General features: G+C 33.0%; 84 protein-coding genes and 8 tRNA genes (2 of these 92 only partly in view). 44 read left to right on the forward strand and 48 right to left on the reverse strand.

Annotated elements, in window-relative coordinates:
* The 10 genes from Q0822_RS04420 to panC form a co-directional block, all read right to left on the reverse strand.
* Positions 1 to 254: the 5' end (the start) of a hypothetical protein gene (locus Q0822_RS04420; RefSeq protein ID WP_299120648.1), read on the reverse strand. 448 nt of this gene lie to the left of the window's left edge; the window shows 254 of its 702 coding nt (coding positions 1–254); the start codon lies at positions 252 to 254; its stop codon lies off the left edge, out of view.
* Positions 255 to 297: 43 nt separating this feature from the next.
* The gene (locus Q0822_RS04425; protein ID WP_299120651.1) at positions 298 to 678 is read right to left on the reverse strand and encodes a TraR/DksA C4-type zinc finger protein; all 381 of its coding nucleotides are present in this window, start codon (positions 676 to 678) and stop codon (positions 298 to 300) included.
* 6 nt (positions 679 to 684) lie between these two features.
* Positions 685 to 4,089: an isoleucine--tRNA ligase gene (gene ileS, locus Q0822_RS04430; protein ID WP_299120654.1), complete on the reverse strand. Its 3,405-nt coding sequence runs from the start codon at positions 4,087 to 4,089 to the stop codon at positions 685 to 687.
* A gap of 194 nt (positions 4,090 to 4,283) precedes the next feature.
* Positions 4,284 to 4,853, reverse strand: coding sequence for a Crp/Fnr family transcriptional regulator (locus tag Q0822_RS04435; RefSeq protein WP_299120657.1), 570 nt, complete (start codon positions 4,851 to 4,853; stop codon positions 4,284 to 4,286).
* A 113-nt stretch (positions 4,854 to 4,966) separates the two neighbouring features.
* Positions 4,967 to 6,325 (reverse strand): DNA repair protein RadA, encoded by a 1,359-nt coding sequence (gene radA / locus Q0822_RS04440; protein ID WP_299120659.1) that lies wholly within the window; start codon positions 6,323 to 6,325, stop codon positions 4,967 to 4,969.
* Positions 6,326 to 6,526: 201 nt separating this feature from the next.
* Positions 6,527 to 7,738, reverse strand: coding sequence for an alpha/beta hydrolase-fold protein (locus Q0822_RS04445; protein ID WP_299120661.1), 1,212 nt, complete (start codon positions 7,736 to 7,738; stop codon positions 6,527 to 6,529).
* A gap of 77 nt (positions 7,739 to 7,815) precedes the next feature.
* Entirely contained in the window at positions 7,816 to 8,964 is a 1,149-nt protein-coding gene (locus Q0822_RS04450) for an alpha/beta hydrolase-fold protein (RefSeq protein WP_299120663.1), read from the reverse strand.
* 41 nt (positions 8,965 to 9,005) lie between these two features.
* Positions 9,006 to 9,965, reverse strand: a complete 960-nt coding sequence (locus Q0822_RS04455) for a lysylphosphatidylglycerol synthase transmembrane domain-containing protein (protein WP_299120664.1) — start codon at positions 9,963 to 9,965, stop codon at positions 9,006 to 9,008.
* A 4-nt stretch (positions 9,966 to 9,969) separates the two neighbouring features.
* Positions 9,970 to 10,320 carry an aspartate 1-decarboxylase gene (panD, locus tag Q0822_RS04460; protein ID WP_299120666.1) on the reverse strand — a complete coding sequence of 117 codons (351 nt, stop codon included), beginning with the start codon at positions 10,318 to 10,320 and terminating at the stop codon, positions 9,970 to 9,972.
* Positions 10,321 to 10,333: 13 nt separating this feature from the next.
* On the reverse strand, positions 10,334 to 11,185 hold the full coding sequence (gene panC / locus Q0822_RS04465) for a pantoate--beta-alanine ligase (RefSeq protein ID WP_299120669.1): 852 nt from the start codon (positions 11,183 to 11,185) through the stop codon (positions 10,334 to 10,336).
* A 110-nt stretch (positions 11,186 to 11,295) separates the two neighbouring features.
* Between panC and Q0822_RS04470 the strand changes: the two genes are divergently transcribed.
* The 7 genes from Q0822_RS04470 (at position 11,296) to Q0822_RS04500 (ending at position 22,171) form a co-directional block, all read left to right on the forward strand.
* Complete coding sequence (locus Q0822_RS04470; RefSeq protein WP_299120672.1) at positions 11,296 to 12,108, forward strand: glycogen/starch synthase; 813 nt, start codon at positions 11,296 to 11,298, stop codon at positions 12,106 to 12,108.
* An 8-nt stretch (positions 12,109 to 12,116) separates the two neighbouring features.
* Positions 12,117 to 13,823 (forward strand): DUF4270 domain-containing protein, encoded by a 1,707-nt coding sequence (locus Q0822_RS04475; protein WP_299120675.1) that lies wholly within the window; start codon positions 12,117 to 12,119, stop codon positions 13,821 to 13,823.
* A gap of 10 nt (positions 13,824 to 13,833) precedes the next feature.
* A complete protein-coding gene (gene glmS, locus Q0822_RS04480) occupies positions 13,834 to 15,681 on the forward strand; it encodes a glutamine--fructose-6-phosphate transaminase (isomerizing) (RefSeq protein ID WP_299120677.1) in 1,848 nt (615 codons plus the stop codon).
* A 172-nt stretch (positions 15,682 to 15,853) separates the two neighbouring features.
* On the forward strand, positions 15,854 to 18,619 hold the full coding sequence (locus Q0822_RS04485) for a TonB-dependent receptor (RefSeq protein WP_299120679.1): 2,766 nt from the start codon (positions 15,854 to 15,856) through the stop codon (positions 18,617 to 18,619).
* Between the two features lie 13 nt (positions 18,620 to 18,632).
* Positions 18,633 to 20,198, forward strand: a complete 1,566-nt coding sequence (locus tag Q0822_RS04490) for a G-D-S-L family lipolytic protein (protein ID WP_299120681.1) — start codon at positions 18,633 to 18,635, stop codon at positions 20,196 to 20,198.
* 171 nt (positions 20,199 to 20,369) lie between these two features.
* Entirely contained in the window at positions 20,370 to 21,878 is a 1,509-nt protein-coding gene (gene atpD, locus Q0822_RS04495) for a F0F1 ATP synthase subunit beta (protein WP_299120684.1), read from the forward strand.
* A 17-nt stretch (positions 21,879 to 21,895) separates the two neighbouring features.
* Complete coding sequence (locus tag Q0822_RS04500) at positions 21,896 to 22,171, forward strand: hypothetical protein (protein ID WP_299120687.1); 276 nt, start codon at positions 21,896 to 21,898, stop codon at positions 22,169 to 22,171.
* Between the two features lie 56 nt (positions 22,172 to 22,227).
* Here Q0822_RS04500 and Q0822_RS04505 read toward each other — a convergent pair whose 3' ends face one another.
* Positions 22,228 to 24,393, reverse strand: a complete 2,166-nt coding sequence (locus Q0822_RS04505; RefSeq protein WP_299120690.1) for a DUF5916 domain-containing protein — start codon at positions 24,391 to 24,393, stop codon at positions 22,228 to 22,230.
* Between the two features lie 497 nt (positions 24,394 to 24,890).
* Here Q0822_RS04505 and Q0822_RS04510 point away from each other — a divergent pair, with 497 nt between their 5' ends.
* Positions 24,891 to 25,694 (forward strand): histidine kinase, encoded by an 804-nt coding sequence (locus Q0822_RS04510; protein ID WP_299120694.1) that lies wholly within the window; start codon positions 24,891 to 24,893, stop codon positions 25,692 to 25,694.
* Positions 25,691 to 26,395, forward strand: coding sequence for a LytTR family DNA-binding domain-containing protein (locus Q0822_RS04515; RefSeq protein WP_299120697.1), 705 nt, complete (start codon positions 25,691 to 25,693; stop codon positions 26,393 to 26,395). Before Q0822_RS04510 ends, Q0822_RS04515 begins: the two co-directional genes overlap by 4 nt.
* Before the next feature lie 80 nt (positions 26,396 to 26,475).
* Here the strand turns inward: Q0822_RS04515 and Q0822_RS04520 are convergent, their stop codons facing one another.
* A complete protein-coding gene (locus Q0822_RS04520; protein ID WP_299120699.1) occupies positions 26,476 to 27,243 on the reverse strand; it encodes a LexA family transcriptional regulator in 768 nt (255 codons plus the stop codon).
* 77 nt (positions 27,244 to 27,320) lie between these two features.
* Between Q0822_RS04520 and dnaE the strand changes: the two genes are divergently transcribed.
* Both dnaE and dinB read left to right on the forward strand, forming a co-directional pair.
* On the forward strand, positions 27,321 to 30,341 hold the full coding sequence (dnaE, locus tag Q0822_RS04525; protein WP_299120701.1) for a DNA polymerase III subunit alpha: 3,021 nt from the start codon (positions 27,321 to 27,323) through the stop codon (positions 30,339 to 30,341).
* Positions 30,342 to 30,466: 125 nt separating this feature from the next.
* Complete coding sequence (gene dinB, locus Q0822_RS04530; protein ID WP_299120703.1) at positions 30,467 to 31,684, forward strand: DNA polymerase IV; 1,218 nt, start codon at positions 30,467 to 30,469, stop codon at positions 31,682 to 31,684.
* 1 nt (position 31,685) lies between these two features.
* Here dinB and Q0822_RS04535 read toward each other — a convergent pair whose 3' ends face one another.
* From Q0822_RS04535 to Q0822_RS04545, 3 genes are read right to left on the reverse strand one after another with little or no spacing between them, the layout of a single operon-like run.
* Positions 31,686 to 31,892, reverse strand: coding sequence for a helix-turn-helix transcriptional regulator (locus Q0822_RS04535; protein ID WP_299120706.1), 207 nt, complete (start codon positions 31,890 to 31,892; stop codon positions 31,686 to 31,688).
* A 2-nt stretch (positions 31,893 to 31,894) separates the two neighbouring features.
* The gene (locus tag Q0822_RS04540; protein ID WP_299120709.1) at positions 31,895 to 32,419 is read right to left on the reverse strand and encodes a DUF2975 domain-containing protein; all 525 of its coding nucleotides are present in this window, start codon (positions 32,417 to 32,419) and stop codon (positions 31,895 to 31,897) included.
* 3 nt (positions 32,420 to 32,422) lie between these two features.
* Positions 32,423 to 32,932, reverse strand: coding sequence for a hypothetical protein (locus Q0822_RS04545; protein ID WP_299120712.1), 510 nt, complete (start codon positions 32,930 to 32,932; stop codon positions 32,423 to 32,425).
* A 140-nt stretch (positions 32,933 to 33,072) separates the two neighbouring features.
* Between Q0822_RS04545 and Q0822_RS04550 the strand changes: the two genes are divergently transcribed.
* Positions 33,073 to 33,606, forward strand: a complete 534-nt coding sequence (locus Q0822_RS04550) for a hypothetical protein (protein WP_299120715.1) — start codon at positions 33,073 to 33,075, stop codon at positions 33,604 to 33,606.
* 20 nt (positions 33,607 to 33,626) lie between these two features.
* Positions 33,627 to 34,043, forward strand: coding sequence for a DUF2007 domain-containing protein (locus tag Q0822_RS04555; RefSeq protein WP_299120716.1), 417 nt, complete (start codon positions 33,627 to 33,629; stop codon positions 34,041 to 34,043).
* Here Q0822_RS04555 and Q0822_RS04560 read toward each other — a convergent pair.
* Positions 34,033 to 35,529: a PLP-dependent aminotransferase family protein gene (locus Q0822_RS04560; RefSeq protein ID WP_299120717.1), complete on the reverse strand. Its 1,497-nt coding sequence runs from the start codon at positions 35,527 to 35,529 to the stop codon at positions 34,033 to 34,035. The two genes, Q0822_RS04555 and Q0822_RS04560, sit on opposite strands and share 11 nt — an antisense overlap.
* A gap of 70 nt (positions 35,530 to 35,599) precedes the next feature.
* Here Q0822_RS04560 and Q0822_RS04565 point away from each other — a divergent pair, with 70 nt between their 5' ends.
* From Q0822_RS04565 to Q0822_RS04590, 6 genes are all read left to right on the forward strand, one after another.
* Positions 35,600 to 37,420, forward strand: a complete 1,821-nt coding sequence (locus tag Q0822_RS04565) for a TonB-dependent receptor (RefSeq protein WP_299120719.1) — start codon at positions 35,600 to 35,602, stop codon at positions 37,418 to 37,420.
* 307 nt (positions 37,421 to 37,727) lie between these two features.
* On the forward strand, positions 37,728 to 38,369 hold the full coding sequence (locus Q0822_RS04570) for a hypothetical protein (protein WP_299120720.1): 642 nt from the start codon (positions 37,728 to 37,730) through the stop codon (positions 38,367 to 38,369).
* A 36-nt stretch (positions 38,370 to 38,405) separates the two neighbouring features.
* Positions 38,406 to 39,836, forward strand: a complete 1,431-nt coding sequence (locus Q0822_RS04575; RefSeq protein WP_299120721.1) for a flotillin family protein — start codon at positions 38,406 to 38,408, stop codon at positions 39,834 to 39,836.
* A gap of 12 nt (positions 39,837 to 39,848) precedes the next feature.
* Positions 39,849 to 40,325 (forward strand): hypothetical protein, encoded by a 477-nt coding sequence (locus tag Q0822_RS04580; protein WP_299120723.1) that lies wholly within the window; start codon positions 39,849 to 39,851, stop codon positions 40,323 to 40,325.
* A 73-nt stretch (positions 40,326 to 40,398) separates the two neighbouring features.
* Positions 40,399 to 41,259, forward strand: coding sequence for a cupin-like domain-containing protein (locus Q0822_RS04585; protein WP_299120724.1), 861 nt, complete (start codon positions 40,399 to 40,401; stop codon positions 41,257 to 41,259).
* A 63-nt stretch (positions 41,260 to 41,322) separates the two neighbouring features.
* Positions 41,323 to 41,811, forward strand: a complete 489-nt coding sequence (locus Q0822_RS04590; RefSeq protein ID WP_299120727.1) for a DUF6646 family protein — start codon at positions 41,323 to 41,325, stop codon at positions 41,809 to 41,811.
* Between the two features lie 55 nt (positions 41,812 to 41,866).
* Here Q0822_RS04590 and Q0822_RS04595 read toward each other — a convergent pair whose 3' ends face one another.
* Positions 41,867 to 42,340 (reverse strand): regulatory protein RecX, encoded by a 474-nt coding sequence (locus Q0822_RS04595; RefSeq protein ID WP_299120730.1) that lies wholly within the window; start codon positions 42,338 to 42,340, stop codon positions 41,867 to 41,869.
* 209 nt (positions 42,341 to 42,549) lie between these two features.
* Here Q0822_RS04595 and Q0822_RS04600 point away from each other — a divergent pair, with 209 nt between their 5' ends.
* A complete protein-coding gene (locus Q0822_RS04600; protein ID WP_299120733.1) occupies positions 42,550 to 48,030 on the forward strand; it encodes a GEVED domain-containing protein in 5,481 nt (1,826 codons plus the stop codon).
* Positions 48,031 to 48,078: 48 nt separating this feature from the next.
* On the opposite strand, the gene Q0822_RS04605 is transcribed toward Q0822_RS04600, so the two are convergent.
* From Q0822_RS04605 to gdhA, 4 genes are all read right to left on the reverse strand, one after another.
* Positions 48,079 to 50,514 carry a TonB-dependent receptor gene (locus Q0822_RS04605; RefSeq protein ID WP_299120736.1) on the reverse strand — a complete coding sequence of 812 codons (2,436 nt, stop codon included), beginning with the start codon at positions 50,512 to 50,514 and terminating at the stop codon, positions 48,079 to 48,081.
* Positions 50,515 to 50,537: 23 nt separating this feature from the next.
* Positions 50,538 to 51,257 carry a DNA repair protein RecO gene (gene recO, locus Q0822_RS04610; protein WP_299120738.1) on the reverse strand — a complete coding sequence of 240 codons (720 nt, stop codon included), beginning with the start codon at positions 51,255 to 51,257 and terminating at the stop codon, positions 50,538 to 50,540.
* A gap of 3 nt (positions 51,258 to 51,260) precedes the next feature.
* Positions 51,261 to 53,648 carry an ABC transporter substrate-binding protein gene (locus Q0822_RS04615; protein ID WP_299120740.1) on the reverse strand — a complete coding sequence of 796 codons (2,388 nt, stop codon included), beginning with the start codon at positions 53,646 to 53,648 and terminating at the stop codon, positions 51,261 to 51,263.
* A gap of 124 nt (positions 53,649 to 53,772) precedes the next feature.
* Entirely contained in the window at positions 53,773 to 55,116 is a 1,344-nt protein-coding gene (gene gdhA / locus Q0822_RS04620; protein WP_299120743.1) for an NADP-specific glutamate dehydrogenase, read from the reverse strand.
* 217 nt (positions 55,117 to 55,333) lie between these two features.
* On the opposite strand from gdhA, the gene Q0822_RS04625 reads away from it, so the two are divergent.
* The gene (locus Q0822_RS04625; RefSeq protein ID WP_299120746.1) at positions 55,334 to 56,143 is read left to right on the forward strand and encodes a glutamate dehydrogenase; all 810 of its coding nucleotides are present in this window, start codon (positions 55,334 to 55,336) and stop codon (positions 56,141 to 56,143) included.
* A 71-nt stretch (positions 56,144 to 56,214) separates the two neighbouring features.
* Here Q0822_RS04625 and Q0822_RS04630 read toward each other — a convergent pair whose 3' ends face one another.
* Positions 56,215 to 57,354 carry a cystathionine gamma-synthase gene (locus tag Q0822_RS04630; protein ID WP_299120749.1) on the reverse strand — a complete coding sequence of 380 codons (1,140 nt, stop codon included), beginning with the start codon at positions 57,352 to 57,354 and terminating at the stop codon, positions 56,215 to 56,217.
* A gap of 115 nt (positions 57,355 to 57,469) precedes the next feature.
* Here Q0822_RS04630 and Q0822_RS04635 point away from each other — a divergent pair, with 115 nt between their 5' ends.
* A complete protein-coding gene (locus Q0822_RS04635; RefSeq protein ID WP_299120751.1) occupies positions 57,470 to 58,189 on the forward strand; it encodes a DUF3298 and DUF4163 domain-containing protein in 720 nt (239 codons plus the stop codon).
* On the opposite strand, the gene Q0822_RS04640 is transcribed toward Q0822_RS04635, so the two are convergent.
* On the reverse strand, positions 58,175 to 59,434 hold the full coding sequence (locus tag Q0822_RS04640; protein WP_299120754.1) for a sodium:proton antiporter: 1,260 nt from the start codon (positions 59,432 to 59,434) through the stop codon (positions 58,175 to 58,177). The genes Q0822_RS04635 and Q0822_RS04640 overlap by 15 nt on opposite strands.
* A 227-nt stretch (positions 59,435 to 59,661) precedes the next feature.
* Here Q0822_RS04640 and ssb point away from each other — a divergent pair, with 227 nt between their 5' ends.
* Positions 59,662 to 59,994: a single-stranded DNA-binding protein gene (ssb, locus tag Q0822_RS04645; RefSeq protein ID WP_299120757.1), complete on the forward strand. Its 333-nt coding sequence runs from the start codon at positions 59,662 to 59,664 to the stop codon at positions 59,992 to 59,994.
* A 43-nt stretch (positions 59,995 to 60,037) separates the two neighbouring features.
* On the opposite strand, the gene Q0822_RS04650 is transcribed toward ssb, so the two are convergent.
* From Q0822_RS04650 to Q0822_RS04720, 15 genes are all read right to left on the reverse strand, one after another.
* Positions 60,038 to 60,868: an endonuclease/exonuclease/phosphatase family protein gene (locus tag Q0822_RS04650; RefSeq protein WP_299120759.1), complete on the reverse strand. Its 831-nt coding sequence runs from the start codon at positions 60,866 to 60,868 to the stop codon at positions 60,038 to 60,040.
* Between the two features lie 2 nt (positions 60,869 to 60,870).
* On the reverse strand, positions 60,871 to 62,718 hold the full coding sequence (locus Q0822_RS04655; RefSeq protein WP_299120763.1) for a family 43 glycosylhydrolase: 1,848 nt from the start codon (positions 62,716 to 62,718) through the stop codon (positions 60,871 to 60,873).
* A 3-nt stretch (positions 62,719 to 62,721) separates the two neighbouring features.
* On the reverse strand, positions 62,722 to 64,416 hold the full coding sequence (locus tag Q0822_RS04660) for a sulfatase (protein ID WP_299120764.1): 1,695 nt from the start codon (positions 64,414 to 64,416) through the stop codon (positions 62,722 to 62,724).
* Complete coding sequence (locus Q0822_RS04665; protein WP_299120766.1) at positions 64,413 to 65,303, reverse strand: alpha/beta hydrolase; 891 nt, start codon at positions 65,301 to 65,303, stop codon at positions 64,413 to 64,415. Before Q0822_RS04665 ends, Q0822_RS04660 begins: the two co-directional genes overlap by 4 nt.
* Entirely contained in the window at positions 65,304 to 67,901 is a 2,598-nt protein-coding gene (locus Q0822_RS04670; protein ID WP_299120769.1) for a glycoside hydrolase family 2 TIM barrel-domain containing protein, read from the reverse strand.
* A gap of 9 nt (positions 67,902 to 67,910) precedes the next feature.
* Positions 67,911 to 70,130: a beta-glucosidase BglX gene (bglX, locus tag Q0822_RS04675; protein ID WP_299120772.1), complete on the reverse strand. Its 2,220-nt coding sequence runs from the start codon at positions 70,128 to 70,130 to the stop codon at positions 67,911 to 67,913.
* A 7-nt stretch (positions 70,131 to 70,137) separates the two neighbouring features.
* On the reverse strand, positions 70,138 to 72,474 hold the full coding sequence (gene bglX, locus Q0822_RS04680) for a beta-glucosidase BglX (RefSeq protein ID WP_299120774.1): 2,337 nt from the start codon (positions 72,472 to 72,474) through the stop codon (positions 70,138 to 70,140).
* 4 nt (positions 72,475 to 72,478) lie between these two features.
* Positions 72,479 to 73,285 carry a prolyl oligopeptidase family serine peptidase gene (locus tag Q0822_RS04685; protein WP_299120777.1) on the reverse strand — a complete coding sequence of 269 codons (807 nt, stop codon included), beginning with the start codon at positions 73,283 to 73,285 and terminating at the stop codon, positions 72,479 to 72,481.
* A gap of 17 nt (positions 73,286 to 73,302) precedes the next feature.
* Complete coding sequence (locus Q0822_RS04690; RefSeq protein ID WP_299120779.1) at positions 73,303 to 74,676, reverse strand: glucoamylase family protein; 1,374 nt, start codon at positions 74,674 to 74,676, stop codon at positions 73,303 to 73,305.
* Positions 74,660 to 76,033, reverse strand: coding sequence for a glucoamylase family protein (locus Q0822_RS04695; protein ID WP_299120782.1), 1,374 nt, complete (start codon positions 76,031 to 76,033; stop codon positions 74,660 to 74,662). The genes Q0822_RS04690 and Q0822_RS04695 overlap by 17 nt, the downstream gene beginning before the upstream one ends.
* Positions 76,034 to 76,131: 98 nt before the next feature.
* Positions 76,132 to 77,874, reverse strand: a complete 1,743-nt coding sequence (locus Q0822_RS04700) for a LamG domain-containing protein (RefSeq protein ID WP_299120783.1) — start codon at positions 77,872 to 77,874, stop codon at positions 76,132 to 76,134.
* A gap of 14 nt (positions 77,875 to 77,888) precedes the next feature.
* On the reverse strand, positions 77,889 to 79,424 hold the full coding sequence (locus Q0822_RS04705) for a RagB/SusD family nutrient uptake outer membrane protein (protein WP_299120786.1): 1,536 nt from the start codon (positions 79,422 to 79,424) through the stop codon (positions 77,889 to 77,891).
* 16 nt (positions 79,425 to 79,440) lie between these two features.
* Positions 79,441 to 82,464 carry a TonB-dependent receptor gene (locus Q0822_RS04710; RefSeq protein WP_299120788.1) on the reverse strand — a complete coding sequence of 1,008 codons (3,024 nt, stop codon included), beginning with the start codon at positions 82,462 to 82,464 and terminating at the stop codon, positions 79,441 to 79,443.
* A 242-nt stretch (positions 82,465 to 82,706) separates the two neighbouring features.
* The gene (locus tag Q0822_RS04715; protein WP_299120791.1) at positions 82,707 to 85,505 is read right to left on the reverse strand and encodes a LuxR C-terminal-related transcriptional regulator; all 2,799 of its coding nucleotides are present in this window, start codon (positions 85,503 to 85,505) and stop codon (positions 82,707 to 82,709) included.
* Between the two features lie 202 nt (positions 85,506 to 85,707).
* Positions 85,708 to 87,015, reverse strand: a complete 1,308-nt coding sequence (locus Q0822_RS04720) for a T9SS type A sorting domain-containing protein (RefSeq protein ID WP_299120794.1) — start codon at positions 87,013 to 87,015, stop codon at positions 85,708 to 85,710.
* 957 nt (positions 87,016 to 87,972) lie between these two features.
* On the opposite strand from Q0822_RS04720, the gene Q0822_RS04725 reads away from it, so the two are divergent.
* From Q0822_RS04725 to Q0822_RS04805, 17 genes are all read left to right on the forward strand, one after another.
* Positions 87,973 to 88,554 (forward strand): hypothetical protein, encoded by a 582-nt coding sequence (locus Q0822_RS04725; protein ID WP_299120797.1) that lies wholly within the window; start codon positions 87,973 to 87,975, stop codon positions 88,552 to 88,554.
* Positions 88,555 to 88,696: 142 nt separating this feature from the next.
* Positions 88,697 to 88,769 (forward strand) — tRNA-Asp (locus tag Q0822_RS04730).
* 5 nt (positions 88,770 to 88,774) lie between these two features.
* A tRNA-Glu gene (locus tag Q0822_RS04735) sits at positions 88,775 to 88,847 on the forward strand.
* A gap of 5 nt (positions 88,848 to 88,852) precedes the next feature.
* Positions 88,853 to 88,925: transfer RNA gene (locus tag Q0822_RS04740), tRNA-Lys, on the forward strand.
* Between the two features lie 5 nt (positions 88,926 to 88,930).
* Positions 88,931 to 89,004: transfer RNA gene (locus Q0822_RS04745), tRNA-Leu, on the forward strand.
* A gap of 84 nt (positions 89,005 to 89,088) precedes the next feature.
* Positions 89,089 to 89,160 (forward strand) — tRNA-Arg (locus Q0822_RS04750).
* Positions 89,161 to 89,166: 6 nt separating this feature from the next.
* Positions 89,167 to 89,237: transfer RNA gene (locus Q0822_RS04755), tRNA-Gln, on the forward strand.
* A 79-nt stretch (positions 89,238 to 89,316) separates the two neighbouring features.
* Positions 89,317 to 89,389: transfer RNA gene (locus tag Q0822_RS04760), tRNA-Phe, on the forward strand.
* Positions 89,390 to 90,791: 1,402 nt separating this feature from the next.
* Positions 90,792 to 90,865, forward strand: a tRNA-Lys gene (locus tag Q0822_RS04765).
* A gap of 446 nt (positions 90,866 to 91,311) precedes the next feature.
* Positions 91,312 to 92,409 carry a slipin family protein gene (locus Q0822_RS04770; RefSeq protein WP_299120800.1) on the forward strand — a complete coding sequence of 366 codons (1,098 nt, stop codon included), beginning with the start codon at positions 91,312 to 91,314 and terminating at the stop codon, positions 92,407 to 92,409.
* 330 nt (positions 92,410 to 92,739) lie between these two features.
* A complete protein-coding gene (locus Q0822_RS04775; protein ID WP_299120803.1) occupies positions 92,740 to 93,645 on the forward strand; it encodes a nucleotidyltransferase domain-containing protein in 906 nt (301 codons plus the stop codon).
* The gene (locus Q0822_RS04780; RefSeq protein WP_299120805.1) at positions 93,638 to 95,101 is read left to right on the forward strand and encodes a radical SAM protein; all 1,464 of its coding nucleotides are present in this window, start codon (positions 93,638 to 93,640) and stop codon (positions 95,099 to 95,101) included. The genes Q0822_RS04775 and Q0822_RS04780 overlap by 8 nt, the downstream gene beginning before the upstream one ends.
* On the forward strand, positions 95,094 to 95,876 hold the full coding sequence (locus Q0822_RS04785; RefSeq protein ID WP_299120807.1) for a class I SAM-dependent methyltransferase: 783 nt from the start codon (positions 95,094 to 95,096) through the stop codon (positions 95,874 to 95,876). The genes Q0822_RS04780 and Q0822_RS04785 overlap by 8 nt, the downstream gene beginning before the upstream one ends.
* Positions 95,876 to 97,261, forward strand: coding sequence for a radical SAM protein (locus tag Q0822_RS04790; protein ID WP_299120810.1), 1,386 nt, complete (start codon positions 95,876 to 95,878; stop codon positions 97,259 to 97,261). Before Q0822_RS04785 ends, Q0822_RS04790 begins: the two co-directional genes overlap by 1 nt.
* A 1-nt stretch (position 97,262) precedes the next feature.
* Positions 97,263 to 98,225, forward strand: coding sequence for a glycosyltransferase family 2 protein (locus tag Q0822_RS04795; RefSeq protein ID WP_299120813.1), 963 nt, complete (start codon positions 97,263 to 97,265; stop codon positions 98,223 to 98,225).
* A 10-nt stretch (positions 98,226 to 98,235) separates the two neighbouring features.
* Complete coding sequence (locus Q0822_RS04800) at positions 98,236 to 99,915, forward strand: ABC transporter ATP-binding protein (RefSeq protein ID WP_299120816.1); 1,680 nt, start codon at positions 98,236 to 98,238, stop codon at positions 99,913 to 99,915.
* Entirely contained in the window at positions 99,908 to 100,966 is a 1,059-nt protein-coding gene (locus Q0822_RS04805; RefSeq protein ID WP_299120819.1) for a glycosyltransferase, read from the forward strand. Before Q0822_RS04800 ends, Q0822_RS04805 begins: the two co-directional genes overlap by 8 nt.
* On the opposite strand, the gene Q0822_RS04810 is transcribed toward Q0822_RS04805, so the two are convergent.
* Positions 100,936 to 102,039, reverse strand: a complete 1,104-nt coding sequence (locus Q0822_RS04810; protein WP_299120822.1) for a glycosyltransferase family 4 protein — start codon at positions 102,037 to 102,039, stop codon at positions 100,936 to 100,938. The two genes, Q0822_RS04805 and Q0822_RS04810, sit on opposite strands and share 31 nt — an antisense overlap.
* A 130-nt stretch (positions 102,040 to 102,169) precedes the next feature.
* On the opposite strand from Q0822_RS04810, the gene Q0822_RS04815 reads away from it, so the two are divergent.
* Positions 102,170 to 102,838, forward strand: a complete 669-nt coding sequence (locus Q0822_RS04815) for a sulfotransferase (protein ID WP_299120826.1) — start codon at positions 102,170 to 102,172, stop codon at positions 102,836 to 102,838.
* A gap of 47 nt (positions 102,839 to 102,885) precedes the next feature.
* On the opposite strand, the gene Q0822_RS04820 is transcribed toward Q0822_RS04815, so the two are convergent.
* The 6 genes from Q0822_RS04820 to Q0822_RS04845 all read right to left on the reverse strand — a co-directional run bounded on the left by Q0822_RS04820 (position 102,886) and on the right by Q0822_RS04845 (position 106,715).
* Positions 102,886 to 103,434 (reverse strand): YceI family protein, encoded by a 549-nt coding sequence (locus Q0822_RS04820; protein ID WP_299120829.1) that lies wholly within the window; start codon positions 103,432 to 103,434, stop codon positions 102,886 to 102,888.
* 9 nt (positions 103,435 to 103,443) lie between these two features.
* A complete protein-coding gene (locus tag Q0822_RS04825) occupies positions 103,444 to 103,800 on the reverse strand; it encodes a hypothetical protein (protein WP_299120833.1) in 357 nt (118 codons plus the stop codon).
* Between the two features lie 11 nt (positions 103,801 to 103,811).
* Positions 103,812 to 104,660, reverse strand: coding sequence for a DUF5777 family beta-barrel protein (locus Q0822_RS04830; RefSeq protein WP_299120836.1), 849 nt, complete (start codon positions 104,658 to 104,660; stop codon positions 103,812 to 103,814).
* A gap of 2 nt (positions 104,661 to 104,662) precedes the next feature.
* Complete coding sequence (locus Q0822_RS04835; RefSeq protein WP_299120839.1) at positions 104,663 to 105,043, reverse strand: hypothetical protein; 381 nt, start codon at positions 105,041 to 105,043, stop codon at positions 104,663 to 104,665.
* 93 nt (positions 105,044 to 105,136) lie between these two features.
* The gene (locus tag Q0822_RS04840) at positions 105,137 to 105,622 is read right to left on the reverse strand and encodes a hypothetical protein (protein ID WP_299120842.1); all 486 of its coding nucleotides are present in this window, start codon (positions 105,620 to 105,622) and stop codon (positions 105,137 to 105,139) included.
* A gap of 22 nt (positions 105,623 to 105,644) precedes the next feature.
* Complete coding sequence (locus Q0822_RS04845; RefSeq protein WP_299120845.1) at positions 105,645 to 106,715, reverse strand: hypothetical protein; 1,071 nt, start codon at positions 106,713 to 106,715, stop codon at positions 105,645 to 105,647.
* Positions 106,716 to 106,822: 107 nt separating this feature from the next.
* Here Q0822_RS04845 and Q0822_RS04850 point away from each other — a divergent pair, with 107 nt between their 5' ends.
* Genes Q0822_RS04850 through Q0822_RS04860 form a run of 3 tightly spaced genes read left to right on the forward strand, consistent with a single transcriptional unit; the run spans position 106,823 to position 110,570 of the window.
* Positions 106,823 to 107,347 carry an RNA polymerase sigma factor gene (locus Q0822_RS04850; protein WP_299120848.1) on the forward strand — a complete coding sequence of 175 codons (525 nt, stop codon included), beginning with the start codon at positions 106,823 to 106,825 and terminating at the stop codon, positions 107,345 to 107,347.
* A 48-nt stretch (positions 107,348 to 107,395) separates the two neighbouring features.
* Positions 107,396 to 108,304: a FecR family protein gene (locus tag Q0822_RS04855; RefSeq protein ID WP_299120854.1), complete on the forward strand. Its 909-nt coding sequence runs from the start codon at positions 107,396 to 107,398 to the stop codon at positions 108,302 to 108,304.
* A 31-nt stretch (positions 108,305 to 108,335) separates the two neighbouring features.
* Positions 108,336 to 110,570: a TonB-dependent receptor plug domain-containing protein gene (locus Q0822_RS04860; protein ID WP_299120858.1), complete on the forward strand. Its 2,235-nt coding sequence runs from the start codon at positions 108,336 to 108,338 to the stop codon at positions 110,568 to 110,570.
* Between the two features lie 2 nt (positions 110,571 to 110,572).
* On the opposite strand, the gene Q0822_RS04865 is transcribed toward Q0822_RS04860, so the two are convergent.
* The 3 genes in view from Q0822_RS04865 to Q0822_RS04875 are tightly spaced (at most 50 nt apart) and all read right to left on the reverse strand, a layout consistent with a single transcriptional unit that may run on beyond the window.
* Positions 110,573 to 111,475: a histone deacetylase gene (locus Q0822_RS04865; protein ID WP_299120862.1), complete on the reverse strand. Its 903-nt coding sequence runs from the start codon at positions 111,473 to 111,475 to the stop codon at positions 110,573 to 110,575.
* A gap of 24 nt (positions 111,476 to 111,499) precedes the next feature.
* Positions 111,500 to 113,899 (reverse strand): hypothetical protein, encoded by a 2,400-nt coding sequence (locus Q0822_RS04870; RefSeq protein WP_299120864.1) that lies wholly within the window; start codon positions 113,897 to 113,899, stop codon positions 111,500 to 111,502.
* Positions 113,900 to 113,949: 50 nt separating this feature from the next.
* Positions 113,950 to 115,343, reverse strand: the 3' portion of a protein-coding gene (locus tag Q0822_RS04875) for a hypothetical protein (RefSeq protein WP_299120866.1). The gene runs 973 nt beyond the window's last position; only the last 1,394 of its 2,367 coding nucleotides appear in the window; its start codon lies beyond the right edge, outside the window; its stop codon occupies positions 113,950 to 113,952.

Here is a 115,343-nt window from a genome sequence, read left to right on the forward strand (position 1 = left end):
GAAGTAACTTTTATCTCATCCGTTTTGACGGTTGAAACTGAAATATTAAAAATTTGATTTCCGTTTATTGAAATGGTTTCAATTTGGTCTGCAGATACTATTTTTTGAAGTTTGTTTTGAGCTTGAGAAAACAGTATGCCTAAAAGAAATATAGGAATAAGTTTAGACGTGCTAGGTCTTAAAAATCTAACAGATCCATAAAAAAGAAGCCTTGCAAAATAATTACAAGGCTTTAAGGTTTTATTTCTATTCAAAATAAAATTTTTCTTTGTTTAGATCCCTTTTTTCAAAGCGATGCTACTGCATGTTTTTAGCTTCAATACTTAAAGTGGCATGAGGTACTAACTTTAAACGTTCTTTATTGATAAGTTTGCCTGTTACACGGCAAACTCCATATGTTTTATTCTCAATACGAATAAGAGCATTTTTTAAATCTCTTATGAATTTTTCTTGACGAATCGCTAAAGCCGAGTTAGCTTCTTTACTCATAGTTTCGCTGCCTTCTTCAAAAGCTTTAAAAGTAGGTGATGTATCATCAGTACCATTATTATGGTCATTCATGTAAGCACTTTTTATAAGCTCCAAATCGTGCTCTGCTTTGTTAATTTTTTCTTGAACTAAAGTTCTAAATTCTTCTAAATCTTTATCAGAATATCTATTTGTTGTATTTGTTGCCATTTTTTATTAATGTTTTTGAATAAACAGTTTGGTATTGACTTCATCAAAAGCAATTTCTATACCATTGTTTACGTTGTCCATAATTTGTAAATCTTCAGTTAATGTTTCTGATTTAATATATTCTTCATTCGAAGCGACAGCTTCTTTAACTTGTACATCATTTTGAAGTTGTACATCTATTCTATCGGTAACTTCAAATCCTGAGTCTTTACGTAAATTTTGAATCCGATTAACAAGCTCACGAGCAATCCCTTCTTTACGTAATTCTTCACTAATGGTAACATCTAAAGCTACCGTTAATGAACCTTCATTAGCAACAAGCCATCCTTCTATATCTTGTGATGTAATCTCCACATCATCAAGTCCTAAAATAATATTTTTTCCGTTAATTTCAACGTCAATATTACCATTTTGCTCGATTTTTTTAATATCATCAGCACTAAAAGCACTTACGACACTGGAAATCAACTTCATATCCTTGCCAAACTTCGGTCCTAAAACTTTAAAGTTTGGTTTGATTTGTTTTACTAATATATCCGAAGCATCTTCCAAAAGTTCAATATCCTTAATATTCACTTCGTGTTTTATTAAATCTGAAACTGCTTCTATTTCTTCCTTTTGTTGCTGACTATCAACTGGAATCATAATCTTCTGAAGTGGCTGACGTACTTTAATCTTCTCTTTAGCTCTCAACGATAAAACCAATGAAGATATTGTTTGTGCATTCTCCATTTTTCGTTCTAAAACCTTATCAATGTAAACTGAATTCACTTTAGGGAATTCTGCTAAATGTACACTTTCAAAATTTTCTTTTTCAGAAACTGAGTTTAAGTCTAAGTACAAACGATCCATAAAGAATGGTGCAATTGGAGCACCCAACTTAGCGATTGTTTCCATACAAGTATAGAGTGTTTGGTAGGCTGAAATTTTATCAGTTTGGTAATCCCCTTTCCAAAAACGTCTTCTACTCAAACGTACGTACCAGTTACTTAAATAATCTTGTGTAAAATCTGAAATTGCTCTAGCTGCTTTTGTTGGCTCGTATTCTGCATAATAATCATCCACTTTTTGAATCAAAGTATTCAATTCAGACAAAATCCAACGATCAATTTCTGGTCGTTCTTCTATTGCAATATCAGCCTCACTATAGTTGAAGCCATCAATATTGGTATATAGTGTAAAGAATGAATAAGTATTATATAGTGTTCCGAAGAATTTACGACTTACCTCAGCAATACCATCACTATCAAATTTTAAATTATCCCATGGATTAGCGTTACTAATCATGTACCAACGTGTAGCATCTGCACCATATTTAGACAAGGTTTCAAAAGGATCTACAGCATTACCTAAGCGCTTAGACATCTTTTGTCCATTCTTATCTAAAACGAGTCCATTAGAGACTACATTTTTATATGCCACAGAATCAAAAACCATTGTTCCAATTGCATGAAGTGTATAAAACCATCCTCGTGTTTGGTCTACCCCTTCTGCTATGAAATCTGCTGGAAAAGCTTCATTTTTATCAATGAGATTTTTGTTTTCAAATGGATAGTGCCATTGTGCATAAGGCATAGAACCAGAATCAAACCATACATCAATTAAATCACTTTCTCGTTTCATCGGTTGACCTAATTCAGAAACCAAAACTATTTTATCTACAACATTTTTATGTAGATCAATAGTTTCATAGTTTTCTTCTGACATATTACCCACTTCAAAATCTGCAAAAATATCTTCAGGCATTACACCTGCTTCAACAGACTTTGCTATTTCAGATTTCAGTTCAGCAACAGAACCGATACATAATTGTTCTTTGCCATCCTCTGTTCTCCAGATTGGTAATGGAATTCCCCAAAAACGCGAACGTGATAAATTCCAATCATTTGCATTTGCTAACCAATTACCAAAACGGCCTTCACCTGTTGATTTTGGTTTCCAATTAATACTAGTATTCAACTCATGCATTCTACCTTTAACATCAGTGACTTTAATAAACCAAGAATCTAATGGGTAATATAGAATTGGCTTATCAGTTCTCCAACAATTTGGATAGCTGTGCTTATATTTTTCAACCTTAAAGGCTTTATTTTCTGTTTTTAATTTAATAGCGAGCTCAACATCTACGGAACGCTCTGGAGCTTCGCCGTCATTATAATATTCGTTCTTAACATATTTACCTGCTAACTCACCTAACTCTGGCCTAAATCGGCCTTGTAAATCTACTAATGGTACCAAATTACCATTATCATCTTTTACTAATAATGGTGGAATTTCTGGTTTGGCTTGTTTTGCAACTAAAGCATCATCAGCTCCAAATGTTGGTGCTGTATGTACGATGCCTGTACCATCTTCTGTAGTTACAAAATCCCCAGAAATAACTCTAAAAGCGTTTTCAGGGTTGTCATTTGGTAAAGCATATGGTAATAATTGCTCGTAAGTAATACCAACTAAATCTGTACCTTTAAATTCTTTAACCACGTAATAAGGAATTTTTTTGTCTCCTTCTTTATAGTCTATTAATTCTGGTTTGGCCTCAACTTGTTTATACTTTCCATCAAATTGTTTTCCGACCAAGTTTTTAGCCAAAACCACATTCATAGGTCTAAAAGTGTATTGATTGTAAGTTTCAACTAAAACATAATCAATCTTTGGCCCAACAGTCAATGCTGTATTACTTGGAAGTGTCCAAGGTGTTGTTGTCCATGCTAAGAAATATATATCGCCTTCATTTTGTAAAAAGTCTGGTAAAGAATTTTCATTTGCTTTAAACTGGGCAACAACTGTCGTATCAGTTACATCTTGATAAGTTCCTGGTTGATTTAATTCATGAGAACTTAATCCTGTTCCTGCTTTTGGTGAATAGGGCTGAATCGTATAGCCCTTATATATTAAATTTTTATCGTAAATCTGCTTAAGCAACCACCAAACGCTTTCCATGTATTTGGATTTGTAAGTGATGTATGGATTGTCCATATCTACCCAATAACCCATTTTTTGAGTAAGGTCATTCCAGATATCCGTGTAACGCATTACTGCTTTTTTACAAGCTTCGTTATATTCTTCTACAGAAATCTTAGTACCAATATCTTCCTTAGTAATTCCAAGTTCTTTCTCAACACCAAGCTCAATTGGTAAACCGTGCGTATCCCAACCCGCTTTACGTTTAACCTGAAAACCTTTCATGGTTTTGTAACGCGGAAAAATATCTTTAATCGCACGTGCTAAAACATGGTGAACACCAGGTAAACCATTTGCAGAAGGAGGTCCTTCAAAAAACACATATGGTGGTTTGCCTTCTCTAGTAGTTACACTTTTTTCGAAGATATTACTGGCTTCCCAATAGTTACTCACTTCGTTTGCAACTTTTGGCAAGTTAAGTCCTTTATATTCAGGGAACTTTTGGCTCATGTTATCAAAATTCTTATCGAACCGCGAAATTAAGAATTTATGTTTAAAGGACGGATTATATCATAAAAAAAAGCAAACGTATAGCGTTTGCTTTTCTTGTTAGGGCTATTAATTAATTTTTATTTGTGATAAATAAATATTAGAACAAACTTAACTTGAATTAATAGAGTATCAATTAACATATGTTAATACAGCTATAATTCTTTTCTTATTCTGCTTAATTGCACTGGCGAAACGTTTAAATATGATGCTATCTGATATTGAGGTATTAGATTATCAATATTAGGTATTTGCTTCTTTAAGACTAAATACCTTTCGGTTGCATTTAAAGTCATACTTTCTAATTGTTTTGTTTCATATACTATAAAAACATACTCGAGTATTCTATTATACAAATTACTTATATCAATATTGGTCTTAGATATTTTTATAAACTCTTTAAAATCAACTTCATATATCACAGAATCGATTAAAGCTTCATAACATAATAATGATGATTCATTTTTTAAAATTGAAGAAAATGCACCTACAAAACCAATAGGTGTAAAAATATTCTTTGTAATTTCTTTTCCTGATTCTAAAGTACAGTAGGCACGCATTAATCCTGAGGTTAAAAAGCCCATTTTATTACTTTTTCCGCCTTGTTTAACGATATCTTCTCCAATTTTCAACTTTCGTATTGAAGCCAGATTCTTTAAAATTAAAAACGTCTCTTTAGAAACATGGAATTTTGATTTTAAAAAATCAAAGTTAGGGTTGTCCATGAATTAAGAATTTCTGTTAAGTCTTTAAATTCTTAAATTCTTTTTATTTTACCTAATAATGTCTATAATATACTATTATAAAGGTTGTTCTGAATGATTTGAAAGAATACTAGTTAAACCAGAGAACCAACCAAATCTTCAATTTTAGAAATTAATTGAATTTTTATTACCGTTTTCTTAAGTGCTATTTTATTGTATTTAGATACAAAAATAGTTGAGAAGCCTAATTTTTCGGCTTCTAAAATACGTTGCTCAACACGCTGAACTGGTCTTATTTCGCCAGATAAGCCAACCTCAGCAGCAAAGCAATAATCACTTGGTAAAGCCACATCTTCGTTAGAAGACAAAATAGATGCTACAACCGCTAAATCAATTGCAGGATCATCTACTGTGATGCCACCTGTAATATTTAAAAACACATCTTTTGCACCTAAACGGAAGCCAGCTCGTTTTTCTAAAACAGCCAATAACATATTTAATCGTTTAGCATTAAAACCTGTGGCAGAACGTTGTGGCGTACCATAAACTGCCGTACTCACTAAAGCCTGTACCTCAATCATTAAAGGTCGCATACCTTCTAAAGTAGCTGCTACAGCATTACCAGATAGTTCGCCGTCTTTTTCTGAAATTAATATTTCTGATGGGTTAGAAACCTCTCGTAAACCAGAGCCTTGCATTTCATAAATACCCAATTCATTAGTTGAACCAAATCGATTTTTGTTAGCTCTAAGAATTCTGAATACATGGTTTCGGTCACCTTCGAACTGTAGAACGGTATCTACCATGTGCTCCAAAATTTTTGGGCCAGCAATATGTCCATCTTTTGTAATATGACCAATTAATAAAACTGGTGTTGCAGTTTCTTTTGCAAATTTGATAAGCTCAGTGGTACATTCTTTAATTTGAGAAATACTACCCGCTGAGGATTCAATATAATCGCTGTGAAGTGTTTGAATTGAATCTATCACAACAATATCTGGCTCTAGAGTTTCAATTTGTTTAAAGATATTTTGTGTTTTGGTTTCAGTGAGGATATAGCAATTATTACTATTTGGGTTAATGCGTTCAGCTCGCATTTTTATTTGCTTTTGGCTTTCTTCACCAGAAACATAAAGGGTTTTGTATTGTAATTTTAAAGCAATTTGAAGTAATAATGTACTCTTCCCTATTCCTGGCTCACCACCTAAAAGGGTTAATGATCCTTGAACCATTCCACCACCAAGTACTCGATTAAACTCTGCATCTTGCATATCTAAACGTGCTTCTTGAGACGTGTCAATCTCATTTATTTTTAAAGGTTTTGAAACTCGTTTTGAGGTCGAAGTTGGTGATTTCCAATCGCTTTTTTCAGGTTTTTGAATCACCTCTTCAGCTATGGTGTTCCACTCCTTACAAGAGGTACATTGTCCTTGCCATTTGGCATATTGACTACCACAATTTTGACAAAAAAAAGTTGTTTTAATTTTAGCCATGTTCACTTCCTGAATAATCAGGAATACATTTTAATTTTTAGAACAGCTAAATTAAGATATTTTTAGTTGATGTCTTTAAACCAACTTACAATTGCCAAAAATTTTAGTGTTGCTAATTTTGAAGGCAAATTAGAAAATAAGAACCCTTTTACTCTACGATACAACGATTCAAAAAAGTAGTCAGTCGATATGATATTTTTTTTACTTTTCTTCATTTTCGATTTCCTCCTCTTCTTTTAATTCTTCTAATTCTTCATCTTCTACATCAACTACTAATGCTAAAGTAAGCTCCTCAATTTTAGCAGCTATATAATCCCTATCAATGTTTGTGGCATCGTTTAATACCATCGCAGACTCGTAAATTTTCTTTGCTTTTTTGGTTTTACCTCTCATTTCAGCCGAATGGGCAATATAATAAGTTCCTAATAGTGTCTCAGGGAATAGCTTATTTGCAAGTTTTCCTAATTTATCTAGAGACTTAGAGTCTTCACGTTGCTCTGCTACATTGGCTACTTTTTCGAGTTCTTTTTCACTAATTTCTTTTGTGATACCAAATAGTCTTTCAATTCTTTTGTATCTATCTACCAAATACTTATCTAGAGTTCCATCGTAGTTAAAAACTTTTTCTTCAAGTTCTTTTTCTCTTAACGGATTATATATCTCAAAAATCTTATCAAATGATCTGGCAATTGCACCAGTAACAAGTGTATAGTGGGTTTCATTTTCAAAATCATCAAAATAATAAGTCACATTCTGATTTTCAACTTCATTAATTAATGCATTGGTAGAAAGTACCTTTTCTCTTATTTCAGGAATATCCTTTTCTGAAGTTGCCATATAATAAAAGATATCTTCTTTTGAAATGTCTAAACGCTTAGATACGAAATTTCTTAATGAGCCCACAAAATCTGGACTAATACAGACATAAGCTTGAAACTGAAGGTCTTCTTTGAATAAATATGAATTAACAAAACTGCCCATAATGTCGTGAGCAACGGCAACTTTAAATTTACTTGTATTATATTTTTTGTCTATGTAAGGCAGTAATTCTTCTGAAACGAATTCATGAAATCTATGTCCTGAGTCCATAGGTAAACCTGTTAACGCATCGTAATGACTGTCATAAACACGCTCATCTCCTTGCATAATACCAACAACTATTGAACTTGGCATATCATCAAAATAGGTTTGAAAATCTACTTGCCCAATAACAGGTTCAAAGAGATAATCACCATCAAAGACTACAATAACAGGATATTTTATATCCGAATTTTCATCGTAATTTTTTGGAAGTTTGATTTTTATTCTTCTGACCGAGTTAAGACGCTCTGAAGAGATTTCCTTATAAAATGTTTGTGCAAAAGATGGCGCACAGATAAGACAAGTAAGAACTATTAAAATAGCTTTTCTCATAACTAAGTAGGTTTAATTTGGGAAAACAAACATACTGAATTATCGTCAAGCTGTCAATTTTTTTCGATGAAATACACTTATTTATCCATTTCTTCTTGGATATCGTACATTTTTTCGAGCATAATTTCTTTATCTATGAATTGTGAAGGTTCTAAAAGTAGTCCTGATTTATAACGCTGTAAGGCTTTTTTTAGATTACCTTCTTTTTCGAAATACATCCCTAAGTAATAAGCACTTAACATGGAATCAGGGAATTTTTTCTTAACTAACTTCGCTAATTTCTCTAAAGATTCTACATCATCTCTTTTATTACTAGCCGCAGCAACAGCTCTAATATCATTTTCAATTAGTTGTTTTTCAAAACCATAGAAATATTCAATGTCTTCATACTTCTTTATAAGATAATCATATGGTGAACCTTCATAAGTCAGAAGATCTTCGTTGTATTCTTTACCATTTATGGGCTTATAAAGTGCGAAAATTTCATTTAAAGCTTTCGGAATTCCTCTTCCAACTAAAGAATAATGATTCGCATCTTCAAAATTATCGAACTTGTAATACAACTTTTCATTTTGTACAGTTTTTATAATTGAATCGCACTCTACAATAGATGTTCTTAAGGCTTTTACATCGGCATCCGCAGTAGCCATATAATAAAACGTTTCTCGACTCAATATTGATAATCGCTGATGCAGTCTATTTTTCATTTCTGGTGCCAAATCTGGGCTTAAGGCAACAAATGCTCTAAAAAGTGGTACATCCTTGAATAAATAGTAGTTAATAAAATTGGCCCCTAAATCATGGCCAACAATAATTCTAAAATCAGAAGCATTATAATTATCTTCAATGTATGGTATTAATTCTGCCGCCATGAATTCATAAAACGAAGCACCATCGTGGGCAGGAAAAAACGATTCATCATCATAAAAGAAGTCATCTTCTCTTGTTTTACCTTGCTTAATACCAACTACAATACAATCTGGAATATCTTCCCAATAAGATTGATAATCTATATTACCTGCAACCGGTTCAAATAGATAATCTCCATCAAAAACAATAATTACAGGATAGGTACGCTTTTCTTCTGGATCATAGTTTCTAGGAAGTTGAATTTTTAATTCGCGTTCTCCCTCAAGTTTATAAGAATCAATAGTTTTATATATTGCTTGTGCTTGCATACTTAATGCTACAAAGCAGAATATAAATAGGATGTAAAAATTCTTCATGTTATTGATGGACTAAAATTAAAGCAAGTTAAAAAATATTTCTATAATGTTGTTTTCTTTCTGTTGTATATTGGTAAGTAAATTAGAGACAGACCACCTAATACTATAATAACCAAAGTCTGCGTTGACCACATAATCCAACCAAAAGCTCTGCTAGGATCTTCCGCCATACTAAATAATGAAAATGCAATTACAACCGCTTCTGGAAACGAACCTATTCCACCGTTTGTAGCTGCAATACTAAAACTAGCAAGTATAAAACCTATTAACACTGCAGCAATTGAAATATTGTTTAGTTCTGGTAATGCAAATGTAGTTATGTAAAACATTGACACATACATCACCCAAATAAATATAGTATGAAAAATGAAAGCCCACTTGTTTTTCATTTTAAAAATGCTCAATACACCTTCAACAAGTCCTGCAAAGAAGTTTTTTACTTTTAATGCAAATATAGAAGTGCTTTTCTTTATAAATAAAAATATAGCCAATCCTAATACTAGTAATGCTATACCACCTAAAGCTAAAGACAATGGATTAAATTTATCTATAAAGAAATCATAAATGAATTGAAACTCTAAAAACAGTGCAATAACGATTATTAGAAGTAACATAATTGTATCCGCTATACGTTCTGCTACAATAGTACCAAATCCTTTATCGAAAGGAATATCTTCATAATTGGTTAAAATTGAAGCTCTAGCAATTTCACCAGCTCTTGGAATCGTAAAATTAATGAGATACGCCGAATACACAGCCATAACACTGTTTACAAACTTTGGCTTAAAACCTAATGGCTCTGCCATATAAAGCCAACGATATGCTCTTGAAAGATGACTTAAAATCCCTATAATAACACCAAAAAGTATCCAAGTGTAATCAGCGTCTTTAAAGTACTGTACTAAAGTAGGAATAGAAATCTGAGATAAAGAATACCATACCAAAATAACTCCTAAGAGTAAAGGTAAAACAACTTTTAGGATGGATTTTGGGCTTTTCACCTTACTATTTTAGAAGGTTAGTAGCTTCATCTGGAAACACCAAAGATGGCTTAAAAACTTTAGCCTCTTCAATATCCATAAATGCATACGTAATAAGAATTAAGGTATCGCCAACAGCAACTTTACGTGCTGCAGCTCCATTTAATGTAATTTCACCACTATTCCTAGGACCAGGAATACAGTAGGTTTCTAAACGTTCTCCATTGTCGTTATTTACAATCTGAACTTTTTCTCCCTGTATAATATTGGCAGCTTCCATTAAGTCTTCGTCAATGGTAATACTACCTATGTAGTTAAGGTCTGCGCCTGTAACTTTTACACGATGAATCTTAGATTTTACAACTTGAATTTGCATGTGGCAAAGATAATTAATTTAAAGCGATATTATCTATTAGTCTTATATCGCCTGCATATACAGCTATAAATGCTCTATATGACTTTTTTGTTGATTTCCTTTTTACTGGTTTTAAGGTTTCTATATCTGCAATTATAAAATACTCTAACTCTAAGAGCGACTGTTTTTTAAATTGCTTTTCAACCCATTCCGTAACATATTTAGCACTTTTTGTGCCAAACTTTACTTTGGCAGATTTTAGTGTTTTATATATAAAAGGCGCAACAGTTCTATGTTGTGGTGTCAGTCTAGTATTTCTAGAACTCATTGCTAAACCATCTTCAGCTCTATGTATCTTACAACCAACTATTTTAACTGGGATATGGTTTAATTCTACAAGCTTCTTAATGATTTGTAATTGCTGAAAATCTTTTTCACCAAAGTAAGCACTATCTGGTTTTACAATTTCTAGCAAGCGTCTTACTATAGTGCCAACACCATCAAAGTGTCCATCCCTAAAAGCACCTTCCATTTCGTACTCTAAACCATCAAAGGTGAAGGATTGTGATTTAATTTTATCACCATAGATATCTTTAACAGTAGGAGCATAAACGATAATTGTTTTTCTACTTAGCGTTTTCAGCAGTGCAACATCAGCTTCTAAGGTTCTTGGGTATTTAACTAAATCTTCTTTATTATCAAACTGAGTAGGATTAACAAAAATGCTAACAACCACAACATCATTTTCACTTAACCCTTTATTAACCAGAGATAAATGACCATTATGTAGCGCTCCCATGGTTGGCACAAAACCAATAGTATTGCCATTGGTCTTTAAACCATCAATATGGTTTGATAATTCGGTTTTATTGTGAAATTTTTTCAATACTCTAACAAAAAATTAACGCGTGCAAACATAATATAATACTAGCAATCTGCCCAAAATTTTGTAATTTTGCATGTTTTTTACTTTTAATTTTCAAAAGCAGCAGATTTATGAAAGATAAACGAATATTGTATGTGTCCTCGGAAGTTGTACCATATTTACCAGAAACTGAGATTTCTTCAATGTCATTTGAAGCTCCGAGAATGGTAAACAAACAAGGAGGTCAGATTCGAATATTTATGCCTCGCTTTGGTAATATTAATGAAAGAAGGCATCAATTACATGAAGTAATAAGGCTTTCTGGTATTAATTTAGTTATTAACGATTTAGATATGCCATTGATTATAAAGGTGGCATCTATTCCTAAAGAACGCATTCAGGTTTATTTTATAGATAATGAAGATTATTTTAAAAGAAAAGCTACATTAACTGATGAGGATGGGAAATTGTTTTCAGATAATGACGAGCGTGCTATTTTCTTTGCTAAAGGAGTTATAGAAACTGTTAAAAAATTAAATTGGGCACCAGACATTATTCATGTCAACGGTTGGTTGGCATCCTTGCTGCCATTGTATTTGAAAGAATTTTATAAAACTGAACCTTTATTTACTGAAAGTAAAATTGTGACTTCTGTATACAATCAAAGCTTTGAAGGCACGTTAGATAAAGACATGCTAAATAAAGTTAGTTTTGATGGTATAAATACTGAAGCAACTAAGCCTTTAGAGAAACCAGACTATACTAATTTAATGAAAATCGCAATCGATAATTCTGATGCCGTAATTAGAGGATCTGAAGAATTACCTAAAGAGTTGGATACTTATATAAATGAACTAAAAAAACCTGTTTTAGATTTCCATTCTATTGAAGAATTTGCTGATCCATACACAGAGTTTTATACTAATGCTGTTCTTAACAGTTAATTTTACCTATGAAAAATAAAAAAATTGCCCTACAAATTATGGCAATGAGCTTAATACTATTAAGTTTTATTGCATGCGATGAAGAGTTTGCAACTTTAGAGTCTGATATCATCAATGAAGAAAATGCAATGAATTTTGACATTCTTTCTCAACAATATGATATCATTACCTATACCCAAGTACTCGGACCTGTACAAACCGATGGACTTGCGCTTAACTCGCTAGGTATTTATGATGACTCATATGGTAGAACCACTTCTAGTATTTTAACTCAGCTTAACGCATCAAGTTATGATCCTACTTTTGGAGAACAAGTTGCTATTGACTCGGTAGTATTAACGATACCATATTTTAGTTCAATATCAGAAATTGATGATGATAATATCATAACTTATAATATAGATTCAGTAATCGGTAGAGAGCCTATAAAACTAAGGTTATTTGAAAGTAATTATTTTATCAGAGACTTTGATCCTAATGGAGAGTTTAATGACAATCAAAACTATTATTCAAACATGTCTGCATCAACAACCGAAACGATTTCTAATGGTGCTTTAGAAAGTACAGAAATTGGCTTTGTAGAATATGATGAAGATGGCAATATAACACCCATTGATAATATTATTCAAATCAGCGAAGAAGGCTATACACTGACTGAACCAGATAATGATGATGATGACACTGAGCCTCAAGTTTTACAAAGGTTATCACCAGGAATTAGAGTTAAGCTAGATACTACTTTTTGGAGAAATAAAATTATTGATAAAGAAGGAGAACCGGTATTGAGTAGTCAAAATAATTTTTCTGAATATTTCAGAGGGCTTTATTTTAAAGCTGAACCTATAAATGATAAGGGAAGCTTTTTGATTTCAAATTTGGCATCAGAAGTATGTAATGTCACTATATATTACACAAGTTTAACGGCTTCTACGACTGATGACGCCGATGCAACTGAACAGAATACATTTGTAATGACTTTTGGACCAAACAGAATTAACTTTATGGATAATAACTTTACTAATCCAATAGAGAATGGTAATTCTGAAACAGGAGATAGCAGACTATATTTAAAGGGTGGTGAGGGCTCATTATCAAGAATAAAGCTTTTTAATGGAGATGACATTGATGAAGATAATGACACATTTAATAGTTTTGAAACATTTAAAAACGCATTTGTAGAAACTGATGAGGATGGCAACTTTGTGAGATCTAAACGTTTAATTAATGAAGCTAATTTAGTTTTTTATGTAGATCAAGATGCAGTTGAAACTCCGACAAACATGCAAGATGGCGAACCTAATCGCATTTATTTGTATGAAATAGAGAATAAAGCACCGTTAATCGATTTTGATATCGATATAACAAATAGTAGTTTACCTTCGTTTTCCAAATTTAATCATCTTGGACCATTACAACGTGTTGATGATGAACCAAATGGAAATGGTATTAAATACAAAATAAAAATTACAGAACATATAAATGATTTAATAGTCAGGGACTCTACCAATGTAGAATTAGGATTAGCAGTTTGTTTAAATGTGAATTTAGAAGAATCCTTTTTGCAAAGAAATGTACTTAGTTTAGAGGATACGGATTTAACAGCACCAATAAGTTCAATACTATCACCAAGAGGTACAATATTACATGGTAATAATACTGAAGATGAGAACAAAAAAGTATATTTAGAAATATATTATACAGAACCAAATAATTAAAAATTAACCTATGTGTGGAATTGTTGGGTATATTGGCCATAGAGAGGCTTATCCTATTGTAATTAAAGGACTTCAAAGATTAGAATATCGTGGCTATGACAGTGCAGGTATTGCCTTGTACGATGGTAACGATATTAAACTTTCAAAAACTAAAGGAAAAGTTTCTGATCTTAAAGAAAGAATAGAAGGAGAAACATCAACTAATGGTACTCTTGGAATAGGACACACACGTTGGGCTACTCATGGTGTGCCAAACGACGTTAATTCTCACCCACACTATTCAAACTCTGGAGACTTAGTAATTATCCATAACGGAATAATTGAAAATTATGACTCTTTAAAAAAAGAGTTGATAAAGCGTGGTTACACTTTTAAATCAGATACTGATACAGAAGTATTAGTCAATCTTATTGAAGATGTAAAGAAAAACGAAGACACTAAGCTTGGAAAAGCAGTACAAATTGCATTAAACCAAGTTGTTGGTGCTTATGCCATTGCTGTTTTTGATAAAAATAAGCCAAATGAAATCGTTGTTGCCAGATTAGGTAGCCCTTTAGCTATAGGTATTGGAGAAGACGAATTCTTCATTGCAAGTGATGCTTCACCTTTTATAGAATATACTAAAAATGCTATTTATCTTGAAGATGAAGAAATGGCAATCATTAGAAGAGGTAAAGAAGTAAAAGTTCGAAAAATTAAGAATGATGCTCTAGTAGACCCATATATTCAAGAATTACAACTCAACTTAGAGCAAATTGAAAAAGGTGGTTACGACCACTTTATGCTCAAAGAAATACATGAACAACCAGATGCTATTTCTGATACATTTAGAGGGCGATTGTTAAGTAATGAAGCTATGGTAAAACTAGCTGGAGTTGAAGACAACATGAAAAAATTCTTGGCTGCAGACCGTATTATAGTTGTAGCTTGCGGAACATCTTGGCATGCTGGTTTGGTTTCAGAATATATTTTTGAAGATTTAGCAAGAATACCTGTAGAAGTAGAGTATGCTTCAGAGTTTAGATATAGAAATCCTGTTATTACAGAAAAAGATATTGTTATTGCCATCTCTCAATCTGGAGAAACAGCTGATACGTTAGCAGCTATAAAACTAGCAAAATCCAAAGGAGCATTTGTTTTTGGTGTTTGTAACGTAGTTGGCTCTTCAATCGCAAGAGAATCTGATGCAGGTGCTTATACGCATGCTGGCCCAGAAATTGGTGTAGCTTCCACAAAAGCATTTACAACACAAATTACAGTACTTACATTAATGGCATTGCGTCTAGCAAGAGCTAAAGGAACAATATCAAGTTCAGAATTCCGACAACATCTTATAGAACTTGAAACTATTCCAGGCAAAGTAGAAGAAGCACTTAAATCTGATGGCTATGTACAGACCATAGCAGACATTTATAAAGATGCAACTAATTTTCTTTATTTAGGTCGTGGATTTAATTTCCCAGTAGCTTTAGAAGGTGCTTTAAAATTAAAGGAGATTTCTTATATACATGCAGAAGGATATCCGGCAGCGGAAATGAAACATGGGCCGATTGCATTAATTGACGAAAACATGCCAATTGTTGTAATTGCTACCAAGAAAGGCCATTACGAAAAAGTAGTTAGTAACATTCAAGAAATAAAATCAAGAAAAGGTAAAATTATTGGTATTGTTACAAAAGGAGATAAAAGTGTAAAAGAGTTAGCGGACCATGTTATTGAAGTACCTGAGACTTTAGAGTGCCTTACTCCACTGTTAACCACTATTCCATTACAATTATTATCTTATCATATTGCGGTAATGTTAGACAAAAATGTTGATCAACCTAGGAATTTAGCTAAATCGGTTACTGTAGAGTAGCTAGACCAGTTAAAAAATCATATTATAAGGCTTAAAAATTGTTTAATTCTCAATTTTTGAGCCTTTATTTTTTGATAACTTACTATGCGCGCATAATTTTATGAGAATTTCTTATTGAAATTTCATATATTTAATTAAATTGCTCACCTAATAAAATAACTAATTCTCTAAAATGAAGACAATCTTAAAGCTTTTCACAATGCTTTTTTGCGTGGCATCCTTTTCACAAACCACAATAAAAGGTAAAATTTCAGACAATACAGGTCTACCCTTGCCCGGTGCAAATATTGTTGTAGTTGGTACTAGTTCTGGTACAATTTCAGATTTTGATGGTAACTATACTTTAACCGTTGACCAAGAGCCACCTTTCTCGATTCGTGTTACTTACACTGGGTTTGAAGAACAGATCATAGAAATCACTTCAAACAATCAAACTGTTGATGTAACAATGGTTGAAGGAAATGAACTCGATGAAGTTGTAATCTCTGCCTCTAGAACGCCTGAGCGTATTTTTGAATCGCCAGTTACAGTAGAACGCTTCGGATTAAAAGAAATAAAAAATACTGCTTCCGCAGGTTTTTACGATGGTCTAGAAAACTTAAAAGGTGTTGATGTCAACACAAATAGCTTAACCTTTAAATCGGTAAACACTAGAGGTTTTGCCACATTTGCGAATACACGTTTTATGCAACTGGTAGATGGCATGGATAATTCTGCACCTGCATTGAATTTCCCAATAGGGAATTTAGTAGGCATGAATGAAACGGATGTTTTTAGCGTAGAGCTATTACCTGGTGCCGCATCTGCCCTTTATGGAGCAAATGCCTTCAATGGTATCTTATTTATGAGAAGTAAAAGTCCTTTTGATTTTCAAGGTATTAGTGGTTATCACAAACAAGGTATTACATCTCAAGAAGCAGGTGGTGACAATACCTACAGAGATTCTGGTATTAGAATGGCTTACAAGTTCAGCGAAAAATTTGCTGCTAAAGTGAATTTTGGATGGTTAAAAGGAACCGATTGGACTGCTAATAATTATAATGGTAAACCTGGTACTGGAGCCACTAGAGAAAGTCTAGACTATGATGGAATTAACGTTTATGGTGACTTGGTTGCTGCGAATCTTAACGTATCAGCAGGTGGAGCTGGTATTGTACCAGATGTAGTTGTGAGTAGAACAGGTTATAATGAAGAAGACCTAACAAACTATAATGCAGAAAGTATTAAAGCAGATTGGGGATTATATTTCCGTCCTTGGGAAAATGATTTTGAAATTCAATATGTAGGAAAGTTTGGTACAGGTAATACCATATACCAAGGAACTAATAGATATAATATTAATGGTTTCTCGCAACAACAACATAAAATTGAAGTGAAGAATGATAATTTCTTTGTCAGAGGTTATGTAGTTTCAGATAAAGCCGGAGATTCTTATGATATGGTCTTTACAGGTGCTAATATTCTTAATGCCTGGAAACCTCACACACAATGGTTTGGTGAGTATATCAATACCTATGTTGGAGCTACACTTTCTGGTGCAACGGATGCTCAAGCACATGCTGCTGCAAGAGCTCAAGCTGAGACAGGACGTTTTGAACCTGGTACGCCAGAATTTGAGGCCGCATTCAATACAACTGTCAATGACCCTGATTTAAGAACAGGTTCAAAATTTCAAGATAATTCAAAATATTATCATAGTGATGCTAATTACAACTTTAGTCATTTATGGGATGCTGTAGATATTCAAGTTGGTGGTTCTTACAGACAATATAGTTTAAATTCTGGTGGAACTATTTATACTGATTTTGACGGTCCTATAGATTATTCTGAATTTGGTGTTTATACACAGCTTCAGAAAAAGTTCGAATTGAACGAAGACATGCAATTAAAACTTACAGGTTCTGCGCGTTACGATAAATCTGAATTTTTTGATGGATTTCTTTCTCCAAGACTCTCAGCTGGTTTAACCGTAAAAGAGAACCATAATATTAGAGCTTCAGTACAAACTGGTTTTAGAAACCCAACTACTCAAGATTTATTTATTGGTCTTAATGCTGGACCAAGAATTTTAGTAGGTTCTGCACCAGATAATTTAGATCGTTATGAAAGAACTTATAATGTTAATCCAGGAGGCGTTGCTTTAGGTCAACCAGCAACTATTTCTCAAACTGGTCGTGCTGCTTATGAAAATTCATTCTTAAGATCTTCTGTAGATGCTTATTTAGCAAGTGGCAACAACGTTAATAACAGAGATGCTAGTTTATTAGAAGTAGGTAACTCTGATGTCGTTAAACCTGAAAAAATCACTTCTTTTGAAGTAGGATATAGAGGTAAATTAAATAAGGTAACTGTAGATATGAGTGTTTATTACAACAAATACCAAGACTTTATTTCTGGAGAAGTTGTAAGTGCACCTCTATATGGAACTGTGGGAACTAATGACATTTCAGTTGATGCCATTTCAAATCGCGATTTTCAGGATTACCAAACATATAATAATTCTGAAGCAGATATAAATTCTTATGGTGGTTCTATTGGCTTAGACGTAAAAGTTTTGGGTGATTTTGATTTAGGTGGAAGTTATACCTACACTAAACAAGATTTTGATCAAGCTGCATTCCCTGATTTTTTAACTAGTTTCAACACACCTGAACACAGAGCAAAGGTTAGTTTTGGGAATACTGAACTAATCAAAAATGTTGGATTTAATGTTGCTTGGAGATGGAGCGATAATTATTTTTGGCAAGCAACGTTCGGAAATGGAGAAGTTCCTGCTTACCATGTTTTAGATGCTCAAGTAAATTTCAAAATACCATCGCTTAAGTCCTCTTTTAAAGTAGGTGCAACCAATTTACTTGGTGATGAATACTTTACAGCTATAGGAACTGCAAATATTGGTTCTATGTACTATGCATCTTGGACTATTAATAACTTATAAAATTGAAATAAAAATGAAAACTATTAAATATATATTTCTTTCGGTTGTTCTATTAGGTTTTACTGCCTGTAGCGACGATGAATATGATTATTCACCAGACCCTGAACCACTGCCAGAATTAACTTTAGGTTCTGCCAATTTAACAAACTATGTTGCGATTGGTGCATCTTTCTCAGCTGGATATTCTGACGGTGCTTTATTTACTGCTACTCAACAAAATTCATTCCCGAAAATATTATCAGAGCAATTTGGCTCAACTAGTTTTACACAGCCATTAATGAATGATAATACAGGGGGGTTACTAGTTGGAGGAATTCCTGTAGCTGCATACCGTTTAATATTCAATGGAGCAGGACCTCAACGTTTAAATGAATTTTTCGCTGACTTAGGAGCACCTGCTCCGCCGATAACAACTGATGCGGCAAACAATTTGGGAGCAACTTTTAACAACATGGGTGTTCCTGGTGCTAAAAGTTTTCATATACCTTTAAATGGATATGCAGGACTAAATCCATATTATGGAAGAATGGCATCTTCGCCTGGTGCCTCTATATTGGAGGATGCGGTGTCTCAGAATCCAACATTTTTCACACTTTCTGAAATTGGAGGTAATGATGTATTGTCTTATGCAACGTCAGGAGGTACAGGAGTTGATCAGACAGGAAATTTTAATCCAGCAACTTACGGAGGAAATGATATTACTGACCCTAATGTCTTCGCAGCATCTTTTAGTGCTCAAGTTGATGCATTAACGGCTAATGGATCACAAGGTGTTCTTGCAAACGTACCATACATAACCAGTTTACCATTCTTTACAACTATACCTAACAACGCATTGGTTATTGACGCATCAACTGCAGCAAACCTTACAGGCTTTTTTCAAGCGGTTACTGGTATCTTTACGCAAGGGTTAATTTTACAAGGTGTTCCTCCAGCTCAAGCTCAGGCACTTGCAGCACAATATGCTATAACATTCAATGAAGGCCCGAACAGATTCTTAATCGATGTTCCTGTGTCTGCTACGAATCCATTAGGCTTTAGACAAATGACTGAAGATGAATTATTATTATTAACCATTAATCAAACTGCATTAACGCAAGGCTATGGTTCTGTAGTTTTAACACCAGATGTACTTCAGGTTTTAGGTCTTTTACAAGCAGGTGGTACACCAACTCCAGAACAAGCAAACCTCGTTTTAAGCGCAGTTAGTGGTATTGATGATGCCGATGCCTTAGACAGTTCGGAATTATTGAGTATTAAAAATGCAACAGATGCTTACAATACTACTATTGCAGGAATTGCAGACGCTAAAGGCTTAGGAATTGTTGATTTTAAAGCAGTATTAGAACAAGCATCTACCACTGGTATCTCTGATGGGGACTTCACCTTAACTACTAGTTTAGTTACTGGAGGTCTAGTAAGTTTGGATGGTATTCATTTAACATCAAGAGGCTATGCTGTGATGGCTAACAAGTTCTTAGAGGCTATCGATGCGACTTATGGCTCTAATTTTATAGCAGCAGGTGTTAAAGCTAATACAGGTGATTATCCTACTAACTATTCGCCAACACTTCAATAAAATTTATAACATTACATATTATTAAAAGAGTGCTCAAATTGAGCACTCTTTTTTTATGTAAAAAAGCCATAAAAAAAGACTTCTTTATTTTAAATAAAACTCTATCTTTGCAGCGCGAAAAACGAGCTGTTTTTCATAATTAAATTATTGCAAAACAAAAACATAAGAGTAATGTCAAAAGTTACAGGTAAAGTTGCACAAATCGTAGGCCCAGTTATCGATGTAGAATTCGCTGCTGGTTCAGAGCTTCCAAAGATTTATGATTCATTAGAAATTAAAAGACCAGATGGTTCTATTTTAGTATTAGAAGTACAATCTCACATTGGTGAAGATACCGTGCGTACTATTGCTATGGACTCTTCAGATGGTTTAAGTAGAGGAACAGAAGTTCTTTCAACTGGTGCTCCAATCCAAATGCCAATCGGAGAAGATGTTTACGGACGTCTTTTTAATGTTATTGGTGATGCTATTGATGGATTAGGTGATTTACCTAAAGCTGGTGATGCAGGTTTACCTATTCACAGACAAGCTCCAAAATTCGAAGATTTATCAACGTCTACTGAAGTTTTATTTACTGGTATTAAAGTAATCGACCTTATTGAGCCTTATGCAAAAGGTGGTAAGATTGGTTTATTTGGTGGTGCTGGTGTAGGTAAAACAGTATTAATTCAGGAGTTGATTAACAATATTGCAAAAGGCCACGGTGGTCTTTCTGTATTTGCAGGTGTTGGTGAAAGAACACGTGAAGGAAACGATTTACTTCGTGAGATGTTAGAGTCAGGAATTATCAAGTATGGTGATGACTTTATGCACTCCATGGAAGAAGGCGGATGGGATTTGAAGAAGGTTGACAAGTCAATCATGAAAGAATCTAAAGCTACTTTCGTATTCGGACAAATGAATGAGCCTCCTGGAGCTCGTGCTCGTGTGGCGTTATCTGGTTTAACTATTGCAGAATATTTCCGTGATGGAGCTGGTGATGGACAAGGAAAAGATGTATTATTTTTCGTAGATAATATCTTCCGTTTTACACAAGCTGGTTCTGAGGTATCTGCATTACTTGGTCGTATGCCATCTGCGGTAGGTTACCAACCTACATTAGCAACTGAAATGGGTGCGATGCAAGAACGTATTACATCAACTAAGAAAGGTTCTATTACATCTGTACAAGCGGTTTATGTGCCTGCGGATGATTTAACGGATCCTGCACCAGCAACAACTTTTGCTCACTTAGATGCTACAACGGTATTATCTCGTAAGATTGCTGAGTTAGGTATTTACCCAGCGGTAGACCCATTAGATTCTACATCAAGAATTTTAACTGCTGATATTTTAGGTGATGAGCATTACGATTGTGCTCAGAGAGTAAAAGAGTTATTACAACGTTATAAAGAATTACAAGATATTATTGCGATCCTTGGTATGGAAGAATTATCTGAAGAAGATAAAATGGCTGTAGGTAGAGCAAGACGTGTACAACGTTTCTTATCTCAACCTTTCCATGTAGCAGAGCAGTTTACTGGTATACCAGGTGTATTAGTAGATATTAAAGAAACGATTAAAGGTTTTAACATGATTATGGATGGTGAATTAGATCACTTACCAGAAGCTGCATTTAACCTTAAAGGTTCTATTGAAGAAGCTGTTGAGGCTGGAGAAAAAATGTTAGCTGAAGCTTAATCTAAAATTACAGAATTATGTATTTAGAAATTGTATCGCCAGAAGCAACATTATTTAGTGGAGAAGTAGACTCTGTAACTGTTCCTGGAGTTAATGGTGAGTTTGAAATGTTAAAAGATCATGCACCTATCGTGTCTATTCTTAAAGAAGGCCATGTAAAGGTTGCAGGTTCTGTTACATTAGAAGAAGAAGTTGAAGACAAGTTTACTAAGTCTGACAAAGGCATTTGGTTAGCTATCAATTCTGGTACTATTGAGATGAAAGATAATAAGCTAATTATTTTAGCGGATTAATTTATTTCAATCACTATATAAAAAAACGCGAAGCAAATGCTTCGCGTTTTTTGCGTTTAAAAGTCTAACCTATAATTCATTTTAAAAGCAACACCCCAATCCTTTCTTGTTATATCTTCATTGTAATTATCTGATACAACTAAGTAAATATAGGATAGCGGTTTATATTCCCATTGTAAACGGCTGTTAATATTAAAGTTGTCCTGTTGGGTATTGTATTGCACATATGTCGTCCAATTTAAACGATTATTAAAAAAGATTTGTCCAGTGAATCTTGTTAAATGAAACGTTTCCTTACCTAGTTCATTTAAATCGATAGCATTGACATCATAAGATAATTCTAAATTGGCAAATGGTAATAATTGATAGTTTAAATATGCTCCTGCTGCAGTTCTTTTTCCATTATAGTAATTTCCTTTTTGAACATTAACTTGATATCTTAATTTTTGATTGTTAGCAGAGTTGTATCCTACTTTCAGAAGTCCAAAATTATACGAATCGGGTTGAAGTGCATTTCCATTTCCCAAAGGATCAAAACCATATTTTAGATCTACGTAGTCATGCGTATAGACATAATAAACTGCTGACAAATCTTTGAAAAATAATGCCGAATTTAAAAAATGTGAAGATTGATTTAATTTTCCATTATCATCAAAGTAAGTATTATTACTATAGTTCAGTATTCTAAAAGAATTCAGGGCTTTAGAATTTTCATAAAACTTTTGATATTCAATTCCAGCAGTTGTTTGCGTATAGCCTTCTCTTACAACAATATCATTTATAGCATCATAGTTATTTAATCTTGGTACAAAACCAACATCTGTAATAAAATTTTCTCCAACATTTTTAATACCAACATTCCACTCTAAACCTCTTTCATTATACCAAATGCCAGCATTATAAAAATTATTCTTTTCTGAAACCCCATCATTAAAACTCTTACCAAAATTAGCGAGCCCTAACCACTTATTATTATTCGATTTATAGTTAAGGTTTAATCCTGCTACACGGTTATAGTCATTAATAAATTCGAATTCATCTGTTTCCTGTCTATTGATTAAATACGCAGTTGCAGTTGCATTTTTTGATAATTGTTGTTCGCCTACAAAAACACCATAGTTCTGTGAGGCAATATCATCTTCTTTATTGGATTGTACATTTAAAACGCCAATCCTTGTTTTGGGAGCAATGTTTCCTGAAAGTTTTAATCCAAATTGAATATCACTATTAGCTCCAATGCGTCTAGAATAAAATGGATTGACTCCATCTACACCTAAATTAGAAAACAAATCTGCATTTTCTAAAAAGAAGTTTCTTCGTTCAGGGAAAAATACAGAGAATCGAGTAAGATTTGTCACTTGCTGATCTACATCTATCTGCGAAAAATCTGGATTTATGGTTGCATCTAATTTTAATGATGATGTAAGATTATACTGCACATCTAAACTAGGCTTGATGGAGGTGTCATCATTATCTTCAATAACATCATTCAGGTAATTTGCTGTGACAGATGGTGTCACAGCAAATTTAGAACTCGATATACTAGGTAAGTTATCAACTGAAAATTTTTCTGTGAAACGTAAATCGAATAATCTATAATTTCGTTTTACATTTTTAAGAATAGTCCAAGAGTTCTTTTTAATATCTCGCACATAAAACTGAATACCAAAAACAGCATTTTCTCTATTAAAGTTTAAAAATTTTAGTGGTATAGACACTTCATATACTTTATCATTACCACTAATGCTTGTTTTTGCATTCCAAACGGCATTCCAACTTGTTGAAAAATCATATCCTCCGTTAACTCTTTCAACTAAACCATCTATCATAGTTCCATAAGCATTAACAGAAAAATAATACGCATTTTGTTCTTGATTTTGTGTGTCTAATATCATCGCAAAACCATCACTTAAACCAATTGGCACATCTCTTTTTAAAGAGCCTACCTGAGACTTATCTTCAGTATCGTGATATACTAAACTAACATAAAGGTATTCCCTATTGTGAAATAGTTTTACTTCAGTTTGCTGTTCGGCTAAACCTTCATCATTTGGTGCATAATTGTAAAAGCCTGTATATTCTGATAATTGTTGCCAAACTGATTCATCTAACTTTCCATCTACTTCAATTTCATACTCTTTATAAGGTATAGTAGATGATTGTGAATAAGAATATCCAATGCCCAAAAGCAATAGTAAAACAATGTGATTTATAGTCTTCATACAAAGAAATGAGTTGAATTAGCCCCTTTAAGTTTTGCTCAAAAATACAGTTGATATGAAACTGAATTTAAAAAAGTAGACTAATCCTTTATTTTAGCAAATAGAAAGGGCTTTTAATAAGGATAATGGTTTAGTCTATCAAAACACTCTAGTTAGTCGTCTATAAAGTATGCTTTAGTCGATTTTTCTATTTCTCATCTAGTATAATTGTATTTTTGTTTTTCGTCATGGACTCCTCTCGACATACATATCATTTTTCTAACGCTACATTTTTTAAGCATATTATTTTTTGGGTCTGTGTGTTCCTATATTTTATGTTCACTTCTGATCTAACTTATTTTGAAGCAGGATATATTCAATTATTTCATTCTACATGTAAAATTTTAATCCTGCAAATAATCACTGCTTACGTCTGTTTGTATCTATTAGTCCCAAAATTTTTAAATACCAAAAAGACAGTTCTATTTGTATTATGGTTAGTTATTTTATTAACTTCAATGTTCGCTTTATACATTGTTATGCACATGTATTTCTACGAACCTAAATATTATGAATTCTATAGTGAAGTTTCTAAAAAATATGCTGAAGAATCCTATTGGGAACGAATTACAAATTTCTCACTCTTTTTTAGTAAAGCTATAAAGTTTCTGACACCTACAGCATTATTATTAATGGCTCGTTTTTATAAAAATCAACAGAAGTATCTCAAACTTAATGAGCAAAAGAAAACAGCAGAACTTACTGCATTAAAGCACCAATTAAATCCTCATTTTTTATTCAATACTTTGAATAATTTATATGCATTGGCGCTTAAAAAATCTGACCAAACTCCAGAAGTCATAGAGAAGTTATCAGACATGCTAGATTATATGTTATATCGTACAAACGAAACTTTTGTGTCGCTTCAAAAAGAAATAGAATTAATTGAAAATTATCTTTCTTTAGAAAAAGTGAGATACGGAAAACGTGTGAAAATTTCTTTTGAAAATACTATTAAAGAAGATGTGAAAATTGCACCTCTCTTATTACTTACTTTTATCGAAAATGCCTTTAAACACGGTGTAAGTCAGGAATTAAAAAAAGCCTATATCACTATAGTCATTACTGTAGAAAACAATCAAATTCTTTTTTCAATAGAAAATTCTAAATCTAAAACACCTATTGAAAAAGGGAATGAAGAATGTATTGGTTTGAAAAACGTAAAAAAGCAATTGGAGCTATTATATTCTGGTAATTATAATTTAGAGGTTATTGATAAGACAGAATCTTATAAAGTTATTCTAAAATTGTTGGCTAAATGAAAGTATACAAATGTTTGATAATTGATGACGAAGAGCTCGCAAGAGAACTGATTGAGACACATCTAGCACAACTCGATGGTTTTGAACTAATCGCTTCTTGTAAAAGTGCTATTGAAGCCAGTACTATATTACAACAACAGACAATAGATTTAATGTTTTTGGATATAGAAATGCCTGTTTTAAAAGGTATTGAATTTTTTAAAAATTTAATTCAAAAGCCTAAAGTGATTTTTACTACAGCTTATCGTGATTATGCTTTAGATGGATTTGAATTAAATGCAGTAGATTACTTATTAAAGCCTATTACATTTGGTCGTTTTTTTAAAGCCATTGAAAAGTTTTTAAATTCAGAAAATGAAACTATAGAAGTTACTTTAAAAGATAAGAATGTAATAGATAAAGATTATATATATATAAGAAAAGATCGGAAACAAATAAAAATTAAATTTGAAGATATTCTTTATGTAGAAAGCTTAAAAGATTACGTGAAAATCCATTTGTTAGATGAAAAACATATCACAAAGTATAGTATTTCTGCGTTTCAAAAACAATTAGATAATCGTTTTATTCGCGTACATCGCTCTTATATTGTGAATCAAAATAAGATTACTGCATATACTAAACATGATATTGAAATTGGTAAAGCAGAAATTCCTATTGGGAACAATTATAAAGAGGCTATTTCTGATAGCCTAAATTAAAAATTTATACCTTTTCAATCACATTAGTCACAATGCAACAAATTAGATAATTTTTATATCATAAGTAAGAATAGACTAAACTACATCTGCTTTATAGCTTCCAACTCTACTTTAAGCTCCTGAAACATCATCATTATACTACTTAACTTTAACTCCTTTTCATCGTATTCTTGTGTATTGATACAACAGGTAAACTCCCAAAGTTCCAAAATGTTTTCTTTGGACACTAAATACGGTTGATATGATTTATTATCTGAACTTAATAATAAATCCCCACTATCAATATCAGTTGCGTAAACACGTTTATAAACTAAACCATCATCTTTAGTCAAGACGACGTAAGTTCTTCCACTCTTAATATCGCGAATATCTTCTAGAAATTTTGCAACTACAAAAGCCCCATCTTTTACAGGCAACATAGAATCCCCCTTTATAGGAAATGCGCGATGTGTTCCTGTTGGTAAAAATGGTAATTTAATTTTTTGAAGTTGCTCTATATATTCTGGGTCATCGTAACCCGACAAATAACCTGCAGAAGCTTTTGCCGGGACAATTTCTATAAGATCTTCATTATTTTCATTCACTGTAACAGGAAATAGTACACGCTTATTACCCACTTCAATAAAAGAGGTATCCTTTGCCTTTCGTAAATCCTTACGCACCAAAATATCTATAGGAATATCAAAATAGTTCGATAAATCTATTAAACGCTCAATAGGCGGTTCGCTTCTTCCTTCTTCATAAGACCCAACGACAGAGCGTGTCCAATTAAGGTCGTCTGCAAAACGTTCTTGAGACAATTTCTTTAAAGTTCTAAGATGCTTTATGTTGGCTTGAATAGGCTTCATTAAAAATCACATTTAACATTATTTACTACAAATATAAGCAACAAAAACTACATATAGTAGCTAATTTTGTTAATCCTATGTATTTAAACTGTCACACCTATTACAGCCTACGCTATGGCACTATAAAACCTGAGCAACTGCTTGCTATTGCTTCAGAAAATGGTGTGCAGACTTTGGCGCTTACGGATATTAATACCACCTCAGCATGTTTGGATATTGTGCGTTTATCTAAAAAATATAAGGTGAAACCTGTTCTTGGTGTGGATTTTAGAAACAAGGCACAACAAGAATTTATCCTCATTGCAAAGAATAACAATGGGTTTAAAAATATCAATGATTATCTGTCTAAATTTCTTCATAATCGTGATTTAAAAATTCCTGAACGACCTGACGTTATTTTGGAAGAATGTTTCGTGATTTATCCCTACCAAAAAGGCAAGAATTTCAACTTAAAATCTAATGAATTTTTAGGGATTACTCCTAAAGACCTCAACCATTTAAAATTTTCGAAATGGAATCAGTTTAGAGAAAAGCTCGTTGTCCTAAAGACAGTATCCTTTCAAAATAAAAAGGGTTTCAATACACATCGTTTACTACGCGCTATTGATAATAATACCTTATTGAGTAAACTACCGAAAACTGAAGAGGGCAACTCAGATGATATTATGCTTTCTTATGATGAATTGTGTAATACATACTCCGAATTTCCAAAACTGATACATAATACCGAACAACTTCTAGAGAATTGTACCATTGATTTTCATTTTGAAAACAACGAACCTAAAAATCAAAAATACTTCACTGAAAATGAAGCTTCAGACTATGAGCTATTAGAAAAACTGACCTATGACGGCATCACTTACCGCTATGGTAATAATGCTGGACCAGAAATTTATCAACGTATAGATAAAGAACTAAACATTATAAAGCAAAAAGGCTTTGTATCCTATTTTCTAATCAACTGGAAAATCTTAGAATATGCTCGTAGCAAAGGGTATTTCTATGTTGGTCGCGGAAGTGGTGCCAACAGTATTATTGCGTATTTACTTCGTATTACAGATGTAGATCCTATTGAGCTAGACCTGTACTTTGAGCGTTTCATTAATCTCTTTCGACAAAATCCACCAGATTTTGATATTGATTTTTCATGGAAAGACAGAGATGATATTACACATTTTATTTTCAATAACTTCAAGAATACAGCTTTAATAACGGTTTATAATACATTTAAATTCAGGGCTTCTGTACGCGAATTGGGTAAAGTATTTGGCTTACCAAAGTCTGAAATGGATATGCTAACACGAGGTAAGTTTAATGTGAGCCAATTGGATAGGCTCTCACAACTCGTTCTTAAATACAGTCAATATATTGAGGGTTTTCCTAACTACTTAGGTATTCATGCTGGTGGTATTCTCATCTCTGAAAAACCTATACATTATTACGGAGCAACGTTTATGCCACCAAAAGGATTTGCAACTACACAGTTTGATATGGTCGTTGCAGAAGATATTGGACTCTACAAGTTCGATATTTTAAGTCAACGCGGTTTAGGGAAAATTAAAGATGCCGTAGAAATTATCGATACTAATTACGCAGAACAACCACCAATTGATATTCATGACATTAAACGTTTTAAAAAAGATGAACGCATAAAACACCTATTGCGAAATGCCAAAGCCATTGGTTGCTTCTATGTAGAATCTCCTGCCATGCGTATGCTTCTAAAAAAACTACAAGTAGATAATTATTTAGGTTTAGTGGCTGCGAGTTCTGTAATTCGTCCTGGTGTGGCTAAAAGTGGTATGATGCGTCAATATATTTTACGTTATCGTTATCCTGAAAAGCGAAAAGAAGCACATCCTGTGTTAGCAGAACTGATGCCAGAAACTTTTGGTGTTATGGTCTATCAAGAAGATGTAATTAAAGTGGCGCATCATTTTGGTGGTTTAGATTTGGGTGAAGCCGATATGTTACGTCGTGGCATGTCTGGTAAATTCCGTTCGCGTGACGAGTTTTTAAAAGTGAAACAACAGTTTTTCGATAACTGTATAAATGATGGAAAACCTTATGAGTTTGTGGCTGACGTATGGAGACAAATCGAAAGTTTTGCTGGTTATGCCTTTGCAAAAGGGCATTCAGCATCTTATGCCGTGGAAAGCTATCAAAGCCTGTTCTTAAAGGCCTATTATCCTTTGGAATATATGACGGCCACTATCAATAATTTTGGTGGATTTTACCGAACAGAGCTTTATGTTCATGAGGCTAGAATGCATGATGGGAAAATTGAAGCACCTTGCATAAACACTAGTTTTGCACAAGCAATTATCAATGGTGACGTTATTTTTTTAGGCTTTATGTTTTTACAATCTTTAGAATCTAAAACCATAGAGCGTATTCTTGAGGAACGCGAAAGTTATGGGTTGTTTAAATCTCTCGATGATTTTATAGAACGTATTCCTATTTCTGTAGAACAGATTACCATTCTTATAAAAATAAATGCATTTCGCTTTACTGAAATTAATAAACGTGAGCTGTTATGGGAAGCACATTTAAAAATCAGCAAAACCGTTATCCAAGAACATATTGTGACGCTATTTAAAACCCAGCGTATTAATTACAATACACCAGAGTTACCAAGCACAGCTTTAGAAAATGCTTTTGACGAAATTGAATTACTAGGATTTCCTTTATGCAATCCCTTTCATCTATTAGAAAAAGAATCTACTAGCCGATTACGTGCAAAGCATTTAATACAATTAGAAGGAAAATATATAAAGATTGAAGGCTATCTTATTACTACAAAAAATACTAGTACTGCTAAGGGTAAGCGTATGTATTTCGGAACATTTTTAGATCGTGATGGTGATTTTATAGATACAGTTCACTTTCCGCCTGTTGCAGCAAAATATCCATTTAGAGGAAAAGGTATTTATGAGATTATTGGAAAAGTTATGGTAGAGTTTGATTGTGTCAATATTGAAGTTTCAAGATTTGAACGATTGGCTATTATTGAAGATCCACGCTATTCAATAAAATCATTGAATCCAACATTTCAAAGGAAGAAAAGTTTCAAAGACCTTAAACGAGCGCATGGATAAAAAATAAATCTGAAACCTTAAAAAGAACACCCCTAAAGTCCCCTCAAGGGGACAATTCTAATAAGTTTATTCGGACTGCTGTCCCCTTCAGGGGACTTTAGGGGTGTAAATGGACATAAATAAAAATGAACAACAACCGAAGCATAGTACACATGGATTTAGACACCTTTTTTGTGTCTTGCGAGCGCTTACTAGATAGCCGGCTTAACGGTAAACCTGTACTTATTGGTGGCACTAGTGACAGAGGTGTTGTCGCCTCTTGCAGCTATGAAGCTCGGAAGTTTGGCATTCACTCCGCAATGCCTATGCGTATGGCAAAACAACTTTGTCCAGAAGCAATCATACTAAGAGGAAACTCTGGGATTTACAGTAAATTCTCTAATGATGTTACAGATGTAATAAAAGAAAGCGTCCCTCTTTATGAAAAAACATCAATCGATGAGTTTTATATAGACCTCACCGGAATGGATAAATTCTTTGGTTGTCATAAATTAGCTTCAGAATTGCGTCAACGTATTATTAAAGAAACAGGTTTACCCATTTCCTTTGGTTTATCACTAAATAAAACGGTTTCAAAAATTGCAACAGGCGAAGCGAAACCCAATAATGAAATTAGAATTATATCTGGTACTGAAAAACCTTTCTTAGCACCACTTTCGGTGAAAAAGATTCCAATGGTTGGTAATGTGACTTACAAAGCCTTATGCGATTTAGGCGTGAAACGTATCAAAACTGTCCAAGATATGCCCATGGAATTAATGCATAAAGTTCTTGGTAAAAATGGATTATCCATCTGGAAAAAAGCCAACGGTATTGATAACAGTCCTGTAATACAATATCACGAGCGAAAGTCCATTTCTACAGAACGCACCTTTGGGCAAGACACTACAGATGTACATAAACTTAGAGGCTTGGTCATTGCCATGGCAGAAAATTTGGCATTTCAATTACGACGGGGTCATAAGCTTACGGCTTGTATCACCTTTAAAATTCGATATTCCGATTTTCAAACCTACACACAACAACAGCGTATTCCGTATAGTGCTATGGACCATAATATTATTCCCGTGGTATTAGACTTATTCAAAAAACTCTATAATCGTAGACTATTAGTTCGTCTTATTGGTGTAAAGTTTAGTCATTTGGTAGAAGGTGGTCACCAAGTCAACCTTTTTGAAGACAACGAGATGCATCTCAATTTAGCAAATGCCATGGATAAGATGCGCAAACGTTATGGCGATAGAGTTGTAATGAGTGCCGCTGGTATGGAAGCTAAAACGATTAGTCGCTGGAATCCTTTTAATGGTGAACCGCCTCCTTTATTGGCGAATAGGCATCAGTAGATCAATCTTCAACATACTCTAAAATATCACTAGGTTGACAATCTAAAGCTTTGCAAATGGCTTCTAATGTAGAAAATCGAACGGCCTTAGCTTTACCAGATTTTAGAATTGACAAATTAGCTGTGGTGATACCAATGATTTCGGCAAGTTCTTTACTTTTCATGCCTCGTTTTTTTAACATAATGTCTAAGTTGACTACTATTGGCATGGTTATATGGTTAAATCGTTTTCTTCTTCTACTTGTTTTCCTTTTTCAAAAATTTCTGCCAAAATATAGAACGCTAATCCTGCCGGAATTAAAAAGGTAAACTCCGCTTTAAGTTCATTAAAAAATTTAAACGAAGAGCCATTAATTGCTGCTAATAGAAACCTAAGTATTAATATACCTACCGTATAGCTGATAAAAATATTTCCAATCTTCTTAAAATACTTGATATTCTTATTACTAAAAAAATTTCCGTTTTCAACTTCTTTTAATATGGATAAGAAATAACTAAAGCCGTAAATAAGATAAGCTCTCCAAAAGAAAATTCCGGCACTTATAACATAATAACTCCACTCAATAGCATTTTTTGAAGTAAACCAAGATTCATTTTTATCTGCAACCTTTGCCCAATTCTGAAATTTCTCAAATTGGTTAAAATCAAACTCTCGCATATCGTTTAAAAGCACTGAAACCGCACCTAGTAAAATAGCATAGGTGATATAGGTTAATAGTTTTGTATTGTCTTTCATGATTTATATAGTTAAATCGTTTTCTTCTTTTATAACCTTAGTATCTTTAAGCACTGTACTGATTAGCATTAAAAACAATCCCATGGCAATTATTATTAAATAGACCAGTGTTTTTTCACTTAACCCAAGTACAACTTGCCGTTTATAAAAGATATTGCCAATCTCATCAATAATCCATAAAGCAATTGAAGAAAGAACCATAAGTTTTCCGGAATTAAACATGCCTTTTATAAGTTCGTCATTATAAAAATCTTTTTTTAATAACAATTCTGTCGCCTTTCTTAATTTCCAAAGGGCAACTACAAAAGCAGCATAAACCCCAAGCTCTAAAAAGGTAAAAACATAAAGCATTGATTCAGTTTTAAATATTAATGCATCATGTTTTAAACCGATAAAATCTTGTTTTATACCAAAGAGAATCATTGCTAAAACGAAAATCCCTAAACCAATACCGATTAGTAGAAGGAAAATAATAACATTTAGTATCAAATAAAGAGTTCTTGCAGAGTTCATAATTATCGTTTAACAATAACAAATATATGAATATTATTGATAAACAATAATTTTTTATTAAAAAAATGATAGTGTAATAACCAATCCAATCCTCTATTGGTTAATCAACATCAGTAGTAATAAGTACTATATTTGCTACAATGATAGAAAAAGAATTTACCATTAAAGAACCTAATATTTCAATCAGAAATAGTATCCTGATTGCATTTATACTAACTACTTACTCAGCGATTTGTTATTATTTCATAACCACAAATGATGATAAGAATACAACACTAGTTTATTTAATTATTCTTGGTTTTTTTGTAATTAAAAATATGGTACTCCCTAATTTGACGACAAAATCAATACACCTTAATTTTACTCATAAAAAAATAAAATACGAAACATCTGTAGGTCCTTTTGGCATTAATAAAAAATGGAAAAACTTAAAGAATTTAGAATATATATCAGTATTTAAAACAGAAAATGGTTACGAAGTAAATCTATGGCATAATAAAAATGAAATAATTAATTTATTTGTATATGAAAATTATGAAGACGTAGTAAAAGAAGCGTTCATAATTGCAGAAAAACTAGACATAGAACTACTCGATGCTAGAAAAAGAGGCTATCATCAATGGATAGATAAGGATATATATAAAACGACAGGAGAAATCGAATACTACGACTAAAACTAGTAATCTAGAATTATATGCAAAACGCCTTTGTCACCATTGCCAAATTTCAATACTCAGCAGAAGCCGAAATTATTAAAGGCAGATTAGAGTCTGATGGTATTAAAGTATTCTTAAAAGACAATATTACAATAGACACAGATCCTTTGGTTAGCAATGCTATTGGAGGTATTAAACTAAAAGTACTGGCTAAAGATGAGGATAAAGCAATGGATATTTTAAAATCCATTAACGCCTATTCCATTAATGATAATGGCGAACCAGTTGTTTGTCCTAATTGCGGAAATAATCATATTGAGTTATATTCTACAATAACCAGTCTTAAATCTCTAGTTTCATTTCTTATAGGATTCATAACCGGAACTCTACCTTTTAGCACGCGATATCAATATAAATGTGAAGATTGTAAAACTGAATTTCCTATTAAAAATTAACAACCTTATCATACGCATTTTTCAACTTTACAACTACAGTTTCTATTTCTTCATCGTTTAAATGTCCGAAACCAAAACGAATAGCACAAGTGCTTTTATCCTGGTAGAGAATTGTTTTTGGAAGAAATAAATTCATTTTTTCGGCCTCTTCGGCAAGTTTTACCAATGAAATAGAAGTATTAAACTGCAACCAAATAGCCAAACCTCCTAAAGGCTTTTCATAAGTTAAAACACTTCCGAAATAATATTTTAAATACTTACATAAACAATCACGACGTATTTTGTACGTCACTATATTCTTTTTAAGTAATCTATAAATTTCACCTTCAGAAATTAGCTCAGAAAGCATTTGTTCTTGAATTAAATCTCCTTGTTCATCGAGTAAAGTCAAATAATTATTAGCTTCAGAAATTAAATTTTCTGGTGCTAATACAAAACCGATTTGAAAACTAGGGAACAACGATTGACCCATTTTACCCAAATAGATTACCATACCATTGGCATCTGCACTTGCCATAGGTAGCATGGCAGAACCTTCAAACTGAAAATCGTAATCATAATCATCTTCAATTATAGCAAATCCATAGGATTTTGCTAATCGTAAAAGTTGTATTCGCCTTTCTGCACTTAAGGTGTTTGTTGTAGGATAATGCCTGTGTGCACAGACGTAAACACATCTAATACTATTCTTAATAAAATGCTTTTTTATATAATCAACATCTAACCCTTCATCATCAACAGGTATCGTTTTTATAGTAGCACCAGCTTCTTGAAAAATAGTATTTGAAGCGTAGTGACTCAACTCTCCTACCAAAACAACATCATTTTGTTTTATTAAAAGTTGTGACACAATATAAAGACTCATTTCTGTGCTTCGCGTACCAAGTATATTATTTGGATTTATATGGAAACCACGTGTGGCGTTTAGATAATTACAAAGTTGGCTTTTAAAATTTGAAGTTGTTGAAGCCGTAGATCTATTCCAATTATGTACCAGCGGCTTTCGCTTCATAGCTGCGGTATACCATCTAGAAAACTGATGAACCGAATGCAGACGTAAATCTGGCTTACCATCATTCATAATATATTTTGCAGACGTCTTTTGTGCAGTTGAAGCCAAATGAAATGAATTTTGAAATGGAAAACCAGCTTCTTTAGGATAAGTGTAGGCTTTACTCATAGGCTTACCAGTGGCTTTTATCTTTGCTGTAGTCTGCTCTGGCACCAGAACAAAAGTACCTTTATTAGCAATAATATCTACCCAACCTTGTGATGCTAGCTCATCGTATATAGCCACAGCAGTATTTCTATGAATATTTAATAAGTTACTTAAAGTTCTAGTACCTGGTAATTTATTACCTTTTAATATATAACCACGTTGAATAGCATTTATAATTTGCTGAGCCACTTGTATGTATAAAGGTTGGACTAACGATTTATCAAATGTTATAAGCTGTTTTAATATATCATTAACCGGACTATTCATTGTTTTAAAAGTGGACTATTTCAATCGTCCGGAAAGTTACGATTTTTGTAACTTCATATTTAATTATACAATGAGAAAATTATACTACCTCTTTACTTTTATTTTAGCTCTTAGTTTTCAACTAAATGCGCAAGATATTCCTCAACAAAAGTTAGATTCTGTAATACTAACCGGAGCAAGAATTGATCTTCCTTTCAAAGAAAATTCAAGAACTATAAATATTATCACTTCTGCAGATATAAAAAACAGTGCAGCTGTTAATATTGCGGATTTACTACAGCAAGTTGCTGGTGTAGATATTAGACGTCGTGGTACAGGAGGTAGCCAAGCAGATTTATATATTAGAGGTGGTGGATTTGACCAGACGCTTTTACTCATCGATGGTATAAAAATGGATGATGCACAAACAGGTCATCATACCATGAATGCCGCATTACCATTAGAAGTTATTGAACGCATCGAAATTATAAAAGGACCTGCAGCAAGAGTCTTTGGACAAAATGCATTTACAGGAGCTATTAATATTGTCACTAAAAAGAATTTAAACAACAGTCTTTCTGCTAATATTGAAACAGGCTCTTTTGGACAATTAAATGGCAATGTTACTTCCGGAACCGAATTAGAAAATTCATCTCATATTATACATATCGGTAAGGTAACCTCTGAAGGTTATAGAAACAATTCGGATTACGACAATTCTAACTATTTTATAAAAAGTATATTCAATAAGAAGGCTCAACCGATTGAAATGATTGCAATGTTTTCTGAACGCAAGTTTGGAGCAGAGAATTTCTACACTACCAATCCTGATTGGAATGAGTATGAGGAAACTCAAAATAGCCTCATTGCTTTTACTACAACACTCAAAAAAAATAAACTAAAAATTCAACCAAGAGTGTATTGGAAACGTAATCAAGATATGTTTTTACTAAAACGCTTTGAGCCTAATTTCTTTAGAAACTTTCATATTTCAGATAAAATAGGAGCTGAAGCTAACGCCTCTTATACTTCGAAATTAGGTATTACTGGTTTTGGAATTGACATCTCTAAAATTTATTTGAGAAGTAACAACTTAGGAAATAGAAATCGTTTTATGACTAACGCGTTTTTAGAACATCGCTTTTCATTATTAGATAATAAATTAGACATTACTCCTGGTGTCGCGTTGACTTATTTTTCAGATTTTAAATTTCATGCATTTCCTGGTTTAGATGTTGGTTTCGATATTACGTCAAACTTAAAAGCTTATGGAAATATAGGATATACGTATAGAATTCCTACGTACACGGATTTATATTACAGTGATCCTCGCACTAGTGGGAATCCGGATTTAGAACCAGAAGAAGCGTTTGCGCAAGAATTGGGTATAAAATATATAACTCCAAAATTTAGAGCAAGCATAGCTGTTTTTAATAGAGATGCTAAAAACTTAATAGATTACATAAGACCAAATACAACAGAAACTGTATTTACAGCCACAAATATCACAGAAGTAAATACCAAAGGTTTAGAGTTTGATGCAGCTTACAATTTTAAAATCAACAACTTTACACAGACCTTAGCTTTTGGTTATGCCAACTTAGATGACAACATTTTAGAACAAAACGAAGACTTATCACGTTATTCATTAAATTCCTTAAAGCATCAGTATACGACTAGATTCAGCACACAGCTATTTAAAAATATGCGCCAAAATATTGTTTACAAATATGCCGAACGTACCACAGGACAAACCTATAATGTTTGGGATGCATCACTTATTTACAGATTAAAACAAATGGAACTTACTATAACGGCTAGCAATATTTTTGATGCAGATTATATTGAATCTGGTTTTACACCAATGCCACCAAGTAATGTTTTATTTGGGTTACGCTATAGTTTTAAATAATGTAGAAAATAAATTTTCATTTTTCTGTAACAAAATTCTTTCAATTGCTACTGATATATTGAAAGTAGGTCTCTAATCAAAACTTATTTGATTTCATAAAGTATATAGACGACCGTACTTTGCATTAACCATCAAAATACAATTGACATTCCTGATTTGAATACTTAGTGTTCAAAAAAGATTTCAAAAAACCACGACATTTAATGTCTTCCTTGGTTGTGCTACTGTGACCGATTTACTTTCGAAAATAAGATAGATTTATCTTATAATGGTTGTATATTTATTAATCATTTCAAATCTTAAAGTCATGGCTGATTGGTTTTCAAATTTAGAGTTTTTGTCCAAAGTATATTGGCTAGTTGCTATCATTGGTTCACTTATTTTTACGGTAGTAATGATAATGGCCTTTGCAGGTGGTGATGCAGATGATTTTAGTGATGTTGACGGTGACTTTGATGGAGATGTAGGTGCTGGATTTCAATTTATCAGTTTTAAAAATCTAGTTGGTTTCTTTACCATTTTTGGTTGGAGTGGAATTGCTTGTATCGACGCTGGTTTGTCAAAACCATTAACTATAATTATTTCAGTAATCTGTGGATTATTTATGATGTTGATTATGGCGACACTATTCTATTTTATAAGCAAACTAGCAGATAGTGGAACTTTAAACTATAAAAATGCGTTAGATGCAGTAGGTGAAGTTTATCTCACTATTGGTGCGGACCGCTCTAAAATGGGTAAAGTTACAGTGAGTGTGCAAGGTACAATGCGAGAGTTAGATGCACTTACAGATTCGTTAACCGAATTAAAATCTGGCACAATTATAAAAGTGGTTGATGTCACCTCTAATGGTATTCTAATTGTTGATCGAACACGGAAACCTATAGAATCTTCCACATTACAAAATGAAGAACTAGGTGAAGGTGGAGACCATTTACTAAACAACTAATATTACAAAATACTAACCTTAAAAATAAATTGTCCTATGAACTTACTAATTCAAGAAAACATTAATATGGAAGGCTTTGGCGGACCAATGCTACTCATTTTTGTAGCGCTATTTATTGTACTAACCCTTATTATTTTAATTAAACGCTACAAACGTTGTCCTTCAGATAGAATACTGGTAGTCTATGGAAAAGTTGGAGGTGGAAAATCTGCAAAGTGTATTCATGGTGGTGCTGCATTCATAATGCCGGTCATTCAGGATTATGAGTTTTTAGATTTAACACCAATTTCTATTGAAGTTAATTTGGTTAATGCCTTATCTAAACAAAATATTCGTGTAAATGTACCATCACGTTTTACCATTGGTATTTCTACTGAGCCAGGTATTATGCAAAATGCAGCAGAACGTTTATTAGGCTTAGGGCAAAATGAAATTCAGGAATTAGCACAAGAAATTATTTTCGGACAATTACGTTTAGTAGTTGCTTCAATGGATATTGAAGAGATTAATAATGACCGTGATAAATTCTTAACAAACATTTCACAAAGTGTAGAAACAGAATTAAAGAAAGTTGGTTTAAAATTAATCAACGTAAACATAACAGATATCGTTGATGAATCTGGCTATATCGAAGCTCTTGGTAAAGAAGCTGCTGCACATGCAATTAATGCGGCTCGTAAATCAGTTGCAGAGAAAACTAGAGATGGATCAATTGGAGAGGCCAATGCTGTACAAGATGAAAGAACCCAAGTAGCTGCTGCAAATGCCCAAGCTGTAGAAGGTGAAAATACTGCTAAGATTGCAGTCGCTAATTCAGATTCGATGCGTCGTCAACGCGAAGCAGAAGCTGAGCGCGTAGCAATCGCATCAGAAAAAGTACAGAGTGCAAAAGCGTTACAAGAGTCTTATGCCGCTGAACAAGAAGCAGAAACAGCAAGAGCCGAGCGCGAGCGTTCTTCTCAAATGGCTGATGTTATTGTCCCTGCTGAAATTGATAAACGTAAAGTAGAGATTGATGCAGAAGCAGAAGCAGAACGCATTAGAAGACGTGCAAAAGGTGAGGCAGATGCGATATTATTTAAAGCACAAGCGGAAGCACAAGGTCAGTTTGAAGTCTTAACAAAACAAGCCGCAGGTTTACAAGAAATAGTAAAAGCTGCTGGTAACAATAGTAGAGATGCTGTATTGTTATTAATTGCAGATAAATTACCTGAGCTTGTACAAATACAATCTGATGCCATTAAAAACATTAAAATAGATAAAGTTACTGTTTGGGACAATGGCGCAAATAGTGAAGACGGAAAATCGTCAACCGCTAATTTCTTATCTGGAATGTACAAATCGGTACCACCTTTACAAGAAATGTTTAATATGGCTGGTATGGATTTACCAGAGTATTTAAAGGGTAAAGACAAAAAAGAAATTGAAGCAGATGATGCAAAGATTGAACCAACTGATGAAAAATAATTCAGAATTATTTTGAATTCAATAATTTTCAATAAACCAATACCAACACCTAAGCTTATTTATGGTGTTGGTCTTGTTGCAATAGGTATTATATCTTTGCTATCTGGTAATAACATTGGTTATATGTCTATTGGTTTAAGTCTTTATTTTTTGAAAAAAGATGGTTTAGAAATTGATCCAGAAAATAAGAAATATCGTGAAATAATAAGCTTATTTAGTTTTTCATTTGGGAAATGGCAAGATTTGCCAGACATAGAATATGTATCGGTTTTTAAGACTAGTCAAACGACCAGAGTTTGGGTTTCTACAGCAAGTACAAAAGTTACAAGCACAACTATAAAAATTAATCTATTTTATAATACTAACCAGAAAATTGAAGCTTACGAGACCCAAAATATTGAGGATGCTTTCGAAAAAGCAAAACAAATTGCAACGGTCTTAAATATTGATATTTTAGACGCTACACAAACAGAATCTAAATGGCTCTAGTACAAATTCCTAATATACAATAATCAACTTTTGGTAACGTTTTATTAACTTTGACTGACTAAACATTTGGATATTGCAATTAAATCTTCAAGATATACCTCGTGTTAAAACTATCACGAAATCCGATTTCATAAATCACTACTTCAAGACGCAGCAGCCCGTTGTTATTGAGTGTGCCATTGAGGATTGGCCAGCGTATTCTAAATGGAGTTTAGAATATATAAAATCTATAGCCGCAGACATTACAGTGCCACTTTATGATGATAGACCTGTAGATTACAATGACGGATTTAATGAAGCCCATGCTGAAATGAAAATGGGTGAGTATATAGATTTGCTTAAGCGTGAGCCTACAAAATACCGTATTTTCCTCTGGAATATTCTAAAAGAAATTCCTCAACTTCAAAAAGACTTCAAGTTTCCAGATTTTGGATTACGATTAATGAAGAGTTTACCAATGTTGTTTTTTGGTGGAAGAGACTCGCATACTTTTATGCATTACGATATTGATTTAGCTAATATTTTTCATTTTCATTTTGAAGGTAAAAAGCAATGTATCCTATTCGATCAAAAACAGAGTAAATATTTATATAAAATACCTCATTCTTTAATTACAAGAGAGGATATTGATTTCTCAAATCCAGATTTTGAAAAATGGCCAGCTTTAAAAAATGCAAAGGGTTGGATTTGCGATTTAAACCATGGAGAAGTACTCTATATGCCAGAAGGCTATTGGCATCATATGAAATATATTACACCTGGTTTTTCAATGAGTTTAAGAGCTATTGCCAGAAACCCTAAAAACTTAAGTAAAGCCATTTATAATGTGTTTTTAATGCGTAATTATGATAATTTAATGCGCCGTCTAAAAGGACAAAAATGGATTGACTGGAAAAACGAAAAGGCCATTACTAATACACACAAGACTTTTTAGGAAAGTCGCTATGTTTTAAAAACTTATAATATATTTGCCAACTCAAATTTTAGATAAAGAATTATGAAAAATTTATTTTTAATTATTGCATTAGTATCTGTTTCATTTCTTAGTGCACAAGCATTTGAAGGTAAAGGGGATCAAAAGTTTCAAGTAGGTGTTAATTTTCAGAATGATGGTACAGGAATTAATGTTGCTTACGATTATGGTATAGGAGAAAACATTTCAATAGGATTTAGTTCAACATATCTTTTGGGAGTGGAAGAAATATTTGATGCTGACTTTGGCGATCGCTTTGATCTTAAAGCACGTTTTAATGCCAACATTGGTAATGTTTTAGCCATTGATGAAAATTTTGATTTATATCCAGGATTAAGTCTTGGTTTAAAGAATTTTGGTGGTCACTTAGGTGCGCGATATTTCTTCACTGAAGGTTTTGGTTTATACACAGAGCTAAATGTGCCTTTTGCCGAATATGGCTCAGATCTTACTCCCGCCGAAGAGTATCATAATCAGTTTTCCGTAAATTTTGGTGCTGTATTTAATTTGTAATCCGCATTAATAATAGTAATATTAAAATGCCTTTTCAAACTAATGAAAAGGCATTTTACTTTATATACGCATTAAGTTTTTCATAAACCAAATACGATTCCCAACCTCTGTATAGTAAGTAATCTGCTACCTTTCTCTTCTTTTTATATGGGTTACTTTCTTTGACCTGTGCTATTCTTTTTTTGGCAAGTTTATCTAGGGTTTTATAATACTCGTCTAAGTCTATTTCTTTCATAGCAGAGTCAATACTATATTTAGAAATCTCTCTAAATTTTAACTCACGGACTAATCGATTTTTTCCCCATTTTTTAATTCTAAATTTTCCTCTAACAAAAGCTTTAGCAAAGCGTTCTTCATTAAGATAATTATGCTGAATTAAATGCACCATAATCTTATCTATAGCCTCAGGAATCATCCGCATATCCATTAGCTTAGCTTTTACTTCTTTATGACAACGTTCTTGGTAAACACAGTAACTTTCAAGCTTTTTTTGTGCTTCATCAACAGAATATGTTTTGCTAAAATCCATATATCAAAAGTACAATAGAATACTAATAGCAACGATTTATTTTTAACTCAATTAGAAGCCATTTTACGTTTTGTCGATACATTCTGTTTTTTGTGGAAAACTTTAAGGGAAAATATAACGATTTGTTAATAAATACCTATCTTACAAGACCTTGATTTACAACGATTTTAACATATCTTTGTAACTGGTTAATAGCTAATTAGTCCCTTATGATTAAAAAATACTCCCTTAGTTTACTGGCATTCTTGTGCCTTTTTTTGTCTGGTTATGGGCAAGGTTCAGAAACTTTTACTAATTTAAATGCTCCAGGTGGCGGCTATGGAAATGGTTCATACACTGGTGATAATGGTGTCAATTGGACTTATAATAGAGCGCGAAGCGTAACTGGAACTTATAATATTACTGGAAGATCAATTGGATTTGCTGATTCAGGTACAAGAAATGTTTCTGCAATATCAAATGTAAATGGTGTTGGGGATTTAACCTATAGTATAAGATCATATTTTACGGGAGGTTCTGCAGCAAATAGAAGTGTTGAAGTTTATGTTAATGGAACTTTATATGATAGCTATACTCTAGTTGCAATGGGAACGGTATATACTAGACCTGTTACTGTAAATGAAACAGGAGCTGTTTTAATAGAATTTAGATCAGTAGGCTCAAGGCAAATAATTATAGATGACATCTCATGGACTACAGCTGTTGTAACAGATCCAGATTTATCAATCTCAGGTACAACAAATCATGGCTCATCTTGTTTATCAACAGCAGCAACAACTTTACAATACACAATAACCAATAGTGGAATTATACCTGCAGCTGGAGTTAATGTAACATCCAACGATCCTCAATTTGTCGTTAGTGGTCTTTCATCAACATCTATTGCAGCATCTGGTACTGCTACGTTTGATGTTACATTTACACCAACAGCAGTTGGAGCACAAACGTCAACAATTACAGTAACGAGCACAACACCAACAAGTAACTCCCCTACAATAGCTTTAACTGGGACTGGTATTTCGGTTCCAACGTTAACGCAACCAACCAACCAAAATGAAGTAATACCAGCCACAGCTACTTTTGATGTGACTTCTGCAGATGCAACATCTTACCAATGGCAAGTATCAACAGATGGAGGTACTACTTGGAATAATGTTACTGGAGGTTCTGGCGCTACAACTGATTCTTATACGACCACTACGACTTCTGCAGGTATGAATGGTAATTTATACAGATGTATTTTGACTAATGCATGTGGTTCTACAACATCTAACTCAGCTTCTCTGAGCCTAACTAATAGTTCACCGTCCAATGCTCAAAACTTAGAAGGTTGTTTTGAAGACACATCAGTTGTTTTGACTTGGAATAATCCTGCGACACCACCAACTGGAGGTTATATCATATTTGCAATAGAAGGCACAACAGACCCAACAGCACCACCAAATGATGCTAACACCTATACGGCTAACCCAAATTATAATGCTGCACCATTTGAAACACCTGCAACTTTAGGTAAAGTGGTTTATAAAGGTAATGGAACAACAGCAACTATTACTGGATTAACAGAAGATCTAACCTACTCTTTTAGAATTTTCGCATACAATGGAGAATCCCTTACTGGTTGGTCTAATGGAACTTCTGGCGGCAGTAATGAAGAAGGTATAGCGCAAGGTGATGTGAGAAATTTAGTCGCTACGCCTTTAACAAATCAAGTCACTTTAAACTGGTTAAATCCTACACCAACTTCATGTTGGGATGAAATCTTGATTGTAGCCAACCAAGGGCCTGTAGTTTTTACTCCAACAGGAGATGGTTCTGCCTATACTGCTAACCCTGTTTATTCTGGGCCAAATCAAGTAGTCCATAAAGCTGGCGGAAATACAAGGGCAGTAACAGGTCTAACTAATGGATTGAATTATTGTTTTAGGGCATATATTAGAAGAGGTACATCATGGACAACAGGTGTTGAAGTTTGTGCAGTACCTTCGCTTACATATTGCAATGCAGAAGGTAATACAAGTTTTGATACAGGCATTACTGGTGTCAACTTTAATACCATAAATAATACTGGTACACCTGCTGGAAATAGTTATACAGATTATACTAGTATTTCTACAAATGTTATAATTGGAGATAATTATAATTTGGGTGTGGAAATCAACATAGATGGAGGTATTGATGTATATACAAGAGTGTGGATTGATTGGAATCAAGATGGAAACTTCAATGGTACTGGTGAAGAGTACGACTTAGGCATGGATACCAATCCAAGTTCAACAGTAGATTTAAATATTGCAACATCAAATTCACCTATTAACATAGAGATTCCAACTAATGCAGCAATTGGTGCTACAAGAATGCGTGTGGCAACGAAGTATAATGCATATCCTACATCTTGCGAAACCGGTTATAGTGGTGAGGTTGAAGATTACACTATTTTTATTCAGCAACCAGTTACAGCAGAAATGAATGTAAAAGGAAATAATATTTCTATTGCTGACGGTTTTAATGCACCTTATGGATTGAATAATACATTGTTTGCATCTACAAATGTTGGAGCTACTACAGCACCAAAAAGCTACTATGTTGAAAACCTTGGGGCTACACCACTTAATTTAATTGGTGCACCTCGAGTAGAACTTATTGGAGCACATCCAGGTGATTTTAACATAACACTACAACCATCAGCATCTATTGGCTCTTTAGCAGATTCTGAATTTAGAATTGAGTTTTCTCCAACTTCAGATGGTATACGTACAGCTACAGTTCGTATTTTAAATAGTGATAGTGATGAAAATCCTTATGAATTTGACATTGAGGGCACTGCGGTTTGCACTACTATATTAACAAGTACTATTTGGCCAACTGAAGGGCCGGAAAATACTGAAGTTACAATAACATCTGTAACAGACTTAACTGCAGCCACAGCGACAATTAATGGCTTGCCAATGACAGTTGTTTCATCTAGCGTCACTGAATTAGTGGTTTTGGTTCCTGCAGGAGCTATAGATGCAAACATAGTAGTAGAGTTTTCTACTGGTTGTTCATCAAATAATACTTTTAACATTATTGATGATGTTATAAGTGGTTGTGATACAGCAACTTCATCTACCGTACCAACTGATTTATTTATAAGTGAAATTTCAGATGCAACAAGTGGTAGCTCTTCTTTAATTGAAATTTTTAATGGTACCGCATCTAATGTAGATCTAACCGATTATAGTATTAGAGTATTTAATAATGGTAGTGGTGTCCCTTCAACTACAGCCAATTTAACAGGCACTTTAGCTTCTGGAGCTACTCATGTTATAAGCGTAGGTACAACAACCTGTGATTTAACTGGTAATGGATTATCAGGTGGTTTACCAAACCAAACTTTTAATAGTGCAGGTGGAATCAATTTTGATAATAATAGTTCTGATGCAATTGAACTTTATAATAGTGTGACTGCGACCTCAATTGATGTATTTGGAGTATTGGGAAGTAGTACTTGGGCGAATAGCTTAGGAATTGGTAATGATGGTGTAAATTATAGAAGACAGAATACAGCAACTCCTTTACCATCTACAACTTTTGATTTAACACAATGGGATGAAATAGATTGGACTAGTTGTGGTGATTCTGACTACAGTGATTTTGGAGTTTATGATTTCTCACTTGGCATTCCTCCAAGTGTTTCTGTTCTAAACCCACCAGCATTAGACTGTACTAATGCCATTCAGTTATCTGTAGTAGGAACTGAAGGTGTACCTGCAGGTTTAGCTTTAGCTTATCAATGGTATTATTTAGCACCTAGTACCACTACATTTGTTGCGGTGCCAAATAATGCTGATTTTAATAATGTTACCACTGCAACATTAGATATTCTGAATCCGATAGCCTATGATGATTATCAATTCTATTGTCAGGTTAGAGAAAATTCTACAACATGCTATCAAGCCAGTAATGCCATAAAGATAAGTGGTCTTACCAGCGTTTGGGATGGTGTATCATCAACATGGTCTGCTCCTCCAACTATTGGTAGATATGCCATAATCGATGGTAACTATAATACTTCTGCTGGTGGAACACAAATAAGCTTTAGTGCTTGTGGACTAGTAGTAAATTCTGGTTTTGGCTTAGATATTCAAAATGGTGATTACATTGAAATTGAAAATGATATTGTAGCTAATGGAGATATAACTGTTTTTCCACAAGGCTCTGTAGTACAGAACAATGATTTAGCAACCGTGTCTGGAACTGGCACAATGACCGTACAAAAACAAACATCAATATTGAATACTCCTCATGATTATACGTATTGGAGTTCACCTGTTGCTGGTGAAACTGTTGAAAACGTTTTTTCTACTGTCCTGCCAACAAGACGTTTCATATTCAATGCTGCAAATTTTGTGGATATGCTAATAGAAACGAATAATACTGGAACATTTACACCAGGACAAGATGATATAGATGATGATGGTAACGACTGGCAACCAGCTTCTGGTACGATGATGCCTGGTGTTGGTTATGCTGCTACACCAAGTACAGTCGGACCAGCATTACCAGTTGCTCAACAATTTCCTTTTGTTGGACCTTTTAATAATGGTGTGGTAACACCTCCTATTGTCTATGTTAGTGGGAGTGCCTATAAAGATTGGAATTTTATAGGGAATCCGTATCCAAGTGCTATTGATACAAACGTGTTTTTTACTGTAAACTCAGGTATTACAGATGCTATCTATTTATGGAGCCAAGCAACTCCGGCAGATGTTAATGCTTCTGGTAATGAAGGCTATAATTTTTCTGGTGCTGATTACGCAGTAATATCTGCAAGTGGTGTAAATACTGCTGGTGGTGATATCTCACTAATACCTAACGACTATGTGCCTTCTGGACAAGGATTCTTTATTGAAGCACTAAGTTCTGGTTCTATTACATTTAATAACTCTATGCGTGTTACCAGTAATAACGATCAGTTTTTTAGAAATGTAACCACGAGTAATAGAAATGTTCTATGGCTTAACTTAACTTCTGATAACGGAGTCGCAAATCAACTCGCTGTTGCCCACCTAGAAGGTGCTACAGATGGAAATGATGGTTCTTTTTACGATGTGAAACGTAATATTTCCACGCAAAAATATGCTAAAATCTATTCTACAATAGATAATAGTGACTCTGAATATGTCATTCAGGGAAAGAATCCTAATAGTTTAGATTTGAATGAAGTTATAGAGATTGGTTTTAATACATTCATAGAATCGCCAACGATTTATACGATTTCAATTGCTCAATTTGAAGGTGCCTTTTATTCCGATAATATCATTTATTTAAGAGACAACCTATTAAATATAGTGCATAACCTTAAAGACTCAAATTATAACTTTACTTCTGAAACAGGTGTATTTAATTCGCGTTTCGAAATCGTTTTTGCGCCATCATTACTTTCAATAGATGATAATCTTGCAGATACAAATGATTTAACCATTACGGAATTACTCAACGGTGATGTACAATTTAAAATTGGTAAAAAACTTACGATTTCTAATGTTGTTATTTTAGATGTTTTAGGAAGGGAGATTTATACTTTACAAGGTAGTAACTCAACTGAAGTTTATGATTTATCTAAACTGAGCAATGCAGCTTACATTGCACAGGTTACTTTGTCTAATGGACAATTAATTAGTAAAAAAGCTATAAAGCAACGTTAACAATTACTAGTAAAAATTAAAAAGGCTTCATATAATATGAAGCTTTTTTTATAGCGTATATTTTAAAGCTAATATGAAATTTCTACCAGCAGCTGAGATACCAGAAGAATAAGGTCTATAGCGCTGGTCAGTAATATTTTCTAGACTGGCAGTTATACTTAAATGATCATTCCACTGATATTGTGTTCTAAAATTTAATGTGTGCCAAGATGGTGCGTATGGGTTTCCATCAGCATCTAATGCATAGATATAATCTTTTGCATTCTCTGAGGGTGCTAATTGATTGAATGAAAGTTCGTTATTATACACTATAAAAGCATCAACTAGAAGCTTGTTCTTTTTCCAGATTAAATGTGTGCGCCCAAAATTTGGAGCAACATGCCTTACAGGTTCTTCTACTCCATTATTATCTTCTGTACCACCAATGACATTGTATTGTGAACGTAGTTTTAATTGCTCAGTAAAATTAACTTCTAAACCTGCTTCAAATCCATAAATCCATGCTTTTGATGCATTTTGTATCGCTTGAATATTACTTAATTCACCATCGTATATTATTTCTGTTTCTCCATTTAATTCATAATCCCTTCGAATTAAGGCGTTATCTAAAAAGGTATAATAAGTAGCTAAATCTAATATAACTGTGTTTTCAAAATTCAATTTTAAACCTAACTCACCACTATAGGCATACTCTGCTTTTAAGTCCTTATTTGGTACAACTACAGAACCCGGTTCACTATCAAACACTTTCCCAATATCATCTATATTTGGTGCTCTAAACGCAGTTGAGGCGTTAAGTTTCCATTGTATTAAATCACTAGGCGACCATGTAATACCAGCTGTACCAGTTAATGCACCTGTATTAACTTCAGCATTATCAAAAGGTAGATTTAAAAACTCATTGTTCTCTGTAAAATCTGCTTTTGCAATTACTTGATTAAATCTTAAACCAGACTGAAATACAAACTTAGAATTTGGTTTATACTTTAAGCTTGCATAAGCTGCAATAGATTGCCAAGTTGATCCATCTGGATAACGCGAAACATTTAGAGTCGTTTCATTAGTTTCAATATTTTCTTCAAAACCTTCTGAACCTACTGTATTATGTAAATATTCTATACCATAAAAAAAACTTGTTTTGGTATTTAATCGCTTTTCTAAATCAATATTTAAAGAAATGGCATCTACAGATTCTTCTCTTATCTCTCTAAATAGAGATTGAAAGTCTCTATCACTTCTACTCTCATTAAAACGCTGATAAGCTAGTGTTGCTTTAATCTTATCGTAAAGGTTAGAGCTACTACTTAATTTGGTTAACTGAAAATTTCCCATAAACCATTCTTGTGGCCCATAATTCCATTCTGCAGAGCGTAGACTATCACCATTGTATCTTAATAATCTATCATATCTTGAATAATCTGAAGTCGTAGAATAATATAATCCTAAATCAAAATTAAGATTGTCTGATGGTTCGTACCTTACCTTTTGCATAAGGTTTATCTGGTCATAACCTGTTGGTTTTTGCACTAAAGGATCTGAATTAGCAACAATTACGTCTTCGCCATTATCTCTCACAACATATTCTGGTCTTAGGTAGTCTATTGGTCCGTTACTACCCATTCTTAAATCATCGAAATCAGTATAGCTAACACTGGTAAGGAAAGCCCATTTTTTGTATCCAAAATTGATATCAAAATGACCTGTTTTTTCATTATTAGCTGTTGCATATCTGACTAAAGCGTTTCCGCTTAAAAAAAGTTCATCCTTATAGGAGAGTTGTGGTTTTTTGGTATAAAAACTCATAACGCCACCTATGGCATCACTACCATACACTACAGAACCTGCACCTAAAGTCACCTCTGTGTTTTGGATAGCAAAAGGATCTATAGAAATAACGTTTTGTAAATTACCACCTCTAAAAATTGCATTATTCATGCGGACTCCATCAACCGAAAGCAAAAGTCGGTTAGTAGAAAATCCTCTAATCATAGGACTTCCTCCTCCTAATTGACTTTTCTGAATATAAATATTACCTGTATTCTCTAATAAATCTGCACTAGTTTGTGGGTTAGCTAAGGTTATTTCTGTTGCACTTAAACTTATAATGGTTTGTGGAATATCGCGTTTACTTTGCTCAAATTTGGATGCAGAAATGACTATTTGTTTTAAATCTTCAACTTTTGGAACCAAATAAATAATATTATTTTTTTCAGAAATATCAAATTTTCTAAGTTGTAGTTTTTCATACAACAAATTTTGGAAATAAATTATTTCTCTTGGATTGAAATTATCTATTTTGGCTTGTCCATTAATATCAGTAACCACATATTTGGTTTTCTTCAAATTATATAATGCTACACCTGGTATGGGCTCGTTACTTCCCTCTTCTAAAACAGTAATATTTTGAGAAAAAGTAGCCTGTTGAAAAAGGAATAAAAAAATAATAAAGATGATACTATACTTCACTTTTATGCTAATCGTCATTAAATCGTTTCTTAAAAGTTGGTTTAATGAAACACTTCATTAAGTACCTGCAAAGATTTAGGCTTTTTAAAACTGCCCAAATGTAATTCAAAATAATACAATAACATATTTAAAAACTCTTGTCTCTGTTTTGCATTTATTTTTATAGCATATAGTGCATCAAATTTTGTGCCCAATAGGCGTTTTAGCAGTGTTAAATTTTTACCAGAAATTGAATAAATTCCTTGGTTTGAAGCTTGAAAAGTTCCTGATTGCAAGTTGAAATATGAATAGTTATCGTTTAAATTTTCAGGTTGAAAACCCAAATAACGCGTCAGCTTTATAAGAAATAATAAATGAAAGTTTGAAAAATTATCTTCGTTATCTAAATACTGAAGCGCCGTTTCTATATAGTTGAATAAATCTTCATTCTTTTCCTCCTCTTTAAGTACATTAGTGAGAATTTCGGATAAAAATAATACGATGGCACTTTTATAGATATTATTGTGAAGACTTTTGTAGATGTAATTAAACTTTACCTCCTTTATAAAATGAAGTGATTGGTTGGGTTTATAATTTTCTTCTATTTGAAGCTGTGATAATGCTTGAAAATAAACAGTTTTAGATAAGCCTTTTTTAGACTTCAAGACCCCTCTTAACATGTAACTCACCACACCTCTTTGTTCTGTGTAGCATTTTACAATAAGATCATAATCTCTATATTTTAGTTTTGAAAGAACAATGCTATTGTTTTTTGTAAGCATCTTTTATCTAACTATTAAAACCTTTATGACTTTAGTTTCAAAAGAATCTAAATCTGAAATCATGATTAAATATACACCTGTTCTAACTACAGAATTGGCTAAGTTTTTGCCATTCCAGACGGCTGTTCCACCATCTATAGCAAAATTATAGTTGGTATTAGAAGAGCGTTGGTTGACATTCGATTGCGCTTCTGCAACTAAATTACCTTCAATATCAGTAATCTTAATATTTACGCGATCTGTTAATCCGCTTACCTTTACACCTTTAGTAATATCATTTAAATCATTAAATCCAAGTATATTATACTCTGGCCGGACAGGATTCGGATAAGCAAAAGCATTTTCTAAAGTTTCTTCTGGTTTTGAACCTCCTGCTTTAAACGATAATAATCCTCTACTAGTTGCTATATAAACAATACCATTATCTGCGTCTATTGCAATATCATTAACACTATTAGATGGCAATGGTGAATTATCTTTTGTGAAATGATATATTGTATTTTGTCCATCTGATGAAAAATAAAACGCACCTGAATCCGCTGTCGCAACCCACTTATTATTAGACCCATCAACTTCGATATCTGAAATAGATTGGTTTTCTAACAATTCCTTAGGAATACCATTTTCTAAAATTATAATTTGATTTAAGCTAGGATTAGGATCATTATAAAATCCTGTTGTATTAAATAACACTCTCAATCCTTTTGTAGTTCCTATCCAAAGTTGATTTCTATTATCTAAAGCCAAAGCAGTAAATCTCATAAACGGAAGAACATTTTGCGCTTCAGAGTTAATGTTACGCAACGGACTGTCTCCTTCATTTTCATTATAAGCCATTAATCCAAAATCATAAGACCCTATCCATTTAGTACCATTATCGTCAATCTCTACTTCAAAAAAAGCAAGATTATCTAATAAAGGATTTTCTATAAGACTGGAAAGACTATATCCCTGCCAATTCCCTGAATTTGGATTGTAAGATTTTAACGCTTCGTCTACTCTACTTGTTAAAGACCACAATAAGCCATTACTATCAAACTCTGTATCAGTAACTCTAATACTCTTAAAATCTGGAGAACCTGGTAAAATTAAAGACTCTAAGCCACTATTGTCTTCATTATATAAAATAGTAGGTTCAAAATCGTTGACCTCTAAAATTCCATCATTAACGGCACTAATAAATACCTGATCTGGATTAAATGGGTTCACTGAAATTTCAGATAAATTTCTTGCTCCAAAAACACTATCAAATGGGATGTTTTTCCACTCCTCATTATTAAAATAGCTGATACCTCTGCTTCTAAATGGAGACGGATTAACAGAAGGGGAATAATCACCAAATGTTGTCCATACGGTTTCAGAATCTGAATTTAGTCTAAACGCCTCATTAAACAGAGGACCATTGGGTTTTATCTGAATATATAAACTGTTATCAGAAATTTGACTTCTTAATACCCCAAAATTTTCTGTACCTATATATAAAAATTCATCTAACTGAGCGGCAGAAGTAAAATTAGTATCAAAGTCAGTTGTTGGTTGAAAACTATTTGTTAATTGCAAGTTCTCATCATAGACATATACTTCATTTGGCATTGAGAAAATTAAATTAGAATCTGTAACCTCAGCGTCTAGAGGTAGCGATGGTAAGGTTAGTAGGGTATTTATTGAAGCACCATTTATTTCATATAATACGCTGTTAGACCTTACAGAATATATAGCATCGCTTATGGTACTCATGGTATAATAGTCTCCAGTAACAACCGTTTGCCATTGCTGAAAATCTATTAAGTTAGTATTATTTACATCTGCTTTTTTTATGCCATTGTTGTTTAGACAAGCTACGTAAATTTCATTATTTAGTATCGAAACTTGTTTTACTCTTATTTGAGCTCCCCCATTTCCTAAGAAATAAGTATCCCCAAATTCTAGACCTTCTAAGTCATATATAGAAATTCCATAATCTGTTGAAATATAAACTAGCCCTTCATTCTCATAAAAATGATTAATACGCTTATTTGCTGGTGTAATATTTTGTTTCTCAAGAATATCAACAACAGTTAATATAGATTCGTCGGTTTCAGAATATACTTGTATTAAACCTGTTTCATAGCCAATAAGCAAGTATTGATATATATCACTATAATAGATTGAGGTAATTTGCTCACCAGAAAGGCCTTCTATGGTAGTTATTGTATTTAATTCTGCTGTTAATACATCATACTCAAAAATAGCATTTTGAGCGGCCGCATATATTTTATTTTCACCACTAACAACATCTACAATATTATTATATGAGTAATGTCCTCTCCATAACGAAGAAGCTTCTTGACCATAACAAACAGTTGCAAGACCAAAAACCAGTATAAAGACGTTAAAAACAGTTTTAACCATTAAAAAAAGTTTGCCCAAAGATATTTAATAGTAACGATAATAATGCGAGATTCATATGTTATGTCATAAAAAAAGCTTTCAGAAAAATTCCTGAAAGCTTTGAATTATTTAAAAACTTACGTTCTTATATTACACCTTGTGCTAACATGGCATCCGCAACTTTCACAAAGCCTGCAATATTAGCCCCTTTGATATAATCTATAGAGCCATCATCATTTTTACCATACTCAACACAAGAGTCATGAATATCTTCCATAATATCCTTTAATCTATCATCGACTTCTTTTCTAGACCAGCTTAAACGCAGTGAATTCTGACTCATCTCTAAACCAGAAGTAGCTACACCACCTGCATTAGATGCTTTTCCTGGTGCAAATAAGATTTTTGATTTTTGAAATTCATGGATAGCTTCTGGTGTTGAAGGCATATTAGCACCTTCAGAGACACACATACATCCATTTTCTATTAACTGCTTAGCTTCATCACCATTTAATTCATTTTGAGTAGCACAAGGAAGCGCTATATCACATTTCACGGACCAAGGCCTTTCTCCTTTTACAAATTTTGCATTTGGATATTTTTCTGTGTATTCACTTATTCTTCCTCTTTTTTCATTTTTAATATGCATTACATGCTCTAACTTTTCTGTATCGATGCCATCTTCATCTACAATATATCCGCCAGAATCTGATAACGTTAAAACTGTTGCCCCCAACTCTATTGCTTTTTCAGCAGCATATTGCGCTACATTCCCAGAACCTGAAATTGCAATTCGCTTTCCCTTAAAAGAATCATTCTTTCTTTTTAGCATGTTATCTGCAAAATAAACCGTTCCATACCCTGTTGCCTCTGGCCTTATTAAAGAGCCTCCCCAAGAAGCTCCTTTACCAGTTAAAACTCCAGTAAATGTGTTGTTCAATTTTTTATACATCCCAAACATAAAGCCAATTTCTCTTGCACCGACTCCAATATCTCCAGCTGGTACATCTGTATTATGACCAATGTGTCTGTACAATTCTGTCATAAACGCATGGCAAAAACGCATAATTTCGTTATCTGATTTTCCTTTGGGATCAAAATCAGAACCACCTTTACCACCACCCATTGGTAGTGTTGTCAATGAATTTTTAAATACTTGCTCAAAAGCTAAGAACTTTAAAATACTTGCATTTACAGTAGGGTGAAACCTTAGACCGCCTTTATATGGTCCAATCGCAGAATTCATCTGTATCCTGTAACCTCTGTTTACCTGTATTTCCCCATTATCATCTACCCAACTTACTCTGAAGGAAATAAGTCTTTCTGGTTCTACCATTCTAAGCAGAATATTTTTTCCATTATATATATCGTGTTTAGCTATATAAGGAATTACCGTTTCTGCTACTTCCTGAACGGCTTGCAAAAATTCTGGTTCATGACCATTTCGTTCCTTTACAAGATCTAAAAAAGCTTCAATTTTATCTTTCATATATGTAATTGTTAAGAAATTGTGATTAATTGGGTGCAAAGATACATTATCTATAAAAATAACCGTTTATAATTTTTATATTCTCAATAATTATTTTACTCATTGCTAATTGTTGAATTCTTAAAAAAATAATAATTTATGCATTTTATCCGTTTTATTTGGTAGTTCGTCGAGTTTTTATATATTTGCTCGGTAAAAGACCCCAATTTAAAATCAAATGATAGTAAACATAAAAAAACTAATTATTCCTTTTGCATTGCTATTATCAGTGCAAATAAGTTATGCCCAACTAGGCTTTTCGCATGAGATAGGTGTAATTGCTGGACCTTTAGCATACCAATCTGATTTTGGTGTTCGCTATGATTTTGAAACTAATGCTGGAAATACAGGAATTGGTGTTGGTGTTATACATTATATCAACTTTGCCTATCGTGCAGATTGTAACTGTTATACAACAGACAAGTACTTCAATGATCATTTTAAACTAAGAAGTGAAATTTCTTGGAATAAAACAACGCTTGAACATTTTGGAGAATGGGTAGATCCTGACATGACTTCTCCTAATGCTGATCGTCTAAGAGGTCATACTGGTGAAGCTGAAAATTGGGATATTGGTATGCAAATGGAATATTTCCCTAGAAGTATTAGGGCCTTTGCTGCTGGTTCTTATGCCTTTGCCCCTTTTGTTAGTTTAGGAGCTCATTATGTATCCTATAGTCCTAGTGTATATACTAATTATGTAAACCCATCTAGTCCAGGTGATGTTGGAAATATTGAAATACCGAGTAATTTTTATACGCGTTGGGAACCTGGTTCTGTAAGTGACATGAGTGGTTCTACATGGTCTATAGTAAGTAGTATTGGAACGAGATATAAGCTTACTATACTTTCGGATTTAATGGTAGATTTAAGATTTCAATACTTTTTTAGCGACTTTACCGATGGTTTAGACCACCAATTACCTTCCAATAAGGCAAACGATTGGTTAGTTTGGTTAAACTTTGGTTATATCTATTATCTAGACTAAGATTTTAAAATAAAACTTATAAAAAAGACCAAATCACTTGATTTGGTCTTTTTTATTATTCAAGATTTAAATTATCCTATCGCTTGTTTTAAATCAGCAATTAAATCGTCTATATCTTCGATTCCAATGCTTAGTCTGATTAGAGAATCAACAACTCCTGTTTTTTCTCGTTCTTCTTTAGGAATACTAGCATGAGTCATACTTGCTGGATGACCTGCTAAAGATTCTACTCCGCCTAAAGATTCTGCTAAAGTGAATACTTTAAGATTTTCAACAATTTTAATAGCTTCTTCATAATTATTCCCTTTTGTAGTAAAAGAGACCATTCCACCAAAACCATTCATTTGAGATTTTGCAACTTCATAACTTTTATGATTTTTAAAACCTGGCCAATAGACGTTTTCGATTTTTGGATGACTAGCCAAATACTCTGCCACAGCTTTTCCGTTTTCGCAATGACGTTGCATACGAATATGTAATGTTTTTATGCCTCTTAAAGCTAAAAATGAATCTTGAGGACCACATACTGCACCACTTGCATTTTGAATAAAATATAATTGATCCGCCAACTCTTTATCTTTTACAATTAAAGCACCCATTACTAAATCGCTATGACCTCCAAGATATTTAGTTACTGAGTGCATTACAATATCAGCTCCCATATCCAATGGTTGTTGTAAATACGGAGTAGCAAACGTATTATCTACAGCTAACAAAACATTATGCTTTTTAGCAATTTTAGAAGTTGCCATAATATCAATAATATTCATCATTGGATTGGTCGGAGTCTCTACCCAAATCAACTTAGTATCTGGTGTAATGTACTCTTCAATATGACTAGCATTATTCATTCCGATAAAATGAAATTTTATTCCAAATCTTTCATATATCTTAGTAAATAAACGATAAGTTCCTCCATATAGATCATTAGTAGATACCACTTCATCACCTGGCTCTAATAATTTTAAAACTGCATCAATTGCTGCTAAACCAGAACCAAAAGCCAAACCATGGTTACCATTTTCTATACTGGCTAAAGCATTTTCTAATGCACTACGTGTTGGGTTGTGCGTTCTAGAATATTCATAGCCCTTATGACCTCCAGGAGTAGATTGCGCATAGGTTGATGTTTGATAAATTGGAGGCATTACTGAACCATAAGCCGGATCGTGTTTTTGCCCTCCGTGAATTGTTTTTGTATTAAATTTCATAATCGAATAGAATAATAGCCTTCTTTATTGAACAACAAATTTAATCGATAATTCGTTCCATTCATTCAATTCTATATAATACCTTTAATGAATGTTTAACATAACCTTCTCTGTCTTGAAACAACTAAGACCTTTTTTGATTTTTGTAATTGTTTTAAATTCATGTACCTCAGAATTTAAACCTGCCACATTTGAAACTATTTCTATTGAAGAATCCTTTGAAGCTGATATTACAGCTATGTATAATAAAGCGTCTGGAAACAGCGACCTTGGTAATACCATTAACAGTACAATTGAAAAAGCTATAATTAACACGCTTAGTACTCCTGAAAATAATGAAGTCATAAAAGAGGCTTTAAATGACTTTAATTCAGACTATATTAAATTCAAAAAGGATTTTCCAGAGGAATCTGAACCTGTTTGGGAATTACACATTGAAACTGAAAAAACTTTTCAATCTGAAGAAGTTATTACTATAGCAATTAGCACCTATGAATTTAAAGGCGGTGCTCACGGCAATGACAAGATTATATTCCTCAATTTAGATGCTAAATCTGGTAGAGTACTAAACCAAAAAGATATTATTGAAAACGAAGCCGACTTTAAAAAATTAGCTCAAAGTCATTTTATAAACGCTTTAGAAGCTGAAGTCAAAAACCTAAAAATAGAAGACTTCTTTTTTGGCAAACCCTTTCAACTACCAGAAAATATTGGATTTACTGATGATGGATTAGTTTTACTATATAATGTATATGAAGTGGCTTCTTTTGAACAAGGATACACTGAGTTTGTTATCCCGTTTGAAGAGATTGAATCCTATTTAAAGGTCAACTAAACCGCTTTTCTTTGTTAATCGTTTTATAATAGGCCCAACGGTCAATCCTTGACCGACAATAGAAACCACAACAACGACATAAGTAATTACTAAAAACAACTCTCTATGCATTTCGTTGGTTAAACTCAGTGCTAAGGCAATTGAAATTCCTCCTCGTAAACCTCCCCAAGTCATTATTAAATTTGTTTTAGGCACAAAATCTAATCGTTTTGAAAAGAATTTAATGGGTAACCACAAAGAGATATAACGACATATAAGGATTATCGGAATTGCCAATAGACCAGCATAAATATATTTTCCTTCTAGTGTTAGTAAGAGCATTTCCATACCTATCATTACAAACAGAACGGTGTTTAGTAAGACATCTATGAGCTCCCAAAATTTATCTACGTAAGCTTCAGTGGTTTCAGACATTGCTGAATCTCTAACTGTGTCATTTCCAACAATAAGACCCGCGGTCACCATAGCTAAAGGTGCGGACAGATGAAACTTGTGAGCTAGCATAGTACCTCCCATAACAGTAGCTAAAGTTAAAATCACTTCAATTTCGTAATTATCAATAGATTTCATTAGGCGATAAGTTATCCAACCTAGAAAAAGACCTAACACTATACCACCAATAACTTCTTGACCAAATAAAGTTGCAATATCAGAAAACTCAATTGCAGCGTCTGGTTTTGCTGCAATAGCAAAAATGGTTAAAAATACGACCACACCTACTCCATCATTAAATAATGACTCACCCACAATTTTAGTTTCCAATTTTTTTGGAGCTCCAGCTTTTTTTAATATTCCCAATACAGCGATAGGATCTGTAGGAGAAATTAAAGCACCAAATAATAGGCAATAGATTAAATTGACGCTTAGTCCCATCAATTGCAAAATATAAAACATAACAATACCTACTAAGAAAGTAGAGGTTAAAACACCTAAAGTCGCAAAAGCCAAAATGGGGCCTCTTTGAATTTTTAATTGATTAAAGTTTGTGTGTAGAGCACCTGCAAAAAGTAAAAAGCTAAGCATTATGTCTAAAAGAACAGTTTTAAAATCAATCATTCCTATAAATTCTCGTTCCCTAATTAACAAGGTGTCATCAAACTGCGCAATACCTACTATTACAACAGTAAAAACAATGGTAATTAACATTAAGCCAATAGTAATAGGCAGTTTTAAAAACCGAACATTGATATAACCAAATGCAGCAGATAAAACGATAAGAATAGTAGCTATTGAGTAGTAATCCATGTAGTAAGTGATTTATTTTCGCTAAAATAAACTATTTCTGTCTGTTATAATAAATATTTTAAATAACTGATTATCAATAATTTATTCAATTACAAACGACTACAAACATTTACAAACGAATTTAAACAGGTAACAACCGAATAATATTTGTAAGTCATCACATCTTTGCAATGTCGAAACATAAGAACTCGATAGTATTAACTGTTTAACACTAAAAATTTAAAGACATGAACACATTAAGAAACAAAGTACAGTTGATTGGTAACTTAGGAAATGATCCAGAAATCATCAATTTAGAGTCAGGTAAAACTTTAGCAAAATTTGCAATTGCTACCAACGAAAGCTACAAAAATGCACAAGGAGAAAAAGTAACAGATACGCAATGGCATAATATTGTTGCTTGGGGGAAAACCGCTCAGATTATAGAGAAATATGTTGGTAAAGGAAAAGAAGTAGCGATTGAAGGAAAACTAACCACACGTTCTTGGGAAGACAAAGATGGTATGAAACGCTACATTACTGAAGTTGTTTGTAGTGAACTTTTAATGCTTGGGAAATAATAGAAAGAAAATGAGATAGTGAAATAATTTCACTATCTCATTTTTATTTATTAGCTAGTTTAAATTCTACATAAACAGGCATATGGTCAGATGGATATTGCAAGTTCCAATTATCACTTAAAACTGCATATTTATCAACCTCAATATCTTTGCTAACAAAAGTATAATCTATTCGTCTAGTCACAGGTTTATCAAAATGAAAACCGTTAAAAGTTCCTTCAGGTCCAAACGAAATTTTTGCCATTTCTTTTGAATCATTCAACTCTGTTTTTATACGTTTTATACTATCATGATTTGGTTCCATATTAAAATCCCCAGTAAGAATAACAGGATCATTATCTGAATTGAGCTCCTTAATTTTATTAATTATTACTGTAACACTATTCTTTCGAGCTTCTTTACCAACATGATCGAAGTGTGTGTTAAATACCCAAATGGTTTTACCTGAAGCTTTATCTTCTAGTTGGGCATATGTGCAAATTCTGTTACAAACCGCATCCCAACCCATAGAAACTTCTTTTGGTGTTTCTGATAGCCAAAAAGTACTAGATTGAATAACGTTGAACTTATCCTTTCTATAAAAAATCGCTGAGTATTCACCTTCGTCTTTTCCATCATCTCTTCCGACACCAACAAAACTGTATTCTATCAAAAGACTATCTAAATCTTTCATTTGTTTAGGCATTGCTTCTTGCACTCCCAAAATAGCTGGTTCATAAAATTTAATTTGATTAGTCAAAAACGTTTTACGATTTTTCCAACTATTTTTTCCTTCTTTAGGATAGTCTAACTTGATATTATAGGTCATTACAGAAAAATCTTGAGCCGAGACCAAACTTGTGAAAACTAAATATAGGATGATAAAATACTTCATAATTATTCTATAAATAAAATATCACTTTTAGCTGAAATTCCGTTTTCATTAAATGCTTCAATAGTAAAATAATATGATGTATCTCTATCTAAAGCACGCATAAAATGCGAATTAATATCGTACACCAACCAGGATTGATAGAGCTTATCTGGTGTAATTCCCCAACGTATATTATAACCTTGTGCACCTTTTACTACATTCCAAACAAATGAAGCATCTCTGCGGTCTGTTTTTCTTTTTATATCAAAACCAGTAACTTTTTCTGGTTTGTCACCTAAACCTAAACCGAATACTCTTATTTCGGACATCGCAAAATTTGCTCCCGGAACTTCTACATTGTTATATTTCACAAATTTTGCATTAACAGGCTCATCTAAAACGATATAAGCGTTTGGCGCATCAATATCACTTTTACTTCTGTCGATAACTGTTTGCCAGTTGACACCGTCTTCTGAAGTTTCAATCGCAAAACGATGTCTTAATCCTTCAACACGCGTGTAAATACCAGATTTGTGATCATGAAAATTGAGTTGTAATGCGTGAATTTTTCCAGAATTTTGCATTTCAATGGTAATCCATTGTTTATCATCATTTGTCTCTGCCACCCAAAAGGTCTTAGGGTTTTCGTCTGTTAAGACTTTAGCTATTATTTGTCCTTTTACATTTGTTTCGGTTGGTAATTCTGTGATTTCTACTTCACTATCATTAGATGTAAACTTCATGATTTGTTTTAAAGATGAAGAAACCGTTACATTTCCTTTGTAAGACAATAACATCCAACCATTATGTTGTCCTGCTTTTGTAGAGTGATTGGCACCAAAACGTGGATAATCACCATACTCAGTATTAGAGTACATTAAGCCTTCTTCGTCAAAATAGCTAGGAAACATACATAAACGACGTTCCCACTGCGCGTTAGAAGCTAGTGCCATAGTTGCAAAATGCCAGTATTGTCCATTAGTTTGTTTAACCGTTATGCCGTGACCAGCACCATTTGTAAAACCACCTGGTTTAAAACTCATAGGATTATTTTTCATGTATTTGAAAGGTCCGAGAGGTGTATCTCCAATATAAACACCATCTGCATAGACATTAAACTGTGTGCCTGGTGCTGCATATTGTAAATAATATTTACCATTGTGTTTGGTAATAGAAGCTCCTTCCATATAACCTTCTTTTAAAGTTGGATGAAAATTGTTTTCACCAAAACGTTCCCAACCATGTTTTTCTTCATCAAGATTAATCAGCTCTTTTCTAACTCCGGTTTCTAAAAATCGGTCGTCTTTATTGAGCATTTTCACTCGGATAGGATGTAAGTTAGACGACCCCCAATATAGATACGTCTTACCATCATCATCAATAAATAATTCCGAGTCCTGAATATTTTTAGATATAGAAGCAGTTGGTGTCCAAGTCCCTTTTTTAGGATCATCTGTGTAAAGAATACTGCCATAACCTGCAGGATCACCAGCAAAATAAACCAAAGAATCTTTATAATTAAATGCTGTTGGTGCGTTGCTACCTTCAAAAAACCATTGTTTTGGTTTGATAAAACCCCAGTTTACTAAATCTGTAGAATGCCAATATCCGAAAGAACGTGTAACGAACATATAGTATTCGCCTTTGAATTCTATAACAGCAGGATCAGCACCAGAACGGTAAGATTTATTTTTACTAGAGTTGTAAACCATGTAGGTATAATCTATATCTAATGGGTTGATATAGGTTTGATTATCTTTTTTCGTTTCTGAATTCTCCTTTGAATTATAATCTTCATCTATGTTCTGTTTTTTATCCGAATTACAAGAAAAAAGAAATGCAAAAGTTAAGAAAAAAAGAAATCTTTTCATGGTTTATAATTTAGTGTCTTTGTCTGTAATTGGATCGTAAGATGTACCTGTTTTACCTCTTAATCTTTCGAACTGCTTATAAGCTCGTTTCACTTTTTCCTCTGGTGCTCGTTCAAAATCGATTGGTGTGACCTCATATTTCTTTTGAAGTTCTGCGAGTTTTGATCTTAAATTTGCTTCAATGTCATCATATTCAGGATTGTCGATTTGATTCTTGATTTCCTTTGGGTCTTCTTCTAAATCGTACAATTCCCACATATCAATATCATCATAAAAATGCATTAATTTATAGCGTTCCGTGCGGACTCCATAGTGTTTCTTAACCATATGGAATGCTGGATAATCGTAGTAATGATAATAAACGGCATCTCTAAATTCGTCTCCTTCAAAAGTATCCTCCAATAATGGACGAAGCGATTTTCCTTGCATATCTTCAGGAATTTCTACTTGTGCGTAATCCAAAAACGTTTCTGCAAAATCAAGATTTTGGGTCATGGCATCGATTACGGTTCCTGTTTCTATAACGTCAGGATATTTTACCACCAAAGGCATTGCCAAGGATTCTTCGTACATATAGCGCTTATCAAACCAGCCTTTTTCCCCTAAATAAAAACCTTGATCAGTGGTGTAAATGACAATAGTATTTTCGGCCAAACCGTTCTTTTCAAGAAAATCTAATACGTCGCCAACGCCTTCATCTACCGAAGCTATAGTTGCTAAATATTCCTGCAAGTAACGCTGACCCTTATATTTTGCTAGTTCTTTTCCTAACAAATTGGCATCATGAAATGCATCATTTTTTGCCTGATAAGCTTTATCCCACGCTGTTTTTTGCTCAGGTGTCATACGATCAAAATCCGTTTTCCAAGGATTCCAAGCCAATTCCAGACTGCCTTTTTTCTTGGTTAACTTTAAGTCGTGACCCTCGTACATATCTTTATAAATGGTCTGTTGTTGTTTTTGCGAACCTAATGACCCTTGGTGAGTCGTAAAATAGGTGTCTGGTAATGGAAATTGAATAGAATCATATTTATTGGCATGTCTTAAAGCCGGCATCCAATTTCTATGCGGAGCTTTGTGCTGCAACATGAGCATAAATGGTTTATCACTGTCTTTTACTGAATTTAGATAAGTCAATCCATCTTGGGTAATGATGTCAGTCGCGTAACCTTCTATTCTTATGGTGTCTGCAACTTTGGTTTCTTTGTTCACTGAAATAAAATCAGGATTGTAATAATTACCTTGATCGGTCAGAATCTTCCAATAGTCAAATCCTTGTGGTAAACCATGTAAATGCCATTTACCAATGACTGCAGTATTATAACCTGCCTCTTGTAATAGCTTAGGAAATGTTTGTTGGCTACCGTCAAATTGATCTCCATTCATTCTAAAGCCGTTGACATGACTAAACTTGCCTGTCAACACAACAGCTCTACTGGGTCCGCAAATAGAATTGGTACAGAAATTATTTTTAAAGAGTGCTCCTTCCGTAGCAATACGATCAATATTTGGAGTTGGTGCTAGTTGACTTATGGGATGTCCATAAGCACTAATCGCTTGTTCGGCATGGTCGTCTGCCATGATGTAAACGATATTTGGTCGTGGCTTTAGCTTTATATCTTCTTTCTTTTCCTCTACGTTATCCTTACATGAATGAAATGCAAAAAGCATAACTAACATCAGTGCTAAATACTTCATGGTTCCTTAGTTTTTATAATTTTGGTTTGAATAACTTCATTATCGATTACCGTCTGCCTGAAAAAATGGAATACGTTGTCTAAATCAGCAAACGGAATAGTTGCAATCTCATGTCGGGCACCCTTAACTATATTGAAGTAGAAGGATGTTTCAAGCTCAGACAATTTTTGAGCAATCACGTTAGAGCCATCTAAAATTATATAACCATCTCTAGTGGGCTCGCAATAGTGATGTGGAGCACTATCAAACGGCACTAATTGGTCTTCGGTACCGTGAAAAAGTACTGAGGGCACAGCATTTTCTTCAGTAATATAACTCGCATCAACTACTGCACCAGCACAGGAAAATACACCTGCAAATCTCACATTTTCATAAGCTTCTTTATCATCTACAAAATATTCTTTCATAAACACCGCATTCAAACTACCTTCTGCACCTGCACTACTGCCACCTGCAATGATTTTAGTCGTATCTATTTGAAACATTTCTGCACGCTCAACCAAAAATTTGGCCGCATCCAAATAATCAATAGACGCTTGTTTAAAGGTTTCCAGTTTTTCGTCTTTGGTGCAATCGCAGCCAAAACCTGTAGTTGTTCCTTTTCTTAATAAACGGTAATCAATAGAAACACCAATGTAATTCTGCTCTTTTGCAGCATACTTTACCAATTTATTATCATCGGAAAATGCACGATGACTTCCTGAGAATCCACCACCATGCATCCAAAGTAGAACAGGAAGTGTGTCAGTTTTTTTGATGTTTTCTGGTGTGAACACATCTAATTTTAAGGTATCTTTTCCCTTTATGGCATAAGTGTACGTCTTCATGTTTTGAGCAGAAAGCCCAAAGGTGAGAAGTGAAATTAGTATTACTGTAATGTTTTTCATTTAATATATTTTCTCAATTAAAATTCCGCTTAAAACCGTTTCTCCTTTAATTGGATTTAACTTAATTGTTAATCCCTTTTCATCGGTAATATCTATTTCCGCAATTTGAGTTGCTCCATATTTATCTGGATAAGTTTGTGCTATATTGAATTGATTTGCAATAGTATATTCGTTTAGCTTAATGTCAAAAATTCGTTGTTCTCTTTCATCATCATTTTGTGTTTTAGAATCGTTTAAATTATAAACTATATCGACATTGCTCTTTAGTTGTGGCTCAACAAAATAGAGAGTTATCTTATACTTCCCATCTGACAAATCAATCTTGTATTTATTACAATCTACAAGTATAGTTTGATAGACAGCTTCTAAATTTGAGTTTTTAATATCATTTGGGATCAACTTTTTATAACATTTTCCTGAACTTGGCAAGTAACCATATAAATTTTCTGAATAAGGTCGATCTTGCAAAAACATAGCGCCAGAAACTTGATCCTTAAAACTAATATGCGTGCCAAGATTAATAGCAAAAACATCTAATAAACTTGTGTTTAGGTTTTGAATGGTTTTTACTCTAAAACTTGTTTCGTCTTTTGCATTGTTAGCTTCAGCCTTGACTTTACTTAAATCATCAATAAAAGGGACTTTAACTCTTGCTATACCTAATTCAAAATTTAAGTCTTTAATTAATTTGTCATTCACATAAAGTTTTCCCTTATTTTGATTTGAAAACACCACAATTTCATGACTATTATTTTCTAGTAAGGTTAATTCGTTTTGAAAGTTTGCAACGTGAATAAAAGGTTCGTTTTTTAAAACAGACTGGTACCAATAGTAAACTTCTTTTGGCTCGCGATTGTATTGTACTAAGCCCTTCTGATTAACATGTGGTAAAGTCTCACCTCTAAATTCCGAACCAAAATCTGCAAAATTCCATGCTGTCATTCCACTAACAAATTCGCGGTCTTGTACTTGATTGTAATAACCAGAATGCAATAGTAATTGATATTCTTGAGAATAGTCGTATCTCGAAGGTTGTGCTGTGGAAATATTTACATCTGCACCTGGTCCATACTCAGAAACCATAATAGACCTGTTAGGATAACGCTTATGTTGGTCGTCTAAAAAAGTTCCTAAATCTTTAATAGTATCGTGATACCAACCAAAATATAAATTCCAACCTACAAGCATTGGCAAATCAGCAATTTTTGTTTCGTTATAGAGTTCGTTAAAATGAAGTGCCATTACCGTAATATGGTTTGGTGCTTCCTTTCTGGTTAAATCTTCTAATTGCTTAGCAAGTTGATAGGTATATTTTTTTCGGTCTTCTTTTTCAGCTTCAGATTCTTTTTTATCAAATGCTAGACGCAAAAATATCTCATTCATATAGCCAAACATCACTACAGAAGGATAGTTATAATATTGTTTAATGTGCTCTTTTTGCATGTTCATTGAGACATTAAAAAACGTTTCTGAATTAGTAACTTTATTAACAATAGGTGTCTCAGTCCAGACTAAAATTCCGAGTTCATCACATAATTTATAAAGCTCGCGAGCATGAGGATAATGTGCAAAACGAATAACATTAGAACCCATTTCCTTAATCAAATAAATATCCTTCTTTTGAAGCGAAAGCGGCACAGCATTACCATAACCTTTGTAATCTTGATGACGATTAACACCAATCAGTTTTAAAGGTTTGCCATTTAAAAAAAAGCCTTTTTCAGAATGTACGCTTGCCCATCGGAAGCCTAAATTAGAAGATTTTGAATCTAGAATCGCCCCATCTTTAGCTATTAATTTCAATTCTAAACGATACAAATATGGAAGATCTGGAGACCACAGGTTAGGGTTTTCAATTTCAGGGAATTTAATATCTATAATTTTTGATTCATTTTTTTTTAGTTTAACGTTTCTATGTTCTTCTAAAACTAAATGACCTTCTGCATCTAAAATCCTGAGATTTAATTTATTCTGAAAGGATGAATTTTCAAAATTATCAATTAAAACTTTTACCTCAACACCAGCATTTGAAGCTGAAACATTGTAATAATTTACATAATAACCATCTGAAGCAAAATCAACTAAACTAAAATGCTGTTTAGGCAAGGAAATGAGTTCTACATTACGATAAATCCCGCCATAGAAGGTAAAGTCAGCATCGAGTGGAGGAATATCTTCATTATGTGAATTATCTACAGTAACCTCAATTAAATTATAGGTGTTATAGTTTAAATATCCGGAAATATTGAAATTAAAAGCCGTGTAACCTCCGCTATGAAAACCCACCTTTTTACCATTGACAAATACAGTTGCCTCTTGATTAACGGCATTGAACTTTAGATATTGAATTTTATCACTTTCTTGTGCTGCAATGAAAATCTGCTTTTTATAATAACCTAAGCCTCGACGGTAACCAACTTCATCATCAAAAGCATCTAAATTATTCCATGTGTGTGGAATATTTACTGTTTGCCAAGAGGTTTTGTCTTCAGAAAACTGCCAACCAGAATTGATGGTTTTTGATTGTGCTCCAATTTTGCACAAAAAAGCCACACAAAACAATAAGTATAAATATATTTTGTTCTTTATATGTGGCATAGCTGGCTATTAATCGATTAGGTTAAATATGTGCTTAAATTTAAATTCAGAACTTGGTGTAATGGCAATTTCAAATTCACCTGTTTCTACACCATATGCCATTTCACTATTGTAGAATTTTAAATCTTCTACTGAAATTGTAAAGGTTACAGTTTTTGTTTCTCCCTTTTTTAGAAATATTTTTCGGAAACCTTTAAGTTCTTTTACTGGTCTTGTAGTGCTTCCTACTTTATCGTGAATATAGAGTTGAACGATTTCGTGGCCATCATAATTTCCTGTATTTGACACCTCAACACTTGCGGTAATTGAATTTGAAAAGCTTAAGTCTTTAGAAGATAATACTAAACCCGAATATCTAAAATCTGTATAACTCAACCCATGCCCAAAAGCAAATAATGGCGTATTTGGTACATCGATATAATTACTTTTATAATCTTCTTTTGGATTATAGTCAGGAATTGGTCTTCCTGTGTTTTTCATATTATAATATATTGGCACTTGTCCGACATTACGAGGAAAAGTTACCGTTAATTTACCTGATGGATTAACCTTCCCGAATAACAAATCTGCTGTTGCAGCCCCACCCATAGTTCCCGGAAACCACACTTCCAAAATAGCATCTACCAAATCAACCTCAGCTGAAAGGTTTAACGGTCTACCATTCATTAGTACTAAAATGATTTTTTTGTTGGGATTAGCTTCCCTAATTCTTTTAATGAGGTTAGTTTGTACTCCGGGTATTCTTAAATTGGTTCTAGAAGCAGCTTCACCACTCATGTGATGACCTTCGCCCATCACCAATACAATTTCTTCTGCTTGCTTAGAAATGGAAACAGCCTCTTCTAAACCAGATTCATCTTCACCTAAAATCTTACAACCCTTAGCATATAACATTTGATATGGGTTTAAGTATTCGGAAATACCTTCAAAAATACTGACTGCCTTTCCTTTTCTGTCCCCTTTTGCTGCCCAATTGCCAATTATATCGTATTCATCTTTTACTAATGGTCCAATAAATGCAATCTTTTTTGAATCTTTAGAAAGTGGTAATGCATCATTTTTATTTTGCAATAGTACAGATGAAGCTGCAGCAATTTCCCTTGCTTTTGCTAAAAATTCTGGTTTATATTTTGTTGTGTTTTCACGATTTTTATCAATATAACGATAAGGGTCATCAAACAAACCTAACTTGTATTTAGCTAATAAAATACGCTTACAAGCATCATTAATATAACCTCCAGAAACCTTACCTTCTTCAACTAGTTTTTTTAAATGTAAGCGGTATACATGACCCATCATATCCATATCGACTCCAGCATTCATTGCAATTCTAGCAGTATCAGTACTATCTTTTGCAAAACCATGTTTTATCATTTCGTTGATAGATGTATAATCAGAAACTACAAAACCATCAAATTTCCATTCGTCACGAAGTATATCTCTTAAAGTAAACTTATTACCAGATGTCGGTACTCCATTGAGTTCATTAAACGCAGACATAAAAGTTTCTACGCCAGCATCAACAGCTGCTTTAAAGGGTGGTAAATAAACGTTACGTAATTCCCCTTCTCCTATATTTACAGTGTGATAATCTCGACCAGCTTGTGCAGCTCCATAAGCTACATAATGCTTCGCACATGCTAAAATGGTATTAGGTTTTGACAAATCATCTCCCTGAAATCCAATAATATAGGCTTTTGCCATTTCGTTATTGAGGTAAACATCCTCGCCAGCACCTTCAGAAATCCTTCCCCAACGTGGTTCTCTAGACACATCTATCATTGGTGCAAAAGTCCAATGTAGCCCTTCTGCTGAAGCTTCTTCTGCTGCAATACGCGAACTTTCTTCAACCATTTTTAAATCCCAACTTGCTGATAAACCAAGATTAATCGGAAATATTGTTCGGTGTCCATGAATTACATCATAGCCAAATAATAACGGAATACCTAAACGTGATTCTTCAACTGCAATTTTTTGCAAATCCCGAGTGCCTTTTACGGACATGGCATTTAGCATGGCTCCCATATTGCCTTCGCGAATGTATTTTCTATTATCTGTACCAACAACTGGCCCAGTTTGGTCCCAATGACCACCATACATAACGGTTTGACCAATTTTTTCCTGAAGTGTCATCAGATTCATTATCGAATCTACTTTAGCTTCATAATTTTGAGAAAAACCATGACTGAAAATGCAAAAAAGAATTAGGTATAAAAATCTTAATTTCATATTGCTTTTAATTAGTCAACTCAAATTCTTTCATCATTTTGGTAGTAGAGTCTGTGCCTACGAATACATGAAATTTACCAGTTTCTGCAACAAAATCGAGATCCGAATTATAGAATTTTAAATCTTCAACTGTAAGCGTAAAACTTACTGTTTTAGTTTCTCCTTTTTTAATTTCAATTTTTTCAAAACCTTTTAATTCCTTAAGAGCTCTGGTAACAGAGCCTACAACATCTCTAATATAAAGTTGAACAACTTCCTTACCGTCATAATCTCCAGAATTTGTAATATCTACTGTAACTTCAATAGAACCGTCCATTCCAATTAAATTTTTATTTAGTTTAAAATTTGAATAGTCAAAATTGGTATAGCTTAATCCGTAGCCAAATGGATAGAGTGGTTCATTGCGTTCATCGATATAGTTACTTCTAAATTTCTCAAAACGACCTTCTTCATTCATCAACGGTCGTCCTGTATTTTTATGATTGTAGAATATTGGAATTTGCCCTACGCTTCTAGGAAAGGTTGCAGTTAACTTACCAGAAGGGTTTATATCACCAAATAATACGTCTGAAATTGCCAAACCAGCTTCACTTCCCGGAAACCAAACATTGAGTATTGCTGTTGCGTTTTTATTTTCTTCAACTAAAACTAGTGGTCTTCCTGTAAAAAGAACTAAAACTACTGGCTTTCCTGTTTCAAGTAATGCGTTTAACAAGTCTTTTTGAACTTGCGGAATTCCTATTTCTGCTCTACTACTGCTTTCACCACTAAACTCTGCCGACTCACCTATTGCTGCAATTATGACATCAGAATTTCTTGCAACACTTAAAGCTTCATCTAATAATTGTTTGTCAGTTCTACCATCTCTTGGAATAGTTTTTCCAAACATCGTGGCTTTAGTTTCGAGCTCTAAATCATAATCGACATTACTTCCTTTTGCATATAGTATGTTAGCTTTATTGCCAACTACAGTTTTTAATCCTGCCAAGAAAGGATTCGATTTTTCTTGTTGAGTGGCAACACTCCAAGTCCCAGCCATATTTACTGCGGTATTTGCTAAAGGTCCAATTAACGCAATAGTGCCTTCCTTTTTTAATGGTAATACCCCATTTTCATTTTTAAGTAATACTGTTGACTCTGCTCCTACTTTTCTGGCAAAGGCTCTGTTTTCTTCTGTAAACACTTCGTTTTTTGAACGTTCAGCATCGCAATATTTATAAGGATCATCGAATAATCCTAGTTGATATTTTGCGGTTAAGATGCGTTTAACAGCTGTATCAATTTCATCAATTGTTACCATGTCTTTGTCTAAAGCACTTTTCAATGATTTGACGAATGCCGCAGTTGCAATAGGTGAATCACCAGCCATATCCATATCTATACCGGCTTTTAGAGCTTGAGATACTACATCTTCCTCATTACCCATTCCATGAGCCATCATTTCCCAAATACCTGTATAATCTGTAACAACAAAGCCATTAAAACCCCAATCATTGCGTAATAAATCGGTTAATAACCATTTATTACCAGTTGCTGGTATACCATCTATTTCATTAAACGATGCCATCACTGATCCAACTCCTGCATCGACTGCAGCTTTATAAGGCTCTAAATATTCGTTGTACATTCTGATTTTACTCATGTCTACAGTATTGTAATCGCGACCTGCCTCTGACGCTCCATACAAGGCAAAATGCTTTACACAAGACATCAACGTGTTGTTTTTACTTAAATCATCTTGCTGATAGCCTTTTACCATAGCTTCGGCTATTCTACTTCCTAAATATGGATCTTCACCATTGCCTTCAGAAACTCTTCCCCAACGTGGATCGCGAGAAATATCTACCATTGGCGAGAACGTCCAATTAATACCATCAGCACTAGCTTCTGTCGCAGCTATGCGTGCTGTTTTTTCTATGAGTTCCATGTCCCAAGTAGATGATAAACCAAGAGGGATTGGAAATGTGGTTTCGTAACCATGAATAACATCCATGCCAAATAACAATGGAATTTTTAGTCGACTTTCTTCAACTGCTATTCTTTGAACAGCTCTAATTTTTTCGACTGATTTTATATTGAACATGCCTCCAACTAATCCATCTTTAATTTTTTTACCAACATTAGAACTTGTTCCTTGACCAGTTGTAATATCTCCCGAAACTGGGAGATTTAATTGGCCTATCTTCTCTTCTAAAGTCATCAAATTTAAAATTGAATCGACTTGAGAAGCATAGGGACTATTAGCAGCAGATGATTTAGACGAATTTGTCTCGGTTTTACAACTTGTAAAGATTAAAGCTACTATTACTAAGCTGGCTAATTTGATATTTAGTGGTTTGGTCATACTATTATTTTATTTTAGAGAATAGCCAATTTAATAAGTCTGATTCTGCAAATGCTGGATCCCAACTGTTATGATTAGCAAAATCGTATAGTGTCAGTTTAGGAGATCCACCAGCACTTAGTATTGCAGATGCCATACTTAAGGATAAGTTTGGATTTACTACATCATCTTTAGCACCATGAAATATCCATAACGGAATATCCTTAGCATAAACGTTTACAGATTTTGGATCACCACCTCCACAAATTGGTATTGCTGCGGCAAACATTTCTGGTTTTCTATAAATTATTTCAAAAGTTCCCATACCTCCCATTGATAATCCCATTACATAAACCTGATCTGTTTTTACATAAGGTCTAGAAGTCATTTCATCCATTAAGTCCATAGTTAATGTCATAGCCATTGTAGGCGCCTTATCGTATCTGTACTTAAATGTGATAGGTCTTGTTGTACGGTCAGCTTCAAGCTTAGACCAGTAATCATTTTGAGGACATTGTGGAAAAACAAGTATTGCAGGAAATGAGTCTCTATTTTTCTCATTGAGAAATAAACTACTACCATGCACTAATTGTTTTCTGTTGTCACTTCCTCTTTCACCTGCACCATGAAGAAACAATACTAGTGGGTATTGTTTAGTATCATCAAAGTTTTTTGGCAAAAGCATTCTATAGTTGAGTGTATCCTCATCTACGATATGAGTTTCAAATGAAAACAGATTTTTTGAAGATTCTGTCTGTTGCGCTTTTATAGCACAAGTATTTAAACCAGCTATACTAAAAATTAAGATTAAAAAGATATGTTTTATTTCCATTGCATTGATTTAAAATTTTAATAATTAAATCCTAAAGCATCTAAACCATTCTGTACATCTTCATTTTGCATAAAAAGATTCCAGAATAATTGTGTTCTATAATTTTCGATCATAATAATTTCTGGTCCTTGATCTATTGCTAAATAGCGTGGTGTTACCCAATTATATTGTGGACTAAAAGCGTCATAGAAACCTGCAGGTCCTAATAAGGTTTCACTATTAATATGAAAATAATGCATTGCTGCTAGAGACTTTTCTGGCGTATAAGGAATTGAACTTATCGCTGCTGTAGGTGAAATAACACCTATATCATTTTCTGGGTCGTGCGCAGAATAACCTGTAGAACCATCCGCATTTCTGCTATAACTTGCGGTTAAACCCCAACAATCTTCACCATAATCTGCATAGTTGTTTGGATTATTGATACAATATTGATAGTTAATATTGGTATGATTTACATTTAAGTCCCAATAGTTTGCATATTGATCCGATAGGTTCGTTGGATTTAAACCTAAGAAAGAGTAATGTGCCCAGAATAGAGGTCCTGTTCCAGAACCTGCATGATCTAAAATTAGTGGAATACCATATTGACTTGAAGATGTTACAATATTTCCATTATTAGCATATCCTTGGTGATAAGCTTCAGCTGGAATTGCAAAATCCGGTGATGCTGCTCCTAAAACAAAGGCAATCATTGTTTCGTTATGACCTCTCAATTCAAGATTAATCGAAAATCCATTATTAGGACTCCAATGCCAATACAATGAATTTTGACCTTGTGTGTACCAATCCCATTCTACACCTTTCCATAATTCATCAGCTTTATTTGCTAATGCCATTTCTTCGGTAGAACCATTTTTGAAATATTCTTTAACACAGATTAAGCCTTGTACGAGAAAGGCCGTTTCTACCAAATCACCTCCATTATCTTCGGGACTAAAAGGAATAACGCTTCCGTTGGTTCCGTTAATCCAATGTGGCCAAGCACCATGAAAACGATCTGCGTTTTCAAAAAAGGTTAAAATTTGACTTAATCTGTCAAAACCTTCTGTTCTAGAAATATACCCTCTTTCTATACCGACTAAAATAGCCATCAATCCAAATCCACTTCCCCCTGTAGTCACTACATTCTGACTATTAGAAGGATCATTAGGATGATACCTCTCTCTTGCAGCACCAGAATTTGAGTCGGCAAAACCCCAAAAGTATTTAAAAGTTAGTTCTTGGGTTAAATCCATCAATTCAGAATCGGTTATGGGCACAACAGGATCATCATCACCATTGGGATCATAAGGTTCTTGCCAACCTGGACCATCGTCTGAACCACAACTAATAAAAAATAACGTCACTAATAATAGTTTAAAAACTCTCATATTAATTAATCTTCTCATATTTAAAACCAAGTTTATCTAAACCTGATTGAACATCTTTATTTTTCATGAATAAACTCCACAATAAACCTGTTCTGTAATTTTCTATCATTACAGGAATTGGACCTTGATCTATTGCTAAATAGCGTGGTGTAGACCAGTTATGTTCAAAACTAAATGCATCGTAAGGACCATATTTTCCTACTAAGCTATCATAATTATTATAAAGATTTGCTAAAACACTCATACTTTCTTTTGGAGTATATGGAAAAGATGACAGCGCAGCTGTAGGTGACACCACTCCTATATCCTTTTCTGGTCTATGACCATAATACCCTTTCATGGAATAACTAGACGTTAATCCCCAAAGACTATCACCATAGCCTTTAAAATTCTTTGGATTATCTACTGCGTATTTATAGTGAATTTTAGCATGATTCTGAGTTAATTTCCAATAATCTGCGTATTGGTCTGATAAGCCTTTTGGGTTTAGTCCTAAATAAGAATAGTGCGCCCAGAATAATGGGCCAATTAAGTCATCGTCGTGTTCATAATAATCTAAGATTAAATCTTCATCATAGAATTTTTTATCTGAAACAATAGCTCCATTTCTTGCCCAACCTTTTTCATAAACAGATTTACTTATTGGATGTGTTGGTGATGCTGCTGCAAGAACATACATAATTAAGCATTCGTTATAACCACCAACTGGGAAGTTCATTTCCCAACCAAATTCTGGAGACCAATGCCAATACAATACATCTTCACCATTTTTTGTATACCAGTCCCATTCTACTTCTCTCCACAATTTATTTATTTTATCGCGAAGTAGTTTTTCCTTGTCATTCTCACCATCAAAATATTCAGCAACAGTTAACAATCCTTGAACTAGAAAAGCTGTCTCCACTAAATCCCCTCCATTGTCTTTTTTGCTAAATGGGTATACTTTTCCTGTTTCACCATCTATCCAATGTGACCAAGCACCATGAAAACGATCCGCTTTTTCAAGAAAATCTACAATTTTATGATATCTATCTAAGGCATCTTCTTTAGAAATGTACCCTCTTTCTATTCCAACCAAAATTGCCATCAGCCCAAATCCACTACCTCCAATGGTAACTGTATTTTTTGGCGACGTCGGATAAATGTCATCCATGTGGAGTCTTTCTCTAGCCAAACCAGAATTAGGTTCTGCACCTTCCCAGAAAAAGTTTATAGTTTGCTTTTGAATAGTATCTAATAGTGTATCACTACTAGGTATGCTTTCTTGAGTAACAACCTCACTTTTATCTCTTTCTTTACCAGAATCCTTACAGCTCACAAATAGCAATAAGAATCCTGTCAAAACGAGAAATATTATATGTTTTGATTTTTTCATTTGAAAGTTTTAGATAAACTTTAGCTGCACTTATGTTTTCATAAATGCAGCTAAAGCATTGAAGACTAATTCAAAAAAATATAAGTTACTTTAATCAATTAAAGCATTGCTTGAATTTCAGCTTGAGACAGTGCCTTTTTATAGATTCGTAATTCATCCATTGCACTATGATCTGATTTGTGATTCCATCCAGTAAATCTAGGTGCTCCTGACATTATAGACATTATATCACAATCGGTCCAATCAATACCAGCAAAAGGACCTTGTGCCACAACTTGCCCATCTATATAAACTACACACTCTGTTCCTGAAATTGTGAAAGCCATTTGTAACCATTGTGGATTGGTAGGATCTAAATCTGCTGCTGCCCCACCATCGAACCAACTATCGCCTGCTCCATGACCAGCATTTAATTTAAAACGTTGCATTCCACCTGCATTTTCACGGAAAAATCTAAAGCCGCTAGTTCTATTATTTTGAGCATCTGGATTTGCCGTATCAGGTGGACCAATCACTAAAACACCTGCACGATCTGGTTCAGCATTAACATTGTATCTAAACACTGCCGAAAATTCATCTGATAATAAACCTTCTGTAGGGAATGTTAAATAAGAATCTTCTGCACCTAAGTATGCATTGCTTCCTTCAAAAGCACCTCCACTTCCTGTAAAACTAGGATTACCAACTTCTGTACAATCTTCATCACTGTAACTATCTGTATAACTACCATTAAACCCGAGTTTAAATATTTCATCACTCTGAGCAATCATAGCTAGAATTTCATCTTGAGATAAAGCTGTATTGAATAATCTTAAATCATCCATAAAACCACTGTCAGATTTGTGATTCCAACCCGTAAATCTTGGTGCACCAGACATTATTGAAAGTATGTCGCAACCTGTCCAATCAACACCTCCGTCTAATGCCCCTTGTGCTACTATTTCTCCATTTTTATAAACTATAGCTTCAGTCTCAGCGATTGTGAAAGCAAAATGCACCCATTCATCGGCACTAGGATCTACATCTGCTGCAGCTCCTCCATCAAACCAAGAATCTCCAGCCCCTCGACCAACATTTAATTTAAAACGTTGCATTCCACCTGCATTTTCACGGAAAAATCTAAAGCCACTAGTTCTATTATTTTGAGCATCTGGATTTCCGGTGTCTGGTGGTCCGATAACTAAAACTCCTGCTCTGTCAGGATTAGCATTAACTTTAGTCCAAAAAGAGGCACTAAATTGAGTTCCTAACAATCCATCTGTAGGAAATGTTAGATAAGAGTCATCTGCTCCTGCATAGGCCCCTGTACCTACTCTTGATTCTGGTGCAAAACCAGGATTACCTTCTTCTGTAGCATCAGTTACCGAGATTAATTCACTGTAACTTCCATCAAAATTCATATAAAATGTTTCACCACTAAAAAGAGGTGTATAAGGTGGTTCCTTACTAAAATTCGATGTTGCTATTGTGATATTACCGACTAAATCTGTAGCCGTAACTTGAAGCATATGCTCACCAGTAGTAATATTATCGTAAACAAATTCCTCATTGAAAATTCTGTAATCCAAGAACGAATCGAAAGACGCAATCACCTGTCCGTCTAAACTTACAGATACTGAACCTATCTCTATATCATCTTCCACTCTAAACTCTATTGGAGTGGATGTTACTGGTTCTGCTACTTGTATTTCAAAACCATTCGATGGTTTCATAATCGTAACAATAGGCGCTCCAGCATCTGGTCCTGGATCAACCTGTGTAATTGGGTCTATACCTTCATAACACGAAGCCAACATTAGCAATGTTGCAAAGGCTAGTATATATTTTTTAATGTTTTTCATTTTCTATAATTTTTTTAGTTGTTTCCAAGTGGTAATAAATCCAATTGATTTTGCGGATATGGTAAAAGTTCGTCTTCAGCAGTGAACGTTCTGCCTTCATAACTTAATTCATCATACTTGTTTAATCGTATCATATCAAAATAACGCACTCCCCATTCCATGGCTAATTCTGCAAATTTTTCGTCCATAACATCATCTGTAATTACTCCAGAAAGTGATGTCATACCAACTCTTCCCCTCACCATGTTAACAGCTTGATCAGCAGTCATAGAAGAACCACTAGCTCCCTGAGTTAATGCTTCAGCATACATTAATAATATTTCTGCATATCGAATAACAATAAAGTTTTTACTCGATCCATATCTTGTTCTTCCTGGTGTTAACTGTATAGATGGTAAATAATGCTTACCACTCCCAAACATAGCTCTTGGGTAATCATTAAAAATATCACCATCTGGAGTTACATTAGATACTAAACTTGGTAAGGTTGCATAAGCAGGGTCCATCATAATTTCTGCGATTCCTCTTGGTGTAAAATTGACACTTGTTCTCAATCTTGTTGTTTCTCCTCTATCTAGCATAAATTTGATAAACTTTAGACTTGGCTCATAGAAACCCCAACCTCCTGAAGCTCCTTCAACAACTGGTGTCCAGTTTGAAGGACCAAACGGTGCATATAAATGATCGTTAGTTGCGCCTGAGGCCGTATTATAGTCTGAAAACTGCAGTTCAAATAAGTTTTCGTTGCTACGCTCACCTGGTTTTTTAAATAATTGATAGAAATCTGGGTAAAGTGAAAATTTATTCGATCCAATAATTTCACCTGTTACATTTGCAACTTCTTGATAATTTTCTAGTTCTAGATTTGCTAAAGCTTTTATGGCCATAGCCGTATATTTTGTTACACCTGCTGGCACATCTTCTCTTTCATTTGGTCGAGCATCAGGAAGAAAAGGAATCGCTTCATCCATTAAATCAGATATATATTGCATTACCTCAGCTTTGGTTTTTACACCATTATCTAATTCCGTAGAAATATCGGAAGAAGCAATGATGAAGATATCTCCCCATAATCTTGACATTTGAAAATGAGTAAAACCACTTAAAACCTTACATTCTGCGATATATTGATCTGCTCTATCAATGTATTCTCCTGTGGCAAAGTCTTTATAGCTTTGAATTGTTTCGCCCGAACTTATTATCCTGACAATATCGCCATAGAAGTTTTCCCAAATTTGGTTGTACATCCAATAGCCGTTATCATAATTAAATAAATCAGTATCAGCAAACGGTTGTTGGTCACCTAAACCACCTGCATTAACATCATCTCCTCTAACGCCAATAAGCAATGGATCTTCCCATCCTCTGGAATAAACAGCAGCATATGCACCAACAAGTGGTAATACCATATCCTCTGAGATTGTAAAATCGAGATCATCTGCTGCCAGTTGACCATCGTTTTCTTCTAATTTTTCTGTACAGGAAAAAATTACCATACAGCAAGCTAACAGCAAGGCTAGCTTTTTGGTTACTTGAATTGAATTTTTCATATTTTGCACTTTTTTTTTAAATTTTAATATTCACACCAAATGTATAAATTGCAGGAACTGGATACGTCTGACGATCCACTCCATTAGCTACTTCTGGATTAAATCCATTGTAGCTGAAAAGCGTTATAGGGCGCTCAGCAGTACAAGTTAGCTTAATTTCCGGAATACTTTTTCCGGCTGGAATAGTATAAGCTAACTGAATGTTTTGAACACGGAAATAAGATCCATCCTCAACAAAGAAACTACTCATTTTTTGGTTCCATGCCTTTCTTCGTCCTTCTGATGATGGAAAAGAATTTGAAGTACCTTCTCCACGCCATCTGTTTATAGCAAATTCTGCATCAATATTAGTATCATTAGTAAATATCACTTCACCTCTTTTACGGTTAAGGATATCATTTCCTGTTTGCCCAGAAAAAGCTATTCCTAAGTCAAATTGCTTATAGGAAATACTTATATTTCCTCCATATGTAAGTGTTGGTAAATAAGAACCTAAGACAACTCTGTCTTCTGCATCAATTCTGCCATCATTATTCTGATCTTTGTAAATGAAATCACCCGGAACCAATTGATTATTATTTTCTGATAGCTCATATTGTGCTGTTGGATCTGCCGATACTTGAGCATCGTTCTGATATACACCTTCTATTTCCCATCCGAAAAACGCATTTACAGGTTCGCCAACTATAAGTCTTTGGCGGAATTCTGCACTTCCGGTATCGAAAAAGCCTTGTTCACTATTAATTTGAGTAACTTTATTGTTAAGTGTTGCAATATTTGCACCAACGGAAAAACTCCAATTATCATTTACAGTCTGATTCCAATTCGCAGCAATTTCTAATCCTTGGTTTCTCATTTCCCCAATATTATCAAAAACAACTTCGGCTGTAATAGGAACTTCTCTTGGAAGTACTAAATTTTTTGTATCTCTAATATAATAATCCACCTCTAAACTCAATCTATTATCGAAAAGACGAGAACTGATACCGAAATTTATTTCCTCTAAAATTTCTCTTTTTAAATCCTGAAATGTATTGGTTGTTAAAATACCATTAGTAGGAACATCACCAATATCTGTAACCACTTGTGAAACTGTTCTAGTACCTGAACTACCACCTAGCGATCCATTAGCCAATTGTCCCCAACTAGCACGCAACTTTAAGAAATTGAAGATACCATTATCTTCCATAAAGTCTTCATTAGATATTACCCATCCCAAACCTACTGAAGGTGTTGTTTCCCAAATTCTACTAGGAAATCTACCATCCCCTTCATGTCTTACAGTAGCATTCAATAAATATTTATCCATGAAACTATATTCTACTCTACCAAAAAATGCTAAAGAATAAAAACGGTCACCTATCTCATTGACTTGATTAGTAAAAGTTGTTGGATCTGCAAAGTTTAAGTACCATGAACTCTCCAATGCAATTCCCTGTACATCATTACCTGTAGCAGCGAAAGTATTAAATTGCTCATCTCTGTAAGACGAACCTGCTAATACTGTTAGGTTATGATCTCCAAATCCTTGGTTGAAAGTTAAGGTGTTATCCCATATTTGGTTAGAAGAACTAAATTCAGCGCGTCTTATCGATGATCTTTCTCTCTGAGAATTTTCTGAAATAAAATATGGTAGTCTTACGTTGCGCTCGGACGCCGTAGAATAATCATGGCTATATGTCGTTTTGAACTTCAATTTTTCTGGTATGATTGAAAACTCCACAAACATACTCGCTAAAACCCTTTTCAGTTTAACTTGGTTATCATTAAATGTCATTACTGGGAATGGATTCTGTGAACCACGATATCCTAATACAGTAGCGTCTGAAAAAGGAATCGGTGTAGCTTCGGTGTTGGCCAAATCGAAAACTGGTAAAATTGGAACAGCAAAATAAGCTTGAAACCATGCGCCAGTCTCTGGACTATACCTTGTAGCATTACTAAAAATTGCATTTGTCCCTATTTTTAATCTGTCTGACAATTTAATTTCTAGATTAGATTGAATGTTAAAACGTTCGTAATCATTCTTCATATCCAATATACCGTCTTGAGAAAAATAACTTGCATTAACACCATATACAGTATTTGTACTTCCTCCAGAAACACCTATGCTATGGTTAGTTATTGGTGCAACTCGTAAAATTTCTTTGTACCAATCTGTATTTACATCAGGAATATTAGGATTCACTCTACTTCTACCAAAACGCTGTATTGCATTCTCAATAAATTGAATATCAGCTACAGAACCCGATTCAAAAGCCATTGTAGTGAACTGTTCAGCATTTGCCATTTTTACAACATTTTGAGCATTCTGATAACCAGTATAACCACTATACGTAAAAACAGGCTTTTGCTCTATTTTACCATTCTTGGTTTCAATAATGATAACACCATTAACACCTCTTTGTCCAAAAATTGAAATTGAAGATGCATCTTTTAAAACCGAAATAGTTTCAATTTGGCTACTATCTAAGAAATCGATATTATCGTAAAACATACCATCTACAACGTATAGAGGGTTATTACCCGCAAGAAAAGAGTTAACACCACGAACTCGAACAGTTGGCGAACCACCAGGTTCCCCGCTACTTACAATTTGTACACCTGCCACTTTACCCTGTAAAGACTGCATTACATTGCTGTTAGGTGTTTTTTCGATATCCTCTGCTTTAACTGTAGATATTGCACCTGTTAAATCTGCTTTTTTCTGCGTACCATAACCAATAACAACAACTTCACTGAGGGATTCTGAATCTTCTTCCATTGAAACGTTAATAACGTTTTGGTCTGTAACAGTCATGATAACTGGTTTAAAACCCAAATAAGTAAACTCCAATTGATCACCCGAGTTTACGGTAATTGAGTATTTTCCATCAAAATCTGTTGATGTTCCTTTGGTTGTGCCTTTAACAACAATACTTACTCCAAGTAAAGGCATTCCATCGTTTGCACTTGTCACGACACCATTGACTTCCATTTGCTGCGCGAAGACATTAAATGAGAAAAACAGCATCAACAATAGACTAATTTTTGTTTTCATATAGATTGATTAATTTGAGTTAGTTTATTTTGAAAGTCTAAGTTAAATCTAAATACAAAACATTATTAAAATGAGTTTACATTTTAAATACGCCATTAGATTTGCAGAAGACAAAAAATGCAAAAAAATATTACCTGACGTATTATAAAGCTATGAAAAAAACGTTGTTATTTAAAGAAAATTAACTAAGTGACGTAGTAATGACGTATAAAAAATTATTGATTTAGCAAAATTAAACTAGATTACTTGACATTCAATAAATAATTAACAATAGAAATATCATTTTCTAAATTTAACTTCTTTTTTAATCGGTATCTATGCGTTTCTACTCCTCTAACTGAGATATTCATAAGTGGTGCAATTTCTTTTGATGAAAGATTCATTTTGATGTATGCACAAATCTTTAAATCTTTTGGTGTAAGTTTAGAATGTCTTGATTTTAATCTTTCGAAAAACTCATCGTGTACTTGACTAAAATTATTTTCAAAAATCTCCCATTCATCTTTTAAAACAATTGAATTATCCAATTTTTTTACAAGTTTCTTATAAGAATAATAGTTACTGAAACCTTCTTTATTAATCATTAATTCTTTTTTAATGTCTTGTAGAGTTTCATTCTTCTTAACTAAAGCCATGGCATTATTTGCTAATTGTTTGCTTTTGAGCTTAATTTCGTTCTGAAGAGATTCATTTTTGAGCTGTACTATATGCTTTTCATTTTCCAGAGTCTTCTCTCTTAATAGTTTTTCTTGTTCTTTTTGAAATTTAATTTGCAATACTTTTTGCTCTTTAAGAATTTTTCTCTCATGTAATATATATATCAAAATAACACTTGAAATAATTAAAAATCCATAAAGGATAAATCCGACCCAATCCTTATACCATGGAGGTAATACATTAATATTTAATTTAGTTACAGTTGAAATCCCACCTAAATCATTACCTGTTCTAAAAGCTAGAGTATATGTATCGCTAGGTAGATTAGATAATTCAAGTCTATAATCGTCGATTTTGTGCCAACTTACAGAATCTTTATTGAAAAATGAATATTCAAAAAAGTGGTTTTTAGAGTTTGGAGAAGATAATGAAATACCAATATTTTCATTAAATTTAAAATCAACTACTTCTCCACGATTTAATTCTACAGCTTCATTGTTTATCTCAATTTTTTCAATTTCAGGTTCAAACAAATCCGAATTAGTATAAAACTTGTCGTTTATGAGCATAAATCCATCGTTCAAGTTTAAAGCATAAGTGATGTCATTTATTTTAGAAATATTCTCATAACCAATAATTAATCTATTTTCGAAAAAGTTATTAGTTAAGAATAAGTTTGCTTTGTTGTTTCCAATAGATTTAAAATTAATTATATCGTTACCTTGTTTTAAAACTATTTGATCTACATCTTCTTCTGAAATAATATAAGAATCTTTACCAAAATTTTTATTTAAAAAACTATATGGAACAATACTGTCTATTAAAGGTTCATATTTTTGCCAGCCGCTATTCGTCTTAAAACAAATATCATTTTTTAGTTTATAAACTCTAGTATTATAATTAAGATCAATCCCCTTTTTCTCATAGTTTTCTATATTTAAAATGGAATCATAACTATCACTAAATTTTATTCTGTACAACCCTTTATATGCATGAGATGCCCAAGCAGTTGTTTCATCTTCAAAAACCAGAAATCTAATAGGAATAGTGGTTTCGCCTATATGTTTTACATCCCAATTATCATTAGTCTTTACAAATCTTACTAACCCAGCATAAGTACCTTGAATAAAGATGTTTGACTTTTCTGGAACTTTTTTTATAGTCCAACCGCCTGTGAATGTAGAAATTAATTTTAATTTATTATTTCTTACTAGAAACGTACCATCATTATGTCCGCAAAAAAGCTCACCATTAATCTCCTTTAAATTCCAAACTTGACCTTGGGACCCTTCTATAAATTTTAATGCGTTATTCTCATCTAAGAAAAAAAGCCCTGTATTACTACCTATATAAATAACGCCATTATATTTAATTACATCGTAAACTGCCCCAAGCTTACCTGAAACATCATTAAAAAAATAATTTTGACTATTTAGATCAACGGAAGTCAAACCATTATCGAGGCCTAACCAAAGTTTTTGTTCAGAGTCAAGATATTGACACAAAACTGTATTATTTTGAAGTCCATTGCTCTTATTTATGTGAAAAAGAACTTTTCCTAGCTGATCTGTGAGGTAAATTCCGTTCTTAATGGTCCCAAACACCATTCTGCCATTACTCTGAATAGAGAAATTATTAAGCTGATGTTGTTTTATATCATCATTTATTTTAAACTGTACGGGTCTAAGATTTTTGTTGTCATATAAAAAGCATCCTTTCAACGAAGTCGTTATCAGTAATTCATCTTGATATTTCGATATTGAAATAACTTTGGTATCCTCAAGTAAACTATGAGTTATTTTTGGTGTTAGAATATCATTATCTAAACCAAATATTCCATTTTTGAGTGTGGATATATATAGTTCTTCATCAACAATATTGCAAGAGATAACAGCTGAAATCGGTTCAATTTTCTTTATAGCGCCATCAGAATGATAAACATATATATTTAAAAATGACCTGAAAATTATTGTGCCCTTATATGGTAAAATCTGCCAGAACTCCTCGTTTGAAGAAATTAAAGATTTAATTGAATTGCTCAAAGATGTATAAAACAGTTCTCCTTTTGAATTTTTTTTCCAATAGCCAAACTCTTCAAAAGAACCTGTAAATACTAAATCATTGTGCGCGAGTACAGATCGTATAGTCGTTTTATTAGGTAATTCAAAAAAAAGCCATTTTAAGCCATCATATTCCAATAACCCGTTATTATTAGCTACATATAATTTGCCATCTTTCGCTTTAGATACGCCCCAATTTTGGTTACCTGCTTTATACTCTGATAATGAATAGTTTTCAAAATAAGGTGAATATTGAGCAGTTAAATCATTGGATGTAAATACCAAAAACAAGATTATATAATACCCACAATACTTTAGTTTCATTCTTCTTACTGTTATAACAAAATCCCGAAATCATAATGATTACATTTTCTTAACATGACTAAATATACTTATCTTTTTTAAACATAGAGAAAAATCTAAAAACACTAGGCATTACAAATTAGTGTAAAACTAATAAAGATGAAATGCAAAGTAAAAGAGCAACCAAATTGGTTGCTCTTTTATGTTATAAAATCATTGTAATCTAATTCTTTATTATTTTCTTAACAATACTCGTCCCTGTGGTTTCATTTGTAACCTTAAGAAAATATATTGCATCTTCAAGCTGATTTAAATTGGAAATTGAAATCGCACCATTTTCAACTGTTTCTCTACTATCAATAATTCTACGACCATTAATATCCCATAAACTTATGTTGTACTCATCATTAAAACCATTAGATAGTTTTATAGTGATGGCTGATTTAAAAGGATTAGGACCTACTGATACATTATAAACTCTAATGTCATCAACAGATAATGCGCCTGGGCAAATAGACCATCCCATATCTTGAAATAATCCTAAAGTTATTGGCCCAGGATTATGATTAGCTGAACCAGGACCGACTTCATGTCTCATTAATGAATTAATATTCTCTATTGGAAAAGAAGGTGTATTCCAGTGATATATGCTCGATCCACCATTAAAAGATGCTGGAGCATAAATTTGCGGTAATGCACCACCTTGACCAAATTGTGCAACTGACGTTGGTGCATTAATAAACAAGTCGTTACTTACAAGTTCTGTACCTAATGCCGCTGAAGGGTCAGGGAAACTTAAAATCGCTGCACCAGTACCATTTTCAACGAATGCATCATATACAGCCGGAATGTTATTATTTGGTTCTCGGACTGCACCTATATCATCAGGGAAACTTGTTGTTACATCTGAAAAGCCAATAAAACCAAGACCATGACCAAGTTCATGTAACACAACGGTAACAAAATCAATTTGGTTTCCTGGAGGATTAGCGTCTGTGCCATAATACCAATTTGCCTCACTACTAAAATTTGCAGTAATATCATTAGATCCACCAAATGTACTTCGATCTGCACCTTCAAGTTTTTCCCATATTGCAGCCGGATAAAAGATATTGGGTTGTGAACCAGGTGCTGATGATGTTAAAAAAGTTGCAGGTCCTGCACTACCCAAAACGTTTGGCCCTAGAGCGGTAAATGAGGCATTTACATTAATTGGCACAGAAGAATCGATTGAATTTGCCCAGATATCTACAGCGTATTGAAAAGCCGCCTGCGCTTCTGGCGTAAATCCATTATAACTTACTACAAATGTTGCACACGGATTTCCACCACCTTTCATCTTCGCGGCAGTTTCAGGAGCTCTTGGAACTGAAACAAGCCCTGCAAATTCACCTAAAGGTAGAACACAACCAGGTTCAGTCGGAGTATATTTTTGCGGTACAAAAGTGGTTTCTTGAGCACTTAAAAAAAGTGATGAAACCAAAAACAGATATGCAAATAAGGATTTAAAATTGAAAGTAATTTTTCTCATAGTTTAATCTTTTTTGGTGATTAAAAATAATGTAAAATTCCATAATTCAAGGAATTCTTTCAAATTAATTGATAAGATAGTCCTTAAAACACTCGTTTTAATTGATAGATGGAATAAGTGCGTATAATATATAAAGTAAAATAAGTTCTGTCTTAGAAATTAAATTTGTACTACTTTTTTAAGTATTGAGTGATTATAATAGCTAGACTATAAACTTTATAGGCATAAAATTTGGATATTAAACTGATATTATAGCATATTTGTACCACAAATGATGACTACAATAGTACATAGAGCACCTAAATCACTGATGTGTCAGTGGGATTATCGTGGAAATAATGAATTATTTCAACGACAAGGACGTTATGTATCTATTTTTAATCATTAATTATATATGATTTAAATACAAAAACTATAAATAGTACAAGCGTTCAAGAAATTGGACGCTTTTTTTATGAAAAAAATTAGAAGAATTTGAAATTAGACTTTAAAAAATAAAATAACACGTATTGAAGACTAAGCAATTGGGAGACAGACGCTTGCCACAAACCTTCAAGGATCTGCGTAATGCGGACAGGAATTTCTTTGTCTTCAAATTAATATAACTAATTGATAATCAATAAATTAAATAAACTTTTTATTTGTTTTTTTAAAAATAGTTTTCATCTTTGCAGCGCAGAATTGAATAATTCGCAATAACATTAAATAATAACAAAACAAGAAGCCATGCTAAAACATAAAGTAGCATTTCAAAATTTAAGTTATGACCTCGAGTCATTTACACGGCTTCGGTATTTTCTGTAGATAATTTATTTCCCAGAGAAGAATCCGAAGCAAACAAACTGTTTCGGATTTTTTATTTCAAAAAATTTAAGAGTACATAAATCTGAACAGTTTTAAGAGCATCACAACATGTGTTGCATTTAAAACAGTAACAAACTATTGAATAAAATTATCATGGAAAATAATTTACATAACAGCTATTTGTTCAAAGCGATGGAAGCTTATCCCTGGGAATTAGAAAAAGCAGTAGAGGCATTAAATTATGCTTTGTCTTATGACCCAGAAAATGTGAAAGCCTTGCATTTAATGGCAAAAGTGCACTATGAGCAATTAGGTGATAATGAAACGGCTAAAAGCTATTTTGAAAGGGCTTTAGCAAGTAGATTGGATATGCCAGATATATATCCAGACTACATCAGATTATTAATTAATAATCACGATTTCAAAGAAGCCCAAAGATTAATTGACTTTGCTAAAACTGTAAAAGGAATTGACAGAGCAGGTATCGCTTTAGCTCAAGGTCAACTTTATGAAAGCATGACATTGTTTGTCGAAGCAGAAAAGGCTTTAAAAGATGCAAAGCAATTAGCATTGAACAATGATTTTATCAGTTACGTTGATGACATTTTAACTCGAGTTAAGAAGAAAAAAAAGATTCAGGCTAACGAAAATAGAATCATAGAGAATCAGGCTAAAAAAGAAGTGGAGGCCGAACCTAAAAAGTGGTTTCAAAATCGATTAAATAATTTATTGTAATTAAAAAAAGAAAGGAGAAATAACAAATCGGCAAATTTCGGTTTGCCGATTTACTGGGAATGCGTCCAAGTAGGAGAGTGGAGTCAGTCTGTAAAACTGATGCTTAAGCTTAATAGGTTCGAATCCTATGATTCCCACAACTAGTATCGTAGCTCAATGGTTAGAGTGCTCGGTTGTCTCCCGAGAAGTTGCGAGTTCGAATCTCGTCGGTACTGCTAATGCTCTATTAGCATAGTGGTTTAGTGCATCCGACTTTCTATCGGAAGACAAGGGTTCGATTCCCTTATAGAGTACATAATGAGGTGTAGCTTAATTGTTAAAGCACCGAGCTTTTAACTCGGGTGATTTAGGTTCAAGTCCTAATACCTCAACAATTGCAGGAATGGCGGAATAGGCATACGCTCTTGTCTTAGAAACAAGATTTTGAGAGTTCGAATCTCTCTTCCTGTACTAATGCTTCGCTGGCCAAACTGGAAAAGGCAACACGTTTAAGCCGTGTGATTTCTTGGTTCGAATCCAAGGCGAAGTACAAATAAGCTCATGGTGTAGCGGATAGCATTCAAAGCTACGGACTTTGAGGTATGGGTTCGAATCCTATTGGGCTTACAATAATAACCTGTGGTGTAATGGTAACACTCAAGATTTTGATTCTTGTATTATAGGTTCGAATCCTATCAGGTTATCTGGTGTCTATAGTGTAATGGCTCGCACAGGAGGTATATCCATCTAGATCAAGTTCGAATCTTGATAGACACTAAAACCGGAACAGTAGCAAAGTTGGTCAATGCACTAGACTGAAGCTCTAGCGATACAGGTTCGAATCCTGTCTGTTCCACTAACGTTCATTGAAATCTTATGAAATTCAATTATTGAGTTTCATAACTAAAAAATCATCAGTCTTTAATTTTGATTATTGAATGATGGGGTAGCTTATTGTCCTAAGATAAACTTGGTAACAAGGATAAATCTGTTTGCAGACACTGCAGATGGAGACTGTTTTCTTTTGAAAATAGTACGTGTAAGCAAGCAACAAACGTAAGTTATTATTTGCAAGGGGCAACCGCTGACACAAGTAAGAATTTACAGCCGATAGTAGTTAGGCTTGAGATGGAGACATCAACAGGAAAAGTTGTAGTTATTGGTTACGTATAGGTCATCCAACCTAACGGAGCTGATTGCAGTATTAAAGTTACCCGACAGGAAATGGTTCGGTAGTTTAACATACTGTGTGTTGGGAAACACACAAGGAGAAGGTTGGTATTTTGTAGGCCAAAATCTACGGAGCCATTTTCGAAGCCCTTCTCCTAGGTCAAAGTTTAATGTCTAGGTTCGATTCCTAGTATCCAAACCGATAAGGGATATAGCTCAAAGGTTAGAGCACTGTATTTTTCATACAGCGAAAAGCACAAGACTTCGGACATTATAGCAGCTAGTAGTTGCCTAAACCCATTGAAAGATATGGGACAGTAGAGGTTGCAAGCCTATACTGTGCGGTGAACATTCTAATAGGCCGCCTCAAAGGAGGACGTCTATGAATGGTGAGGGAGCCAACCCTTGTAATTGCAAAGCGTGGTTTTATACCACTATGCAAGCCAAGTCTAAGTCGCTGAACGGCTATAATGTATTAGGCATCGGATAAGTACACAATTCTCAAGCGATGAGAAGCGTGTGGAAAATTAGGGAAGGGCTACTGCTATAATCCTAAGAAAGCTTATCTACAAGCGGAGGTATTCTCAGAACGCTTTTTTAAAAAATTAAACGCCTCTTTAGCTCAAAGGGAAGAGCTATGGTAAAAGATCCTTATCGTCGCCATGGAGTGATTGGATGATGTTGTTAGCGACGCGCTTGCTAATGAATAGAATTTGCAGAAGCACCGAAATTAACAGGATTAAAAGTAGGGAAGCGCATTTATAGCCAATCTGTCCACTTTTAGTGGAAGTACCAGTTCGAATCTGGTAAGAGGTGCAAAATATTAAAGTATCAAGCTGGTCTTGTTGGGTGTTTCGGTATAGCACTATTGTGTAAAACGTTGCAGAGATGTATTATGTTTTTATATACAACTAGACTTGAAGGTTACGGTTTTTTACCAAAATAAAAACCACCAGTTCTATGTACGTGAGTTCGAATCTCACCTTCCCCTCAAAAGAGAATAAAACAAGGGGAAGTAGCTTAGTGGTGAAGCAATAGATCGTAGCTGTCGTCGGTTCGAATCCGATCAGTAGCTTGGATAAATCCTTGGCTATTGTAGCTCAGTTTGGTTAGAGCACTACTCTTTTAAAGTAGGTTATGGACTCAAAATCCATCAACACCAAAGCTTATCATCTTGTAAAACTGATAGAAAAGCAGTCCGTCACACTGCTCAATAAAAATGGCGGAATAGTAGATTGTAAATTGGCTTTAATAGTAACTATTAGTGTTCAATAAAAAGCAATCTTAGACATACTTTGAATTACTGATTTGTAATCTCAAAAGTGGTTACTACTTTGATTAAAAGTAAAAAGATAAAATAGAGATGTTTTCTTTTTTTGACTGACTTTCATTGTACTGATTATGACTGATATTACTATGAGTAATTCCGTTTGGAAGAGATGATTTGCAATCTGCTATTTTCTTAAAAATAGGAATAAAAATAATAATAAACTTCAAATAGTGCTGAACTCGTCAGACCTATTTTGAAGCTGGTAATCCGTCCGTTACAAGTATTACCAAATCGCCTTAGTTGGCAAACACTAATGTTTAATTTTAAAAACAAAAACAATGTTACGAGTAAGAGTTAATGTAGGAAAAGTAGGTTTAGTATTCAAAAGAGGTGATTACGTTAAGGTAATTACTCAAGGAGTACACTGGTTAGGTTTAAATCAACGTGTATTAACGTATGATTTAAGTACTATTTTCATAGCACCACTAGCATTAGAAATCTTATTAAAAGATGAGGTTTTGGCTAACATGCTAGACGTTATCGAGGTAAAGGACGGAGAATTGGTTTTACTTTACGAAAAAGGCAACTTTAAATCTGTTTTAACTTCTGGTCGCTATGCATACTGGAAAGGTTTGATTGAGCGTGAGTACGTACGTGTAGATTTAAGCAAAATCTACATTACAGAAAGCTTAGACAAATCATTATTTAGCAAATTAGAAGTTAGTAAATACATTAGAACGTTTGAAGTAGCAGCTTACGAGAAAGCGGTGCTTTTAGTAGATGATGTATATACAAAAACTCTAGAAGGTGGTACTTATCGTTTCTGGAGAAATGATACTACTGTTAAAATTGCTAAAGTGGATTTACGTCAGCTCCAATTAGAAATTGCAGGACAAGAATTGTTAACTAAAGATAAGGCAGCTATCAGAATTAACTTTTACACACAGTACAAAGTTACAGATGTAGAAAAAGCACTTTTAGATAACAAAGATTACGAAAAGCAATTATACATTACTATGCAATTAGTTTTGCGTGCTTATGTTGGCGCCTACACTTTAGATGAATTGCTAGAACGTAAAGAAAATATTGCAGAAGCTGTATTTGAAGACGTAAAAGCAGGTGCTACTAAATTAGGTGTAACCGTTTTAAACTGCGGTATTAGAGATGTAATTTTAACCGGTGAAATGAAGGATATTATGAACCAAGTTTTAGTTGCACAAAAGAAAGCACAAGCTAATGTTATTATGAGACGTGAAGAAACAGCTTCTACACGTAGCTTGCTAAATACGGCAAAGTTGATGGAAGAGAATGACATGCTGTACAAGCTAAAGGAGATGGAATATGTGGAAAAAATCGCTGAGAAAATTGGCGAGATCACAGTCTCAGGTAATGGAAATATGGTAACACAATTAAAGGAGATTTTCTCTGGAAAATAAGTGGGTGTTTTAGCACAATCTTTTATTAAAAAGGTTGTGCTTTTTTAGTAGAATTTAAAATCAATTTCTATTGATAATATTTTGAGAAATAATACTAGTTTATATACTAATAAAACATAAAGTTTATCAAAAAAAGAGCTATTAATTTGCTTTAATAACCTCAATTAAAAATAAAAATATAGAATGTCGGTTTATTGCTAATAAGTGTCGGTTTTATGCTAACCTTATATAATAATATATAGTATTTTTAATTTTATATCAGTAATTTGTAGAACTGAGTTGTTATATACGAAAGAACCATAACAATTTTGGTGAAATAGCAGAATAAATATGAATGCCCTAAAAGTCATAATTTACTTTTCAATTTTCAAATACCCTTTAACTTTGGAGGAAATATTCTCATTTTCTTCTGCTGCAAGTATAGAAGAAACTAGAGTACAGATTCAAAAGCTAATCGAAAAAAAAATAGTCTATAAGTTTGGGCATTTCTACTCAGATATTAATGATTATACTTTAGTAGAAAGGCGACTTAGTGGTAATAAAATGGCAGATGATATAATGCCAAAAGCCTTAAAAAGAGCAAAACTTATTATGTCTTTTCCTTTTGTTGAATCGGTCTCTATCTCTGGTTCTTTATCTAAAAATTATTACGATGATACTGGTGATATAGATTTTTTTCTCATTACAAAACCTAGATACTTATGGTTAGCGAGAACCTTCTTAATTGCTTATAAAAAATTGTTTTTGCTTAATTCTAAAAAATACTTTTGCGTTAATTATTTTATCAGTTCAGATCGACTAAAAATAGCTGAGCAAAATAAATTTACTGCTACAGAATTAATAACTCTTAAGCCTATTTATGGTAAAGCAGTCTTTCATGCTTTTATTGCAGAAAATCAATGGGCTCTAGATTTTTATCCCAATAGACCTTTACATTCGGATTTATTGAATGACAATTTCAGTAAACCTTTGTGGAGTAAATTTTTAGAAGGCTTATTTAAGAATAAAGTAGGGCATAATTTAAATCATTATTTTAAGAGACTTACTCTAAAAAAATGGAAATCTAAGTTTAAACATCTTAAGAAAAAGGAATTTGAGATTGCAATGAAATCTACCAACGATGTTTCTAAACATCATCCACAAGATTTTCAATCAAAAGTAATTGTATCACTTAACGAGCGTTATGATGTAAAAAATAAAGCATATAACCTTAACTTAACTATGGAAAATGCTTGATGTTGTATTCTCACATTCATATTATTACAAATTTGACTCTAAGCAATGGAGCAATAAAACACCTTATCCTCCATTAGGCACTTTATATGCAGCATCATATCTAAGAGAAAATAACTATAGCGTTGGTGTTTTTGATGCTAATCTTATAGATAATCCTGCCGAAGTAAAACCCTATCTAGAAACGCATCAACCAAAAACATTTGTGCTTTATGATGATGGTTTTAATTACCTAACAAAAATGTGTTTAACCACCATGCGTGAGGCTGCTTTTAAAATGATTAAAATCGCAAAAGCACTTAATTGCAAAGTAATAGTTTGTAGTTCTGACTCTACAGATCATTATGAAAAATACTTAGATGCTGGTGCAGATTTTATTATACAAGGTGAAGGTGAAATTTCTTTAAAAGAATTAGTTGATGCATTGGCAAATAATGAAGACCCAACGTCTGTCAAGGGGTTAGTTTTTAAGAATGGATATGAAATTGTTAAGAATCCTAAACATCCTGTTTTACGTGATTTAGATACTTTACCAATGCCAGCTTGGGACTTAATAGATATTCAGCCTTATAAAGCCATTTGGGAGAGCGGAGGTAATGAGTTTACGCTAAATATTGCAACGACTCGTGGTTGCCCTTTTAAATGTAATTGGTGTGCAAAACCCATTTATGGGAATCGTTACAATTCGCATTCGCCAGAGTACATAACTAAACATATTAAACACCTATCAGAAACATACAACGTCAACCGATTTTGGATGTGTGATGATATTTTTGGATTGAAACCAAATTGGGTTCAAAATTTTAATATGGAACTTAAAAAAGAAAAGCTTTCAATTTCGTACTATATACAAAGCCGTGTTGATTTATTATTAAAAGAAGATACTATTGATGCTTTAGCAGAGAGTGGATTAGAAGAGGTTTGGGTTGGCGCAGAAAGCGGTTCTCAAGTCATATTAGATGCTATGGATAAGGACACAACTGTTGAGGAAATCTATGAAGCTACGCGATTATTAAAAGAAAAAAATGTTCGTGTTGCTTTCTTTATACAGTTTGGATACCTAGGAGAAACTAAAGAAGATATTGCCAAAACAGTAGCTATGATTAAAGAATTAGTGCCAGATAATTTAGGTGTTTCTGTTTCATATCCATTACCTGGAACTAAGTTTTATGATAAAGTAAAAGACGACTTAAAGCTAAAAGCAAACTGGACAGACTCTGATGATTTAGCTATGCTTTTTAAAGGAACTTACAGCTCTGCATTTTACAGAAAATTACAACGTTACGTACATAAAGAATATAGAAAAAGTCAAGCTTTTAAAAATATAAAATCACTTTTTAAAAATCCTTTGAAATTATCCAAACAACAATGGAGGTCAATGCTTTTATTAGGTTATTATTTACCATCTGCTTTATTAGACAAAATTCAACTTAAATCCATGGAGCCAAAAAATGCCTAACGATTTTGATATTGCTTCTACTAAATATGATACTACCTTTACATTTTCTAATATTGGTAAAGCACAACGCCATATGGTTTTTAAATATCTAAATCCAATATTAAATCAAGGAAAAAAGCTTTCCATTTTAGAATTAAATTGTGGTACAGGAGAAGATGCCATTCATTTTGCAAAATTAAATCATAATGTTTTAGCTACAGATATTTCAGAAGGTATGATTAAAGTTGCCAGAGCAAAAACTAATTCAAAGAATTTAATCTTTAAAACCCAAGATATTAATACTATTACTACAAACACATTCAAAACAAAGTTTGATTTCATTTTTTCAAATTTTGGAGGTCTTAATTGTTTATCTAAAGCTGAGCTAGATCTTTTCTTTAAAAAAGCTCATAAACTATTAAACCCTGAAGGTAAAATAGTTTTAGTCATTATGCCTAAACATTGTCTTTGGGAAAGATTATACTTTATTTTAAAAGGGAGTTTTAAAAAAGCTAATAGGCGTAAAACAAATGAAAAGGTAATCGCTAATGTTGATGGAGTTGCGGTTAAAACTTGGTATTACAATCCTGAAGAAATCGTATCTTTAAATGCATCTCAATATGCCACAAACAATATTAAACCAATAGGATTAGCAATACCTCCATCATATCTTGAAAATTCATTTTTAGCCAAAAAGCCATTCTTGTCAATTTTCAAAAGTATTGATGCTGTGATTACGGGTTCTTATTGGGCAAAATATGCAGACCATTTTTTAATTGAACTCAAGAAAAACTAATGAGCATTGTACTTACGCACACCTATTATCTATACGAAGATGCCAAAGAGCAAGCTATTATGAAGCCCTATCCTCCATTGGGTTTATTATACATTTCTGGGTATTTAAATGAACATAATATTGAAAATCACCTTTATGATTCTACGTTTTATTCAAAAGAAGAACAACTTCAGTTTATAAAAGAAACACAACCAAAAGCTGTTGCTATTTATACCAATTTAATGACAAAAATTAATGTTATTAAATTGATTAAAATTCTAAAAAGTGACTCTACATACGGCTTCCCAAAACTCATATTAGGTGGTCCTGATATCACCTATAATTGTCAAAATTATCTCAGGTCTGGAGTTGATTTTCTAATAATTGGCGAAGGAGAGCAAACGACTCTAGAGCTTTATAATGCTATAGTAAATAATTCAGAATACAACGAAATTACAGGTATTGCTTATTTAGAAAACGGAAGCGTAACAAAAACACCACCTAGGTTGAAGATGAAAGATCTTTCTGAATTGCCATTACCAAATAGAGCGGCTATTCCTATTGAGAAATATTTAGAAACTTGGAAAACTAATCATGGCATGAGCTCTATGACTGTGAGCACACAACGTGGTTGTCCTTATACCTGTAAATGGTGTAGCACAGCAGTCTATGGGTTGAGTTACAGGAGACGACCAACGAACTTAGTTGCAGCGGAATTAAAAATGCTTAAAAACGATTATAATCCTGATAGTATTTGGTTTGTTGACGATGTGTTTACAGTAAGTCATAAATGGATTAAAAGTTTTCATGAAGAAGTGATAAAGCAAGATGCTATTATTCCTTTTGAATGTATTACCAGAGCAGAACGTTTAAATGACGAAATTTTGCAACTATTAAAAGAAGCAGGTTGTTATAGAATATGGATAGGTGCAGAAAGTGGTTCTCAAAAAATTATTGATGCTATGGATAGACGTGTTGATGTCGATGTAGTGAAAACAGCCATTCAAAAAACAAATGCGTTAGGTATGGAAACTGGCACCTTTATTATGGTAGGTTATCCTGGTGAAGACGAAAAAGATATTAGCGACACAATTACTTATCTAAAAGCAGCTAATCCAACACATTTTACAATTACTGTTGCCTATCCAATCAAAGGCACATCGCTATATAATGAAATTGAAGATAAAATAACTAATCAACCCAATTGGGAAACTTCAACAGATAGAGATATTGATTTTACAAGAACCTATTCTCGTAAATTTTATGATTATGCAGTAAGACGAATTGTTAATGAAGTCACAGCCGCAAGAACCCAAAACTTAACAGAGCGGCTAAAACTGAAGATTAAAAGTACTGCGGCGCTTTTGTTGATGAAAATATATAAATTAAATTTATTCAGCTTATAACATGGTTACTGTAGTCATCCCCACATATAAGCGTTTAGATTCATTAAAACGTACTTTACAAAGTATTGAAAAACAATCTCTTTTACCTGAAAAGGTTCTTATTGTTATTGCAGGAATTAGTGAAACTGAGATAGCAAAGGTTATCCAAAATTTTACTTTACCAATAGAGGTTATCATTTCAGAACCTTCAGTATGTAAACAACGTAATATAGGAATAAAAAAAGCAGTAACTCGTTATATTTTATTGTGTGATGACGACATAGTGCTACCTGAAAACTATATAAAGACGCTCATAACTTATTACTATTCAAACCCTGAAACTCGCATAGTAACAGGTGAAGAATTAAGACTTCAGCCTGATATGAACTGGAGACCTTTTACAGACAAGACTAGTTTTCTCAGACTTTATTATCATTACATTTTTAGTCTACCTGTATGGGATGATTTAAACTACCGAAAACCAACGAAGAGTTTCTTGAAAAAATACATTCTCGACATATATAAAAAAAAAGGAAATAGAATAACAAATGCAGGCTGGCCCTTGTTAACGAACAGATCTTCTTTAGTTTTTAAAACAAGTATATATAGTTTACAAGCGGCTTTAATTCCTAAAGCCTTTCTCCAAAAGAATTTGTTCGATGAAAATTTAGAGCAATATGGAATAGGTGACAATTATGATGTAGGATTACGAATTAATACAAACAAATACCAAACACATGTTCTTACAACAATTCCTTATAAACATTACAAGGCGCCATCAAATAGGCTAGAACCATCACAGGCCTACTATTATAGAACCAAAACATTATATCAGTGTTTAAAGAAACTTTCTGGATTTAGTTCAAAAAATATATGGTATTTTCGATGGTCTTTGTTTGGAAATGGTATAGCTTTTTTGATAAAAGGACGATTCAATTACCTAAAATCAAATTATAAGGTTTTTTGGAATACACTAACTTCTTAATATCTGTTTTTTGATCAGCCTCCTTAAAAAAATAATCTCTATCATTCCAGATACTTATCAAAAGAAACTTCCGTTTTTTTTAGGCTGGTCATTCTTAAACACATTACTAGAGTTTATATCAATAGGGGCTTTAGTTCCGTTTATTCTCGCACTATTAAATAAAGAAAAGGCTAATGAGTTTTTTCAAGAATACTTCAGTATTATATTAAACGAAAGTACTTTAATATATGCTGTTGGATTTTTATTTTTATTTTATATTTTAAAAAATGTTATTCAGACACTTATTATTAAAAAGCAATCCTCTTTTATCTATAGAATTGCTGTTAGTATTTCAAAGCAACTGGTAAAAGATTATTTAAACGATACGCAAAAGCATTTTACTGTAAATAAAGGAGCCTTTTTAAGAGACTTACAACAAATACCTACTGTTTTTGCGACACAATTACTAACATCCTTATATATATTAAGTACAGAATTATGTATTCTTTTAGGAATTATTGTAGTTAGCTTATTTATTAATTTTAAACTAGCTCTTATCGCTTCTATAAGCCTTATCACTATTACTGTTATGTTTCTTTTTGTAAAGAAGAAAAAAGTAAAGAAATTAAACGACGATGTAGCTTCCGGATATCAATTAAACACCAATCATTTGATTAATGTACTAAATGGTTTTACTGCTATTAAAAGTGCACTGGCAGAAGAAGTATTTACACATCATTTTCACCAAACAAATAAGCATTACAATGAACAGTTAGCAAAATTAAGGGTGCATAAGTTGACTAGTATTCGTTTCTTTGAATTTTTTATTATAATTGGTATTGCGTTATTGCTTTTGTTTATGCAGTTAAAAGGAAGCACTAATATTTTATTACTAGCCTTCTTTACAAGTGCATTAATTAAGCTCATTCCTTCTTTTAATAAAATATCAAATGCTATTATAGACTTAAGAGCAAATCGTTATGCCGTAGATATTCTTGATAAGAAATTGAAAATCAGCGCTGATAAAAAATTATCATATCAAAGCTTTAAGAAAACTATTGAATTAAAAGAGGTAAGCTTTTCTTATCAAAATAGCTCAACTCTATTTTCAAATATCGATATAACCATTAATAAAGGTAGTTTTACCCTAATAACCGGAGCTTCAGGAGAGGGGAAAACAACCTTGTTACGTATACTATCAGGTATGGTATTACCCTCATCTGGTAACCTAAAGATTGATGGATATAAACAAGAAACCCCTTCATTTTATCCTTTTATTGCTTACCTCGAACAGCAACCCTACTTATTTCATGGAACTTTACTAGAAAACATTACCATGTTTAAAATTAAAGATATTGATAAAGAATATATAGAATATCTTTTAACAGAAATGGAATTAACAACTTGGTATAATTCACTCTCTTGTGGGCTTGAAACTGTTATCCATGCAGATAGTAAATCTATTTCTGGTGGACAAAAGCAACGTATTGCGCTAGTAAGAGCATTGTACATTAAATCTCCTGTGCTTTTGCTAGATGAAGCAACCAACCAATTGAACAAGGAACTAACCAATGTTGTCATGCAATTCCTAGCCAAAGAAGTAGAAACAAAAGGACTAACAATTGTGCTTGCCTCTCATAATGAATCCTTAAAACAATATGCAACACAGCATTTACACTTAGATAAAAAAAATAAGCTTCATAATGTATAAGCGTCTATTGATTATTACTCCGATATACGCACGTAATCAGAAGGATGATACTGCTGTACCGTTTATTAAGCAATTTTTAGATTTTTTCAGCCAGACCTATCCGGAAGTACATCTAGAAATAATCTCAATGCGCTACCCCTTTGATAAGGATCAATATCATTTTAAAAATATAACAGTTCATTATCTAGGTGGAGGATTCAAAAAACGAATAAACACAATAAAGCTATTATTCAAAACTTTTTTTATGGCAAAGAAATTACATAAAAATAATGCTTTTGATGGTGTGCTATCTTTTTGGTATGGTGAAACCATGTTAATCGGTAGATTGCTTAAATTTTTCTTCAATTTATCTCATTTCACCTGGTTACAAGGTCAGGATGTAAAGGCTACTAATAAATTTATGCGATGGTTTAAGCCCAATCCAAATCATATCATTGCTTCTGGTCATTTACACAATGTTATTTTGTACAAAGAACATAAATTTAAAGCAGCGCATGTTGCGCCAATAGCTCTAAATACAAAAGATTTTCCACCTTTAAATACGTTTGAAAGAGAAATAGATATACTCGGAGTTGGGAATCTAGGACCAGTAAAAAATTATACTCGATTTATAAAGTTGATCTATGATATAAAATATCTTTTCCCAAAAATCAAAGTAGTTATCCACGGAGAAGGGGAATTAAGAACTACGTTAGAAAAACAAATTACGCAATTAGAATTAGCAAATAATATTACACTTACAGGAATGTGCAGTAATTCGGTGGTAAGGAATTCAATGAATAATACCAAAGTCTTTTTACATACTTCAACGTTTGAATCTGGTCCACTTGTTACTCACGAAGCATTATATTCAGGATGCAAGGTTATTAGTACAATTGATCTTGCGCCTGAGAAACCAAGGAATTTTTATTTTAGTCAAAATGATGAGCAGTTGGTTCAATTTTTAATTGAAGAATTACCTAAAGCTAATGCTACAGAACGTGTTTTGGTTAATCAGATCTCCGAAACTGCAAAAACTATTTATAACTGCTTTTTTTCTAATATATCTTGAAACGTAGCTAAGATATCGCTTGCAATTGCACTGGGTGAAAGTTTACTTTCCACATAATTTAAAACCCTTTTTCGATATGTAGAAATAGTAATATCCTTAGTTCTTTTTAATGCTTTAAAACAAGAGTTAACGTCAGAAGGTTTAAAGAGTAATCCGCAATGTCCATCGTTGGTCATAAACCTAAATGGAGCAATATGTGTTACAACAGGAATACAACCACAAGCCATAGCTTCGTGCAAGGCGTAACCACTTCCTTCTGCATGAGAACCAAGAATAAAAAATTCATTTAATCTATAAATCCCTTCCATGTCTTGGTGTGCAACTTTTCCTTTAAGAGTTAATGCCGTTTTTAATTGCTCATCATTATTTATTAACGCTTTTATTGAAGTTAGCAATTCCTCTGTATGGTAAATCATCGTTAGCTTAGCCTTAGGTTCAATTTGCAAAAACTGGCTAAACGCATGCACTACAGTAATAGGGTCTTTATTTTTGTTAAGTCTTCCTACCCATAGAAACGATTTTGGGTTTCTAGATATATTATAGTCATTTGTAAAAGTTGTCGCACCTTCCATTACCTCATATATTTTTTCGGTATCAAATATACCTTTGTCCACCCATAATTTAGCATTGTCTTTTCCCGTAAATAGAAAGGCATCAATATGTTTTTCAGTCCATGTATAAATAAGTCTTTTTAAGCCTTTAGGTGCAGGTGCATAACCATGTGCTTGGAGAATTATTATGACTTTATCAGGTAATATGTATCTTAAAAAAACAGCATTTAAACTGTAGCCTAATCCATGAATTAGTATATAATCTGGTTGAAGTTTTTTGATTTTTTGATGAAAAGAAAAAGCAGGAAATAATTTATACGATATGCTGGTTTTAAAAAATGTGAAATCAATTTTACCTTTATCACTTTTTTTATTGAATGTGGCTCTATAAATAACTTTAGATACAATATGGTCTGGCAAAAAATTAAGAAATGTCCATGCACTTTGAGTTTTTTTTAGAATTTGTGAAACACTACTTAACTTAAAGTGAAAATAATTTACATCTACTAATACTTTCTTCATTCTCATTTAACCGCATTTAAGCTAAAATTATAAATAATATCTTTGGTAGATGAGGAAAATCATAAAACAACTTCTTTTTTTTCTATGGAAGAAAATTGTGTCTTATAAAAATCAACAGTATGTTTTTTTAATGGCACATGTTCGAAGCGGAAGCTCTTTAATGACGCACATTCTTTGTACAAATGATGATATTTTAGGTTTTGGCGAATATTCATACGAAATCTCAGATGAAGATGATTTAGAAACATTCAATTTTGACGTACGAAGAAAATCGCGTGAGTTTTTCTCTAAACCAACCTATATTACTAATCAAATCAATGATTCTTATTGTTTTCCTGATAAACGTCTCTTGAAATTAAAAAGGTTAAAATTCATCTTTTTAATTAGACAACCACAAGAGGCTATTTCAAGTATGTATCAATTAACAAAGCGTTTCGATCAGACCCATTTAACACTAGAAAAATTGGTAGATCAGTATTGCAAACAAGTGAATTATCTTTTGAAGTTAAAAGACGCTATTTCTGAGGATCAATATGTTTTTTTAACCTATGAATCTTTAATAAGAAATCCCGAAAATCAACTTAATCGTTTAAGTTCTTTCTTAAAATTAAATCAACCTCTGTCTCCTGAATATAATCTTCAAAAATTCACTCATCATTCTGGGGATCCTTCAGAACACATATGTTCTCAAAAAATAAAAACAACAAAATCTCCACAAATTAAACTAGATAAGGTATTACTTGAAAGAGCACAAACAGTTTATAATAAGGCTCTGGTAAGTTTCAAAAAAGAGAACTAAAAACTTAATAAAAAACCGTGCTAATTATCTAAGCCATGTTAAGAAAATTACTTTTTTACGAGTTCAAAATTAAAATCGACTGAAACCTCATCAGAGAGTTTATTTGCTACAATTTTTGGGATTTCAATTTCGAAATCTGAAACCATGACTTTAAAATTACCTGATAAAATAATTTTATCATCTAGCATTTTTACTGTTAGTGGGATTCCTTTGAGATCCTTGGTAACTCCATGAAAGGTTAATGAACCATCAATATGAGAATAACTATCCTTTTCACTTAAAGAATCAAAGCTGAAATTCCCTACTTTGCCCTTAAATATAGCTTTAGGGTAAGTGTCAGATTCTACATAGTTTTCATTAAAATGCTCTTCCATCAATGCATTTTTAAAACGAAAAGCTTTTACTAATGCCAATGCCGCAAATTCACCATTATCTGTATTTATTATAGCAGTAACGGAGCTATTTTTTGCCGCTACTTCTTCAAACGAAGGTACTGATGCTTCAAAATCTAATGAACCTGTTTTAGTTAAATATTTACTTTGCCCGATGGCATTTAAACTTATTAATAGTAATGCTACAAATGTGATTTTCTTCATAATAATTTGTTAATTTTCAATAAGTCCTTCTGCTTGCCATTGGATTACAAGGTCTATTATACTCTGCGGTAATCTTTGTCCTCCTGCTGGCATAACTGATGCATCTGTGGCTGATATACGACCAATTAAATTTCTATTTTCTACAGCGTCTTTAACATCAAGATATGTTGTAAGTGACATAGGCGCTCCATTTGTAGGTGGATTACTGTGACAAAAGATACAATTGTTGTCAATAATAGTTTTGATGTTATCTTCATAAGTAACGACATTAACAATGATATCATCTGTTAAATCATCTTCACTATTGTAAGAACAACTGTAAGAAGCACTAAAGATTAGAATGTATATTAAATATTTACGTTTCATAGGTTATTTTTTTAAAAAACACGACTTAAGTTAAATCCAAAATAGATATCACCATCACTCCAATCTCCTGTGGCTTGTCCTAAAAACCCATTGGTATTCATAGCCTGAGCATTAGAGAAATGCATTTGGAATACATGACCACCAGTTTCTAAATCAAAACCAATAGATAATGGATTTCTAAATGGTGAGTTGTCAGCTCTATTTAGATGCCAGCCATAATCCATATTTACAGACCATCGTTTACTAAGTTTGTGCCTGCCACCTAAACCAATTGCATATTGAGAATTATGTTGTTCATCTACAAAAACAAAATTATCATGGAAAAACGTAGGCGCAATCTCTAAAGAAAATTTTGAATTCACTTTTTTAGATATCAAAAGTTGGACCGCATATGAAAGACGATCACTAAACTCTAATTTTGGCAAATTATCTTTTTCGAGTGAGGTATTTATCATTATAGAATTGTAACCCACTATTGTAAATGGGAATCCGTTTTCTTTTTGCCTTACCAATCTATATTTCGCAGAAGCTTCATATATTTTTTGAAAAGAACTACGTGATACACCAACGTCAATAGCATCAGTTATTCCATAAATAAAACTCAATCTTGTAACAGCGTCATCTAAACCAAAGAAGGTATCAAAACCATTTTCTATACTACCAAATCTGTGTGATACCATAAACACTAGTTCGTCTTTCGCTACAAGCTTTGTAGATTCAAAATTTACAATCTTTAGACCTTTAAAAGCTGCTGTAGCGTATTGGTCACCTACTGAATCTGTATCTATTTCACTAAATAAATCATCTTGAGCGTTAATTGAAACACTTAATAGCAGTATGAGTAAAAAATAAAATTTCATTGTTATTTGATTATTGCACATTGATCTAATTTAACTTGCTCTAATAAATCGTCATATCCTATGACACGACCTTTTACTTTTACTTTGGAGTTAACCTCAATAGTTTCTTTCATATCATTTAAAAATTGACAAAAGACCTTATCATCTATTGTAAGGTCATTAGAATTTATCTCTGAAATAGTGCCAGAAATTTCAATTGTTTTATTTAAAAACAATTTTTCGGCTTCAGTTGAATTTTCCAAAAACTTCGTTGCTATTTCAGAGCTCTTCAAAGAAAACTCTGCTTTTTCATTCTCAATATTTCTATGATCTTGATATACATAATTGTAGCCAACAATTACCAAAATAATTATAACACCAAAAATGATAATTTTTTTAAGCATGAGCATTTATATTTAAAGTTTTTCAAACAAAAATGGCTTCAAGCTTCAAAACAAGAAGCCATTTTTTACTATTAATCAAATTTTCTTTCTGATTTAATTCTTTTCAAATACTAAAGTATCGGTTCCACCATTTCCTCCGCTTACATCAATTAGGCTAAGAACAGTATCACTATGAGAAACAATATCCCAATCGTCATTTAAATCTTCAAAAACATTACTTTCTGGAACAGGAAATGAAATATTAAAATCAATATCATCATTACTGTTGCTATCATCACTACTGCTACTATCATCAGTTACAGACCACGTCCCAGAGTAAGTGGTCGTTCCGTTAGTAGCAGTTAAAGTACCATTAGCTTCAAAAGTGAAGCTATAACCAGTAAAATCATTAGTTTCATTATCACCAGAGTCTATATAACTCGTAATTATCCAAGAACCTAATTCTACAGCATTTTCAATTTCAGCAATTTCTTGAGAATTATCGTTAAAACTACCTCCATCGTCATCTGAGGAACACGTAGTTGACATTAATGAAAAGCTTAACATCATAATGAAACCATAAAAAAATTCTTTTTTCATAATACAATATATAAATTAAACATTAGTTACAATTATTTTCGTAGCGTAAGCGGTCATCATCGCCTACTCTCAAATCAATTTTTGTTTCGTCTGTACAATTTTCAATTTCATGGACTATCCAATTATTATTACATAAAGGTAGACTTGGGACATCAATTAAAACCTCTAAATTATTTCCAGAACCACTAGTGGTCCATGTACCATAAACAGTTGTGGAATTCCAATACACTGACATTGTACCATCAGTAAAGAAATTGAAATCATACCCATTATAAACATCATCGTAATCAGCACCATTTCGTTTTAGTTTATCAACTTCCCAATTATTACAGTTTGTGAGTATCTCTTCTACTTGTGTAGGTGTACAATTATCGCAATCGTCGTCATCATAATCATAATCATCATCTTCATCACATGTGTTTTCTGCATTTTCTATTGTAGTTTCTAATTCATTGAGATTGTTAATGATAATTTCAGAATTGTCTGAAAGAATTACAGTAATAGGAAATTCAATAGTTATAATATCATTTTCATCTATATCTTCAACAAAGTCATAAAGTTGGTTATCGCTATTTATATTTATGGTGTCTAGTAACTCATTATTAGAATTAAAAATTGAGGCTTCTATGGGATATTGAAAGTCTACACATTCAATGTCCTCATCAAATACATTTTCACCATTACAATTATTTGAATAACTATTAAATTCTGTGAGGTTGGTTACTATAACTTCAGAAAAGTCTGCTAATATTATAGTTACAGGAAATATAATTTCTAAAGAATCCGTGTCATCATCAGATTGGTCAAAAATACATTCTATAGTGGCTAAGTCTTCATAAGAATTGAGTGTTAGTTCTTGATTATTAGCATTAACCGTATACGGAAAAGTGATATCAAAACAGTTAGCTCTATCCACAATATTGTCATTAGAGCCATCATTAGATGCTGTTCGTTGTATTAGCAGTGCAATATTGGAATTAGCAACCAAAGTTTCATCTTCGGGAGCTTGAATAAATTCTGTTTCTTCCGTTCTACATGATGTAAAAATTAGACCTATTAAAAAAAGTATTATTATTGACGCTCTAAAAACCATATAAGCTATAATTTATTTATTGCCATTTAATATATAACAACTGAGTTTTAAAAACTACTGAAACATTGTAAAAATTATTTCAATATCTTTATCAAAAACATAAAATATTGCCGAAGGACTTAAGTGAAAATATCTGCGAACCAACAACTTTTGAACGTATATATAACAAGTACATAGATGATGTACACGATTTTTTATATTACAAATATGGGGCTCAATTTAACCCCAGAGATAAAGCACAAGATGCATTTATAAAATTATGGGATAATTGTAAAAAAGTAACATTTGCCAAAGCAAAATCTTTTCTGTTTACTGTTGCAAATAATATGACGCTCAATGAAATAAAACATCAAAAAGTTGTTTTAAATCATACAAAAACAAAACCCAAGCATTACACCAATGAGACTCCAGAGTTTGTTTTAGAAGAACAAGAATATTTAAATGCATATAACAAGGCACTCTCTGGTTTAAAAGAAGAACAACGTGTCGCCTTTTTATTGAACAAAGTTGAGGGGAAAAAGCACAGTGAAATCGCTGAATTTTTAGGAGTAACTCAAAAAGTAGTTGAGTATCGAATATACACTGCCTTTAATACCTTAAAAAAAGAACTTGAAGGCTTTAAAATAAAATAATAAGGAGAAATTAAACTTAAGTTGTTATATAACTGGAGGATATAATTTATGATTGAAGACGATTTATTAAAAAAATGGTTAAATGATGAGCTTACAGATACCGAAAAAGAGGTATTTAGTAAGCAACCTGACTATGCAATAAATCAAAATATTATAGACAAAGCTCAGCATTTTAAAGCTTCTGAGTTTTCTAAAGCTGTCGATTTTGAAACATTTAAAGCGACATACAATAATAAATCCTCAATGAATCAATTCACTTGGATAAAGCCTTTATTGGGGATAGCCGCAATATTGCTGGTATCTTTTGGTCTTTATTTTACAGTATTTAACAAAAATCTAGTAGAAGAGCGCGCTTTAGTAAGTGAAAAAACGACTTTTAGTTTACCTGATTTATCGCAAGTAACTTTAAATGCAGACTCTAAAATAAACTATGATTCTAATAATTGGAGCACTAAAAGACGTGTAAACTTAGATGGCGAAGCGTACTTCAAAGTAGCAAAAGGAAAAACATTTGATGTTGTCACAAAAAATGGAACAGTTACTGTGGTTGGTACAGAATTTAATGTAAAAACACGTAACGATTATTTTGAAGTCACTTGTTTTGAAGGTATAGTAAAAGTAAGTTCAGATACGATTGTGAGGCAATTATTAGCTGGCGAAATTTATCGTATCTTGAACAAAAAGTTTATTCAATATAAAACGGTTGAATTAGAGCCACAATGGACTAACAACAAAAGCAGTTTTAAGTCCATTCCACTAAAAGATGTTTTCGAAGAACTGCAGCGTCAATATAATATTGAAATTGCATTTCAAAACGCTGATACATCTCGACTATTTTCAGGTGTATTTGTAAATGATAATATTGAAAATGCCTTAACATCTATAACAAAACCAATGAATTTAACTTTTGAAATTAGTTCACCCAACCAAGTACTAATTCATGGCCAAACAGATTAAGCGGTACATTTTTATACTACTTTTAAGCTTTATGTTTTCTCTTGAATCTTCCGGACAAGAGATTCAAAAAAAAATACCTCTCTCTGAAATTTTAAGTGCATTAGAAACACAATTTAGTATCAGGTTTAATTATGCTGAAGATGCCATTTCTGAAACAGAAATTATACCTCCTTCTAAGGATTTTTCTTTAGAAAACACATTAACATATCTAGAAAGTCAAACAGATTTTGAATTTATCTTAGCCAATGATAATGTGGTTTTAATAGTTTCTAAAGCCACTAATTTAAAACTTCAAAAACTATCTGAGGTTTTGGTTTCTGGATACATCGTAAAAGGAATTAATAAATTGAGCAATGGTTCTTTTGAGATAGATATTTCAGATTTCGATATATTACCAGGATTAATTGATACAGATGTTTTACAAGCCGTTCAAGCATTTCCTGGTATTCAAAGTATTGACGAAACAGTTTCTAATATTAATATAAGAGGTGGGTCTCACGACCAAAACCTCATCCTGTGGGATAATATCAAAATGTATCAATCTGGTCATTTTTTTGGTCTTATTTCTATGTTCAATCCTCAGATTACTCAACGCGTTGCTTTAACAAAAAATGGCTCTAGCACAGAATTTACAGACGGAGTTTCTGGCACTATTTCAATGGAAACTGAGAAAGAGATTAATGATGAATTTAAAGGTAGTTTAGGCATAAATTTTATTGATGCAAACGGTTTTGTAGATGTACCGTTGAGCGACAAATCATCGTTACAAGTAGCTGCCCGAAAGTCTATTAGTGATTTTACTGAGACACCAACTTACAATAATTATTTTGAGCGTATCTCACAAGACTCAGAAGTTGAAAACAATACAATGAATATTGCCAATTCAGATAAGAAATTCGATTTTTATGATGCGTCCTTACGTTGGATTTATAAAATTAATGATAAGGAAGAATTAAGGATTAATTTTATAAACACTGCAAACGAATTGGTCTTTACAGAAAACACTGTTGAGGAATCTAGAAAGAGTAGTTTACAACAAAATAGTATAGCAGGTGCAATTTATTATTCTAAAATTTGGAATGGTAAATGGCAAACCATTTTTGAAGGTTATGAAACCGATTATAAATTAAGATCTAATAATGCCAATATTTTAGATGCCCAACGTTTTCTCCAAGAGAATAAAGTCTCTGAAACCAGTTTAAAACTAAAAGCCAAGCTTAATATTAATGATAAAATACAACTACTGAGCGGCTATCATTTTGTAGAAACGAAAGTTTCAAATTTAGACGATGTAGATAATCCACTTTTTAGGTTATTAGTATCTGAAGTGGTTAGAACTCACGGTGTATTTTCTCAAGTTAATTTTAAATCTAAGGATAGAAATACAAATCTTAGTTCTGGCTTAAGATACAATTATATAGGAAAGTTTGAGAAACACATTCTGGAACCAAGATTAAGTCTTACTCATAAATTCCTACAGCATTTTTCTGTTGAATTATTAGGCGAGTTTAAACATCAAAATACGTCTCAGGTTATAAATTTTCAAAATGATTTTTTAGGTATAGAAAAACGAAGATGGCAATTGTCTAATGATGGTGACATTCCTGTAATACTAAGTCGTCAAGGTTCCCTTGGTTTATCTTTTAACAAAAGTGGGTGGCTTCTAAGTGCAGAGGGCTATTATAAAAAAATTAAAGGCATTACAACTCAAAGTCAAGGATTTCAAAACCAATACGAGTTTATTAAAACTGATGGAGCCTATGAAATTAAAGGTATTGACTTTATCGTTAGAAAGCAGTTAAGGAATTTTAATACATGGTTAAGCTATTCTTATATGAGTAATAATTATAGTTTTGAATCATTACCAGAACAGATCTTTCCGAGTAATTTTGATATAACGCATGCTTTAACTTTTGGAACAAATTACACTTCAGAACATTTAAAACTTTCTCTTGGGCTTAATTGGAATTCTGGCAGACCTCAAACCAGTCCGCAATCTGGCAATGAAATTATTAATGGTAACATTAATTATAACGCTACCAATGCTGAGCAACTACAAGATTATTTTAGAGTTGATGTGTCTGCCTTATATGACTTTAAATTAAGTAAAACAACTAAGGCTAATTTTGGTGTATCAGTTTGGAATCTTTTAGATAAAGAAAATATTATTAATAATTTCTATAGATTAAGTGACAACTCTGTTAACGAAATTAATCAGAGATCTTTACGTATAACACCCAATGTAATATTTAGGGTGAATTTTTAAAATTAAAAGAAAATTTCTTGTGCTAATCTAAAGGTATTAGCGTGCGCGTCTACGATGGTTTTTATATCTGGCGAATAACCTCCACCCATACTGCACATTACAGGGATTTTGTACTTTTTGCATTGCTCTAACACAAAACGGTCTCTAGCTTTACAACCCTCAACTGTCATGCCTAGTTTACCTAATTTGTCCGAGGCAATAACATCTACTCCACTTAGATAATAGATAAAATCTGGTTGTTCAGTTTTAATAAGCTTAGGTAAGTTATTATAAAGTAGATTTAAATAAGTTGCATCATCCGCATCATTTTCTAAGGCGATATCTAAATCACTCTTTTCTTTTTTAAATGGGTAGTTGCTTTTTCCGTGCATAGAAAAAGTAAATACTGAATGGTCATTTTGAAAAATCTCTGCAGTGCCATTACCTTGATGTACATCTAAGTCTACAATCAAAACTTTTTTAATCAAACCTTTGTTCTGAAGATATCGAGCACCTATAGCTTGATCATTTAGCAAGCAAAAAGCCTCTCCTCGATTGGTATAAGCATGGTGAGTACCACCAGCAATATTCATAGCAACACCATATTTTAGTGCAAATTCACTAGCTCTTATGGTGCCATTAGCTATAATGACTTCACGCTGAACCAAAACTTCACTGAGCGGAAAACCAATTTTACGAGCTGCTCTTTGATCTAAAGTAATATTTACTAAGTCATAATAATAATTAGGCTCATGAACTGCTAATATATACTTGTCGTTTGGCTTAGTGGGTTCAAAAAAACTACTATCTGTACATGTGCCTTCATAGAGCAATTGCTGAGGCAACAAATCGTATTTTTCCATTGGAAAACGATGTCCCTCAGGAAGTGGGTGTTTGTAAATAGGGTGAAATGCTATTTTTAGCATAAATAATTATAGGCTCTTAAACCTCTAATTTAGTGATATCGTTTTCTCTTCAAAAATAAACGAGCCATCATTTGCTACACCTTCAATGAATAAAGTTATTGGTACTTGCGGTTTTAAAATTTTAAAAGTTACATTGCCCTGACTATCAACGGCTAATTCTGGCTTCCAATCTATGGTGCCATAACCTTTAAAGAAATCATCGTTATAATATTGATATTTTGGTGCATAAAACCTTTTATTCTTACTAAAGGTTAAAGGTATCTTATAACTTTGAGCCGTAGCCTTGTTAACTGAGCTAAACATACTCTTTGTTGTAGAATATATCCTCAATATGCCATTTGCGCCTCTAGCTCCTCCTCCAAAACCAACTCTATCAATTTCAACATAATCTATATTTGCTAAAGGAAATTTATCAAGAAAGCTCGTACCAGCAAGAAGTGCCCCATCAAAATAGACTAACATTGGCCCTCCACCAAGAACACTACCGCCAGGGCCACGACCATTTGAGAAAATAACATCTCCAGACTCGGAATCTAAAGCTACACCTATTCTATTGGCCCTTAAGTAATCTTCTAAATACAAAAAAGTTAACTTATCGTTTTCAGAAGGTACCTTCATAGTACTAGATGTATGATTACTTAATTTTCTAGCTCTCACCATTTCTTTATCTACACTAGATTCTACAACAACTTCATCTAAAGCTTGTACTTTATTTATTGCAAAATTGGAAGGTTGGCTTACACGAAGGTTTTCACTAATGTTATATTCAGGTTTAGGAAGCAATGGATTATTTTTAGTTTCTAGTCTAGGAATTGTGTTAGGGAAGGTGCGCAAATACAGTTGTGCAGGTTTTAGATTATCATCAGCATTTATTCTAGAGATGTAGATTTCAGTGTTATCAACCGGAAATGTACTATCAAAAATTATGCTTTTATTACCGTCTGAAGTCTGTTTATATTGTGGTGGGTTACTACCAGAATGATGCAGTAAATAAATGTCATTTAAATATTTTTGATTATTCACATTAGCTTTTAATTCAATGCCTTGTTCAAACGAATAAGGAAATTCATCTGGGAGAAACATATTGTTCCAGTCGTAACTACTCCAACCTTGAGTTACGAGTAAATTATCTAAATCAAAACGTTTTTTGTCATCAATATTATCAAAATAATAGCTTCCATTTTCAATCCTACCTTTAATATAAGGTTGTAGCATTGTTTGAGATAATAGATTGTGATGTCTATTATATGATACTGTTTCCTGTGGTAAAACAGAAATACTAATATTGTTGAAAGCCTCAGGGTTTATTGCTTTAAAACGTAACTTAACCCTTAGCGAGTCCACATAATCAGAAGCTGAAACTCCGTTAGTCTTAATGATATCAATGCCTTCATAATTAAAGAATAGACGTTCAGCAACTGGTATTTCATTCTCATTGAATAAGGTTAAAATATTAATACCACTAGGTATACTATTATCTTCAATTACTTTGGTAACAACTGTATTATCGGTAAAATAAATATCTAATACATCATAATTACTACCATTGTGTATCATTAATGTGTAACGTTTATTTTTTATAACATCTAAGGTTTCAGGATTAGTAGTAACTGAGGCAAATAGTTTTGTCTTAAGTCGTTTTACAGAGAGGATAACACCATTTTTTTTGATATTGTGACCAATTGAAAAATTAAAATCTTCGTTAGCATGATTTATTTTAACCTTATAATTATCACTTACATCAGCCATTAAAGAAAATGAACCAATACCTAATTCATTGGTTATAAATGTGGTTAATATGTCGTTGTCTTTACCTATAACTTCTCCTTTGGTGTTTGGTAGACCAAAACCTTGGCTATCTTTTATTACTACACCAACTTTATTTAAAACACCATGAAGTAGATGACCACTCTCTGGAAGAAATTGAGCGTCAATGGTGTTATCTACTATAGGTTTTTCTATATACTTTTCAGCCTCAGGATCAATGACGCGTATAGATTCAGAATAATAATTGTGCTCATCAAAATTTCGCATCCAATTGGTGAAGGCTTTGATATTGTAAAAACCTGAATTAAAGAGAGAATCAACTGTAAATATATTTGAAGCTACTCCGTTAATAACACGGATCAGTTTTTTCTTAATAATATTTTTATTTTCATCTTCAATACTAACGTAAAGATTAGTCGTTAGTAAGGATAGTCTTTTATCTTTTTTATCCAAGACATAAGCTGTGAAACCAATAGATTCACCTTTAATATAGGTAGATTTATTGAGGTGTAAATAGACCGTTTCTCTCGGCGAAGTGGTATAATCTTCATACTTATCAATGACATCTATGGATTCCTCTTGTGCTCCAAGAAAACCAAAGCACATAAACAATAACAGATACCGATAACGCATGGATATTTTGTAGGGTAGTTTCATAAATTTTTTTTGTTTAAGATACCAAAAATTAAGATAATTAGTCTAAAATATTAATTCAATGTAATAGGCTTTTCTTCAAAAATAAACGATCCATCATTTGCAATACCTTCTATAAATAAGGTGACAGGTACTTCTTGCTGTTCTATATTAAAGTAAATACTATTTTGATTATCTATTGATAATTCTGGTTTCCAATCTACAGTTCCAAAACCTATATAGAAGTCATCATCGTAATATTGATACTTAGGTACATAGAACTTTTTTTTAGTAGAAAACGTTAATGGAAAAATAAACTCTTGTTTTTTAGTTCTGTCATCCTCTGTTCTCGATCCAGGGTATAATTGAATTCTAATGATACCCAAATAGCGATTTGGCATATTACTCATTCTATCTATAGAGATATAATCAATATATTTTAAGTTAAGTCTATATAGATCACGACTATCAGCAAGGAACCCGTCTAAATATAATAGTGGTGGTGGATTTCTTGCAAATTTATTTGTAACAATCATTATGCTTTCTTTCTCTAGCTCAAAAGCTTTAAAACCATTCACTGATAAAAAATTAGAGAGATACATATGGTGTTTAATTTCCTTATCGTCAATAATGGTAATATCTCCTCTAACTTTTTTCTTTAATTCTGCAATTCTTAGTTCTTTCTCTGAAAATTCAGCATTCACAACTACCTCATCTAATTGCTGCACATCTCTTAGTTTTTTAAATGAAGATATATCTGTACTTAAGTGGGTTTGTAAACTGTAATACATTTTTGGCTTCAATATATTATGAGATGTATTTAAGTAAGGAATTCTATTTGGCATCGCCTGTATGTATAATTTGGTGGGAAAAATATTTTCTTTCTCAAATTTTGATAGATATATACCATCAGATTCAAGTGGGAAAAAATTATCTATATAAAAATAATCTAGGTCTGTCTTTTCAATTTCAAAGAAAAAAGGTTCTTTCTTATCTTTTGAATATATCATATAGGTAGTTTCTAAGGTAGCGTTATCTTCATTAGTATTTACTTTGAGCTTAATGCCTTGTTCAAATTCGAATGGTAAATTTGTCTTTGATTTAAAAATATTGTCCCACTCATAACTACTCCACCCTTGGGTAAGGAGTAAATTATCTAGTTCTAATTTTTTTCTATCGGTGATATCTGTAAAATAATATCTGGCTTGCTCAATGTTGCCATTAAGGTAGGGTTGAAGAAAAGTGTACGACAGGATATTATGATGCCTTTTGTGAGATTGTGTCCCTTTAGGCAATATAGAAATACTTAAGTTGTTGAAGGTCTCTTTATCAATTTTATTGAAATTTAGCTTAAAGCTTAGTGAGTCTTTTATTTTGCTGACTGAAATCTCTTCAGATTTAATTATATCTAATCCATTAAAGTTAAAAAACAAGCGCTCTGCGATAGGTTTGTTGTTTTCATTAAACA

The organism is uncultured Winogradskyella sp. (assembly GCF_947496485.1).
GTDB lineage: Bacteria > Bacteroidota > Bacteroidia > Flavobacteriales > Flavobacteriaceae > Winogradskyella.

What these genes read in the sequence shown, in the direction of transcription:
- Q0822_RS04700 (WP_299120783.1), bottom strand. Translation starts at nt 77,874, where the DNA reads ATGAAAAACATTAAAAAATATATACTAGCCTTTGCAACATTGCTAATG.
- Q0822_RS04770 (WP_299120800.1), top strand. Translation starts at nt 91,312, where the DNA reads ATGTTACGAGTAAGAGTTAATGTAGGAAAAGTAGGTTTAGTATTCAAA.
- Q0822_RS04505 (WP_299120690.1), bottom strand. Translation starts at nt 24,393, where the DNA reads ATGAAGACTATAAATCACATTGTTTTACTATTGCTTTTGGGCATTGGA.
- ssb (WP_299120757.1), top strand. Translation starts at nt 59,662, where the DNA reads ATGAACACATTAAGAAACAAAGTACAGTTGATTGGTAACTTAGGAAAT.
- radA (WP_299120659.1), bottom strand. Translation starts at nt 6,325, where the DNA reads ATGGCTAAAATTAAAACAACTTTTTTTTGTCAAAATTGTGGTAGTCAA.
- Q0822_RS04595 (WP_299120730.1), bottom strand. Translation starts at nt 42,340, where the DNA reads ATGGATTTTAGCAAAACATATTCTGTTGATGAAGCACAAAAAAAGCTT.
- Q0822_RS04830 (WP_299120836.1), bottom strand. Translation starts at nt 104,660, where the DNA reads ATGAAATTTTATTTTTTACTCATACTGCTATTAAGTGTTTCAATTAAC.
- Q0822_RS04720 (WP_299120794.1), bottom strand. Translation starts at nt 87,015, where the DNA reads ATGAGAAAAATTACTTTCAATTTTAAATCCTTATTTGCATATCTGTTT.
- Q0822_RS04715 (WP_299120791.1), bottom strand. Translation starts at nt 85,505, where the DNA reads ATGAAACTAAAGTATTGTGGGTATTATATAATCTTGTTTTTGGTATTT.
- Q0822_RS04815 (WP_299120826.1), top strand. Translation starts at nt 102,170, where the DNA reads ATGGCACATGTTCGAAGCGGAAGCTCTTTAATGACGCACATTCTTTGT.
- glmS (WP_299120677.1), top strand. Translation starts at nt 13,834, where the DNA reads ATGTGTGGAATTGTTGGGTATATTGGCCATAGAGAGGCTTATCCTATT.
- Q0822_RS04870 (WP_299120864.1), bottom strand. Translation starts at nt 113,899, where the DNA reads ATGAAACTACCCTACAAAATATCCATGCGTTATCGGTATCTGTTATTG.
- Q0822_RS04485 (WP_299120679.1), top strand. Translation starts at nt 15,854, where the DNA reads ATGAAGACAATCTTAAAGCTTTTCACAATGCTTTTTTGCGTGGCATCC.
- Q0822_RS04865 (WP_299120862.1), bottom strand. Translation starts at nt 111,475, where the DNA reads ATGCTAAAAATAGCATTTCACCCTATTTACAAACACCCACTTCCTGAG.
- Q0822_RS04565 (WP_299120719.1), top strand. Translation starts at nt 35,600, where the DNA reads ATGAGAAAATTATACTACCTCTTTACTTTTATTTTAGCTCTTAGTTTT.
- Q0822_RS04795 (WP_299120813.1), top strand. Translation starts at nt 97,263, where the DNA reads ATGGTTACTGTAGTCATCCCCACATATAAGCGTTTAGATTCATTAAAA.
- Q0822_RS04705 (WP_299120786.1), bottom strand. Translation starts at nt 79,424, where the DNA reads ATGAAAAATTCAATTCAAGTAACCAAAAAGCTAGCCTTGCTGTTAGCT.
- Q0822_RS04560 (WP_299120717.1), bottom strand. Translation starts at nt 35,529, where the DNA reads ATGAATAGTCCGGTTAATGATATATTAAAACAGCTTATAACATTTGAT.
- Q0822_RS04710 (WP_299120788.1), bottom strand. Translation starts at nt 82,464, where the DNA reads ATGAAAACAAAAATTAGTCTATTGTTGATGCTGTTTTTCTCATTTAAT.
- Q0822_RS04780 (WP_299120805.1), top strand. Translation starts at nt 93,638, where the DNA reads ATGCTTGATGTTGTATTCTCACATTCATATTATTACAAATTTGACTCT.
- Q0822_RS04515 (WP_299120697.1), top strand. Translation starts at nt 25,691, where the DNA reads ATGAAAGTATACAAATGTTTGATAATTGATGACGAAGAGCTCGCAAGA.
- Q0822_RS04470 (WP_299120672.1), top strand. Translation starts at nt 11,296, where the DNA reads ATGAAAGATAAACGAATATTGTATGTGTCCTCGGAAGTTGTACCATAT.
- Q0822_RS04540 (WP_299120709.1), bottom strand. Translation starts at nt 32,419, where the DNA reads ATGAAAGACAATACAAAACTATTAACCTATATCACCTATGCTATTTTA.
- Q0822_RS04775 (WP_299120803.1), top strand. Translation starts at nt 92,740, where the DNA reads ATGAATGCCCTAAAAGTCATAATTTACTTTTCAATTTTCAAATACCCT.
- Q0822_RS04475 (WP_299120675.1), top strand. Translation starts at nt 12,117, where the DNA reads ATGAAAAATAAAAAAATTGCCCTACAAATTATGGCAATGAGCTTAATA.
- Q0822_RS04450 (WP_299120663.1), bottom strand. Translation starts at nt 8,964, where the DNA reads ATGAAGAATTTTTACATCCTATTTATATTCTGCTTTGTAGCATTAAGT.
- Q0822_RS04790 (WP_299120810.1), top strand. Translation starts at nt 95,876, where the DNA reads ATGAGCATTGTACTTACGCACACCTATTATCTATACGAAGATGCCAAA.
- Q0822_RS04670 (WP_299120769.1), bottom strand. Translation starts at nt 67,901, where the DNA reads ATGCCACATATAAAGAACAAAATATATTTATACTTATTGTTTTGTGTG.
- Q0822_RS04690 (WP_299120779.1), bottom strand. Translation starts at nt 74,676, where the DNA reads ATGAGAAGATTAATTAATATGAGAGTTTTTAAACTATTATTAGTGACG.
- Q0822_RS04860 (WP_299120858.1), top strand. Translation starts at nt 108,336, where the DNA reads ATGTTTTCTCTTGAATCTTCCGGACAAGAGATTCAAAAAAAAATACCT.
- Q0822_RS04555 (WP_299120716.1), top strand. Translation starts at nt 33,627, where the DNA reads ATGCAAAACGCCTTTGTCACCATTGCCAAATTTCAATACTCAGCAGAA.
- dnaE (WP_299120701.1), top strand. Translation starts at nt 27,321, where the DNA reads ATGTATTTAAACTGTCACACCTATTACAGCCTACGCTATGGCACTATA.
- recO (WP_299120738.1), bottom strand. Translation starts at nt 51,257, where the DNA reads ATGCTTACAAAAAACAATAGCATTGTTCTTTCAAAACTAAAATATAGA.
- atpD (WP_299120684.1), top strand. Translation starts at nt 20,370, where the DNA reads ATGTCAAAAGTTACAGGTAAAGTTGCACAAATCGTAGGCCCAGTTATC.
- Q0822_RS04655 (WP_299120763.1), bottom strand. Translation starts at nt 62,718, where the DNA reads ATGAAAAGATTTCTTTTTTTCTTAACTTTTGCATTTCTTTTTTCTTGT.
- Q0822_RS04520 (WP_299120699.1), bottom strand. Translation starts at nt 27,243, where the DNA reads ATGAAGCCTATTCAAGCCAACATAAAGCATCTTAGAACTTTAAAGAAA.
- Q0822_RS04640 (WP_299120754.1), bottom strand. Translation starts at nt 59,434, where the DNA reads ATGGATTACTACTCAATAGCTACTATTCTTATCGTTTTATCTGCTGCA.
- bglX (WP_299120774.1), bottom strand. Translation starts at nt 72,474, where the DNA reads ATGACCAAACCACTAAATATCAAATTAGCCAGCTTAGTAATAGTAGCT.
- dinB (WP_299120703.1), top strand. Translation starts at nt 30,467, where the DNA reads ATGAACAACAACCGAAGCATAGTACACATGGATTTAGACACCTTTTTT.
- Q0822_RS04630 (WP_299120749.1), bottom strand. Translation starts at nt 57,354, where the DNA reads ATGAAATTTAATACAAAAACAATTCACGGAGGGCAAAAACACGATCCG.
- Q0822_RS04605 (WP_299120736.1), bottom strand. Translation starts at nt 50,514, where the DNA reads ATGACGATTAGCATAAAAGTGAAGTATAGTATCATCTTTATTATTTTT.
- Q0822_RS04685 (WP_299120777.1), bottom strand. Translation starts at nt 73,285, where the DNA reads ATGGAAATAAAACATATCTTTTTAATCTTAATTTTTAGTATAGCTGGT.
- bglX (WP_299120772.1), bottom strand. Translation starts at nt 70,130, where the DNA reads ATGAAATTAAGATTTTTATACCTAATTCTTTTTTGCATTTTCAGTCAT.
- Q0822_RS04835 (WP_299120839.1), bottom strand. Translation starts at nt 105,043, where the DNA reads ATGCTTAAAAAAATTATCATTTTTGGTGTTATAATTATTTTGGTAATT.
- Q0822_RS04805 (WP_299120819.1), top strand. Translation starts at nt 99,908, where the DNA reads ATGTATAAGCGTCTATTGATTATTACTCCGATATACGCACGTAATCAG.
- Q0822_RS04825 (WP_299120833.1), bottom strand. Translation starts at nt 103,800, where the DNA reads ATGAAACGTAAATATTTAATATACATTCTAATCTTTAGTGCTTCTTAC.
- Q0822_RS04545 (WP_299120712.1), bottom strand. Translation starts at nt 32,932, where the DNA reads ATGAACTCTGCAAGAACTCTTTATTTGATACTAAATGTTATTATTTTC.
- Q0822_RS04550 (WP_299120715.1), top strand. Translation starts at nt 33,073, where the DNA reads ATGATAGAAAAAGAATTTACCATTAAAGAACCTAATATTTCAATCAGA.
- Q0822_RS04695 (WP_299120782.1), bottom strand. Translation starts at nt 76,033, where the DNA reads ATGAAAAAATCAAAACATATAATATTTCTCGTTTTGACAGGATTCTTA.
- Q0822_RS04490 (WP_299120681.1), top strand. Translation starts at nt 18,633, where the DNA reads ATGAAAACTATTAAATATATATTTCTTTCGGTTGTTCTATTAGGTTTT.
- Q0822_RS04725 (WP_299120797.1), top strand. Translation starts at nt 87,973, where the DNA reads ATGGAAAATAATTTACATAACAGCTATTTGTTCAAAGCGATGGAAGCT.
- Q0822_RS04435 (WP_299120657.1), bottom strand. Translation starts at nt 4,853, where the DNA reads ATGGACAACCCTAACTTTGATTTTTTAAAATCAAAATTCCATGTTTCT.
- Q0822_RS04660 (WP_299120764.1), bottom strand. Translation starts at nt 64,416, where the DNA reads ATGAAGTATTTAGCACTGATGTTAGTTATGCTTTTTGCATTTCATTCA.
- Q0822_RS04570 (WP_299120720.1), top strand. Translation starts at nt 37,728, where the DNA reads ATGGCTGATTGGTTTTCAAATTTAGAGTTTTTGTCCAAAGTATATTGG.
- ileS (WP_299120654.1), bottom strand. Translation starts at nt 4,089, where the DNA reads ATGAGCCAAAAGTTCCCTGAATATAAAGGACTTAACTTGCCAAAAGTT.
- Q0822_RS04445 (WP_299120661.1), bottom strand. Translation starts at nt 7,738, where the DNA reads ATGAGAAAAGCTATTTTAATAGTTCTTACTTGTCTTATCTGTGCGCCA.
- Q0822_RS04425 (WP_299120651.1), bottom strand. Translation starts at nt 678, where the DNA reads ATGGCAACAAATACAACAAATAGATATTCTGATAAAGATTTAGAAGAA.
- Q0822_RS04535 (WP_299120706.1), bottom strand. Translation starts at nt 31,892, where the DNA reads ATGCCAATAGTAGTCAACTTAGACATTATGTTAAAAAAACGAGGCATG.
- Q0822_RS04500 (WP_299120687.1), top strand. Translation starts at nt 21,896, where the DNA reads ATGTATTTAGAAATTGTATCGCCAGAAGCAACATTATTTAGTGGAGAA.
- Q0822_RS04510 (WP_299120694.1), top strand. Translation starts at nt 24,891, where the DNA reads ATGTTCGCTTTATACATTGTTATGCACATGTATTTCTACGAACCTAAA.
- Q0822_RS04820 (WP_299120829.1), bottom strand. Translation starts at nt 103,434, where the DNA reads ATGAAGAAAATCACATTTGTAGCATTACTATTAATAAGTTTAAATGCC.
- Q0822_RS04840 (WP_299120842.1), bottom strand. Translation starts at nt 105,622, where the DNA reads ATGAAAAAAGAATTTTTTTATGGTTTCATTATGATGTTAAGCTTTTCA.
- Q0822_RS04600 (WP_299120733.1), top strand. Translation starts at nt 42,550, where the DNA reads ATGATTAAAAAATACTCCCTTAGTTTACTGGCATTCTTGTGCCTTTTT.
- Q0822_RS04665 (WP_299120766.1), bottom strand. Translation starts at nt 65,303, where the DNA reads ATGAAAAACATTACAGTAATACTAATTTCACTTCTCACCTTTGGGCTT.
- Q0822_RS04785 (WP_299120807.1), top strand. Translation starts at nt 95,094, where the DNA reads ATGCCTAACGATTTTGATATTGCTTCTACTAAATATGATACTACCTTT.
- Q0822_RS04590 (WP_299120727.1), top strand. Translation starts at nt 41,323, where the DNA reads ATGAAAAATTTATTTTTAATTATTGCATTAGTATCTGTTTCATTTCTT.
- panD (WP_299120666.1), bottom strand. Translation starts at nt 10,320, where the DNA reads ATGCAAATTCAAGTTGTAAAATCTAAGATTCATCGTGTAAAAGTTACA.
- gdhA (WP_299120743.1), bottom strand. Translation starts at nt 55,116, where the DNA reads ATGAAAGATAAAATTGAAGCTTTTTTAGATCTTGTAAAGGAACGAAAT.
- Q0822_RS04575 (WP_299120721.1), top strand. Translation starts at nt 38,406, where the DNA reads ATGAACTTACTAATTCAAGAAAACATTAATATGGAAGGCTTTGGCGGA.
- Q0822_RS04615 (WP_299120740.1), bottom strand. Translation starts at nt 53,648, where the DNA reads ATGGTTAAAACTGTTTTTAACGTCTTTATACTGGTTTTTGGTCTTGCA.
- Q0822_RS04810 (WP_299120822.1), bottom strand. Translation starts at nt 102,039, where the DNA reads ATGAAGAAAGTATTAGTAGATGTAAATTATTTTCACTTTAAGTTAAGT.
- Q0822_RS04650 (WP_299120759.1), bottom strand. Translation starts at nt 60,868, where the DNA reads ATGAAGTATTTTATCATCCTATATTTAGTTTTCACAAGTTTGGTCTCG.
- Q0822_RS04625 (WP_299120746.1), top strand. Translation starts at nt 55,334, where the DNA reads ATGATAGTAAACATAAAAAAACTAATTATTCCTTTTGCATTGCTATTA.
- Q0822_RS04845 (WP_299120845.1), bottom strand. Translation starts at nt 106,715, where the DNA reads ATGGTTTTTAGAGCGTCAATAATAATACTTTTTTTAATAGGTCTAATT.
- Q0822_RS04855 (WP_299120854.1), top strand. Translation starts at nt 107,396, where the DNA reads ATGATTGAAGACGATTTATTAAAAAAATGGTTAAATGATGAGCTTACA.